Genomic DNA, 87,116 nt, shown 5'->3' with positions numbered 1-87,116 from the left:
AATCATTCAAAGGGTTGGGTTCTGAACTTCGGTTCAGGGCCCAACCCTTTTTTGTTTGCCGTCACTTGAAGTTCAACTTCCGCGCGCAGCATCCACGGCATGGGTACTGCTGCAATGCTCAGGGCCGCAGGGGTCGGAGTCGGTGACGAGGTCATCGTGCCGGCCTTCGGGAACGCCGAAGTCGCCGGGGCCGTCGCCCTCGCGGGTGCGCTGCCCGTGTTCGCCGACGTGGATCCGGTGACCTACTGCCTGGACGCGGCCGCCGTCGAAGCGGTCGTAACTCCGCGCACGGCGGCCGTCGTTGTCGTACACCGCTTCGGGCGGCCGGCCGATGTGCCGCGGTTGCACGGGGTCGGGCAGCGGCACGGGCTGCTGGTGCTGGAGCAGGCGGAGACCGAGGCGCCGCACGACGAGATCGCGCGGCGGCGGGAGCGGGCGGCCTACCTCGATGCGCGGCTGCGGGGGGTGCGCACGCCCGACGGCGGGGACGGACACTCCTACCAGCAGTACGTCGTGCGGGTGCCGGGGAACGGCCGGCCCGACCGGGACGCCTTCGCCCGGGCCCTGCGGGGGAAGGGAGTTGAGTGCCGGGTGCCGGTGAAGACCCCGTTGCACCGGCTGCCCGAGTTCCGGCGCTGTGTGTCGCTGCCGGAGACCGAGCTCGCCGCCGACGAGACCCTCGCCCTGCCGGTGGACGCGTCGTTGACGAAGCGGGATATGCAGCGCATCGTGGCCGCGTGCAACGCGCTCGGCGGACTGCTTCAGCCTGCCTTCTGAACGAATTTGGGAACACCGGCCAGTTCGGGGTATGCTCTATTTCGTTGCCGCGAGGGAAACCTCGAAAGTGACCAGCCCCCTTAGCTCAGTCGGCAGAGCGTCTCCATGGTAAGGAGAAGGTCAACGGTTCGATTCCGTTAGGGGGCTCGACAGAGAAAGCCTCCGCCCTTTCGGGCGGGGGCTTTTCCTTATGCCCTTTTCCCTTCACGCCACCCGCATGGCCAGGATCGCCATGTCGTCGGACGGGGCGTCGGAGGCGAAGCGTTCGACCGCGCGCATGATGCGGGCCGCGACCGCGCCGGCCGTGAGACCCGTACAGGTCGACAGGACGTCGGTGAGACCGTCGTCGCCCAGCATGCGGGTGCCCTCACGGCGCTCGGTGACGCCGTCCGTGACACAGAGCAGGACGTCGCCCGGGTCCAGGGTGACCGTCTGCTCGTACAGCTCCAGGTCCTCGAGGACACCGAGGAGGGGCTGGGGCTCGGCCGCGGGTTCGACCGTGCCGTCCTGGCGCAGGCGGAGCGGGAGGGGGTGGCCGGCGCAGACCACCTTCAGTTCCGCGCTGCCGTCGGGCTGCGGGCGCATCTCGCCGTAGAGGAGGGTCAGGAAGCGGCTGCGGGCGCCCTCGTCGAGGATGGCCGAGTTGAGGCGCTCCAGGACCGCCGGGCCGCTCAGGCCCTCGCGGGCCAGCAGACGCAGGGCGTGGCGGGCCAGGCCGGTCACGGCGGCCGCGTGCGGGCCCGTGCCGCAGACGTCGCCGATGGCGAAGCCGTAGGCGCCGTCGCTGATCGGGAAGACGTCGTAGAAGTCGCCCCCGACCTCGTTGCCCTCGCCGGCCGCCCGGTAGATGACGTCGACCTCCACGCCGTCGATCGTGGGAAGCCCCGGGGGCAGGAGGCTGCGCTGGAGGGACTGGCTGATCGCCGTGCGCTCCGAGTAGAGGCGGGCGTTGTCGAGGGCGAGGGCCGCTCGGCGGCTCAAGTCCTCGGCCAGTTCCAGGATCTCCTGGCGGAAGTGTTCGTCGGTGGGCTTGCCGAGGGTCAGCATGCCGATGACACGGTTGCGGGCGACCAGGGGGAGGACGACCGTCTCGCCGCCGACCGCGGAGGCCGTGGCGAGGGTGGGGCCGATACCGGAGGACACCTGGTGGGTGGGGCCGCCGGTCAGGCCCAGGCTCCGCATCGAGCTGCGCAGGGCCGCCTCGTGCGCGGCCTCGCCGGGGGCCGCCCAGACGCGGGCACCCGGGGTGGGGACCGGGTCGGGCGGGGCGATCTTCGAGAGCAAGGACTTGATGCCGTCGATGAGTTCCTCGTCCTCGTGCAGGACGTAGGACAGGTACGGGTCGGAGGCCTGGTCGGCGATTGTGTAGACCGCGCACCAGGTCGCCAGGGTGGGGACGGTCATCTGGGCCATCAGGGCCAGGGTCTGGTCGCGGTCGAGGGTGCCGGCGAGGAGGTCGGAGGCCTCGACGAGGAAGCTGAGCGAGCCGCGGCGCAGGCGCTCCAGTTCGCCCAGGCGGGCCGACTCCACGGCGAGGGCGATGCGGTCGGCCGCGAACTGAAGGCGCAGGGCCTCCTCGTTGGAGTAGCGGCCGGGTGCCTCCGCCGCGACGCCGAGGGAGCCGGTGAGGCGGCCCTCCACCTTCAGGGGGACCGTGACGACCGAGCGCATGCCGGTGCCGTTCAGCAGGGGGACGGCGCCGGGGACGGCCAGGAGGTCCTCGTGGACGGCCGGCATGCGGGCGGAGCCGTAGCGGCCGGGGCCCGCCTCGACGGGCACGCGGGCGAAGCGCTGGCGGGCCGAGGGCAGACCGGTGGAGGCGCGGACCTCCAGCTCGGTCTCGTCGTCGGTGGCGAGGAGCAGGAACGCGGAGTCGCCGTCGAGCATGTCGCGGGCGCGTTCCACGGTGCGCTGGAGGAGTCCGTCGAGGTCGTCCGGGGCGGGGGAGCCGATGAAGACCTCGAAGGGGTCGGCGCTCTGGCCGTCCGCGGGAGCCGCGTCGGAGGCGGGCAGGCGCGAGGGGGTCTGCAGGACGGCGCGTTCGTGGTCGCGGACCAGGAGGCAGACCGTGGAGGGTTCGCCGTCGGTGTCGCGGACGCGGAGGTGGGAGGCGTACACCGGGGTGACCCGGCCGGAGGCGCCCCGGATGCCGTAACTGCCCTCCCAGCGCGAGAGCTGGAGGGCCTCGGCGATGCCGGTGCCGGTGCCGGGGGTGTGCGGCCAGGCGGCGAGGTCGGTGAGGGGCTTGCCGGTGACCTGGTCGGCGGCGTAGCCGAAGAGTTCCTCCGCGTCCTCGTTCCAGGCGGAGACGGCGCCGGCGCGGTCGATCTGGACGACCGCGACGCGGACGCGGCTGTCGGCGAGCGGAAGGAGGTCGGCGGGGAGGGACGGGCCGGCGGTGCGGGTGCCCACCGGGCGGTCGGGGAGGTGGAGTTGGAACCAGACCTGTTTGTGGGTGGGCGTGTACTCGACGCCCCAGCGGGCCGCGATGGCCGCGCACAGCTGGAGGCCGCGGCCGCCCTCGCGGTCGGGGCTGCCCATGGTGGCGAGGGAGCCCTGGAGGGGGATCTCGCGTTCCGGGTAGCGGTCGGCCACCTCGATGCGTACACCGTCCTCGGAGCGCAGGCACAGGACGTCGGCGTGGGTGCCCGCGTGGACGACGGCGTTCGTCACCAGTTCGCTCGTGAGGACGACGGCGTCGTCGACGATGTCCGCGAAACCCCAGCCCTGGAGGGTGTCGCGGACGAACGAGCGGGCGGTCGCGACCGATCGCCCGACGGGCTCGAAGCTGGCAGCCGCGCGCGCGGTGATCACGGAACTCCTCGGCCGGTCGTCGACGTGGGGGGATCCCTGGCCGCCCTGGTCGCGCCGCTGCTGCGGCGGGCGCAGGCCGGAAGGCCGGGGGTCCGGGGGCTGTCCCCCCGGGATCAGTCCGGTGGTCATGTTGCGGCCGCCCCTCCGATGCCCGCTCGTGCCTCGTGCCACCGCCCAGGCCGGACGGACCGGCGCGGCTGGACAGCCGCATGCAAGGTTACTTACCTTCCCCGCCCGTTCGGATGCCGGTCACCAGTGTTTCCGCCCCATGGGTGTGCGGACGATGTGCGAAGCTGCCGAACTGTTATGGCCGGGTTCGGAGAGGGTGAAACACTGGGCAAGCTTCTTGTGAAGGTCCGGGCAGACTGGGTGTCTTCTGAGTACAGGGGGCAGCAGCCCCCCGGGTCCGCCTGGTTGGATCAGGCGGAAGACCCTGCGGTAAGCGGCAACGTCAAGTAGCAATACCTCAGCACAGCGTAACGGTCGAATCCCTGCGGGAGGGACAAGTGGAGTCTGGCGCAGCGACGCGGAGCACTAAGGCGCGCGCGAAAGGCGGACCGTCCCTGAGCAGGCGCGTACCGCGCGGTGGCACCACCACGGTGGACACGGCGGCCCTGGAGCGGCTGCTGGTGGCCCTGGTGTCCATGCGGGACGGGAACTTCCGCAAGCGGCTCACGGTGTCCGGCGACGGTGTGATGTCGGAGATCGCGGCCGTGTTCAACGAGGTGGCGGACCGCAATCTCCACCTCACGGGTGAGCTTTCGCGGGTACGTCGCATGGTGGGCCGTGAGGGCAAGCTCACCGAGCGGCTGGAGACGGGTGCCTGTGAGGGCTCGTGGGCGGCCGCGATCGACCACTCGAACGCGCTGGTCGACGACCTCGTACGGCCGGTGTCCGAGGTGGGGCGGGTGCTGTCGGCGGTGGCCGAGGGTGATCTGTCGCCGCGGATGGAGCTGCGGACGCAGACGCCCGAGGGGGCGGCGGGGCAGCCGTTGCGCGGGGAGTTCCTGAAGGTCGGGCGGACCGTCAACAACCTGGTCGATCAGCTGTCGACGTTCACCGACGAGGTCACGCGGGTGGCCAGCGAGGTGGGTACCGAGGGCAAGCTGGGCGGGCAGGCGCAGGTGCGCGGCATGTCCGGGTCGTGGAAGGACCTGACCGAGTCCGTCAACACGATGGCGGAGCGGCTGACGGCCCAGGTGCGGGACATCGCGCTGGTGACGACGGCGGTGGCCAAGGGTGATCTGTCGCGGAAGGTGACGGTTCACGTCGAGGGCGAGATGCTCGAGCTGAAGAACACCGTCAACACGATGGTGGACCAGCTCTCCGCGTTCTCCTCCGAGGTGACCCGGGTCGCGCGCGAGGTGGGCACCGACGGCATGCTCGGCGGTCAGGCGCGGGTGTCGGGTGTCGACGGTGTGTGGAAGGAACTCACCGATTCGGTGAACACCATGGCCGGCAATCTGACGGCCCAGGTGCGGCAGATCGCGGAGGTCACGACGGCGGTCGCGGGTGGTGATCTGTCGCGGAAGGTGACGGTTCCGGCGCGTGGTGAGGTCGCGCAGCTCGCCGAGACGATCAACCAGATGACCGAGACGCTGCGGATCTTCGCGGACGAGGTCACGCGCGTGGCCAACGAGGTGGGTGGCGAGGGGCGGCTCGGCGGGCAGGCCAACGTGCCGGGTGCGGCGGGGACGTGGAAGGACCTGACGGACTCCGTCAACACGGTGTTCCGGAATCTCACCACTCAGGTGAGGGACATCGCGGCCGTGACGACGGCCGTGGCGAGCGGTGATCTGTCGCAGAAGGTCACCGTGGACGTGGCCGGCGAGATGCTGGAATTGAAGAACACCGTCAACGGGATGGTGGACCAGCTGTCGGCGTTCGGTGCCGAAGTGACGCGTGTGGCGCGGGAGATCGGCGTCGAGGGTGAACTGGGCGGCCAGGCGCAGGTGTCGGGCGCGGCGGGGACGTGGAAGGACCTGACGGACTCCGTCAACACGGCGTTCCGGAATCTCACCGGACAGGTGAGGAACATCGCCCAGGTGACGACGGCCGTGGCCAACGGCGATCTGTCGCAGAAGGTCACCGTCGACGTCTCCGGCGAGATGCTCCAGCTGAAGAACACCGTGAACACGATGGTGGACCAGCTGTCGTCGTTCGCCGACCAGGTGACGCGGATGGCCCGGGACGTGGGCACGGAGGGCCGGCTCGGCGGTCAGGCGCGCGTGGACGGTGTGTCGGGCACCTGGCGGGAGCTGACGGACTCCGTCAACTTCATGGCCGGCAACCTCACCTCCCAGGTGCGGCAGATCGCCCAGGTGACGACGGCGGTGGCGCGCGGTGACCTGTCGCAGAAGATCGACGTGGACGCGCGCGGGGAGATCCTGGAGCTGAAGAACACCATCAACACGATGGTCGACCAGCTCTCCGCGTTCGCCGACCAGGTGACCCGGGTGTCGCGGGACGTGGGTACGGAGGGCCGGCTCGGCGGTCAGGCGCAGGTGCCGGGTGTGGCCGGTGTGTGGCGGGACCTGACGGACTCGGTGAACGGCATGGCGGGCAACCTCACCGCCCAGGTGCGCAACATCGCGCAGGTCGCCACGGCGGTGGCGCGCGGTGACCTGTCGCAGAAGATCACCGTGGACGCGCGCGGGGAGATCCTGGAGCTGAAGAACACCCTGAACACGATGGTCGACCAGCTGTCGTCCTTCGCCCAGGAGGTCACCAGGGTCGCCCGTGAGGTCGGTACGGAGGGGCAGCTCGGCGGTCAGGCCGAGGTGCAGGGTGTCTCCGGCACCTGGAAGGACCTCACGCAGTCGGTGAACTTCATGGCGAACAACCTGACCATCCAGGTGCGTCAGATCGCCGAGGTCACCACGGCGGTCGCCAAGGGTGATCTGTCGAAGAAGATCACGGTCGACGCCAAGGGCGAGATCCTCGAGCTCGTCACCACCGTCAACACGATGGTGGACCAGCTGTCCTCCTTCGCCGAGCAGGTGACCCGGGTGGCCCGTGAGGTGGGCACCGAGGGCATCCTGGGCGGCCAGGCGCACGTCCCGGGGATCACGGGCATCTGGAAGGACCTCAGCGGCAATGTGAACCTGATGGCCAAGAACCTGACCATGCAGGTGCGCAACATCTCGCAGGTCGCGGCGGCGGTCGCGAACGGCGACCTGACGCGGACGGTGACGATCGAGGCGCGTGGCGAGGTCCAGCAGCTCGCCGACACGATCAACACCATGGTGAAGACGCTGAGCTCGTTCGCCGAGCAGGTCACCAAGGTGGCCCGTGAGGTGGGTACGGACGGCATCCTGGGCGGTCAGGCGCATGTGCCGGGTGTGGCGGGTACATGGAAGGACCTCACCGACTCCGTGAACGGCATGGCGTCGAATCTGACCGGTCAGGTGCGCAACATCGCCATGGTCACGACGGCCATCGCCAAGGGTGATCTGACGAAGAAGATCGACATCGACGCGCGCGGGGAGATCCTGGAGCTGAAGACGACCATCAACACGATGGTCGACCAGCTGTCGTCGTTCGCCGAGGAGGTCACCCGGGTCGCCCGCGAGGTGGGTACGGAGGGGCAGCTGGGCGGTCAGGCACGCGTGCGTGACGTGGACGGCACCTGGCGGGACCTGACGGAGTCCGTGAACGAGATGGCCGGGAACCTGACCCGGCAGGTGCGGGCCATCGCGCGTGCGGCGACCGCGGTGACCCGGGGCGACCTGAACCTCAAGCTGGACGTGGACGCGGCCGGTGAGATCCAGGAACTCCAGGACTACATCAACAAGATGATCGCCAATCTGCGCGACACCACGATCGCCAACAAGGAGCAGGACTGGCTCAAGGGCAACCTCGCGCGTGTGTCGGCGCTCATGCAGGGGCGGCGCGACCTGGAGGACGTGGCCTCGCTGATCATGAGCGAGCTGCCGCCGCTGGTGGCCGCGCAGCACGGCGCGTTCTTCCTGGCGATGCCGTCGCCGGAGGGCACGGACGACCCGTACGAGCTGCGGATGCTGGGGTCGTACGGCTATTCGATGGGGTCGATGCCGACCTCGTTCCGGCCGGGTGAGGCGCTGGTGGGGACGGCCGCCGAGGAGAAGCGCACGATCCTGGTGGAGAACGCGCCGAGCGGCTATCTGAAGATCTCCTCCGGGCTCGGTGAGGCGCCGCCCGCGCAGGTGATCGTGCTGCCGGTGCTGTTCGAGGGGCAGGTGCTCGGGGTGATCGAGCTGGCGTCCTTCGCGCCGTTCACGCAGATCCAGAAGGATTTCCTCAACCAGCTCGCCGAGATGATCGCGACCAGCGTCAACACGATCTCCGTCAACACCAAGACGGAGCTGCTGCTGAAGCAGTCGCAGGAGCTGACCGAGCAACTGCGGGAGCGGTCGGTGGAGTTGGAGCAGCGGCAGAAGGCCCTCCAGGCGTCCAACGCGGAACTGGAGGAGAAGGCCGAGCTGCTGGCCCAGCAGAACCGGGACATCGAGGTGAAGAACACCGAGATCGAGGAGGCGCGGCAGGTCCTGGAGGAGCGCGCCGAGCAGCTCGCGGTGTCGATGCGTTACAAGAGCGAGTTCCTCGCGAACATGTCGCACGAGCTGCGTACGCCGCTGAACTCGCTGCTGATCCTGGCGAAGCTGCTCGCCGACAACGCGGAGGGCAACCTCTCGCCCAAGCAGGTCGAGTTCGCCGAGACGATCCACGGGGCGGGTTCCGATCTGCTCCAGCTGATCAACGACATCCTGGACCTGTCGAAGGTCGAGGCGGGCAAGATGGACGTCTCGCCGACGCGGATCGCGCTGGTGCAGCTCGTGGACTACGTGGAGGCGACCTTCCGGCCGCTGACCGCGGAGAAGGGCCTGGATCTGTCCGTGCGGGTGTCGCCGGAGCTGCCGGCCACGCTGCACACGGACGAGCAGCGGCTGTTGCAGGTGCTGCGCAATCTGCTGTCCAACGCGGTGAAGTTCACCGACTCCGGGTCGGTGGAGCTGGTGATCCGGCCGGCCGGGGCGGATGTGCCGGTGGCGATCCGGGAGCAGTTGCTGGAGGCCGGTTCGCTGACGGATCCGGACGCGCCGATGATCGCGTTCTCGGTGACCGACACGGGGATCGGGATCGCGGCGAGCAAGATGCGGGTGATCTTCGAGGCGTTCAAGCAGGCGGACGGCACGACCAGCCGCAAGTACGGCGGTACGGGCCTGGGGTTGTCGATCTCGCGGGAGATCGCGCAGCTGCTCGGGGGGGAGATCCACGCGCAGAGCGAGCCGGGGCGTGGGTCGACGTTCACGCTGTATCTGCCGCTGCACCCCAGCGAGCTGCCGCCGCAGGGTTACCAGCAGATCGTGCCCGCGCTGGAGGCCGGTGACCTGGTGGCCTCGGAGAACGGGGCTGTCGAGCTGTCGGAGCTGGGCGAGGCGGAGATCGTGACGCCGGCCGAGGTGAAGTCGTACCAGGAGACCCAGAACGGCGCGGCCGCGCTGTTCCGCCGTCGGCGGCGCTCGTCGAACGGCGGCGAGCAGATCGGGGAGGCGGCGCAGTGGCCGGCTCCGCAGGGGCAGCGGGCCATCCGCTTCGGCGGGGAGAAGGTGCTGATCGTCGACGACGACATCCGCAATGTGTTCGCGCTGACCAGCGTCCTGGAGCAGCACGGTCTGTCCGTGTTGTACGCGGAGAACGGCCGGGAGGGCATCGAGGTCCTGGAGCAGCACGACGACGTGGCGGTCGTCCTGATGGACATCATGATGCCCGAGATGGACGGCTACGCGACGACGACGGCGATCCGCCGGATGCCGCAGTTCTCGGGTCTGCCGATCATCGCGCTGACGGCGAAGGCGATGAAGGGCGACCGGGAGAAGGCGATCGAGTCGGGGGCTTCCGACTATGTCACGAAGCCGGTCGATCCCGATCATCTGCTGTCGGTGATGGAGCAGTGGATGCGCGGGGTGTGACCGGATCGGCTCATGTGACGGGATGCGACGGAAGTCGTGAGAGGTTGCCGACCGGGGGCGCGCCGGGTCGTGTAGCGGGGCGCGGATCGGGGAACCTTCTGGTCTCCTGCCGCGTTCCTGCTACGTGCACAGTGACATCACGGTGACAGGGTGTGGCGACGGTCGGGGTGCGGCTACCATGACCGGCACAAGGAAGGGCGGCGCAAAGGAGTCGTCCCCAGGGGCGGCGCCCGGTGCACTGCCGGGGCGAGGAGGGCGGGCCATGGTGCAGAAGGCCAAGATCCTCCTGGTCGATGACCGGCCGGAGAATCTGCTGGCGCTGGAGGCGATCCTCTCGGCGCTCGATCAGACGCTGGTGCGGGCATCGTCCGGGGAAGAGGCGCTCAAAGCACTGCTGACGGACGACTTCGCGGTCATTCTGCTGGACGTCCAGATGCCGGGAATGGACGGTTTCGAAACGGCCGCGCACATCAAGCGGCGAGAACGCACCAGGGACATCCCGATCATCTTCCTCACGGCGATCAACCACGGCCCGCATCACACCTTCCGGGGGTATGCGGCCGGAGCGGTGGACTACATCTCCAAGCCGTTCGACCCGTGGGTGCTGCGCGCGAAGGTCTCGGTGTTCGTCGAGCTGTACATGAAGAACTGCCAGCTGAGGGAGCAGGCGGCGCTGCTCCGGCTCCAGTTGGAGGGGGGCGACAAGGCCGCGGCGGGCGGCGCCAAGGAGCCGGCCGGGCTGCTGGCCGAGCTGTCCGCACGGCTCGCGGCCGTCGAGGAGCAGGCGGAGGCGCTGTCCAAGCAGCTCGACGACGAGTCGGCGGACGCGGCCGCGGTGGCCACGGCGGCGCATCTGGAGCGCAAACTCACCGGCCTGCGCCGGGCGCTGGACGCGCTGGAGCCGGGCACGGGCAACGGCGCCGCCTCGGTGCCGTCGCAGAACTGAGCAGTCGTCGCAGAACTGAGCAGTCGTCACAGAACTCAGCTGTCGTCGCGGAACTGAGCCGAGAGGCGGGAGCGGTTGGGCGTGAGCGGCGGTCAGTTCCCCGCTGCCAGGGGGCGGATGCGCCGGCTCACCGCCCCCTTCTCCCGGACGCGTCAGTTCCGCGCCTGCGCGGGGCCGACACGAACGGGTGAAGCAGCGGGCACACGTGTCCGCTGTCGTCTCCCCCGGTAACCTCACACCCATGGCCTCACGTCCCTCCGCAGCGAAGAAGCAGCCCGCCAAGAAGGCGGCTGCTCCCGCGAAGGCCCCGGCGAAGAAGGCCGCCGCGAAAAAGGCCCCGGCCAGGAAGGCGCCCGCCAAGAAGGCGGCGGCCAAGAAGGCGGCACCGGCGCCCAAGCCGGCGCCGAGCCCCACCGGGGGCATCTACCGGCTCGTGCGCGCCCTCTGGCTGGGCCTGGCGCACGCCGTCGGCGCGGTGTTCCGGGGGATAGGGAACGGCGCGAAGAACCTGGACCCCGCCCACCGCAAGGACGGCGTCGCCCTGCTGCTGCTCGGCATGGCGCTGATCGTCGCGGCGGGCACCTGGGCCGACCTGAAGGGCCCCGTCGGCGATCTGGTCGAGATCCTCGTCACCGGTTCCTTCGGCCGGCTCGACCTGCTGGTGCCGATCCTGCTCGCGGTCATCGCCGTGCGCTTCATCCGCCACCCCGAGCAGCCCGACGCCAACGGCCGCATCGTGATCGGTCTGTCCGCGCTCGTCATCGGCGTCCTCGGCCAGGTCCACATCGCCTGCGGCGCGCCCGCCCGCAGCGCCGGCATGCAGGCGATAAGGGACGCCGGCGGCCTCATCGGCTGGGGCGCGGCGACCCCGCTGACGTACACCATGGGCGAGGTGCTCGCCGTACCGCTGCTCGTGCTGCTCACCGTCTTCGGGCTGCTGGTGGTCACGGCCACCCCGGTCAACGCGATCCCGCAGCGGCTGCGGCAGCTCGGGGTGCGCCTCGGCGTGCTGGACGACCCCGAGGCGGACGACGAACTCTCCGACGACGACGCGCGCTACGACGAGCAGTGGCGCGAGGGGCTGCCCGGGCGCCCCCGTCGGCGCTCCGGCGGGCCCCGGGCGTACGACCCCGACGGCGCGGAGCGGGAGGCGCTCTCCGAGCGCCGCGGCCGGCCCCGGCGCTCGGCCGTGCCGCAGCCCGCGCAGGACCGGGAGCTGGACGCCGTGGACATCGCCGCGGCCGCCGCGGCCGATCTCGACGGTGTCGTGATGCACGGCCTGCCGCCGTCCCCGATCGTCGCCGACCTCACCCAGGGCGTGCGCGGCGGCGACCGCGAGGCGACCGCGCCGACACCGGTCCCGGCAGCGCGGCCGAAGCAGGAGATGCTCACGGGCGGGGCGGTCCCCGATCTGACCAAGGCGCCGCCGGAGGAGATCCGTGACCTGCCGCCACGCGCCGAGCAGCTCCAGCTCTCCGGGGACATCACCTACTCCCTGCCCTCGCTGGACCTCCTGGAGCGCGGCGGCCCCGGCAAGGCGCGCAGCGCGGCCAACGACGCCGTCGTCGCCTCGCTGACGAACGTCTTCACCGAGTTCAAGGTCGACGCCGCCGTCACCGGCTTCACCCGCGGCCCGACGGTCACCCGCTACGAGGTCGAGCTCGGCCCCGCCGTGAAGGTCGAGCGGATCACCGCGCTCACCAAGAACATCGCGTACGCCGTCGCCAGCCCGGACGTGCGGATCATCAGCCCGATCCCCGGCAAGTCGGCGGTCGGCATCGAGATCCCCAACACCGACCGGGAGATGGTCAACCTCGGGGACGTGCTGCGGCTCGCCGACGCGGCCGAGGACGACCATCCGATGCTGGTGGCGCTCGGCAAGGACGTCGAGGGCGGCTACGTGATGGCCAACCTGGCGAAGATGCCGCACATCCTCGTCGCCGGAGCCACCGGCTCCGGCAAGTCCTCGTGCATCAACTGCCTGATCACCTCGGTCATGGTCCGCGCGACCCCCGAGGACGTGCGGATGGTCCTCGTCGACCCCAAGCGCGTCGAGCTGACCGCGTACGAGGGCATCCCGCACCTGATCACACCGATCATCACCAACCCGAAGCGGGCCGCCGAGGCGTTGCAGTGGGTCGTGCGCGAGATGGACCTGCGCTACGACGACCTCGCCGCGTACGGCTTCCGGCACATCGACGACTTCAACGAGGCCATAAGGAACGGCAAGGTCAAGCCGCCCGAGGGCAGCGAACGCGAGCTCCAGCCGTACCCCTATCTGCTGGTGATCGTGGACGAGCTGGCCGACCTGATGATGGTCGCCCCGCGGGACGTCGAGGACGCGATCGTGCGGATCACCCAGCTCGCGCGCGCGGCCGGCATCCATCTGGTGCTCGCCACCCAGCGGCCCTCGGTCGACGTCGTCACCGGTCTGATCAAGGCGAACGTGCCCTCGCGGCTCGCCTTCGCCACGTCCTCGCTCGCCGACTCGCGGGTCATCCTCGACCAGCCGGGCGCCGAGAAGCTGATCGGCAAGGGCGACGGACTGTTCCTGCCGATGGGCGCCAACAAGCCGACCCGTATGCAGGGCGCCTTCGTGACCGAGGCCGAGGTCGCGGCCGTCGTCCAGCACTGCAAGGACCAGATGGCGCCCGTCTTCCGGGACGACGTCACCGTCGGCAGCAAGCAGAAGAAGGAGATCGACGAGGACATCGGCGACGACCTCGACCTGCTGTGCCAGGCGGCCGAGCTGGTCGTCTCCACCCAGTTCGGCTCGACCTCGATGCTCCAGCGCAAGCTGCGCGTCGGCTTCGCCAAGGCGGGCCGGCTGATGGACCTCATGGAGTCGCGGAACATCGTCGGGCCGAGCGAGGGCTCGAAGGCCCGTGACGTTCTCGTGAAGCCCGACGAACTGGACGGTGTGCTCGCGGTGATTCGGGGAGAGTCTGCGGGGTAGGCGTTGCGTCAGGGTGCCGGGGGTCCGTGACTCACCCGTTAGAAACCGCAGGGCAACCGTTTCCCTTTGGCGTACGTCCAGTTGAGCGAGAGGACAGGTACGACTTTCAACCGAGGGTCGTGCCTGGCTGCCGTCATCGGCGTGACCGGCCATTCCGATGGCGTACAAAGTCGTACTGTCCGGTTGCCCCTCCCTTTGGCACCCCCCCTAGACTGAACTTCCAGCACAGGTGGCTACACGCTCGAAAGGCGCCCCCGTGTCCATCGGCAACTCCCCTGAAGACGAGCGTCCGTTCGAAGACCCGTCCGAGGAAGCCCCCTTCTCCATCGGTCGTGCCCTGCGCCAGGCGCGGATCAGCGCCGGGCTGACCGTGGACGACGTCAGTACCGCCACCCGAGTCCGCATCGCCATCATCCGTGCCATCGAGTCCGACGACTTCGCCCCCTGCGGCGGTGACGTCTACGCGCGCGGGCACATCCGGACCCTGGCCCGCGCCGTCCGGCTCGACCCCGCCCCGCTGATCGAACGGTACGACGCGAGCCACGGCGGCCGCCCCGCGCCGACCCCCGCCGCCCCGCTGTTCGAGGCGGAACGCATCCGTCCCGAGCGGCGCGGACCGAACTGGACGGCGGCCATGGTCGCCGCGATCGTCGCCGTGGTCGGCTTCGTCGGCTTCACCGCGTTCAAGGGCGGCGACGAGGCCGGCTCCAAGAACGCCGTCGCCGAGGGCAGCACGCCCACGGCCGGCGTCACCGCCTCGCCCACCCCGAAGACCGAGAAATCCGTCGACGAGAAGCCCGAGCCCTCCGACAGCGCCATCGCCGCGGCTCCCCAGGACAAGGTGACCGTCCAGGTCAGCGCGACCGACGGCCGCAGCTGGATCTCCGCCAAGGACCACAACGGCCGGCTGCTGTTCGACGGACTCCTCAAGCAGGGCGACTCCAAGACCTTCCAGGACAGCGAGAAGATCAACCTCGTCCTCGGCGACGCCGGGGCGATCGATCTGTTCGTCAACGGCAAGAAGATCGACGACAACTTCCAGCCCGGCGCCGTGGAGCGCCTGACGTACACCAAGGGCGACCCGCAGGCTGGGTGAGGCAGAGGAAATCCGTGTGAGTCGACGGGGTTGGCCAAGATCGCCAACCCCGTCGACGTTCGCTGTCGGTGGGACAAAGTAGTCTTGAGCCCATGCCTGAACGCCGTACCGTCGCACTGGTCACCCTTGGCTGCGCCCGTAACGAGGTGGACTCGGAGGAGCTCGCAGGCCGTTTGGAGGCGGACGGCTGGCAGCTCGTCGAGGACGCCGAGGACGCGGACGTCGCCGTCGTCAACACCTGTGGCTTCGTCGAGGCCGCCAAGAAGGACTCCGTCGACGCCCTCCTGGAGGCCAACGACCTCAAGGGCCACGGCAGAACCCAGGCCGTCGTGGCGGTGGGCTGCATGGCCGAGCGGTACGGCAAGGAGCTCGCCGAGGCCCTTCCCGAAGCCGACGGCGTGCTCGGCTTCGACGACTACGCGGACATCTCCGACCGCCTCCAGACCATCCTGAGCGGCGGCGTCCACGCCTCCCACACTCCGCGCGACCGGCGCAAGCTGCTGCCGATCAGCCCTGCCGAGCGGCAGTCCGCGACCGACGTGGCGCTGCCCGGGCACGGTGCCCCGGTGGACCTGCCCGTGGGTCTCGCCCCGCAGTCCGGCCCTCGCGCGCCCCTGCGCCGCCGCCTCGACGGCGCCCCCGTCGCCTCGGTGAAGCTCGCCTCCGGCTGCGACCGGCGCTGCTCCTTCTGCGCCATCCCGTCCTTCCGCGGCTCCTTCATCTCGCGCCGGCCGAGCGACGTGCTGAACGAATCTCGGTGGCTGGCCGAGCAGGGCGTCAAGGAGATCATGCTGGTCTCCGAGAACAACACCTCCTACGGCAAGGACCTGGGCGACATCCGGCTGCTGGAGTCGCTGCTGCCCGAGCTCGCGGAGATCGACGGCCTCGAGCGGGTGCGGGTCAGCTACCTCCAGCCCGCCGAGATGCGGCCCGGTCTCATCGACGTCCTGACGTCCACGCCCAAGATCGCGCCCTACTTCGACCTGTCCTTCCAGCACTCCGCGCCCGGGGTGCTGCGCGCGATGCGCCGCTTCGGCGACACCGACCGGTTCCTGGAACTGCTCGACACCATCCGCGGCAAGGCGCCCCAGGCGGGCGTGCGCTCCAACTTCATCGTCGGCTTCCCCGGCGAGTCCGAGGCCGACCTGGCCGAGCTGGAGCGGTTCCTGAACGGCGCGCGACTGGACGCCATCGGTGTCTTCGGGTACTCCGACGAGGAGGGCACCGAGGCCGCGACCTACGAGAACAAGCTCGACGAGGACCTCGTCGCCGAGCGGCTCGCCCGGGTCTCCCGGCTCGCCGAGGAACTCGTCTCGCAGCGGGCCGAGGAGCGCGTCGGCGAGACCGTACACGTGCTCGTGGAGTCCCTGGACGAGGACGGTGTGCACGGCCGGGGGGCGCACCAGGCGCCGGAGACCGACGGACAGGTGCTGCTCACATCGGGCGAAGGTCTGGCCGTCGGCCGTATGGTCGAGGCGAAGGTGGTCGGCACCGAGGGCGTCGACCTCGTGGCCGAACCCCTGCAGGGCTCTTTCGGGTGTAGTGAGGAGGCGGGCAGATGACGGGTGTCCCGGCATCGGCCGCGGGCGGCTCCTCGCCGGCGAAGCAGGCGAATCCGGCGAGCCTGGAGAAAGCGCCGAAGGGGGCCTCCGTCGCGGACGTGTCCGCCGTCGGGGCGCCCGACGCCGTCGAACCGACCGCCGCCGCGGGGCCCGGTGCCGCCGGGCCCGATGCCGGACCGGCCGACGCCGCCGACGGCAGGGCGCCGCGGGGCGGCAAGCTGGCCGCCGCCGCCGTCAACCAGGCGAGTGTCTGGAACATCGCCAATCTGCTGACGATGCTCCGGCTGATCCTCGTGCCCGGCTTCGTCGCGCTGATGCTGGCCGACGGCGGTTACGACCCGGCGTGGCGCTCGCTCGCCTGGGCCGCCTTCGCCATCGCCATGATCACCGACCTGTTCGACGGACACCTGGCGCGCACCTACAACCTCGTCACCGACTTCGGGAAGATCGCCGACCCCATAGCCGACAAGGCGATCATGGGGGCGGCGCTGATCTGCCTCTCCGGGCTCGGCGACCTGCCGTGGTGGGTGACGATCGTGATCCTCGGCCGGGAACTCGGGATCACGCTCCTGCGTTTCATCGTCATCCGGTACGGAGTGATCCCGGCGAGCCGGGGCGGCAAGCTCAAGACGCTCACCCAGGGCGTGGCCGTCGGTATGTACGTCCTGGCGCTGACGGGGTGGCTGGCCACGCTGAGGTGGTGGGTGATGGCCGCGGCGGTCGTCCTGACCGTGGTGACCGGCCTCGACTACGTAAGACAGGCCATTGTGCTGCGCCGGCAGGGAATCGCCGCGCGCGAGGCGGCCTCGGAGGAGACGGAAGCGTGAATTCCACGGCCACCGACGTGGTGCGACTACTCACGGTGAAGGGCGGGACGCTCGCTGTCGCCGAGTCGCTGACCGGTGGCCTGGTCGCGGCGGAGATCACATCGGTGCCCGGGGCGTCCAAGGTCTTCCGCGGCTCCGTCACGGCCTACGCTACCGAGCTGAAGCAGGAACTGCTCGGCGTGGACGGCAGTCTGCTGGCCGCCCGTGGAGCGGTGGATCCGCAGGTGGCGGCCGAGATGGCGGCCGGGGTGCGCAAGGCGCTGGGCGCCGACTGGGGCATCGCGACCACCGGAGTGGCCGGCCCCGATCCGCAGGACGGCCGGCCCGTCGGGACGGTCTTCGTGGCCGTCGACGGCCCGTCCCGGCCCGGAATCGGTTCCGCCTCTGGCGGAAAAGTGGAGGCCCTGCGGTTGAACGGCGACCGCGAGGAAATTCGTAGAGAGAGTGTACGGAGCGTGCTCGTACTGCTTCTGACAGAACTTGCGGGCGAACACACCGGGAATGAGCGGGCACAGGATACGGAACAGAACGGGGGGTTTTGATGTTTGCAGCCCTGAGTGAACACGACATCGCTCCCCGCACGGCCGCAGCGCGAGGCGGTACGGTGGGGCGTGAAGGATGCGGCTACGCGGTCCGAGGAGGGAGCCACCGATGATTCTGCTCCGTCGCCTGCTGGGTGACGTGCTGCGTCGGCAGCGCCAGCGCCAGGGCCGTACTCTGCGCGAAGTCTCCTCGTCCGCCCGAGTCTCACTCGGCTATCTCTCCGAGGTGGAGCGGGGGCAGAAGGAGGCTTCCTCCGAGCTGCTCTCCGCCATCTGCGACGCGTTGGACGTACGGATGTCCGAGCTCATGCGGGAAGTGAGCGACGAGCTCGCCCTCGCCGAGCTGGCCCAGTCTGCTGCGGCCACCCCCAGCGAGCCTGTGCCCACGTCGGTCCGTCCGATGCTGGGTTCCGTGTCGGTGACCGGTGTGCCACCGGAGCGGGTGACCATCAAGGCACCCGCCGAGGCGGTGGACGTGGTCGCCGCATAGGTTCATCCGCGTGGGCGTGTGAGCGCCGACGTGCGTGTGTGAGGCCCCGGCCGGGGCCCCTCCGGGCAGACCCGGAGGGGCGCGGACGGGGCCTTCCGCGTTGTCCGCGTCGGTTTGCCCATCCGGGGTACTGCGGTCATGGTGAAGAGGCACGACGGCCGCCACACACCGGAGGTAGGGATGTACGTCGTGAAGAGCCCCCTGTCCGACGCCGACCTGAAGATTGTCGGTGAGGCGCTCCAGGGCGCACTCGTCGACCTGATCGATCTGTCGCTGCTCGCCAAGCAGGTCCACTGGAACGTTGTCGGGTCCCGGTTCCGGTCCATCCACCTCCAGCTGGACGAGGTCGTGGCCGTCGCCCGGGTCCACTCCGACACCGTGGCGGAGCGGGCGTCCGCGCTCGGTGTCTCGCCGGACGGCCGGGCGGCGACGGTCGCGGGCGCCAGCGGACTCGGCACGGTGCCGGAAGGCTGGATCAAGGACGCCGACGCGGTCGGCGCGCTGGTGTCGGCGCTGGGCGCGGCCATCACCCGGATGCGGGGGCGCGTCGAGGCCACTGAACAGCCGGACCCCGTCAGCCAGGACATCTTCATCGGGATCACGGCGGATCTCGAGAAGCACCACTGGATGTTCCAGGCGGAGAACGTCTGATTCCGGGCGGGGGAGCCGTGGCGGACCGCATAGTGCGCCGGGGGGTGCTGTTCGGGCTCGGTGCCGTGTGGTGGTGGGCCGTGGTGAGGCTCGCCGTGGCACCGGGCGCCGGGGCGCTGGAGGGGGCGGTCGCCGCCGGTGGATGGGGGCTGAGCCTGCTGCCGGTGCACTGTGTGGCCAAGGGCCGGGCCGTGGGGGCCCTCGCGGCGGGGCGGTGGCACGCCGCCTGGCGCGGCCCCGGGGCGACGGCCCGGGAGGCGCCCTGCGCCGGGACCGCTGACGAGTCCGGGTGAGCGGGTTACCAGGGCATGGCCACACCGCCGTTCGGGCGGAGGATCTGGCCCGTGGTGAAGGCGGACGCGTCCGAGGCCAGATGGAGGACCGCATGGGCGATGTCCTCCGGCGCGCCGACGCGGCCCAGGGGTGACATACGGGCCATGAGCGCCTCGGTGTGCGCCTGCGCGCCGGGGTCGTGGCGGTCGGTCATGGGGGTGCGGATCCAGCCGGGGGCCACCGCGTTGACGCGGATGCCGTGCCGGCCCACCTCGGTCGCCAGGGTCTTCGTCAACTGGACCACGGCCGCCTTGGCGGCGCCGTAGCAGAGCAGTCCCGGGCCGCCGGTGTCCACGGCGCCCGAGGCCATCGTGACGATGCTGCCGCCGCCGCCCTGCGCGAGCATCAGCCGGGCGGCTTCCTGGCAGGCGTACAGCACGCCCTTGAAGTTGACGTCCAGGACCCGGTCGAGGTCCTCGTCGCGGGTCTCCAGGACGGGGCTGCTGTGCATGATCCCGGCGACCGCGGCCATCACGTCCAGTCGCTCGCAGGACTCCACGGCCCGGCGGACCTGGGCGCGGTCGGTGACGTCCAGCGGATGCGTACGGGCGGTGCCGCCCTGGTCCTTGATCAGCGTCGCCGTCTCGTGCAGGCCCTGCGCGTCCCGGTCCGCGCCGTGCACGACGGCCCCCGCCTCGGCGAGCAGCACGGCACAGGCCCGGCCGATCCCGCTCGCGGCGCCGGTGACGAACGCGGTGCGTCCGGTGAGGTCGTACGCCTTCACACCCATGAGGGGACGGTACGAGCGTTTCTGACGGGTCGTCAATTGTTCGTGCGGCGATCATTGCTGGTACGGCGATCAGCCGGGCATACGGCGAGCGCGCTCCCGCCACCGCTGCGGGGAGCCCGGCGCCGGTGCGGGACCCCGCTGGCAGGACGGGCACCAGTAGGTGGGGCGTTCCTGTGTCCCGTCGCCCTGGTCGGCGACCCGGATCGAGGTGCGGCAGCGCAGGCAGGGCCGCGGTGCGCGGCCGTAGACGAAGAGGTCCTGGTGGGGCAGGCCGGTGGTCCGGCGGACCAGGCGGTCGCGGTTCACCTCCAGCAGCCGCTGGGCGAGGCCGGGCAGGTGCGCGGCGCGGTCGGCCGGGAGCGCGCCGACGGGGAGCCAGGGGGTGACGCCCAGCAGGAAGCACAGCTCGCTCTTGTAGACGTTGCCGATGCCGGCGAGATTGCGCTGGTCGAGGAGTGCCTCGCCCAGGGGGCGCGCGGGGTCGGCGAGGAGGTTCGTGAGCGCGAGGCCGGGGTTCCAGTCGGGGCCGAGGAGATCGGGGCCGAGGTGGCCGACCACGCGTTCCTCCTCCGTGGTGCGCAGCAGTTCCATGACCTGGAGCCGGTAGCCGACCGCCGTGCGGTCGGCGGTGCCGAGGACCACCCGGATCTGGTGGGCCGGGCCGCCCTTCCAGCGCTCGCCCTCGCCGTAGACCCTCCAGGCGCCCTCCATGCGCAGATGGGTGTGCAGGGTCAGTCCGCCCTCGACCCGGGTGAGCAGGTGCTTGCCGCGCGGAACCGTGGTCAGCACGTGCCGGCCGCTCAGGTCGACCGTGGCGTACTTCGGCACCCGGAAGTCGCTCGAGGTCAGCACCTTGCCCGCGAGAGCGCCGTGCAGTCGCTTCGCGGTCTGCCAGACCGTGTCACCTTCGGGCATGGGTCAAGGGTGGCACGGGGCGGTGGGTGGCCAGGGGTGCCGGAGCGGTCGTTCGGCTGCGTGGTCATGCACGCAGCCGCAGGCCCCGGGGGGTCGCGACGAAGCCCGCTCCCTCCAGAAGGACGCCCATGGGGGAGGTCAGGGCCGAGACGCCGTTGATCCGCTCCACCGTGACCGTGCCGAGGGAGCCTGCCCGGGCGGCCTGGGCGAGGGACTCCGCCGCGGCCCGCAGACGGGGGTCGCCGGTGGGGGCGCCCTCGGTGTCCGGGGTGGAGGGCCAGGCCAGCACGGTCTTGCCGCCGCGCTCCATGTAGAGGGTCAGCTCACCCTCGACGAGCACCACCAGGGAGCCCGCCTTGCGGCCCGGCTTGTGCCCCGCACCCGTCGGCGGCTCCGGCCAGGCCAGGGCGGCACCGTACGCGTTCGCCGGGTCGGCGGCGGCGAGGACGACCGCGCGGGAGGCGGGGTCGTCGGCGCGGTGTGCCGTACGACGGTGTCGCTGGGCGGGGCCGCCCGGGCCGGAGTCGTGGCGCGAGCCAGGGGTGTAGGGGGATTCGGGGGTGTACGGGGATGCCGAACCGTAGGGGGAGGGGGTGCCGCCGCCTCGGGGGCCGCCCGCGCCCGGGGAGTCCAAGTCGTGCGCGGAGGCGTACCCGCCGGGGTCCGAGGGGTCCCACGGGGCGTCCTCGTCCCCGGACGGGAAGGCGTCGGGGAAGCCGTCGCCGGGCGCGCCGGCGGATGCGCCGGGGAACGGGCCGGGGAAGAGGTCGGTGAACGGGCCGGGGAAGGCGACCGGGGTGGTCGGCCGGGCGTCGGGTGGGACCGGCACCGCCTCGCCCCGGTCGCGGGCGTTGGACACCGCGCGCAGCCGGTCCACGGCGCCGTCCATCGCGAACTGTGCCGCGCCGAGGCCCTCCACGACGTACCCGCGCCGGGCCTGGCCGCTCTCCTCGAAGGCGGACAGGATGCGGTACGTCGCCGAGAAGCCGCCCTCGACGCCCTCCGCCGCGACCGCTCCCCGGGTCACCACACCGTGCCGGTCGAGGAGCGTACGGGCGAGGGCGTGGGCCCGGACGGTGGGGTCGGGTTCCTGGGCCGGGACGAGGGACCAGCGGCCGGCGACGGTCGGCGGGCCGCTGCGGGAGGCGGGGCGGGCGGCGGCCGTCAGGGAGCCGTAACGGCCCCGGGGGACCGCGCGCTTGGCACGGTGGGCGGTGGAGCCGGCCGTGCGGCCCGAGCCCAGCAGGGAGCGCATCGGCGCCAGCGTGTCGTTGGTGAGCCGACCGGACCAGGCCAGGTCCCAGACGGCGTCGGCGAGTTGGGGGTCCGTGGCGTCGGGATGGGTGGTGGCGCGGACCTGGTCGGCGATCTGGCGGAAGAACAGACCGTAGCCCCCGGACAGGGTGTCGAGGACGGACTGGTGCAGTGCCGTCGGCTCCAGCGGGTGGGGCGGGGGCAGCAGCAGCGGGGCGGCGTCCGCCAGGTACAGCGAGACCCAGCCGTCCTTGCCGGGGAGCGCGCCCGCTCCGGCCCAGACGACCTCTCCGGCGGCCGTGAGCTCGTCGAGCAGGGCGGGGGTGTAGTCCCTCACGCGGGAGGGCAGAACGAGCTTCTCCAGGGCCGAGGCCGGTACGGAGGCGCCCTGGAGCTGCTCCACCGCACGCACCAGTCCGTCGACCCCGCGCAGGGAGTGGCCCTTGCCGATGTGCTGCCACTGGGGCAGGAACTGGGCGAGCGCCGGTGGAGCGACCGGTTCCAGTTCATGCCGCAGGGCCGCCAGCGAGCGGCGGCGCAGCCGGCGCAGGACGGTCGCGTCGCACCACTCCTGGCCGATGCCCGCCGGATGGAACTCGCCCTGGACGACCCGTCCGCTCGCCGTGAGCCGTTGCAGGGCGCCCTCGGTGACCGCGACCCCCAGGCCGAAGCGGGCGGCGGCGGTGGCCGAGGTGAACGGGCCGTGGGTGCGGGCGTGGCGGGCGAGGAGGTCGCCCAAGGGGTCCTTCACCGGTTCGGTGAAGGCTTCCGGGACCCCGACCGGGAGCGCCGTGCCGAGCGCGTCGCGCAGCCGGCCGGCGTCCTCGACGGCCGCCCAGTGATCGGTGCCGGCGATACGGACGCGGATGGCGCGTCGTGCCGAGGCCAGCTCCCGCGCCCACTGCGGTTCGGCGCCGCGCCGGGCCAGTTCGGCGTCGGTGAGCGGACCGAGGAGCCGGAGCAGGTCGGCGACGCCTTCGGGGTCCTTGGCGCGGCGGTCCTCGGTGAGCCACTGGAGTTCCTGTTCGAGCTCGGCGAGGACCTCGGCGTCGAGCAGCTCGCGCAGCTCCGCCTGGCCGAGCAGCTCGGCCAGCAGCCGCGAGTCCAGGGAGAGGGCGGCGGCGCGGCGCTCGGCGAGCGGCGAGTCGCCCTCGTACAGGAACTGGGCGACGTACCCGAACAGGAGCGAGCGGGCGAACGGCGAGGGCTCCGGGGTGGTGACATCGACCAGGCGGACCTTGCGGGACTCCAGATCGCCCATCAGCTCGGCCAGGCCGGGGACGTCGAAGACGTCCTGGAGGCACTCGCGGACCGCCTCCAGGACGATCGGGAACGAGCCGAACTCGCTCGCCACCTGAAGCAGTTGCGCGGCGCGCTGGCGCTGCTGCCACAGCGGGGTGCGCTTGCCGGGGTTGCGGCGGGGCAGCAGCAGCGCGCGGGCGGCGCACTCGCGGAACCGGGACGCGAACAGGGCGGAGCCGCCGACCTGGTCGGTGACGATCTGGTCGACCTCGCCCTTGTCGAAGACGACGTCCGCCGCGCCGACCGGGGCCTGCTCCGCGTCGTACTCCGTCCCGGCCTTCCTCGGCTCCTGGTCGAGCAGGTCCAGGCCCATCAGGTCGGCGTCGGGCAGGCGCAGCACGATGCCGTCGTCGGCGTGCATGACCTGGGCGTCCATGCCGTACCGCTCGGAGAGCTTCGCGCCGAGCGCCAGCGCCCACGGGGCGTGGACCTGCGCGCCGAACGGGGAGTGGACGACGACCCGCCAGTCGCCCAGCTCGTCGCGGAACCGCTCCACGACGATCGTGCGGTCGTCGGGCACATGGCCGCAGGCCTCGCGCTGTTCGTCCAGGTAGGCGAGGACGTTGTCGGCCGCCCAGGCGTCGAGGCCCGCGGTGAGCAGCCGCAGCCGGGCGTCGTCCTTGGACAGGGAGCCGACCTCGCGCAGGAACGCGCCCACCGCGCGGCCCAGCTCCAGGGGCCGGCCCAGCTGGTCGCCCTTCCAGAACGGGAGCCGGCCCGGGACGCCGGGGGCCGGGGACACCAGGACCCGGTCGCGGGTGATGTCCTCGATGCGCCAGGAACTGGTGCCGAGGGTGAACACGTCGCCCACGCGGGATTCGTAGACCATCTCCTCGTCGAGCTCGCCGACCCGGCCGCCGCCCTTCTTCGGGTCGGCGCCCGCGAGGAAGACACCGAACAGGCCGCGGTCGGGGATCGTGCCGCCGGAGGTGACGGCGAGGCGCTGGGCGCCCGGGCGGCCGGTGACCGTGCCGGCGACGCGGTCCCACACCACGCGCGGGCGCAGCTCGGCGAACGCGTCGGAGGGGTAGCGGCCCGCGAGCATGTCCAGGGTGGCCGTGAAGGCGGACTCCGGGAGGGACGCGAAAGGGGCGGCCCGGCGGACCGTCGCGAGCAGGTCGTCCACCTGCCAGGTGTCCAGCGCGGTCATGGCCACGAGCTGCTGGGCCAGGACGTCCAGGGGGTTCGCGGGGACCTTCAGGGACTCGATCGAGCCGGTGCGCATGCGTTCGGTGACCACGGCCGCCTGGACCAGGTCGCCTCGGTACTTGGGGAAGACCACGCCGGTGGAGACCGCTCCCACCTGGTGTCCCGCGCGGCCCACGCGCTGGAGGCCCGAGGCCACCGAGGGCGGGGACTCGACCTGGACCACCAGGTCCACCGCGCCCATGTCGATGCCCAGTTCCAGGCTGGAGGTGGCGACCACCGCCGGGAGACGGCCCGCCTTGAGGTCCTCCTCGACCAGGGCGCGCTGTTCCTTGGACACCGAACCGTGGTGGGCGCGCGCGATGACGGGCGGTGCGCCCTGGGCCGCTCCCGAGCCGCCCATCAGCTCGGCGGGGGCGTGGTCCTCGTCCAGCGGCCGGCCCGTGGCGCGTTCGTACGCGATCTCGTTCAGGCGGTTGCACAGGCGCTCGGCCAGGCGGCGGGAGTTCGCGAAGACGATCGTGGAGTGGTGGGCCTGGATCAGATCCGTGATCCGCTCCTCCACATGCGGCCAGATCGAGGGGCGCTCGGCCCCCTCGGAGCCGTCGGCGACCGGCGAGCCGCCCAGTTCGCCCAGGTCCTCCACGGGGACCACGACCGAGAGGTCGAACTCCTTGCCCGACTTCGGCTGGACGATCTCCACCTTGCGGTGCGGGGAGAGATAGCGGGCGACCTCGTCCACCGGGCGGACGGTGGCGGAGAGGCCGATGCGGCGGGCCGGCCCGGGCAGGAGCTCGTCCAGACGCTCCAGGGAGAGGGCGAGGTGGGCGCCGCGCTTGGTGCCGGCGACCGCGTGGACCTCGTCGAGGATCACGGTGTCGATGCCCGTGAGCGCGTCGCGCGTGGCCGACGTCAGCATCAGGAACAGGGACTCGGGGGTGGTGATCAGGATGTCCGGCGGGCGGGTGGTGAGGGCACGGCGCTCGGCGGGCGGGGTGTCGCCGGAGCGGATGCCCACCTTGACCTCGGGTTCGGGCAGGCCCAGGCGGACGGACTCCTGGCGGATGCCGGTCAGGGGGCTGCGGAGGTTGCGCTCGACGTCCACCGCGAGGGCTTTGAGGGGGGAGACGTAGAGGACGCGGCAGCGCTTCTTCGGGTCGGCCGGCGGAGGCGTCGAGGTGAGCCGGTCGAGCGCCGCGAGGAAGGCGGCGAGGGTCTTGCCGGAGCCGGTCGGGGCCACCACCAGCACGTCCGAGCCCGCGGCGATGGCCTGCCACGCGCCCGCCTGGGCCGCGGTGGGCGCGGAGAACGCCCCCGTGAACCAGCCGCGGGTCGCGGGCGAGAAGCCGTCGAGGGCTCGGTGTGCGGAGCTGACCATGCGTCCATCCTGCACCCGGGCACTGACAATCACTCCGACCTGCGGCGATGGCGACGGCGACGCGGGTGTGGGCGGGGGCGGAGAATGGGGACATGGCGGGTTCTCGTGAGTCGGCCCGGCACTGGCGGTACGCGGAACTGCCCGGTGTCGATCTGCTGCGCGCCTCGTACGTCCGCAAGACGTTCCTGCGGCACACCCATGAGCACTTCGTGATCGCCGCCGTCGCCGAGGGGGCGGAGGTCTTCCGGCACCAGGGGTCCGATGTGTACGTGGGGGCCGGTGCGCTGGCGCTGGTCAACCCCGACACCCCGCACACCGGACGGGCCGGGGTTCCGCAGGGGTGGCGGTACGGCGCCGTCTACCCGCTGCCCGGGCTGGTGGCGGAGATCGCGGCCGAGACGACGAGCCTGCGGGGCACGCCCGGGTTCGTGAGTCCCGTGATCGAGGACGCCTACGCCGCCGCGCTGGTGCACCAGGTGCTCCGGGCCGCCGACGAGGGCAACGCGCTCGCCGCCGACACGCTGCTGCGGGTCGCCGTGACGCGGTTGCTGCGGCTCAACGGCGGGGCGCTGCCGCAGCGGGAGGTGCGGACGGCCGGGGCGCGGATCGCGGCACGCGCGCGGGGGGTACTGGAGGAGCGGATGGCCGATCCGCCGACGCTGGAGCGGCTGGCGCGGGAACTCGGGACCAGTTCCTTCGCGCTCCTGCGTGCCTTCCGGGACGCGTTCGGGATGCCGCCGCACGCCTGGCTCACCGATGCCCGGGTGCGGCGGGCCCGCCGGCTCCTGGACGACGGCACCACTCCCGCCGAGGCCGCGGTGACCGTGGGGTTCACCGATCAGCCGCACCTCAACCGCCACTTCGCCCGGATCGTGGGCGTGCCGCCGGGGGCGTACCAGCGCGAGCGCAAGAACGTACAAGACGCGCGGGGACGGCTCCTCCTACCGTCCGACACGTGGCAGAACAGACAGCTCTCTCAGACATACGCGCCGGCCGAGCCGGAAGACCGGACTCCGCCGTCGTCCGGGACGGACTGGGCGTCGGCGTCGCCGTAGGACTGTCTGGGTTCGCCTTCGGGGTGACCTCGGCGGGCAGCGGGCTCACCGTGTGGCAGAGCTGTGCGCTGAGTCTCCTGGTGTTCACCGGGGCGTCCCAGTTCGCGCTCGTCGGCGCGCTGGCGGCGGGCGGCAACCCGCTCACCGCGGCCGCGGGCGCGTTCTTCCTGGGGGTGCGCAACGCGTTCTACGGTCTGCGGCTGTCCCAGGTGCTGGCTCTCCCGCGCGCGGTGCGCCCGCTGGCCGCTCAGTGGGTGATCGACGAGACGGCGGCCGTGTCGCTGGCGCAGCCTGGGCGGCGCGCGGCCCGGATCGGCTTCACCGTCACCGGGGTGAGCCTGTACGTGCTGTGGAATCTCACGACCCTGCTGGGCGCCCTGGGGGCCGAGGCGATCGGGGACACGGACGCGTGGGGGCTCGACGCGGCCGGGCCCGCCGTCTTCCTGGCCCTGCTCGCGCCGATGCTGCGGACCGGCACCGAGCGGGTCGTGGCCGGGCTCGCCGTCGTGCTGGGGCTCGGGCTGCTGCCGGTGGTGCCGGCCGGAGTGCCGGTGCTGGTGGCCGCGCTCGCCGCGCCCGCCGTGCTGTACCTGAAGGGGCGGCGACGTGACGAGGAGCGTGCGTGATGGGTGTCTGGGTCGCGATCCTCGCCACCGCTGTGGGGTGTTACGCCGTCAAGCTCGCCGGGCTGCTCGTGCCCGACGGGGCTTTGGAGCGGCCTGTCGTGCGGCGGCTCGCCGCCCTGCTGCCCGTGGCTCTGCTGGCCGCTCTCACGGCCCAGCAGACCTTCGCCGACGGGCACGCGCTCGTGCTCGACGCCCGGGCCGCCGGGCTTGCGGCGGCCGCCGTGGCGCTGGTGCTGCGGGCGCCCTTCCTGATCGTCGTCGCGGCGGCCGTGGTGGTCACGGCCGGGGTGCGGGCCCTGGGCGGATGACGCCGGGGCCCGGGCGATCAGCCGATCGGGCGGCCGTGGGCCCGCAGGGTGCGCAGGGCCTCGATCGTCACCATGGGGCGTGCCTCCAGGGTCGGCGCCGGGGCCCAGTGGCGCCATCGGACCGGCCAGCCGCCGTCCTCCTGCTGCTCGCTCGCGAGGAGGTCCAGGGAGCGTGCCATCTCGTCGTCCGTGAACCACGTGCGCGCGAGGGAGCGCGGAGTACGCGCGAAGTCGTGCGGGAAGTGGTGCTCGCCGGGGGCGTACCCGGGCGCCACCGGGAACGCGTCCAGGTGGTCGGGGTCCAGCGCCGCCAGGCGTTGGCCGCGCACCAGGCGGCCCAGGCGGTCGGCGGCCGCCTCCGCGCGCGGGCGGTCGGGAGTGGAGTCCAGGAAGGCGACGGCGGCCTCGATCTCGTACGGGTGGGACCGCTCCAGGCAGTCCACGGCCTGCCAGCAGAAGTCCGTGGCCCGGAACAGCCAGGCGTGCCACACGTCGTTGCGGTGCAGCAGGCCCACCACCGGGCCCGTGGCCAGCAGGTCGCTGGGCGGGTCGTCCACGATCGGGACGAAGGGGGCGGCGGGGTAGCCGCGCTGGCCGGGATCGATCGCGGGGAGGGCGCCGTCGGCGGTGGAGACCGCGGTGAGATAGCGGCACACCCGCTCGACGCGCTGCCCGCCGAGCCGGCCGACGCGGTCCAGGACCCGCAGCGCGTGCGCGGTGTGCAGGGGCTGGCTCACCGGGCCCCGCAGATCGGGCTCCAGCGCGTGGCCGTAACCGCCGTCCTCGTTGCGGTAGGCGTCCAGCGCCGCCTCGACGGGGTCGGCGCCGCCGTGCAGGAACTCGTAGGCGAAGAGGCGCTGCTCCAGCACGCGCGCGGTGAGCCAGACGAAGGACTCGGCGCGGAAGAGCGGGGAACGCGCCGGGGGCGTCGGGGGGAGTGGGGATGCTCCGGTTTCGGCCATGGTCAGACCGTAGGGCGGAAAGCGGTCTCGGCAGGCGGTCCCGGCGGGTGCCACCCCCGGGGGCGGGATACTGGGGGCATGCGGTTGACGGTCTTCTGGCAGCGGATGGACGAGCACTTCGGCACGGGCTACGCCGAGACGTTCGCGCGTGATCACGTGATGACGGAACTCGGCGGGCGCACCGTGGACGAGGCGCTGGCGGACGGCTGGGAGGCCAAGGACGTGTGGCGCGTGGTCTGCGCGGTGATGAACGTTCCCGCGGAGCTGCGCTGATCCACAGGGAAGATCACCCGGGGGTGCCGGAGTGTCGGCGCCGTAGGCGAGACTTGTGCCGTGGCACCCACTGACGAGACCGGGCAGGCGGCCCGGCACGCATCCCCGTCCGGCACGACGCCGCCGAACCGGCCCCCGGCCGACGTCGCCGTCGCGGCGGGCGAGCGCATGCCGCGCTGGCTCCCGCGCGCGATGGTCCTCGCGCTCGCGCTCGTCGGTGTGTTCCAGCTGGGCACCTGGGCCTTCCACCAGGTCATCGGCCTGCTGCTCAACATCCTCATCGCGTTCTTCCTGGCCCTCGCGGTGGAACCCGCGGTCAGCCGGATGGCGGCCCGCGGGATGCGCAGGGGGTTCGCCACCTTCCTGGTCTTCTTCGGCCTGCTGATCATGGTCGCCGGGTTCTTCACGCTGCTCGGCTCGATGCTCGCGGGGCAGATCATCAAGATGATCGAGGGCTTCCCGGACTACCTCGACTCCGTGATCAACTGGGTCAACACCACGTTCCACACCGATCTTCGCCGCGTGGACATCCAGGAGGGCCTCCTCCACTCGGACTGGCTGCGGAAGTACGCCCAGAACAGCGCCGCCGGTGTCCTGGACGTCTCCACCCAGGTGCTGGGCGGGCTCTTCCGGCTGCTGACGATCGCCCTGTTCTCGTTCTACTTCGCCGCCGACGGACCGCGCCTGCGCCGCGCACTGTGTTCCGTCCTGCCGCCCGCCAAGCAGGCCGAGGTGCTGCGCGCGTGGGAGATCGCCGTCGCCAAGACCGGCGGGTACCTGTACTCCCGCGGGCTGATGGCGCTGATCTCGGGGGTCGCGCACTATGTCCTGCTGGAGGCGCTCGGCATCCCCTACGCGCCCGTGCTCGCCGTGTGGGTGGGGGTGGTCTCGCAGTTCATCCCCACCATCGGCACCTATCTCGCGGGCGCTCTGCCCATGCTGATCGCCTTCACGGTCTCGCCGTTGTACGCGCTGTGGGTGCTGATCTTCGTCGTGGTCTACCAGCAGTTCGAGAACTACATGCTCCAGCCGAAGCTGACCTCGAAGACCGTCGACATCCATCCCGCGGTCGCCTTCGGTTCGGTCATCGCCGGCACGGCCCTCCTCGGTGCCATAGGCGCCCTGATAGCCATCCCGGCCGTCGCCACCCTCCAGGCGTTCCTGGGCGCCTACGTGAAGCGCTACGACGTCACCGACGACCCGCGCGTCCACGGTCACCGGGGCCGCGGCGACGGCACGCGGCTGCTCCACCGCGTGCGGAGCCTGTGGGTGAGAGCGCGAGAGCAGCGCGGAAGCCGCTCGACCGGAAACTGAGGTTTCCGCGGCTCCTGAGCAGTGGTCGGTGTCGTGTGGTGCGCTTGACATGAAAATCGAACATCCATTCTTATGGAGACTCCAGCGAAGCTCGCGATGGGGGTTACATCCCGATTTGGGCGAGGAAATCCCTGAGTTATCCACAGGCTGGACCGGCGTCGGGGCGCATTGTCAGTGGCAGGCGTTAGCGTCTTTGACGTGAAGCGATCGACTCAAGCAAACCGGGTGGAACCCATGGCAGGAACCGACCGCGAGAAGGCCCTGGATGCCGCACTCGCACAGATTGAACGGCAGTTCGGCAAGGGCGCGGTCATGCGCATGGGCGAGCGGCCGAACGAGCCCATCGAGGTCATCCCCACAGGGTCGACCGCACTCGACGTCGCGCTCGGCGTGGGCGGCATCCCGCGCGGCCGAGTGGTGGAGGTGTACGGACCGGAGTCCTCCGGCAAGACGACCCTGACGCTGCACGCGGTGGCGAACGCGCAGCGGGCCGGAGGCCAGGTGGCCTTCGTGGACGCGGAGCACGCCCTCGACCCCGAGTACGCGCGCAAGCTCGGCGTCGACGTCGACAACCTGATCCTGTCCCAGCCGGACAACGGCGAGCAGGCCCTGGAAATCGTGGACATGCTGGTCCGCTCCGGCGCCCTCGACCTCATCGTCATCGACTCCGTCGCCGCGCTCGTCCCGCGCGCGGAGATCGAGGGCGAGATGGGCGACAGCCACGTCGGTCTCCAGGCCCGTCTGATGAGCCAGGCGCTGCGGAAGATCACCAGCGCGCTCAACCAGTCCAAGACCACCGCGATCTTCATCAACCAGCTCCGCGAGAAGATCGGCGTGATGTTCGGCTCGCCGGAGACCACGACCGGTGGCCGGGCGCTGAAGTTCTACGCCTCGGTGCGCATGGACATCCGCCGCATCGAGACCCTGAAGGACGGCACCGACGCGGTCGGCAACCGCACCCGGGTCAAGGTCGTCAAGAACAAGGTCGCGCCGCCCTTCAAGCAGGCCGAGTTCGACATCCTCTACGGCCAGGGCATCAGCCGCGAGGGCGGTCTGATCGACATGGGCGTGGAGCACGGCTTCGTCCGCAAGGCCGGCGCCTGGTACACGTACGAGGGCGACCAGCTCGGCCAGGGCAAGGAGAACGCCCGTAACTTCCTGAAGGACAACCCCGATCTCGCCAACGAGATCGAGAAGAAGATCAAGGAGAAGCTGGGCGTCGGCGTCCGCCGGGAGGAGCCCGCCGCCGAGCCGGGCACGGATGCCGCGGCCACTCCGGGCGCGCCCGCGGACGAGGCCAAGACGGTACCGGCATCCGCCGCCAAGACCGCCAAGACCAAGGCCGCGACCGCCAAGAGCTGATCCGTGACACGACGAACGGACTGGGCCGAGTACGACGCCCACCCCGGCACCTCCTGGGAGCCGGGGAGCGGGGACCACGACGGTTCCGCCCGGGGCGGCGACGACCGGCCGGGTGACCTGCCGTACGGCGACGACGGCGCGCAGGGTGACGGCCCGCGCCGTGGCGGCCGGGCGGCCGGACGCGGTGGCGAGGGCGGCCCGCGCGGCGGGCGCGGACGTCGTCGTCGCGGCTTCGGAGAGCCGTCCGCCGAGGACGGAGGCTCTTCTCCCTCGTCGAGGGCCGAGCGGGAAGAGTCTTCGGGGGACCCGGCTGAGCGGGCGCGGGCGATCTGTCTGCGCCTGCTCACCGGGACCCCGCGCACGCGGAAGCAACTCGCCGACGCCCTGCGCAAGCGGGAGATCCCGGACGACGTCGCCGAGGAGGTGCTCTCGCGGTTCGAGGAGGTCGGGCTGATCGACGACAGTGCCTTCGCGGACGCCTGGGTGGAGTCCCGGCACCACGGCCGCGGACTGGCCCGGCGCGCGCTCGCGCGGGAGCTGCGGACCAAGGGGGTCGCCCCGACGCTGATCGACGAGGCCGTCGCCCAGCTCGACTCCGAGCGGGAGGAGGAGACCGCGCGTGACCTCGTCGCCCGCAGACTCCGCTCGACCCGAGGCCTCGACCGCGACAGACGGATCCGCCGCCTCGCGGGCATGCTCGCCCGCAAGGGCTACTCCGAGGGCATGGCCCTGCGGGTGGTCCGGCAGGCGCTGGAGGAGGAGGGGGAGGACACGGAGTTCCTCATGGAGTACGGGGACTGAGGGTGTGAAAGCGGAAAGGCTGGAAACACACGTGCGCTGATCCTCTTCGCGGACGAGTGCGGCTGGGGGTGGGGAAAACCCCCGCTGAGGACACCGGGCCACCGCAATGCACAGACGGGTGTGCACAGACGACTGTGTACGCATGCCCCCAGCGCTTCCTACGCCCGTCGAGATCGGTGATCTCGCCGCGCTCAAGGCACTCGCCCAGCCCCGCCGTCAGCGCATGCTCGAACATCTGACGCTGCACGGCCCCGCCACCTCGGCGACCCTCGCCCGAGCCCTCGCCCTGAACACCGGATCCACCAGCTACCACCTGCGTGAACTGGCCAGACACGGTCTCGTCGAGGAGACCGGCGGGGAGCCTCCCGAGGCACGGGACGCGGCACCGTCCGCGCACCGGGAGCGCTGGTGGCGGGTGGTGCCCGGCGATCGCCGCTTCCCGCCGCGCAGCCGCCAGAGCCCCGAGATGCGGCATGTCATGGACGAGCTGAACCACCATGCCTACGCCGCCGACCTGGACCTCTTCGAGCGGCTCCAGCGGGGCGCGGCCGACGGCGACCCCTGGGCCGACGCCTTCCCGTACTCGCGCGGGACGATCCGGCTCACGCTGCCCGAACTCCGGGAGTTCTTCGAGGAGTACATCGCCCTCCTCAACCGCTACAAGCGCCCCGAGACCGAGACCGAGACCCCGCCCGGCGCACGCACCGTCCTCACCCGCCTGTTCGCCCACCCCGCCCCCGACCCCCACGAGCAGGCACACAACAGAAGAGAGACCGGTCCGTCATGATGCTGCGCTACGCCCTGAAGACCGTCCGCGCCCGCAAGGCGGGCTTCCTCGGCGCCTTCCTCGCCCTCATGTGCGCGGCCGCCCTGATCACCGCGTGCGGCACCCTGCTGGAGACGGGACTGCGCGGCACCATCCGCACCGAGCGGTACGCGGCCGCGCCGATCGTGGTCTCCGCCGACCAGAACGTCCACCGGACCACCGTCACACACAAGAAGGGCAGGACGAAGGTCAAACACAAGGCCAAACCCATCGCCGAGCGCGCCTGGCTCCCCGCCGACCTCGGGAAGACCATCGCCGCCCTGCCCGGCACCGCCCGAGTGGTCCCCGAACTCACCTTCCTCGCCCAGCCCCTGACATCCACGGGCACCGGAGCCGAAGGCAGGCCCGGCTACGGCCACGCCTGGGACTCCGCCGCGCTGACGCCGTACCGCCTCACCACGGGCGCCGCCCCCACGAAGCCGACCGACGTCGTCGTCGACCGCGACCTCGCCGAGCGCGCCCACCTCGCACCCGGCGACCGCCTCACCGTCCAGTCGACGCAGGCCCCGCGCACCTACCGCGTCTGCGGAATCGCGGCACCCGCCACGGCCGTACACCACCAGACCTCCCTCTTCTTCTCCGCCGAGGAGGCCCGGCGCCTCGCCGCGCGCCCCGGCCAGGTCACCGCCTTCGGGGTGGTGCCGAAGACGGGCACCGACCCGGAGCGGCTGCGGCAGGCCGTGGCCACGGCGCTGCACGGCACCGGAGCGCGGGTCAGCACCGGTGGCGCCCGCGGCCCGGTCGAGTTCCTGGACGCCGCCGCGGCCCGCACCAGGCTGGTCAGCATGGGCGGCGCGATGGGCGGCACCTCCTTGCTGGTGGCGGTCCTCGTGGTCGTCGGGACCTTCGCGCTCTCCGTCCAGCAGCGCCATCGCGAACTCGCCCTGCTGCGGGCCGTCGCCGCCACCTCCGGACAGATCCGCGGGCTCCTCGGCCGCGAGGCCCTGATCGTCGGAGCGGCCGCCGGCACGGTCGGGGCAGGCCTCGGACTGGTGCTGGGCGGTCGGCTGTACGACAGGTTCGTCGCCCTGGGCGCCGTGCCCGCCACGCTTCAGCACACCGTCAGCGTCCTCCCGCCGGTCGCCGCCGTCGCCGCGACCCTGTTCGGGGCCTGGGCCGCCGCCCGTATCGCCTCCCGGCGGGTCGCCCGGATCCGGCCGGCCGAGGCGCTCGCCGAGGCCCGGACCGAACGCACCCGACCCGCCTGGGGCCGGCTCCTCGCCGGTCTGCTGCTGTTCGCCGGCGGCGCCGCGCTCGTCGCCGTGCTCAGCGCCCTGCGGACCGAACCCGCGTCGACGCCCGTCACCTTCCTCGCCGTCGTCGTCCTGTCCACCTCCGTCGCCCTGCTCGGGCCGCTCCTGGTCGCAGCGGCCGCGCTGGTCCTGTCCGGCCCGCTGCGGCTGACCGGCCACGGCGGCAGGCTCGCCACCGCCAACCTCCGCGGCAACGCCGCCCGGATGGCCTCCGTCGTCACTCCTCTCACCCTGCTCATCGGCATGACCTGCACCGTGCTGTTCGTGCAGCCCACCCTCGGTGACGCGGCCCGAGCCCAGGCCCGCGAGGGCGTCCGCGCCGACTGGGTCGTCGCCTCCCGGGGACCCGGCGTCCCGGCCGAGGCGGCGCGACAGCTCCGTACGGGACACGACGCCGTCACCGAGGTCGTCCGGACCACCGTCAGAGTCGGCCTCGACAAGTACGCGGCACAGGGCGTCACCCCGGACGGGCTCACCCGCACCTGGGACCCCGACGTCACCGCCGGCTCCCTCTCCAGGCTCACCGAGGACACCATCGCCGTCAGCGAACTGGCCGCGGACCAGCTTCACTTGACGCCCGGCAGCATCCTGAGGCTCACGCTCGGCGACGGCACGCCCGCCACCCTCACCGTCGCCGCCGTCTATACCAGGGGCCTCGGCTTCGGAGACCTCACCTTCGCGCACGACCTCCTCGCCCGCCACGTCGACAACCCGCTCTCCTCCTCCCTCCTCGTCAGCACGGACCGCTCACAGACACAACTCGCGACTACGCTCCGTAGGTTCCCGGGACTCACGGTGATTTCCCCGGCCGACGCAGACTCGCTCCAGGCCGAGCGGCAGCAGGCGAACGCGGAGGTCAACCTGCTCGCGATGGGGCTCGTCCTGGCCTTCACGGCGATCGCCGTGGTCAACACGCTGGCGATGTCGGTCTCCGAACGGGTCCGGGAGTTCGCGCTGCTGCGCCTCGCGGGGGCGACCCGCCGTCAGGTGCTGCGCATGCTGCGCACCGAGGCCCTGGCGGTGCTCCTGCTGGCCACGACCCTGGGCAGCGCCATCGCCCTGGCGGTCCTCACCGCCTTCAGCCTCGGTATGACCGGTCGCGCGGCACCGGCGGTCACACCGCTCGTGTACGCGGTCGTGGTCGCCGTGGCCGGACTGCTCGCCCTCGTCGCCACCTCCTTGCCCGGCCGGGTAGCCCTGCGGGTCCGCGCGGTGACGGTGGCCACGGCCAAGGAGTGAGACCGGGCGGCGGCGGCCGGGGAGCGGCGGCCGAGGACCGGCCGGTGCGCCGGGGCCAGGTGTATCGACCCGCAGCGTTGTGCACACGGCTGACGGGTGGCCGGCCTGCGAGTGCGGTGTGGCTGCGGTGGTGGTTGCAGGTGTGCAGGCCCAGCACGGGGCCGATGCGGGCCGGCCCGAGCTTGCGGGCCTGCCGCAGTCGGCAGACGCGGGCCTCCACGGTCGCCGCGGTGCGGTGTGGCGTCGTGCGCGGCCTGCCGGAGCGATCGGCAAGGCCCGCCTCGCCCTCGGATCGCCGGCGCCGGATCCCCTTGTGGGCCGTGGCTCGGGAGCATCGCCTCTCCGGCGGCCACAACACGAAGACCCCGTGCGGTGAAGACTCGACACCTCCACCACACCGGAGGTCTTCGCCATGATCAAGCCCTGCCGGTGTCGACAACGCTCGTGATCAATGCACCTGGGGTGTCACCGGCAGTCCCGCCGCCTTCCAGGCCTGGAAGCCGCCGGTCAGATCGGTGGCGCGGTGCAGCCCGAGCTGGTGCAGGGAGGCGGCCGCCAGGCTCGACGCGTAACCCTCGTTGCAGATCACGACGACCCGGAGATCGTGGCCAGTGGCCTCGGGGAGGCGGTGACTGCCCTGCGGGTCGAGCCGCCACTCCAGTTCATTGCGCTCGACGACCACGGCCCCGGGGATCAGACCGTCCCGTTCGCGCAGGGCCGCGTACCGGATGTCGACGAGCAGCGCCTCACCCGCGCGTGCGGCCTCGTACGCCTCGTGGGCCTCCACGCGCGCGTACCCCGCACGCACCCGGTCGAGCAACGCGTCTATGCCGAGCGGGCTGTCGTCACTCACTGCCAGTCCTCCGGGCGCTCGACCTGCTCCAGGCGGAGGACCTGCCCCGTGCGGCTGAAGCGGCGGATGCGCGGCAGCGGCGGGTAATAGGCGTGGACCGAGACGGCGTGTTCCTCGCCCGACTCGTTGAGCACCTCGTGGACGTGGTGGCGGCCGAAGGAGCGGCCCCGGCCGGCGGGCAGGGTGCGTTCCCGGTCCACGCCGTCGGTCAGCTCCAGGGTCTTCCAGCCGTCGGTGGGCAGCCGCGCGGCGAGCGAGTACTCCTTGAGCTCGCCCCGGGCGGTCACGAAGGCGCCCACCGAGTCGGCGTGGTCGTGCCAGCCCGTGCCGGTGCCGGGAGGCCAGCCGATCAGCCAGGCCTCGCTGCCACCGGGCCCCTCCAGGCGCACCCAGGTGCGGCCCTCGGGATCGAGGGGCAGGGAGGCGACCAGCTCGGTGTCGGCGGCTGTCCGCCGGACGAAGTCGAGGAGGTCCGCCTGGGTGGGCGGGGCCTGCGAGGGGGCCGCACCGGGGGACACGACGGGGGAGACAGACACGGACACCGTCCTGGGAACGTTCGCTGGAGCGTGCGTCGGCGCGCGGGCGCGCAGGCGCCTCGGCGGCGCACGCCGGTGGGAGAGGGGGGCGAGTTCAGCAGGAGGGGCGACACACGCAGCCCGCATAGCGGACGAGGTCCATATGGACCCTCCGCCACAGGCGCACATCGGTGTCGGTCACGATCCGGAGTACACCACGCCGGTGGTGGCCGGTCAACTCACTGTCACCATACGGACAGCACAGTGACAGTGAGTACGGTCACCCGTCCGCCTACTGCGCCGCCGACCCCGCCGTCGCCTCCTCCGTCGCCTTTCCGCCCGCCGCCGCCTCCGCCGCCGCGTACAGGTCGGCCGGGCGCACCCCGTTCAGCGCGGTGACCAGGTGACCGTCGGGCCGTACCAGCAGCACGGTGTGGGCGGCGGCGCCCGGGTAGCTCTCGGCCACGAGCAACTCGGCCGGGGTCGGCAGGGCCGTCACGGCGGCGGCCAGCCGGGGCATCAGCCCGGCGCTCACCCAGTGGCGGCGCTCCCACACACCCGTACCCGGCGCGATCAGCACGACGAGCAGCCTGCCCCGGCCGAGCCGGTCCCGCAGCTGTACGAAGGAACCGTCCTCGGCGGTCACCCGCACGTCCTCGACCGCCGAGCCGAGGGGCGTGTCCACCGGCACCTCCGCCTCCAGATGCTGCGGCGCGAGCGGCGAGCCGGCGTAGGTGCCCGGCGCGCCGAGCTGGCCGCGTCCCAGGTGGCCGTCGGAGAGCAGCACGTCGTGGCCGCGGGCCGCGCCGGGGACGTACGACCTTATGCCGCCGCTTCCGCGCAGCAGCGGCAGCACCTGGTCGGCCGCGCGCAGCCGGGCGGCGACCACCGCGCGGCGCTCGGTCTGATAGCTGTCGAGCAGTGCCTCGTGCGGACCGTGGTGCCAGGTCAGGCCCAGCTTCCAGGCGAGGTTGTCGGCGTCCCGCAGCCCCTCGTCGAGCCCCTGGGTGCCGAGTGCGCCGAGCAGGTGCGCGGCGTCGCCGGCGAGCAGGATCCGGCCCACGCGCCAGCGGCGGGCGAGCCGGTGGTGCACGGTGTGCACGCCGGTGTCGAGCAGCTCGTACTCCGGTGTCGGGCCCTCGCTCCAGCCCGCCAGGGTCTCGCGGACGCGGGCCACCAGCAGCTCGGGGGTGACCAGGTCCTTGCCGGGCGGGAGCAGCCAGTCCAGGCGCCAGACGCCGTCCGGCAGCGGGCGTCCGGTGACCTCCCCGGCGGAGGGACCGGACGAGCGCCACGGCGGTGTCCGATGGAGCAACGCCTCGCCGTCCCACGGAAGTTCCACGCGCAGTGCGGCCACGGCGTGTCGCTCCACCGCGGTACGGCCGGGGAAGCGGATGTCGAGGAGTTTGCGGACCGTGGAGCGGGGGCCGTCGCAGCCGATCAGATGGCTGCCGCGCCACCAGGTGCCCCGGGGGCCGCGGGTGTGGGCGGTCACACCGGAAGGTTCCTGCTCGACCGAGTCCAGCCGGCTGTCCACGGTGATCTTGACCAGTCGCTCGCGCGCGAGGGCGGTGCGCAGGGCGCCGGTCAGCACGTGCTGGGCGATGTGCAGCGGGGCGGGTTCGCCCTCGCCGAACACGACCTCGTTCGTCACCTGCCGGCGCCGCATCGACCGCCATCCCGACCAGCGCATCCCCGCCTCGCCCAGGGGCACCCCGGTGAGCCGCTCCATGAGGGCGGCGGTGTCCTCGCGCAGCACGACGGTGCGCGCGAGCCGCGGTTCGTCCTTTCCGGGGCCCTCGTCGAGCACGACCGAGGGCACCTCCTGGCGTGCCAGGGCCAGGGCGAGCGTGAGGCCGACCGGCCCCGCTCCGACGATGATCACCGGGTCCACGGCGTGGCGCTCCCTGCCTTCGACGGTGTCCTCGGGGACGAGAGTGAACAACAGGTTGGAGCAGGGTGCACGATCACAGAACGTATGCAACCCATTGTCGTTGTTTGCGTCAAGCGACGAAAGGCAGTGGCGCGCGGAGCGATGTGTCCCGGCCAGAGACGGGGCGTCCCGTGGCGCGTGTCGCCGACCGACGGTACGTGCGGGGCAGGTCCCGGTACGACAGACAAAAGACGGAGGCAGCGGCATACGCCACTGCCTCCGTCCGGGGCGTTCCGCTTGAGTACGCGTCAGAAACTGGCTCCGCCCGCGCCGGTGCCGTAGCTGCCGCCGACCTCGGCCGCGTTGAGGTCGTCCACCTTCTCCGCGCCGAGCACCGCGCCGGTGCTGCGCTTGCTGCGCCGCAGCCGTTGCTCCAGCCAGCTCGCGAAGCTGGTCAGCAGGAAGTTGAGGACGATGAACATGACCGCGACCACGATGAAGCTCGGGATCACGTTGGCGTAGTTGGCGGCGAGCGTGCCACGCGAGTTCAGCAGCTCGGTGAAGCCGATCATCACACCGCCGAGCGCGGTGTCCTTCACGATGACCACCAACTGGCTGACGATCGCCGGGAGCATCGCGGTGACCGCCTGCGGCAACAGGATGCTGCTCATGGTCTGCCCCTTGCGCAGACCGATGGCGTACGCCGCCTCGGTCTGGCCCTTCGGCAGGGCCAGGATGCCAGCCCGTACGACCTCGGCGAGCACCGCCGCGTTGTAGAGGACCAGGCCCGTGACGACGGCGTACAGGGGCCGGTCCTCGCTGGTGACGTCGGTGGAGCGGGCGTAGAACTCGTTGGCGAACAGCATGAGCAGCAGCACCGGGATGGCGCGGAAGAACTCCACCATCGTGCCGGCCGCGACCCGTACCCACCGGTGGTCGGACAGCCGGGCGATGCCGAAGACCGCGCCCAGCGGAAGGGCTATCACCATGGCCAGCGCCGCGGCCTTCAGCGTGTTGGCGAGGCCGGGCAGCAGATACGTCGTCCACGCCTCGGACTCCGTGAACGGCTTCCACAGGGCGGAGGTGAGCTGGTCCTTCTGGTCCATCTTCTGCCACATCCACCACAGCAGCAGCACGACGAGGACGCCGAAGGCCACCGAGAGGGCGAGATTGCGCCGCCTGGCGCGGGGGCCGGGAGTGTCGTAGAGGACGGAACTCATCGCTTCACCGCCAGTCGCTTGCCCAGCCAGCCCAGGAGGAGGCCGGTCGGCAGGGTCAGGACCACGAACCCGAAGGCGAAGACCGCGCCGATGAGCAGCGTCTGTGCCTCGTTCTCGATCATCGTCTTCATCAGATAGGCGGCCTCGGCGACGCCGATCGCGGCCGCCACCGTGGTGTTCTTGGTCAGCGCGATCAGGACGTTGGTCAGCGGGCCGATCACCGCGCGGAACGCCTGGGGCAGGACGATGAGCAGCAGGGTCTGGTGGAAGCCCAGGCCGATCGCGCGGGCCGCCTCCGCCTGGCCGAGTGGCACGGTGTTGATGCCGGAGCGCAGCGCCTCGCAGACGAAGGCCGCGGTGTAGCCGGCCAGGCCGAGCACGGCCAGCCGGAAGCCCTGGACGTCGAAGTCCGAGGCACCCAGGGTCATTCCGAAGATGTCGGCGAGGCCGAGCGAACTGAACAGGACGATGACCGTCAGGGGGATGTTCCGGACGACGTTGACGTAGACGGTGCCGAAGCCGCGCATCACCGGGACCGGGCTGACCCGCATCGCGGCCAGCAGGGTGCCCCAGACCAGGGACCCCACGGCGGAGAGGGCGGTGAGTTTCACCGTCATCCAGAACGCCCCGAGGACGTCGTAACCTTCAAGAAAGTCGAACACGATCTCCCGCGCTTCCGGGTGGGTGGCGTATGAGGAGGGCGGGGCGTGCCGCCGCCCTGATCGCGACGGACGGCGGCGCACCGCGGAAATCCCGCTGGGCGGTGACCAGGACCTGTCCGGCCGATCCGCCGCAGGCGGCAAGGTGTGGCCCGCACTCCCCCGGAGGGGCCCCGGCCGCGTTGCCGTCGGTTGCCGACGCTCGGCGTCGACGCCCTCCTCCGCCGTGCAGCCGCACGCACCACACCCCGCTCACCTGTTGCTGATCAGTCGCCGCCGCTTTTTGGCGACGTGATCGGCCGGTAGGTCCTAGGAGGCGTTCGGGACGATGACGCCGATCTTCGGGGCCTGCTCGTTCTTGTAGTTCGCCGGGCCGAAGTTGGCGTCGACCGCCTTCTGCCAGGAGCCGTCGCTGACCATCTTCTCCAGCGCCTTGTTGATCTTGTCGACGGTCGCGGAGTCGCCCTTCTTGACGCCGACGCCGTAGTTCTCGTTGCTCAGCTTCAGACCGGCGAGCTTGAACTTGCCCTTGTACTGGTCCTGGGAGGCGAAGCCGGCGAGGATCGAGTCGTCGGTGGTGACCGCGTCCACGGCACCGTTCTGGAGGGCGGCGATGCACTCCGAGTAGGAGCTCACCTTCTTGAGCTTCGCGTCCGGCGCGATCGTCTTCTGCACGTTCTGCGCCGAGGTCGAACCGGTCACGGAACACAGCTTCTTGCCGTTGAGGTCCGTGCCCTTGGCGATGGTCGAGTCGGTCTTGATCAGCAGGTCCTGGTGGGCCAGCAGGTACGGGCCGGCGAAGTCGACCTTCTGCTTGCGCTCGTCGGTGATCGAGTAGGTCGCGGCGATGAACTTGACGTCCCCGCGCGCGAGGGCGTTCTCGCGGTCGGCGCTCTTGGTCTCGACGAACTCGATCTTGTCCGCGTCGTAGCCGAGCTGCTTGGCGACATAGGTGGCGACGTCCACGTCGAAGCCGGCGAAGGTGCCGTCGGGCTTCTTCAGGCCGAGGCCGGGCTGGTCGTACTTGATGCCGATCTTGATCGTGCCGCCGCCGCCCCCGCTGCTGGAGCTGCCGCTGGTGTCGTCCTTCTTGTCGCCGCCGCAGGCGGTGGCGGACAGGGCGAGGGCGAGCACGACGGCCGAGGCGGCGGTGACCTTGCGAAGCTTCATGGCTACTTCCTTAAGGAGTGAAGAAGGGCTGAGCGCGATGCGGGTGCCGGCGGTTCAGTGGTGCAGGATCTTCGACAGGAAGTCCTTGGCACGGTCACTGCGCGGGTTGCTGAAGAACTGCTCGGGTGCGGCTTCCTCGACGATGCGGCCGTCGGCCATGAAGACCACACGGTTCGCGGCCGATCGCGCGAAGCCCATCTCATGGGTGACGACGATCATGGTCATGCCCTCCCGGGCGAGCTGCTGCATGACCTCGAGGACCTCGTTGATCATCTCCGGGTCGAGGGCCGAGGTCGGCTCGTCGAAGAGCATCACCTTGGGGTCCATGGCCAGCGCCCGGGCGATGGCGACGCGCTGCTGCTGACCGCCCGAGAGCTGGGCCGGGTACTTGTCCGCCTGAGTGCCCACGCCGACGCGGTCCAGCAGGGCGCGTGCCTTGTCCTCGGCCTGCCTCTTGTCGGCCTTGCGGACCTTGATCTGGCCCAGCATCACGTTCTCGAGCACGGTCTTGTGCGCGAACAGGTTGAACGACTGGAAGACCATGCCGACGTCGGCGCGCAGCCGCGCCAGCGCCTTGCCCTCCTGGGGCAGCGGCTTCCCGTCGATCGTGATCGTGCCGTCGTCGATCGTCTCGAGACGGTTGATGGTGCGGCACAGGGTCGACTTCCCGGACCCGGAGGGCCCGATGACCACGACGACCTCACCGCGGGTGATCGTCAGATCGATGTCCTGGAGCACGTGCAACGCGCCGAAGTGCTTGTTGACGCTCTTCAGGACGACGAGATCGCCGCCGGGCGGGACCGCGTCTTGCTTGGTCACCGATACTTCGGTCATCGCTCTCAGGCTCCGTCCACCTCGGTTTCGGAGGACAGTAGTGACCGGCCGCGACCAGCGTCATTACATCTGAGGGGAATCTGAGCATCACGATCCGATAGCAATCGGACACGTGTCGTAGCACTTGCGACCTGCGTGCGTATCGGGCGGGTAACGGAAGTCGCGTGCAACCGGAACCCACTTGACTGCGTCCTCGTCCATCAGCGTGACTGCAGGGTGCGCACGCGCGCGTGCCCGGCGTTTTGTACCCAAACAGACCAAAAAGCCGATGAATCGGAGGGGGCCTGGATGAGACTGCTCCTCGTCGAGGACGACAACCATGTCGCCGCCGCGCTGTCCGCGGTCCTCAAACGGCACGGTTTCGACGTCACGCACGCCCGCAACGGCGAGGAGGCGCTCCAGGCGCTCGTTCCCGAAGGCCCCGGCTTCGGAGTCGTCCTGCTCGACCTCGGTCTGCCCGACCAGGACGGCTACGAGGTCTGCGGCAAGATCCGCAAGCGCACCGCCACCCCGGTGATCATGGTGACGGCCCGTTCCGACGTGCGCTCCCGCATCCACGGCCTCAACCTGGGCGCCGACGACTACGTGGTGAAGCCTTACGACACCGGGGAGTTGCTCGCCCGGATCCATGCCGTCGCCCGGCGCACCGTTCACGAGGACGCCGGCACGGCCGCCGAGGACGCGCTGCGGCTCGGACCCGTACAGATCGAACTGCCCACGCGACGCGTCACGGTGGACGGCACGGTCGTCCAGCTGACCCGCAAGGAGTTCGACCTGCTCGCGCTGCTCGCCCAGCGGCCCGGTGTCGTCTTCCGCCGCGAGCAGATCATCAGCGAGGTGTGGCGCACCAGTTGGGAGGGGACCGGGCGCACCCTGGAGGTGCACGTCGCCTCCCTGCGCGCCAAGCTGCGCATGCCCGCCCTGATCGAGACCGTCCGCGGCGTCGGGTACCGGCTCGTCGCCCCGGCCGGGTAGCGGGGACCGTTGCGTACACGTCTGCTGCCGCTGCTCATCGTCCTGATGGCGGCCGTACTGCTCGCCCTCGGGATGCCGCTGGCCGTCAGCGTGGCCGGGGCGCAGCAGCAGCGGGTGGTCGTCGACCGGATCGACGACACCGCGCGCTTCGCCGCGCTCGCGCAGAACGTCACCGTGCCGTCGGGCACGGACGCGAGCGCGTCCGCGTCCATGGAAGAGCGGCTGCTCACGCTCGCACGCGAACTCGACAGCTACTACGAGGTCTACGACATCCGTGCCGCGGTCTTCTCCACCACCGGTGCCCCGTTGGCCCGAGCACCCAAGGGTTTCGCTCTCCCCCGCATAGGTGAGGTGCGGGAGGCGTACGCCGAGGCCCTGCTCAGCCGTCGCAGCCATGACCCCCGGCAGGTGTGGCCCTGGCAGCGCAGCCGTCTCGTCGTGGCGTCGCCGGTCATCCGGGACGGTGACGTGGTCGCGGTCGTCGTCACCGACTCGCCCACCGGGCCGATGCGGTCACGGATCCTGCACGGCTGGCTGGTCGTCGGCGCGGGCGAGGTGGCCGCGATGCTGCTGGCCATCGGGGCCGCGCTGCGGCTGACCGGATGGGTCCTCAAACCCGTGCGCGTGCTGGACATCACCACACACGCGATCGCCAGCGGCCGGCTGAAGTCCCGGGTGGCGGTGGCCAGCGGACCGCCGGAACTCAGGCGGCTGGCCCGGTCGTTCAACGAGATGGCCGACAACGTCGAGGACGTGCTGGAGCAGCAGCGCGCCTTCGTCGCCGACGCCTCGCACCAGTTGCGCAACCCGCTCGCGGCGCTGCTGCTGCGCATCGAACTGCTCGCCTACGAACTCCCCGAGGACAACGAGGAGATCGCCTCCGTCCAGAGCGAGGGCAAACGCCTGGCCCAGGTCCTGGACGACCTGCTCGACCTCGCCCTGGCCGAGCACACCGAGGCCGATCTCAGGGTCACCGACATCGGCGCGCTGACGGCCGAGCGCGTCGCCGCCTGGGCGCCCACGGCCGAGGCCAAGGGGGTGCGGCTGGTCGGCGACTGCCCGGCCACCACGGCCTGGGCCGACCCCGTCACCCTGTCCAGCGCGCTGGACGCGGTGATCGACAACGCGGTGAAGTTCACCCCGGAGGGCGAGCGCGTCGAGGTGAGGGTCGCGGCCGACGGCGAGAACTCCACCGTCGTCGTCACCGACCACGGCCCCGGCCTCACCGACGAGGAACTCACGCGCGTGGGCGACCGCTTCTGGCGCAGCGGCCGTCACCAGAACATCAAGGGCTCGGGCCTCGGCCTGTCCATCACCCGCACCCTGCTCGCGGCGGGCGGCGGCTCGCTCTCGTACGACCGTCACGAGCCGAACGGGCTGAAGGTGACGGTGTCGGTGCCGAGGGCCCGGCCTACGGCTTGACCGAGCGGTAGTAGCGCCGGGCGCCGTCGTGCAGGGGGAGCGGGTTGGTGTCGATCGCGGTGCGCAGGTCGACCAACTGCGCGGAGTGGACCCGCGAGCCGATGTCGTCCCGGCTCTTGATGACGATCCGGGTCATCCACTCGGTGAGCCGCGGATCCATGTCCGTACGGGTGATCAACACGTTGGACACGGCGATCGTCGGGACCGTCTCGCCGTTCTGGACGCTGCGGTACACCGACTCGGACATGTTCGTGGCCCGGTAGTAGCTCGTGGAGCTGTCCTGGCCGTGCATCTTGGCGACGAGGGCGGCGTCGATCGGCACGAACCGGAAGGCGAAGGTCTTCGCCAGGTCCGTCAGACCGCCCGTGGGGATGCCGCCCGACCAGAAGAACGCGTCGATCTCCCCCTGCCTCAGGGCCTGCGGGCCGTTGTTGATGCCCTTCTCCACGGCCTTGACGTCCTTGTCCGGGTCCAGGCCCGCCGCCTGGAGCACCCGGTTGGCTATCAGACGCACACCCGAGCCGGACAGGCCCGTGGCCACCGTCTTGCCCTTCAGGTCGGCGACGGAGCGGACGTCGGAGTCACGCGGCACCACCAGTTGGACGTAGTCGTCGTAGAGCCGCGCCACCCCGCGCAGCCGGGCCGCCGAGCCCGGGTGCCGCGACTCGTACAGCTGCACGGCGTCGGCCGCCGCGATGGTGAAGTCGGCACCGCCCGTCGCCACGCGCTCGACGTTGTCCTGCGAGCCGTTGCTGGACCTCAGGATCACGGTCAGACCCGGCATGTCCTTGGCGAGCGCGTCGCGCAACTGGGCGCCGTACGACTGGTAGACGCCGCGGGACGTGCCCGTGCTGAAGGTGATCGTCCCGCTCGGCGGATCCTCGCCCAGCGGCAGCAGCCACCACAGCAGCAGCCCGAGCACGACGACACCGGCCGCCGCCCCCTGCCGGGCCTGGCGTCTGCCGATACGCGAGAGAACCTTGGACATGCGCCGATCCTGCCAGCCGGGGCGTGGGGCTGGCCAGGGCGGGGCTCACAGAGGCGGGCGGGGGCGGGCCGGGCCGGGGCGGCCGGGGCACCGGGGGCGGGTGGGCGTTCCGGGGCCGCTGTCAGTGGGGGTGGTTACAGTCGGGGGCATGAGCATTTCCTCGCCCGCGGACCTGGTCCGTGACTTCCACCGTGCCTTCGGGCTCGACGCGCGCAGCACGCCCACGGAGGTGTCGCCGGGCCTCGCGGCGCACCGCGGTGAGCTGCTCGCCGAGGAGGCGGCGGAGGTCGCCGAGGTGTCGGTGAGCGGCCCGCTGGACCGGCTGGCGCATGAACTGGCCGATGTCGTCTACGTCGCGTACGGCACCGCGCTGGTGCACGGGATCGACCTCGACGCGGTGATCGCCGAGATCCACCGCTCGAACATGACCAAGCTCGGCCCCGACGGACAGGTCTCCCGCCGGGCCGACGGCAAGGTGCTCAAGGGGGACCACTACGAGGCACCGGACGTCTCGGCGGTGCTGCGCCGCCAGGGATGGATACCCGGCGGCGCCGCCTGATCGGCCGGACAGGACCTAGGGGGAGCTGCCCGCCAGCTTCCACTCCCGGTGGAGTGCGCCCAGGGGGATGTCCTTGCCGAACACCGGGGTGCCGAAGATGGTCAGCTGGAGCCGCAGGGTGCCGGTGAGGTCGACCCCGCCGTAGAGCGCCCAGGTGCCGTCGGCCTCGAACACTTCGTCGGTGCCGGTGACCGTGGCGGTGCCCTCGCCGCGGACGTACGGCGCGAGGTCGGCGACGACGCCGACACTGCCGTAGAGGCCGACGCTCGCCTCGGCTCCGAGGGCCGCCTTCGCGCTTCCGGCGGTGGTGACGGACGTGTGCACGGGGGTGCTGGTCATGTCGGAGGAGCTGACCGGCGTCCAGCCCTGGCCGAGGCCGAAGGTGCCGCCGGCCTTGAAGTCGCCCTCGAGGCTCTGTTCCACGTCCACGGTGATCTTTCCGTCGCCGCTGATCTCGACGTAACAGGTCAGATCGAGGTTGACCACGACGGGGACGGGGCCGACCTGGAGGACGGGGTCGGCGTGCAGGGTGGCGAAGGGGATCCGGGTGGGGGTGGCGGAGGCGCCCGCCCGGCCCTTGAGCGACCAGCCCGAGGTCCAGTCCCCGGACACGCCAAGATAGGCCGAGGCGGGTGCGGTGTCGGTGCCCTCGCCGCCGTACCGGAAGTCGACCTGCGGGGCGACCTGGACGAAGCCCTCGACGGAGGCGTCCGCGGAGGCGGAACCCCGGGCCACGGTGGGCAGTTCGGCGCGCACGTCGAGCCGCAGGCTGCCGAGCGGGACCGTCGCCCCCTCCGGCCCGACGTGGACGTCACCCGTGCTCGACCAGGAGACGTCGACGCCGGGCAGCAGCTTGTCGATGTCGAAGGCGGCCGGGTCGACGGGCACGCTGCCCTTGGCGGTGTCGTCCCCGAGCAGGGCGTTGAGCCGGGCCGGTTCGGTCTGCACCTCCGTGCCCTGCTCGGTCTCGCCGATCACCTTCGTGACCTTGGCGAGGAGTCCCTGCGGGGCGCCGGGCGCGGGAGCGCTGGCGATGACGTCGCCGACGGCGGTGCCGGGGGTCTGCGACGTGCTCGGCGAGGGAGCGGAGCGCGTGGGGGACGAGCTCGGGGAGGTGCTCGGTGCCGGAGAGGAACTCCCGCCACCTGTACCGACGTTGGAGGAGATGACGGCCCGTCGGGTCTTCTTGTCGTACGAGGCGACGCTGAGCTTCGTCCGGTGCGCCTCGCCGGCGGAGCTGCCCGGACGGGCCGCGGCGGTCGCGGTGTCGGCCGGGGCGGCGGCGACCGCGAGGGCGCGGTCGTCGGAGGAGTCCGGGGTGTCTGCCTGCCGAGCGGCCGAGGCAGAGGGAGAAGCGGTCGGGGCGGGGGCGGAGGAACACCCCGCGGCGAGGAGGAGGGCGGATGCGGCCAAGGCGGGCATGAGGGCACGGCGGTGCGTCGTGCGTCTGCGCAAGGTCAGTCCTGGAGGTGGGGGGTGAGAGAGGGGGACCGGCCGGGCTCGGTGGATCCACCGGATGCCTACTGGCCGGTAACGAGCCATGAGCATGCCATGGCGCGCTCACCGGTACTCCATGATTCGGCCACCGGGGGGTGTGACCTACGGCACCTACGGCACCTACGGCATAGAGCCACACCCTCCCGATCCGCCCTGCCCCCTCGCCCGCCGACCGCCCGCGGCGGGCTGGGTCGCGGACCGCCCGCTCGGTCGCCAGTCGCCCGCTCGGTCGCCAGTCGCCCGCTCGGTCGCTAGTCGCCCACCGGCTCCTGCGCCCGTGTCTTCGGCTGCGGCCCGACCACGTCCTCCCGGGATGCCCGGCGGCCAGACCACCACAGGGCGAGCGGTTCCGTGTAGCGCGCGGTGAGCGGGCCCAGGACCACCAGGAGCAGCACGTACGCCGTCGCCAGCGGGCCGAGGGACGGCTCGATCCCGGCGGTGACCGCGAGACCGGCGATGACGATCGAGAACTCGCCGCGGGCGACCAGCGCGCCGCCCGTCCGCCAGCGGCCCTTGACGGAGATGCCCGCGCGCCGGGCCGCCCAGTACCCCGTGGCGATCTTCGTCGCGGCGGTGACGACGGCCAGCGCCAGCGCGGGCAGGATGACCGGAGGGATGCTCGCCGGGTCGGTGTGCAGCCCGAAGAAGACGAAGAAGATCGCCGCGAAGAGGTCCCGCAGCGGGCTCAGCAGGGTGTGCGCGCCCTCCGCCGCCTCCCCGGACAGCGCGATGCCCACGAGGAACGCGCCCACCGCCGCCGACACCTGCAACTGCTGCGCCACACCGGCGATCAGGATCGTCAGGCCCAGCACCACGAGCAGCAGCTTCTCCGGGTCGTCGCTGGAGACGAACCGGGAGATGACCCGGCCGTAGCGCACCGCCGCGAACAGTACGAGACCCGCGACGCCCAGCGCGACGGCCAGGGTGAGGCTGCCCGCAGCCAGCCCCACCCCGGCCACCAGCGCCGTGACGATGGGCAGATAGACCGCCATCGCCAGGTCTTCGAGGACCAGCACGCTGAGGATGACCGGCGTCTCGCGGTTGCCGACCCGGCCCAGGTCGTTCAGCACCTTCGCGATCACCCCGGACGACGAGATCCAGGTGACGCCCGCCAGCACCACCGCCGCCACCGGGCCCCAGCCCAGCAGCAGCGCCATGGCCGCGCCCGGCAGCGCGTTGAGGGCGCAGTCGACCAGGCCCGACGGGTAGTGCGACTTCAGGTTGGAGACCAGATCGCTCGCTGTGTACTCGAGGCCCAGCATCAGCAGCAGCAGGATGACGCCGATCTCGGCGCCGGTGGCGACGAACTCCTCGCTCGCACCCAGCGGCAGCAGCCCGCCCTCGCCGAAGGCCAGCCCGGCCAGCAGATACAGCGGTATCGGCGAGAACGAGAAACGGGCGGCGAACCGGCCGAGCAGCCCGAGCGCCAGGATGATGGAACCGAACTCGATCAGCAGAACTGCGGAGTGCACTCGATCACTCCCGCCCGAGTATCGCCGCGGCCGCGTCCACGCCCTCGCGGGTGCCGATCACGATGAGGGTGTCGCCGCCCGCCAGCCGGAAGTCCGGCGCCGGGGACGGGATGGCCTCGGCGCGCCGCAGCACCGCCACGATCGACGCGCCCGTATCGGTGCGCATGCGGGTGTCGCCGAGCAGCCGGCCGTTCCAGCGGGAGGCCCCCGCGACCTCGATGCGCTCGGCGACCAGGCCCAGATCACTGGTGTACAGCAGGCTCGGGCTGTGGTGGGACGGCATCAGCGCATCGATCAGCGAAGCGGCCTCCGCGCCGGTCAGGCGCAGCGACTGGGCGCAGGAGTCCGGGTCGTCGGCCCGGTACACGCCGACGGTGCGGGAGCCGTCACGGTGGGCCACCACGGACAGATGGCGCTGCTCTCGTGTCACCAGGTCGTACTGGACGCCGATGCCTGGCAACGGTGTCGTGCGGAGGCGTGGAGCAGACACTTTTCTTCCCCTTTTGCTCTTTTTGTTGTGTTCTTCTTGTTCTTCTTGTTCTTCGATGGAGTGGTCGTCGAAGGGCGCCCGGAGCGGTCATGCTGCCATCCGGTCGTACGGTGACGACATGGGTGTTGTGACGGATGGACAGGGGCGGTGGAGCCCGGAGAGGCTGGTCAGGGCTGTGCCGTGGGTGCGTGGCGGGAAGGGAGGGACCAGGAGCGTGTCGTTGTTCGTACGGATCTTCACGCTCAACGCCGTCGGTCTGACCGTGGCCGCCGCGCTGCTTCTGGGCCCGGTCACCGTCTCCACCCCGGTGCTGCCGGGCGAGGCACTCGTCGTCCTCGGGGGTCTTGCCGTGCTCCTGGCCGTCAACGTCCTGGTGCTGCGGGTGGGCCTGGCCCCGCTCGGGCGGCTGGGCCGGGCGATGGCCGGTGCCGACCTGCTGCGGCCCGGGGCCCGTGCCGTGGTCTCCGGGCCGGTCGAGACGGCGGAGCTGATCACCACGTACAACGCGATGCTCGACCGGCTGGAGGCCGAGCGTGCCGCCAGCGCGGCCCGTGCGCTGTCCGCCCAGGAGAGCGAACGCCATCGCATCGCGCGCGAACTCCACGACGAGGTCGGCCAGACCCTGACCGCCGTCCTGCTCCAGCTCAAGCGGGTCGCCGACCGCGCGCCGGACGACCTGCGCGAGGAACTGGGGCAGGCCCAGGACGCCACCCGTGCCGGGCTGGAGGAGATCCGGCACATCGCGCGCCGGCTGCGCCCCGGCGTCCTCGACGAGCTCGGCCTGATCAGCGCGTTGCGCTCGCTCGCGGCCGAGTTCACCACCCACGGGCTGACGGTGCGCCACGACGTGCACGCCGGTCTGCCTCCGCTGACCGAGGAGACGGAACTCGTGCTCTACCGGGTCGCCCAGGAAGCCCTCACCAACACCGCCCGGCACGCCGGCGCCGACCGCGCCGAACTCCGGCTGCGTCCGCTCGACGACGGCGTCGAACTCCTCGTACGGGACAACGGCAGAGGCCTCGGTACGTCGGACGGAGAGGGCGCCGGCATCACGGGCATGCGGGAACGGGCACTGCTGATCGGGGCGACGCTGGCTGTCGTATCGCCGAGCGGTGGAGGGCGTTGGGGGAGTGGCGGTGCCGGGGCAGGGCGCCCGGAGAACGGTGCATCTGGGGCGGGCGGTCCGGAGAAACGTTCTTCCGTCGCGGGTCGGCCGACGATCGGCGGCGCGGGCACGGACGTACGGCTGCGGGTGACGGCCGAGCCGACCACGGCGGCCGAGCCCGTCATGGCGGCTGGGCCCGCCGCGGTGGCTGAGCGCGCCGCGGTGACCGAGCCGGCCAGAGGCGACGGCGCTGGCGCGGTGGCTGGGCCCGCCACGGTGGCCGAGCCCGCCGCGGTGGCCGAGCGCGCCGCGGTGGCTGAGCCGGCCTCAGGTGACGGCGCTGGCGCGGTGGCCGAGCGCGCCGCGGTGGCTGGGCCCGCCACATGCGACGGCCCTGGCACGGCAGCTGAGCGCGTCGCGGCAGCCCAGCGTGCCGCGGCAGCCGAATCCGCCACGGGCGATGGCCAAGCCACGGGTGGCGGCCCCGCCACGGGCGACGGCCAAGCCACGGGCGACGGCCCCGCTACAGGCGATGGCCGCGCCACCGTCGACGGCCCCGCCACGGGCGACGGCCCCTGCGTAGGCGACGGCCCCTGCGTAGGCGACGGCCCCGTCACGGGTGAGGCCGAGGACACCCCGGGGGCCGCACCCCCGTTCGGAGCGGACCGATGACCCCGGACGGTCCGGTGCCGTCGGCCATGCCGCCCGTCACCCCGTCGGCCACGCCGTCCGTCACGCCGCCGGCCATGCCGGCAGGTCCTTCATCGGCCCGGTTCCCGGCGACCCAGTCAGGGGCGTCCCCGGTGAAACCGTCATCCCCGGAGACGGCCGCGCCCCCGCCCAGCCGCCCGCCGATCCGTGTCCTCCTCGCCGATGACCACACCCTCGTCCGCCGTGGGGTGCGGCTCATTCTTGATGGTGAGCCTGATCTGGAGGTGGTGGCCGAGGCCGGGGACGGGGCCGAGGCGGTCGAGCGGGCCCGGGCGGGGGACATCGACCTGGCCGTTCTCGACGTGGCGATGCCCCGGATGACCGGACTCCAGGCGGCGCGGGAGCTCTCCCGCCGACTGCCCGCCCTGCGCATCCTCGTCCTCACCATGTACGACAACGAGCAGTACTTCTTCGAGGCCCTCAAGGCCGGGGCGGGCGGTTATGTCCTGAAGTCCGTCGCCGACCGCGACCTGGTCGAGGCCTGCCGGGCCGTGGTGCGCGACGAACCGTTCATCTACCCCGGCGCCGAGCGGGCCCTGGTCCGCTCGTACCTGGAGCGGCTGCACCGCGGGGACGGAGTGGAAGGGCTGCCGGAGCGGCCGATCACCGAGCGCGAGGAGGAGATCCTCAAGCTGGTCGCCGAGGGCCACACCTCACGGGAGATCGGCGCCCTGCTCTACATCAGCGCCAAGACCGTCGAACGGCACCGGGCCAACCTCCTGCAGAAACTCGGCATGCGCGACCGTCTGGAGCTGACCCGATACGCCATCCGCGCCGGCCTCATCGACCCCTGAGCCGGCCCACGGCCGTCACAGCAGCGTGCTCCAGTCCTCGTCCGCGTCGAAGCCGGACGCCTTCAGGAACATCAGCTCGGGGTCGCCGGCCGACTCCTCCACCCCGCCGTCCGGGCCGGGCAGCGGCTGTTCGGTCCAGATGCACTTGCCGTGCGCCGTGTAGCGCGCACCCCAGCGCCCGGACAGCGCCGTGATCAGTTGCAGACCCCGGCCGCCCTCGTCGGTCTCCGTGGCACGGCGGATGCGGGGCATGGCCTGGCTGCCGTCGTAGACCTCGCAGATCAGCTCGGAGCCGTACAGCAGCCGCAGCCGCACCGGGCCCCGGGCATGGCGGACGACATTGCCCACGAGTTCGCTGACCAGGAGTTCCGCGGTGGGGGCGAGCTGGTTCAGGTCCCAGAGGGCGAGCTGTTCCCGGACGTGCCGACGGGCGTGCCCGGCCGCTCGCGGGTCGTCGGGCAGCGGCCAGGAGGCCAGCCTCCCGGTGGGCAGCGCGTGCAGCCGCGCGACGAGTAAGGCAGCGTCGTCGGCGGCCCGCTGCTCGGCGGTCAGCAGCGCGGCCGTCAGCGTGTCGCACAGGTGCTCAAGCTCCGCGGCGGTGTCGAGCGCACCGCGCGCATGGGCCGCGCTCAGCAACCGGGCCAGCTCCGCCGTCCCCTCGTCGATGTCCCGCTTCGCCGACTCCACCAGACCGTCGGTGTACAGCACGAGCAGACTGCCCTCGGGCACCTCCAGCTCGACCGTCTCGAACGGCGGCTCGGCCGCGCCCAGCGGCGGGTCGGCGTCCCGGTCCGGGAAGTACACGCTCCCGTCGGGACGCACCAGCGCCGGCGGCGGATGTCCGGCGCGGACCAGGGAACAGACCCGGGTGGTCGAGTCGTAGAGCGCGTAGAGACAGGTGGCGTACGACCCCTCGCCCATGGCGCCGACGATGTCGTTGAGGTGGCCCATGATCTCGCCGGGCGGAAGTTCCAGGTCGGCCAGGGTGTGGACGGCGGTGCGAAGCCGCCCCATGGTGGCCGCCTCCGGCAGTCCGTGGCCCATGACGTCACCGGCGACGAGCGCGACCCGCCCCCCGGACAGCGGGATGATGTCGTACCAGTCGCCGCCCACGTCCGCGCCCTGACCGGCCGGCAGATAGCGGGCGGCCGCCGTGCACGCGGCCAGGTCGGGCAGCGCCTGGGGGAGCAGACTGCGCTGGAGTTCGCGGGACCGTGTGTACTCGGCGTCGTAGAGCCGCGCCCGTTCCAGCGACTGCGCCACGAGGGCGCTGATCGTGGTCAGCAGGGCGCGCTCCTCGGCGGTGAGCAGCCGCAGCCGGTCGAAGGCCACCACACACACCCCGAACGTGTGTCCGGAAGCGGTGAGCGGCAGGAACGCCCACGCCTGCTTGCCCGCGCGCTCCGGCATTCCGGCCAGCCAGGGGGAGTGCGCGGCCAGCTCCTGCGGCGAGGAGAAGAACAGGGGCGCGCCGGAACGGATCGCGTCCCAGGAGGGATCGCCGGACAGCCGGCGGCGGCCGTCGATGAGTTCGAGGAAGTCCTCCGGGTAGCCGACCGCCCCGACGGAGTGCAGCCGCTCCTGCTCGGTCACCTGGACCAGGACCCCGGCGGCGGCGAACGGCGGCAGCACCCGGCGGGCGACCGCGTCCACCACGTCCTGCGAGGTGGTGGCCTTCGCCAGCTCCGCGGCGAGTTCCGCGATCCGCGCCGACCGCTCGGCCGCGGCCCGCTCGACCGACTGCCGCGACTCGGCGAGCCGCCGGTTCTCGGTGACGTCGGTGAAGTAGAGGGTGCGTCCGTCGGGTCCCGGCACCAGCCGCAGGTGGTAGCGGCAACCGCACGCCGGTACCCGCACGTCGAAGCCGGCCGGCTTCTCCTCGGCCGCGGCGGCCCGGCACCGGACCTCCAGCTCGGGCACCTGCCGGGCGGCGGGGATGTCCCAGAGCAGCCGTCCGAACAGCTCCTCCTCCGAGAAGCCCAGGAACCGCTCCGCCTCCAGGTTGGCGAAGGTGATCCGCCACTCGTCGTCCACGGCGAGGAAGCCGTCGCTCATGTGCCGCAGGGCCCGGCCGAGCGTGTCGCGGGCGCTCCGCGACTCGTCGCTCTCCCAGCCCACGCCGATCATCCGCAGTGCCTCGCCCCGCGCGTCGTACGTGGCCCGGCCGCGCGCGTGCGTCCAGCCGTACGAGCCGTCGGGGCGCCGTACCCGGTACGCGGCCTCGTAGACGGACCGGTCGAGGATCGCCCGCTGCGCCGCCGCCAGGGTGGGCGCCAGGTCGTCGGGGTGGACGATCCGCATCCAGCTGTCGATCTTCCCGGTGAACTCGGCCGGCCGGGTGCCGTACAGCTCCAGCGCCGCCTCGTCCCAGACCAGATCGCCGCTGCGGATGTCCCAGTCCCACGAGCCGACCCGGACCTCCTTGAGGGCCTGCCGCAGCCGCTCCCCGCTCCGCTGCGGCTGCGCCGGCCCGGACGGGCGCGGTGCCCGGGCCATGCGGTCCTCGGTCCAGGCGACGAGGGCCCGCAGGAACTCCCAGTGCTCCGGCGTGGGTTCACCGCGCTCGCCGGCCAGCACGGTCAGCGCGCCGATGCTCCGCGGTCCGCTGACCACGGGGAGGGCGGCGAGTCCGGTGCCGGGCCAGACGGGCCCGGGGACCGGCCGGGCGGGCCTCGGTACCCACACGCCCGTGCTCCCCCGGAGCGCACGTGCCGGAGCCGACGGCCCCTCCTGGTCGACGATCTCCCAGGAGCGGGTCAGCGCGGGAGGAAGACCCACGGCCGACACCAGCCGCAGGGCCGACATCGGACCCCGCAGATGCATCGCCGCGCCGAGCGCGCCCAGCTCGCCCATCGCGTGCTGCAACGCAAGCCGGAACACCTCGCTCTCCGTGACACCGGGGGCCACAGTGCTGAGCAGAGCGAGCCGTGCGTTCATGCTGGGAACCTATCGTTCCCGTTCTCGTACGAAACCCCTTTCACACATTCTCACCGGCGGTTTCCTGCCAGTTTCACGGTTCAACGACCTCAAGAACGAGCCAAGTTGATCACAAGCGGTCCCGGGGCGTCACGGCGGTCGCGCGGAAGCCGAGGAGTACGGCCGCGACTTCGCCCCGTCCATGATCAAACACAGGGGCGCTCCCCGGGCGGGACGGGGCGCGCCGGTGGAATCCTCCCGCGGGCCGCCTACGCTGGAGACATGACCGGCAAGACCGGCAGTGGCGACCGGGGCCGACGGTGACGTCCCGTGCCGTACGTCGCCGTCAGTGCGCTCAGCCATCCGGGGCTGCTCCGTGAACGCAACGAGGACAGCCTCGTCGTGGGGCCGTGGACGCTGTGCGCCACCGTCACCGAGAACCCGCAGACCCTGGTGTTCCCGCTCGGCACCCCCCTCGTCGCCGCCGTCACCGACGGGCTCGGCGGGCATCCCGGCGGTGACGTGGCCAGCGCCCTCGTCGCCCGTCGGATCGCGGCCGTCGGCGCGCTCCTGACCGGCGAGGACGCCGTACGCGACGCCCTGAGCGCCTGCAACCGCGCCGTGTACGAAGCCGCCGGCGACCCGGAGAACGAGCTGGCCGGCATGGGGACCACGGTCGCCGGAGTGGTCGTACGGCCCGGCTCGGTGCTGGTGTTCAACGTGGGCGACAGCCGGGTCTACGCGGCCTCCCGGGACGGCCTGCGCCGGGTGAGCGTGGACGACAGCCCGCCGCTCGGGCCCGGCCGGCGCATCACCTCCCTCGTCACCCAGTGCCTGGGCGGCTCCCTCACCCACCGCCCCGTGCACCCCCATGTGTCGACCGTGCCCCTGACACCCGGCGAGCGCTATCTCATCTGCACCGACGGCCTCAGCGATCCCGTGCCGGACGAGACGCTCGACGAGGTGATGCGGGAGCACGACGACGTCCGCGCCGCCTTCGAACTGTGGAAGTCCGCCATCGCCGCGGGCGGCCCCGACAACATCACGCTCGCGGTCGTACGGGTCGCCGAGGACGGGGCGGGCGGTGAGTTCCCGGACGGCTTCGGGGCCTGAACGACCAGCAACCACGCCTGGGAGGCGATCATGTTCGGTACGACGAAGGCGTTCAGCGGCTTCTCGGTGGACGACCTCGACGCGGCCAGGACGTTCTACGCCGGGACGCTCGGCCTCCGGGTGTCCGAGGAGAACGGGCTGCTGACCCTGCACATCGCGGGCGACCGGGACATCCTGGTCTACCCCAAGCCCGACCACGCCCCGGCGACCTACACGGTCCTCAACTTCCCCGTCGACGACATCGAGGCGGCGGTGGACGAGCTGACCGGCCGAGGGGTGCGCTTCGAGCGCTACGACCATCTCCAGGCCGACGACAAGGGCATCTTCCGCGGTGGCGGTCCGCTGATCGCGTGGTTCACCGACCCGGCGGGCAATGTGCTCTCCGTCATCGAGGAACCGGTACGGACATGAGCGAGATCGTCGTCTACGAAGTAGAGAACCCGGTGGCCGCACCCGGTGGCGCGGAGTCCCACGTGCGCAGGGTGCACGCGGCCCCCGCCGCCCCCGGCACGCCCGGTACGACCGGCCCGCGCACCCTGTGCGGCAAGGACACCTTCGCCATGGTGCGGGCCCGCCGGCAGCCCTCGGAGCACGAGGGAGCACGCTGGTACCCGCCGGAACACGAGTCCGTGGTCTGCCCCGACTGCGACGCCGTGATCGAGACCTGAGAGGCGGTGCACCGCCCGGGGCGGGGCTCACGCGCGAGCACCTACCCTTGAGGCATGACCAGCAGCAGCGACCGGAGCCTCGCCGTGGACGTTCCAGCACCCAAGAGCTATGAAATCCGCACCTATGGGTGCCAGATGAACGTCCACGACTCCGAGCGGTTGTCCGGGCTGCTGGAGGAGGCGGGCTACGTCCGCGCCCCCGAAGGGTCCGACGGGGACGCGGACGTCGTCGTCTTCAACACCTGCGCGGTCCGGGAGAACGCCGACAACCGGCTGTACGGCAACCTCGGCCGCCTCGCGCCGAAGAAGGCCTCCCGCCCCGGCATGCAGATCGCGGTCGGCGGCTGCCTCGCGCAGAAGGACCAGGACACCATCGTGAAGAAGGCGCCCTGGGTGGACGTCGTCTTCGGCACGCACAACATCGGCAAGCTGCCGATCCTGCTGGAACGCGCGCGCGTGCAGGAAGAGGCCCAGGTCGAGATCGCCGAGTCCCTGGAGGCCTTCCCCTCCACGCTGCCGACGCGCCGCGAGAGCGCGTACGCGGCCTGGGTGTCGATCTCCGTCGGCTGCAACAACACCTGCACCTTCTGCATCGTCCCGGCCCTGCGCGGCAAGGAGAAGGACCGCCGCACCGGCGACATCCTCGCCGAGATCGAGGCCCTGGTCGGCGAGGGCGTCTCCGAGATCACCCTGCTCGGCCAGAACGTCAACGCCTACGGCTCCGACATCGGCGACCGCGAGGCCTTCAGCAAGCTGCTGCGCGCGTGCGGGCGGATCGAGGGCCTGGAGCGCGTCCGCTTCACCTCCCCCCACCCCCGCGACTTCACCGACGACGTCATCGCGGCCATGGCGGAGACCCCGAACGTCATGCCCCAGCTCCACATGCCGCTCCAGTCCGGCTCCGACCCGGTCCTTAAGGCCATGCGCCGGTCCTACCGGCAGGACCGCTACCTCGGGATCATCGAGAAGGTGCGGGCCGCGATCCCGCACGCGGCGATCACCACCGACATCATCGTGGGCTTCCCCGGCGAGACCGAGGAGGACTTCGAGCAGACCCTGCACGTCGTCCGTGAGGCGCGTTTCTCGCAGGCCTTCACCTTCCAGTACTCCAAGCGCCCCGGCACCCCGGCCGCGACCATGGAGAACCAGATCCCCAAGGAGGTCGTCCAGGCGCGCTACGAGCGTCTCGTCGCCCTTCAGGAGGAGATCTCCTGGGAGGAGAACAAGAAGCAGGTCGGCCGCACCCTGGAGCTGATGGTCGCCGAGGGCGAGGGCCGCAAGGACGGCGCCACCCACCGGCTCTCCGGCCGCGCCCCCGACAACCGCCTGGTCCACTTCACCAAGCCCGACCAGGAGGTCCGCCCCGGCGACGTCGTCACGGTCGGGATCACCTACGCCGCCCCGCACCACCTCCTCGCCGAGGGCGCCGTCCTCGACATGCGCCGCACGCGCGCGGGCGACGCCTGGGAGAAGCGCAACGCCGAGAAGACCGCCAAGCCGGCCGGCGTCATGCTGGGCCTTCCCAGGATCGGCGCCCCGGCCCCCCAGCCGGTGCCGACGGGCAGCGGCTGCGGCTGCGACTGACCTCACCGAGGCCCCGACCCCGACCGGGTCGGGGTCTCCCCGCTCTCGGTGGCGTCGGCAAGCCTGAGCGCGGCACGGCGCGGCACGGCGCGGCACGGCGCGGCGGGGCCGGGAGGGGCCGGCTTTGGTCGGGTTGGTGGAGGCTGGGCGTGACGGGGCCGCGGCGGCTGATTTCGGCCGGGGCGTGGAGCCTGGGCGAGGTGAGGTCCGGAGGGGCTGGTTTCGGCCGGGTTGGTGGAGGCTGGGCGTGACGGGGCCGCGGCGGCTGATTTCGGCCGGGGCGTGGAGCCTGGGTGCGGCGGGGTCACGAGCGGTCGGCTTTGGCCGGGCCGGTGGCAGTTGAGCGGGGTGGGGCCGGGGCGGCTGACTTCGGCCGGGGCGGTGGAGCCGGGAGGCGTTGGCTTCGGTTGGGCTGGTAGGGCCTGAGGGCGGCGGGGTCGGTGGGGTGTGACGTCTGGGGAGCCGGTGGGGTCGGTGGGGTGTGACGTCTGGGGGAGCCGGTGGGCCCGGCGTCTGCGGGGTCGGTGGGCCCCGGCGTCCGTACGGTCGGTGGGCCCCCGGCGTCCGAACGGTCGCCGGGGCTGGCCTGTGGCAGGTGGGTGAGCGTGGCGCCGGTCCGGTGGCATGGACGCGTCGGCCCGGGTGCCGCGTCGTGCCATGCCCTGCGGGGTTACCCTGCCGACCATGCTTGTCGCCGCCGCCGTCTGCCCCTGTCCGCCGCTGCTCGTGCCCGAGGTGGCCGCGGGTGCCGCGCCCGAGCTGGACGCGGCACGTGCCGCCTGCTCCGACGCGCTGGCCGTGCTCGCGGCCGCCCGGCCGGACCGGCTCTACGTCGTCGGGCCCGCGGAGCAGGCGGGGCGTGGCCCGCATCCGGAGGGCGCGCGCGGCTCGTTCAGCGGCTTCGGCGTGGACGTGACGGTGCGGCTGGGCCGGGCCGGCGTGGACGCCCCGTCCGCGCGCGAGCTGCCGCCCTCGCTCGCCGTCGCCGCCTGGCTGCTGGAACGGACCGGCTGGGCCGCCGCACCCGTCGAGGGACTCGGGGTCGGAGCACCGCTCGCGGCCGAGCGGTGCGTCGAGGTCGGCAGGGAGCTGGGCGCGCAGGCGGGACGCGTCGCGCTGCTCGTCATGGGCGACGCGAGCGCCTGCCGGACCCTGAAGGCACCCGGGTACCTCGACGAGCGCGCCGCGCCCTTCGACGCGGGGGTCGCCCGGGCGCTGGGTACCGCGGACGTGACGGCGCTCAAGGCACTCGACGCCGGGCTGGCGCACGAGCTGAAGGCCGCCGGCCGGACCTCCTGGCAGGTCCTCGCGGGCGCCGCCGAGGACGCCGGGCTCAGCGGCGCGCTGCTGTACGAGGACGCGCCGTACGGAGTGGGATACGTGGTCGCGGCCTGGTCCTAGGCCGTGTCGTCGCGGCACGCACGCGTGTGCGCGCGGCGGCGGTGCCGGCGCGGGGCGGGGCGGGGTCAGGAGGCCGGCGGCGGGGTGCGCGGCGGGGTGAACGTGTCGCCGCCGCCCGCCGGTGGCTCGTCCTTGTGCGCGAGCCGGTCCACGGCGCCCTTGGCCTTGTCGGTGCCCGTGTGGATCCGGTCGCTGTACTTGCCCTTGGTCTTCTCGTCGACGGCCTTCGCCGCCCTGTCGAGACCGTGCGTGACCTTGTGCCCGTGCTCGTGGGCGAGGTGCGAGACCTTGCCCTTGGCCGGGGCGAGCCTGGCCTTCAGATTGTCCAAGAGACCCATGGGCCACCTTCCCTGCGGGTACTTAAACGCCCATATCAACCCATACGGTACCCGTGCGGGGCGCATCCCGCCCTGCCCGCGACGACGCCCTTCGCGCGCCGACACGTATCTGGTTCGAGGGCCGGCCCGGCGGTTTGGGAGACTGGTGCGGTGAGCAGCGCAGCCCCCACCCCCCGCGTCATCGCCGTCGTCGGACCGACCGCGGCCGGAAAGTCCGATCTGGGCGTCTTCCTGGCCCAACGCCTCGGCGGCGAGGTCGTCAACGCAGACTCCATGCAGCTGTACCGAGGGATGGACATCGGCACCGCCAAGCTGACCCCCGGGGAACGCGCCGGGGTCCCGCACCACCTCCTGGACATCTGGGACGTCACCGTCACGGCCTCCGTCGCCGAGTACCAGAGGCTGGCCCGGTCCCGGATCGACGCCCTGCTCGCCGAGGGCCGCTGGCCGATCCTCGTCGGCGGCTCCGGGCTGTACGTCCGTGGAGCCGTCGACAACCTGGAGTTCCCCGGTACCGACCCCGCGGTCCGCGCCCGCCTGGAGGAGGAGCTGACCCTGCGCGGCTCCGGCGCGCTGCATGCCCGGCTGGCCGCCGCCGACCCCGAGGCCGCCCACGCCATCCTGCCCAGCAACGGCCGCCGTATCGTCCGCGCCCTGGAGGTCATCGAGATCACCGGCCGGCCCTTCACGGCCAACCTGCCGGGCCATGACTCGGTCTACGACACCGTCCAGATCGGGGTCGACGTGGGGCGCCCCGAGCTCGACGAGCGCATCGCCCGCCGGGTCGACCGCATGTGGGACGCCGGGCTCGTGGACGAGGTCCGCGCACTGGAGGCGCAAGGCCTGCGCGGGGGGCGTACGGCGTCGCGCGCGCTCGGCTACCAGCAGGTCCTCGCCGCGCTCGCCGGGGAGTGCACCGACGCCGAGGCGCGGGCCGAGACCGTCCGCGCCACCAAGCGCTTCGCGCGCCGTCAGGATTCATGGTTCAGGCGCGATCCGCGGGTGCACTGGTTGAGTGGGGCTGCGGCAGATCTCACAGAACTTCCGGAGCTCGCGCTGGCGTTGGTGGAACGACCGGTTACAGCCTGATCACGTCATGGCATCGGGACGCCCAGGCCGTCATCCGTGCCTCCGGTGCCGTGCCATCATCGAGCTTCGATCGACCAAGTGGAGTCCGAGTTGGGAGGGCGCGTGGCGATGGAGGCCGGCCCTCGTGACACCGCACAAGGCACCGAGGGCCTCACCCCCGAGCGTGGGGAACCGGAGCCCCGGGACGGGCACGCCCTTCCCGACGCGGTGGACCCCGACGTCGTGGACGACACCCAGGGCGGCGGGGTGACCGACGACGGTCCCGAGCCCGAGGAGATGTTCGCCAGCGGGCCCGAGGTCGAGGTCGAGCTGCGCCCGCAGCGCCGGCTGCGGATCTGGCAGCTCGCGCCCATCGTCGCCCTGTCCGCGACCGGCTCCCTGATGTTCGCGTTCCCCCTCGCCTTCGACTTCGGCGACAGCGGGGCCGTGATCGCCATGCTGGGGCTGCTGATCTGCTCCTGCGCGGCCGGCTGGGGCATGATGGCCGCCCGTCGCGTTGGTTACACGTGGCCCGGCCTCCCCGCGCGCGGCTCCGACCGCCGCCCGGACTGGCGGGTCGTCCTGGCGTACGTCGTGCTGGTCGCCGTGGTGGCCGTCCTCGCCGTCTGGCGCGTGGCCCGCCTGCGCTAGTGCCGCGGCAGGCAACGTTCGCCCCGTCGCGACGCCCGGCACGCACTCTCGCCGCACCGGCCGAAAGCCCAAGTACGTCCAGTACGAGGACTTCCGGCCGGCACGCCGAGAGCACGCACCGGACGCCGCTCCTTGACGGGCAGACGTTGCCTGCCGCGGCACTAGCGGCGGGCACCCACGCCCGCGGGGTGCGCCGAACCCCGGGCACGCACGCGTGCGAGGTGTGCCGTACCCACGCCGTACGATCGAGGAATGAGCACGCGGATCGCCTTCCTCAAGGGTCACGGGACCGAGAACGACTTCGTGATCGTCCCGGACCCGGAGAACGTCATCGCCCTCCCCCCGGCCGCCGTCGCCGCCCTGTGCGACCGGCGCGCGGGCATCGGCGGGGACGGGCTGCTGCATGTCGTGCGGTCCGCCGCGCACCCCGAGGCGAAGGACATGGCGGCCGAGGCCGAGTGGTTCATGGACTACCGCAACGGCGACGGCTCGGTCGCGGAGATGTGCGGCAACGGCGTGCGCGTGTTCGCGCGCTACCTCCAGCACGCGGGACTCGTCCCCGAGGGGGACATCTCCGTCGCCACGCGCGCGGGCGTCAAGAGCGCGCACATCGCCAAGGACGGCGATGTCACCGTCGGCATGGGCCGGGCGCGCCTCCCCGAGGGCGAGGTCACCGTGAGCGTCGGCGAGCGCAGCTGGCCCGCGCGGAACGTGAACATGGGCAACCCGCACGCGGTCGCCTTCGTCGAGGACCTCGCGCACGCCGGCGACCTGTCCAGCCCGCCGCCCTTCAGCCCGGCCTCCGCCTACCCGGACGGGGTCAACGTCGAGTTCGTCGTCGACCGCGGCCCCGGGCACGTCGCCCTGCGCGTGCACGAGCGCGGCTCCGGCGAGACCCGCTCCTGCGGCACGGGCGCGTGCGCCGTCGCCGTGGCCGCCGCCCGCAGGGACGGCGCCGACCCGGTCGTCACCGGGACCCCCGCGACGTACACCGTGGACGTCCCCGGCGGACGCCTGGTGATCACCGAGCGCCCCGACGGCGAGATCGAGATGACCGGACCCGCAGTGATCGTCGCCACAGGCGAGATCGATCCCGAGTGGCTGGAAAGCTCCGCTCGTTGACGCGATAACGGCTTCGTATCGCAGGTCTGTGCGGTCGCGGGACGGGTGACCGCACACCTGAGGCACGGTCAGAGGTTCGAAATAACAGCCAGGCCTGGTTCTGGTGGCGCAAAACCGTAAACCCCTGAATCGTCGCTCGAATGGGTGATCCGTTTCACGCTCGGCGAGAGGCGGTCAGTCGCACGTGATGGGCTCGGTAGCATCAAGCACCGGCCCGGACGGGGGACCTTTGCCAGTCCCCTGAGCCGTGTCCGCCCTGGGACACCCCGTCCGCCGGTCCACGCAGCCGGAGGTGCCCATGAGTGCGGAGGCCACGAACCCTGCGACGCCGGGCCCGGTAGCGCCGGCCACGACCCGCAGGCGCAGCCTGCCCCGGATCGACCTGCGCCGCCTGGGACGGGCCGCCCTGCTCGGCAGTCCCGCCCGCGGCCGGCTGCCCGACGCGATCGGCCATGTCGTCGAGGCCCACCGCGCCCACCACCCCGACGCCGACCTCGAGCCCCTGCGCCGCGCCTATGTGCTGGCCGAGTCCTCGCACCGCGGCCAGATGCGCAAGAGCGGCGAGCCGTACATCACGCACCCGCTCGCCGTGACCCTGATCCTCGCCGAACTCGGCGCCGAGACAACGACCTTGACGGCCTCCCTGCTCCACGACACCGTCGAGGACACCGATGTGACGCTCGAGCAGGTGCGCGAGCAGTTCGGCGAGGAGGTGCGCTATCTCGTCGACGGCGTCACCAAGTTGGAGAAGGTCGACTACGGCGCCGCCGCCGAGCCCGAGACCTTCCGCAAAATGCTCGTCGCCACCGGCAGCGACGTCCGCGTGATGTCGATCAAGCTCGCCGACCGGCTGCACAACATGCGCACCCTCGGCGTGATGCGCCCCGAGAAACAGGAGCGCATCGCCAAGATCACCCGGGACTTCCTCATCCCGCTCGCCGAACGCCTCGGCGTCCAGGCCCTCAAGACCGAGCTGGAAGACCTCGTCTTCGCGATCCTGCGCCCCGAGGAGTACGAGCACACCCGCGAGCTGATCGTCGACAACGCCTCCCGCGCGGACGACCCCCTCGCCGAGTTCGCCGACGCGATGCGCGCGGTCCTGCGCGAGGCCGGCATCCAGGCCGAAGTCCTCATCCGGCCCCGGCACTTCGTCTCCGTCCACCGCGTCTCGCGCAAGCGCGGCGAACTGCGCGGCTGCGACTTCGGCCGGCTGCTGGTGCTCGTCAACGAGGACGCGGACTGCTACGCCGTCCTCGGTGAGCTGCACACCTGTATGACGCCCGTCGTCTCGGAGTTCAAGGACTTCATCGCCGTCCCCAAGTTCAACCTGTACCAGTCGCTGCACACCGCCGTCGCCCGCGCGGACGGCCAGGTCGCCGAAGTCCTCATCCGCACCCACCAGATGCACAAGGTCGCCGAGGCCGGAGTCGTCGCGCTCGGCAACCCCTACGCCGGTCCGCAGGAGGAGCAGACCCGCGAGGGCGCCCCGGCGGACGGGGACCGGCTCGACGGGGAGCGGGTCGACCCGACCCGGCCCGGCTGGCTCTCCCGCCTCCTCGCCTGGCAGGAGGCCGCGCCGGACACCGACACCTTCTGGTCCACCCTGCGCGAGGACCTCGCCCAGGACCGCGAGATCACCGTCTTCCGCCCCGACGGCGGAACCCTCGGCCTCCCGGACGGCGCCACCTGCGTCGACGCCGCCTACGCCCAGTACGGCGAGGACGCGCACGCCTGTATCGGCGCCCGCGTGAACGGCCGGCTGGCGACCCTGAGCACCGTTCTGCGGGACGGTGACACCGTCCAGCTCCTCATGGGCCAGGACCCCGCCTCCGAGCCCTCCAGGGAGTGGCTGGAGCACGCCCACACCCCCGCCGCCCGGATCGCCATCCAGCGCTGGCTGGCGACCCACCCGGCCCCGGCCGAGCCCGAGGAGACCGTCGACCCGGCACGGACGGTGACGGACATCCCGGCCACCGACACCCCCCTGTCCCGCCCCGACACCGCGATCACCGTCGCCGGGCGCCCCGACGCGGGCGTACGCCTCGCCGGCTGCTGCACCCCCGTCCCGGCCGACGAGGTCACCGGCTTCGCCGTGCGCGGGGGGATGGTGACCGTGCACCGCGTGGAGTGCGCCGCGGTGGCGCGCATGACGGACGCGGGGCGCGCGGCGGTCGACGTGAGCTGGGGCGACACCACCGAGTGCCGGGTCACGCTGGTCGCCGAATCGTTCGGCCGCCCCCATCTGCTCGCCGACCTCACGGAGGCCATGGCACTGGAGGGCGCCGAGATCGTCTCCGCGACCGTCGAACCCCCCAGCCAGCAGCGCGTACGCCACACGTACACCATCCAGCTCCCCGACGCGGGCCACCTGCCCACCCTCATGCGCGCCATGCGGAACGTCCCCGGGGTCTACGACGTGAGCAGGGCCCAGCACCACGCCTCGGCCTCCTGAGCCCCGCACCGGTGCGACCCGGCCCGCCCGGCCCACGCGCGCGTGCGCAACCCGTTCGGGTGGGAAGGGCGCGCGTCGCCGCCGTACGGCAGGTGCGCGCTGGTAGCGGTGGTGCATGCTGCTCACCCCCCACTCCTCGCCGCGCCCCCGGGCCGCCCGCCCCCGGGCCGCCCGCCCCCGGACCGCCGCCCGCCGGCTGAAGTCCGCGCTGCTCGCCTCGGCCGTGTCCGTGTGCCTCGTCGCCGCGAGCGCCCCGGCGGCACCGCTCGGCGTCGGCGACCGCCTCTTCCCGTACCTCGGCAACCCCGGCTACGACGTGGCGTCGTACGACCTCTCCTTCACGTACTCCGGCTCCAACAGCAAGCCGCTCCAGGCGGTCACCACCATCGACGCCTGGACCACCGCGAGCCTGGACCGGATCAACCTCGACTTCGCGCACGGGGCCGTCGAATCGGTCGAGGTCGACGGCAGACCAGCGACCTTCGAGAGCGCCGGCGACGACCTGGTGGTCACCCCCGAGGACGCGCTGATGCCGGGCAGCTGGACACGCATCACCGTGCGGCACACCAGCGACCCGGTGGGTGCCGACGGCCGGGACGGCGGCTGGGTGCGCACCACCGACGGCCTCGCCATGGCCAACCAGGCCGACGTCGCCCACCTGGTGTTCCCGTGCAACGACCATCCCTCCGACAAGGCGATGTTCACCATCCGGATCACCGCCCCCGACGACTACACGGCCGTCGCCAACGGGCTGCCGGCCGGCGCGGACCGGTCCGGCGGGACGACCACCTGGACGTACCGCACCCAGCACCCCATGGCCACCGAGCTCGCCCAGGTGTCCATCGGCCGCTCCACCGTCCTGCACCGCGACGGGCCGCACGGGCTGCCGGTCCGGGACGTCGTGCCCACGAAGGACCGCGAAGCCCTCGAACCGTGGCTGAAGAAGACCCCCGACCAGATCGCCTGGATGGAGAAGAAGGTCGGGCCCTACCCCTTCGAGACCTACGGCGTGCTCATGGCCCAGGCCGACACCGGCTTCGAGCTGGAGACACAGACCCTGTCCCTGTTCGAGAAGGACCTCTTCACCGAGCCCGGCTACCCCAAGTGGTACATCGAGTCGATCATGGTGCACGAGCTGTCCCACCAGTGGTTCGGCGACAGCGTCAGCCCGCGCACCTGGTCCGACCTCTGGCTCAACGAGGGACACGCCACCTGGTACGAGGCCCTCTACGCCCAGGAGAAGGGCGGCTACACGCTTCAGGAGCGCATGAAGGCGGCGTACGGCGCGTCCGACCGCTGGCGCGCCGCCGGCGGCCCCCCTGCGCTCCCCAAGGCACCCGAGCCCGGCGAGAAGATCAGCATCTTCCGTCCGAACGTGTACGACGGTGCCGCCCTCGTCCTGTACGCCCTGCGCCAGGAGATCGGCCAGAAGGCGTTCGAGCGGGTCGAGCGGGACTGGGTGCGCGACCACCAGGACTCCACCGCCACCACGGCGGACTTCCGGCAGCTCGCCGAGGAGGTCTCCGGGCGCGACCTCGGCGACTTCTTCCAGGCCTGGCTGTACGGGGAGAAGACCCCGCCGATGCCGGGCCACCCGGACTGGAAGCCGACGGCGGCGGCCGAGAAGGGGGCGAAGACCTCACCGGTCCCGCAGGCCCCCAAGGCCCCGTAGGCCCCGGAATAAGGCCGTGACGAGACGGGGCGTGCCGTGCGACCATCGTCAGGTCGGCGCGGCACGGGGCACGAGGCGCGGGAATCTCCCGGGGCGCTCGTGCGTTGTGCACCATGGACGGTGAACCCCGCCGAAATCGGTATCCCCACGACGTAAGGACCCAATGACCTCCTCTTCTTCCTCTTCCCAGGACACGAAGCGCTTCGCGCACGCCTACCCCGAAGGTCTTCGGGCCGATGCCCTGATGGAAGAGGACGTCGCCTGGAGCCACGAGATCGACGGAGAGCGGGACGGCGACCAGTTCGACCGCTCCGAGCGTGCGGCCCTGCGCCGCGTCGCGGGCCTCTCCACCGAACTCGAGGACGTCACCGAGGTCGAGTACCGCCAGCTCCGTCTGGAGCGGGTCGTCCTCGTCGGCGTCTGGACCTCGGGGACCGCGCAGGACGCGGACAACTCCCTCGCGGAGCTCGCCGCCCTCGCGGAGACCGCGGGCGCGCTCGTGCTCGACGGCGTGATCCAGCGCCGCGACAAGCCCGACGCGGCCACCTACATCGGCTCCGGCAAGGCCGACGAACTGCGTGACATCGTCATCGAGACGGGCGCGGACACCGTCATCTGCGACGGTGAGCTCAGCCCGGGCCAGCTCATCCACCTCGAGGACGTCGTCAAGGTCAAGGTCATCGACCGTACGGCCCTGATCCTCGACATCTTCGCCCAGCACGCCAAGTCCCGAGAGGGCAAGGCGCAGGTCGCGCTCGCGCAGATGCAGTACATGCTGCCGCGACTGCGCGGCTGGGGTCAGTCGCTGTCCCGTCAGATGGGCGGCGGCAAGGGCGGCGGCCTCGCCACCCGTGGTCCCGGTGAGACCAAGATCGAGACGGACCGGCGGCGGATCCGCGAGAAGATGGCGAAGATGCGCCGGGAGATCGCGGAGATGAAGACCGGCCGCGAGATCAAGCGCCAGGAGCGCAAGCGCCACAAGGTGCCCTCGGTCGCCATCGCGGGCTACACCAACGCCGGCAAGTCCTCCCTGCTCAACCGCCTCACCGGCGCGGGCGTCCTCGTCGAGAACGCCCTGTTCGCCACCCTCGACCCGACCGTGCGCCGGGCCGAGACCCCGAGCGGCCGGCTGTACACGCTGGCCGACACGGTCGGTTTCGTACGGCACCTGCCGCACCACCTGGTCGAGGCGTTCCGCTCCACCATGGAGGAGGTCGGCGAGTCCGACCTGATCCTGCACGTGGTCGACGGCTCGCACCCCAACCCGGAGGAGCAGCTGGCCGCCGTGCGCGAGGTGGTCCACGATGTCGGCGCCACCCAGGTGCCCGAGATCGTCGTGATCAACAAGGCGGACGCGGCCGACCCGCTCACCCTCCAGCGGCTGATGCGGATCGAGAAGCGCTCCATCGCCGTCTCGGCCCGCACCGGCCAGGGCATCGAGGAACTGCTCGCGCTCATCGACAACGAGCTGCCGCGGCCCTCGGTCGAGATCGAGGCGCTGGTGCCGTACACCCACGGCAAGCTGGTCGCCCGCGCCCACACCGAGGGCGAGGTGATCTCCGCGGAGCACACGGCGGACGGCACCCTCCTCAAGGCGCGGGTGCACGAGGAACTGGCCGCGGACCTCGCACCGTACGTCCCGGCCCCCCTCGCCTGACCGACACACGAAGGCCCGCCCCCTTGTCTCAGGGGGCGGGCCTTCGTCATGGTCTGCGGTGCGCCTCCTGCCCGGCGCACTCGTCGCTCACCTGGCGAACTTGTCGCTCACCGAGTCGTACACACCCTTGGCCACCTCGCCCAGCCTCGGCCCCGCGAGCCAGCCCGAACTCACCGGGCCGACCGAGGTGTTGGACACCAGCGCCGGCTTGCCGTCCGACCCCGTCGCCACCCAGCCGCCGCCGGACGAACCACCGGTCATCGTGCAGCCGATCCGGTACATCGTCGGGTCCGACTCGCTGAACGACAGCCGCCCCGGCTTGTCCTGGCACTGGTACAGCTTCTGCCCGTCGAACGGCGCCGCGGCCGGGTAGCCCGTCGCGGTGATGCTGTCCACCTTCGGCACCGCCGGAGCGTCGAAGTCCACCGGCAGCGCCGAACCGACCGTCTCCTCCAACGACTTGCCGGAGCCGCCCGCCTCCGGCGTCACATGGATCACGGCGAAGTCGTACGGCGCGCCGTCACCACCCGTCTCCCCGCCCTGTGCGATCCACTGGTCGGAGGTCTTCACCCAGTCGCCCCACCAGACACCATAAGGAGCGGCCTGCTCCTTGGTCGCCGTCTGGAGCTGCTCGGCGGACAGACCCTTGTCGTTGTACGACGGCACGAACGCGATGTTGCGGTACCAGCCGCCCTTCTTGCCCGCGTGCACACAGTGGCCCGCCGTCCACACCAGGTTGGACTTGCCCGGGTGGGCCGGGTCCTCCACGACCGTCGCCGAGCAGACCATCGTGCCCTCGGGGGAGTCGAAGAACACCTTGCCCGCCTCGGGGGCGTTGGCGTGGTACGTCGTCGGCACGGCCTTCGCGTCCACGGGCTCGGGCGTCGGGTCGGTCACCCCCTGGTCGCCCGAGAGGTCGTTGTCGTCGACCCCCCGGTCCGGGTCCTCCGCCTCCCGCATCCGGTCCGGGTCCCACAGGCCCTTGATGATCGGGTTGATGTAGTCCTGGGCCTCACGCAGCCAGTCGTCCCTGTCCCAGTTCTTCCAGGCGCCGTTCTTCCACTTGTCCAGATCGATCCCGTGCTCCTTGAGCCGGTCCTTGATGTCGTCCGGGATCGTGATCTTTCCGTCGCCGCCCGCCGTGGCCGACGCGGTGGCCTTGCCGTCGGCGTTGGTGTCGCCCGAGTCGCAGGCGGTCGCGGTGAGCGCGAGCACCGAGGCGAGGGCTACAGCGCCGAGCACGGGGGAGGTTCTGCGGCGTGCGGTCCTCCCCCGACGAGCGGTGAACGACGGCCGTATCGATCGCATGGTCTGACTCCCCCTGCTGTCAACGAACTTGAAGCTGTGGCCGCTCCCGCCGGGCGGAACTCGGTGTGTTCCCACGCGGAGTTCAACCGGGTCTCACGGCCCTGTGCAATGCCCCACACGATATGCGTTCGCTGTGGGGGACTTCCGACAGGAGGGCAACGGTTCCGTCACGGCAAGGATCTTGAGGCAACCCGTAACCAGGACAGCCGTCCGGGGTTGGTAGCGGTGGGGGGTCCGCTGTCCGCGCGCGGCCCCCTGAACCGCGGGAGGACAGGGAGCCGTGACCGAGCCAGTGCCCGAGGAGGTCCCTTCGGGGCGTTCCACCGGAACACCGCCCGCCGGAAGGTCCCCCGTCGGCCAGGCCGGCCGACGGCCCGCGCACGAAGGGATCCTGCGGCGCCAGTCGGCCCGCGAGTCCGCGGCGCGCACCTATGCGCGCGCCCTGCCCATCGTGCCGGTACGCGCCCGGGGGCTCACCATCGAGGGCGCCGACGGCCGCCGCTACCTCGACTGTCTCTCCGGCGCCGGCACCCTCGCACTCGGCCACAACCATCCCGTCGTCCTGGAGGCCATCCGCAAGGTCCTCGACTCGGGCGCACCCCTGCACGTCCTCGACCTCGCCACCCCGGTCAAGGACGCCTTCATCACCGAGCTCTTCCGCACCCTGCCGCCCGGTCTGGCCGACCGCGCCCGCGTGCAGTTCTGCGGGCCGGCCGGCACGGACGCCGTGGAGGCCGCGCTCACCCTGGTCCGCGCCGCCACCGGCCGCACGGGCGTCCTCGCCTTCACCGGCGCCTACCACGGTATGACCGCCGGATCCCTCGAAGCCTCCGGCGGTGCCTTCGACGTCCGCGTGGCCCGTCTGCCCTATCCGCAGGACTACCGCTGCCCGTTCGGCGTCGGCGGCGATCGCGGCGCCGAACTCGCCGCACGCTGGACCGAGTCCGTCCTCGACGACCCCAAGTCCGGGGTCCGGCGCCCCGCCGGGATGATCCTCGAACCCGTCCAGGGCGAGGGTGGTGTGATCCCCGCGCCGGACACCTGGATGCGGCGCATGCGGCAGATCACCGCCGACCGCTCCATTCCCCTCATCGCCGACGAGGTCCAGACGGGCGTCGGCCGCACCGGCGCCTTCTGGGCGGTGGAACACAGCGGGATCACCCCCGACGTGATGGTCCTCTCCAAGGCCATCGGCGGCAGCCTGCCGCTGGCCGTCGTCGTCTACCGCGACGACCTGGACGTCTGGGAACCGGGCGCCCACGCGGGCACCTTCCGCGGCAACCAGCTCGCCATGGCCGCCGGCACGGCCACCCTCGCCCACGTCCGCGAGAACCGGCTCGCCGAACGCGCGGCCACCCTGGGAGCCCACCTGCTGGGACGGCTCCGGCACCTTGCCGAGGACTTCCCCTGCATGGGTGACGTGCGCGGGCGCGGACTGATGATCGGGGTCGAACTGGTCGACCCGGAGGCCGAGGAGGGGGAGTACGAGGAGGCGCCGGAGCGGGAGGCGCCGCAACGGGGGAGCGAAGTCGCGGTGGGCGCGGGCCCCGGTGCCCCGGACGCCGCCCCGGCTCGCGGGCCTCACCCCGCCGCCCCCGGACTGGCCGTCGCCGTACAGCGGGAGTGCCTGCGCCGCGGCTTGATCGTCGAACTGGGCGGCCGCCACGCGAGCGTCGTACGCCTGCTTCCGCCCCTGACGATCACCGACGAACAGGCCGCCGCCGTACTCGACCGGCTGGCCGACGCGATCCGGGCGGCAGCCCGCGGTCACGCCCACCGCGCGCACCAGGGCGACGAGGACCAGCCGACCCGGCAGCCCAGGCAGGCTCCGGAGCCACCTGGCCGCGCCGGCCGCCCGAGGTGAGCCGGGGTCGACAGCCCGCACGAGGAGGCCGCCGCGGCTCCGGGCGCGGCCCGGCCCCTCGCCCACCCTGCCCAGGAGACGGACACCGGCCGGCCTCGCCACGCTGCCGCGTCCCCACCGCCGTTCCGGTCCGTCACGCCGCCGACCGCGCCCGCCCCGTCCGATGAGGAACGCCCTTGAACGACTCCCCTGAGCCCTCCGGCTCATCCGCTCCCACCTCCGCCGTTTCCACCCCACCGGCGTCCACCTCCTCCGTTCTGTCGACCGACGTCACCCCGACCGGGACCGTCCCTCCCCAGCAGCGCCACGCCACCCCCGCCGAACCGGGGCCCGTGGTCCCGGCCCACCCCTTGGACCACGCCGACCCGCACACCGCGGCCCAGGCGGCGGCCGTGGAGAGCCTGCTGCGCTGCTGGGTGCGCGAGGCAGGCCTGCCCGCCCCCGCCGACGGCACCCTCCGAGTGCCGCTCCCCGCCAGCGGCACCGCCCTGCTCGTCCCCGTCCACCACTGGTCCCCGACCGGCTGGCACCGCTTCGGCCTCCCGCGCCTGGCCGACGCCCCCGAGCAGTCCCCACCCGCGGACGCCGTGACGCTCGCCGCCCTGCTGTCCCGCGAGACGCCCGAGTTGCCCGAGACGCCCGATGTCCCCGAACCGCTCGAACCAGCCGGGACACCCGCCCAACCCCGACCAGCCGGGACACCCGCCTCACCCCGGCCGGCCGGCCACGGCATCGACCAGGTCGCCCTGGTGGCCCGCGTCGCCGACTCCGTCCGCCGTACGACGGACTTCATCCGCGAGCGACGGAAGCACCCCACCGACGGACCCGACCTGTTCCTCGCCGCCGAACAGGCACTGCTCCTCGGACACCCCCTGCACCCCACCCCGAAGAGCCGCGAAGGCCTCACCGATGCGGAAGCACGGCTGTACTCACCCGAGTTGCGCGGCTCCTTCCCCCTCCACTGGCTGGCTGTCGCTCCCTCCGTGCTGGCCGCCGATTCCGCCTGGACGGAAAGCGGCCGTATCGTCACCGCGGACCGGCTGACGGCCCGACTCGCCGACTCCGGACTGCCGTTGCCCGTACGCCGCACGCTGCCCGAGGGCTATGCCCTCCTGCCGATGCACCCCTGGCAGCGGCACGCGGTCGGCCACCGCCCCGACGTCGCCGCCCTGTTGGCGACCGGGCTGCTCCGGGACCTCGGTCCGCTCGGTGTCCCCTGGCACCCGACCTCCTCCGTACGCACCGTCCACCGGTCCGGCGCCCCGGCCATGCTCAAACTGTCGCTCGGTCTGCACATCACCAACTCCCGTCGGGAGCACCTGCGCAAGGAACTCCACCGCGGCCTCGAAGTCCACCGCCTGCTGCGAGCCGGCCTGTCCCAGCAGTGGCAGGCGGCCCACCCGGGTTTCGACATCGTCCGCGACCCGGCCTGGCTCGCCGTCGACGGGGCCGACGGCCACCCTGTGCCGGGACTCGACGTGGTGATCCGCCACAACCCCTTCACCGCCGCGGACGACGTCTCCTGCGTCGCGGGCCTCGTCTCGCCCCGGCCGTACCCGCGCGCCGCCGAGAGCCTTTCTCCGGCCATGGACACGAAACCCGTGCAGAGTTCCCGGCTGGCCGAGGTCGTCACACGTCTCGCCGCACGGACTGGGCGCCCGCTCGCCACCGTCGCCGTCGAGTGGTTCCTGCGCTATCTGGAGCACGTCGTGCGCCCGGTGCTGTGGCTCGACGGGGAAGCGGGCATCGCCCTGGAGGCCCACCAGCAGAACACGCTCCTCCTGCTGGACCCCGACGGCTGGCCCACGGGCGGCCGGTACCGCGACAACCAGGGCTACTACTTCCGCGACTCCCGCCGCACGGAACTCGAAGCCCGGCTGCCCGGTATCGGCGAGCACAGCGACACCTTCGTCTCCGACGCCGTCACCGACGAGCGCTTCGCCTACTACCTGGGTATCAACAACGTCCTCGGACTCGTCGGAGCCTTCGGCTCACAGCGTCTCGCCGGCGAACACCTGCTGCTCGCCGCCTTCCGCCGCTTCCTCACCGCCGCGGCCTGCGGTCCCGACCGGATGCGCAGCTCGCTGCCCGCCCGCCTCCTCGACTCACCCGTGCTGCGCTGCAAGGCCAATCTGCTGACCCGGCTGCACGGCATGGACGAACTCGTCGGCCCCGTGGACACCCAGTCCGTGTACGTCACCATCGCCAACCCCCTTCGTCCTTGAGGAACCTGTCCCGCCCCACCTGCTGAGAGGAGCCCCGCCGTGCCCCCCATCGGTCCCCGCGCCGTCGCCGGCACCGCACCCACGGCTCTGCTCGACCGCCCGGGCGACTGGGGGCCCACCCCCACACCCGCGGGCGTCTTCCACCTCGTCCCCGTACAGGTCGACCGGGACCTGCCCCGTATCGGCCGGTGGATGAACGAGCCCGCGGTCGCCGCCTTCTGGGAGCTGGCGGGACCCCGGACCGTGACCGAACGCCACCTTCGCCGCCAACTCACCGGCGGCCACAGCGTTCCGTGCCTCGGTCTGCTGGAGGGCACGCCCATGAGCTACTGGGAGATCTACCGGGCCGACCTCGACCCGCTGGCCCGCCATTACCCGGCCCGACCTCACGACACCGGTGTCCATCTCCTCATCGGAGGCCGGGACGCCCGCGGGCGAGGGCTCGGCGGACTGCTGCTGAGAGCCGTCGCCGACCTCGTACTCGACAGCAGGCCCGCCTGCTCACGTGTCGTCGCTGAACCCGATCTTCGCAACACCCCCTCCATCGCCGCCTTCCTTCGCGCCGGTTTCCGCTTCTGCGCCGAGGTCGACCTGCCCGCGAAACGGGCCGGCCTCATGGTCAGGGACAGGCACTTCCGAGAGGTTCTGTAACTGTCCGTAATCGTCCCGTCACCCATGCAACGCCTCGGGATTCCAGCCGGTTCCCGCCCGTCCCGAGAATCCCCGAGAATTTCTTCTCTCCCCGCCGATGTCCCCCAGGCCCTTCACCGGCCCCGAATCCGAGAAGCCCCGCGCCTTGAACCCCTCACCGATTCCCTCACCGTCGTCCCCGCCGACCACCTGCGCGATCCCGCGTTTGTCAGTGCCGAGCCGTAGGGTGGTCGCGCTATGACGAAGCCCTCACTCCCCGAACTCCTCCATGCCGCCGTCGCCGCTGTCGGCGGTACGGAGCGCCCCGGCCAGGTGACCATGGCCGAAGCCGTCGCGGAGGCGATCGACGACGGATCCCACCTGCTGGTCCAGGCCGGCACCGGCACCGGCAAGTCGCTGGGCTACCTGGTGCCCGCGCTGGCGCACGGGGAGCGGGTCGTGGTCGCGACCGCCACCCTGGCCCTGCAGCGCCAGCTGGTGGAGCGTGACCTGCCGCGCACCGTCGACGCCCTGCACCCGTTGCTGCGCAGGCGCCCCGAGTTCGCGATGCTGAAGGGCCGCTCCAACTACCTGTGCCTGCACCGGCTGCACGAGGGCGTCCCGCAGGACGAGGAGGAGGGCCTCTTCGACCAGTTCGAGGCGGCCGCGCCCAGCAGCAAGCTGGGCCAGGACCTGCTGCGGCTGCGGGACTGGTCGGACGAGACCGAGTCCGGCGACCGCGACGACCTCACCCCGGGCGTGTCCGACCGGGCCTGGGCCCAGGTGTCGGTGTCCTCGCGGGAATGCCTCGGCGCGACCAAGTGCGCGTACGGGGCGGAGTGCTTCGCGGAGATGGCCCGCGAGCGCGCCAAGCTGGCCGAGGTCGTCGTCACCAACCACGCGCTGCTGGCCATCGACGCCATCGAAGGCGCCCCGGTCCTCCCGCAGCACGAGGTGCTGATCGTCGACGAGGCGCACGAACTGGTGTCGAGGGTCACCGGCGTCGCCACCGGCGAGCTCACCCCGGGCCAGGTCAACCGGGCCGTGCGGCGGGCCGCGAAGCTGGTGAACGAGAAGGCGGCCGACCAGCTCCAGACCGCCGCCGAGGGCTTCGAGCGCCTGATGGAGCTGGCGCTGCCGGGCCGCCTGGAGGAGATCCCGGAGGACCTCAACTACGCCCTCATGGCCTTGCGTGACGCGGCGCGCACCGTCATCTCCGCCATCGGAGCCACCCGTGACAAGTCCGTCCAGGACGAGGACGCGGTCCGCAAGCAGGCGCTCGCCTCCGTGGAGAGCGTGCACGACGTGGCGGAGCGGATCGTGGGCGGCTCCGAGTACGACGTCGTCTGGTACGAACGGCACGACCGCTTCGGCGCCTCCCTGCGCGTCGCCCCCATGTCCGTGTCGGGCCTGCTGCGGGAGAAGCTCTTCGCCGACCGCTCCGTGACCCTGGCCTCGGCGACCCTGAAACTCGGCGGGGACTTCAACGGCGTGGGCGCCTCCCTGGGGCTCGCCCCGGAGGGCACCGAGGGAGACGACCTTCCCCCGTGGAAGGGAATCGACGTGGGGTCGCCCTTCGACTACCGCAAGCAGGGCATCCTGTACGTCGCCAAGCACCTGTCGCGTCCCGCGCGGGACGGCGACCGCGCGGACATGCTGGACGAGCTGACCGAACTGATCCAGGCGGCCGGCGGGCGTACCCTCGGCCTCTTCTCCTCCATGCGCGCCGCACAGCTCGCGGCCGAGGAGCTGCGCGGCCGGATCCCGGAGTTCCCGATCCTGCTCCAGGGCGAGGAGACCCTGGGCGAGCTGATCAAGAACTTCTCGGCGGATCCGAAGACATGTCTCTTCGGGACGCTGTCGCTCTGGCAGGGCGTCGACGTGCCGGGGGCCAGCTGTCAGCTGGTGGTCATGGACAAGATCCCGTTCCCGCGTCCGGACGACCCGCTGATGAGCGCCCGCCAGAAGGCGGTGGAGGACGCCGGGGGCAACGGCTTCATGGCCGTGGCCGCCACGCACGCGGCGCTGCTGATGGCCCAGGGCGCCGGCCGTCTGGTCCGCGCGTCGGGCGACCGGGGCGTGGTCGCCGTACTGGACCAGCGACTGGCGACGGCCCGCTACGGGAGCTACCTCAAGGCCTCCCTGCCGGACTTCTGGTACACCACGGACCGCAACCAGGTGCGGAAGTCGCTCGCGGCGATCGACGCGACGGCGCGGCAGACCGAGACCGACCGGACGTAGGGGCACAGCACAGGGCCCCGGAACCGGCGCAGGGATCCCGGGGCCCAGTCAAGGGGCGGAGAGGTGAGGCCGCCCGCCGTGCTCAGACGCGGCGGAGGACAGCCACCACCTTGCCGAGGATGGTCGCGTCGTCGCCGGGGATCGGCTCGTACGCCGCGTTGTGCGGGAGCAGCCACACATGGCCGTCCTCGCGCTTGAAGCGCTTCACGGTGGCCTCGCCGTCGAGCATGGCCGCCACGATGTCGCCGTTCTCGGCTACGGGCTGACGCCGGACGGTGACCCAGTCGCCGTCGCAGATCGCGGCTTCGATCATGGAGTCGCCGACGACCTTCAGCACGAACAGCTCACCGTCGCCGACGAGCTGCCGCGGGAGCGGGAACACGTCCTCGACGGACTCCTCGGCGAGGATCGGGCCACCGGCGGCGATCCGGCCCACCAAGGGGACGTACGACGCTGCGGGCTTGCCGGCGGTGTCCGTGGGCTGCACGGAGACGGCCTGGTCGGAACCGCGGACCTCGTACGCGCGCGGGCGGTGCGGGTCGCGGCGCAGGAAGCCCTTGCGCTCCAGCGCCATCAGCTGGTGCGCCACCGAGGACGTGCTGGACAGGCCGACGGCCTGGCCGATCTCCCGCATGGACGGCGGGTAGCCGCGCCGCTGCACGGAGTCCCGGATGACCTCGATCACCCGGCGCTGCCGGTCGGTCAGGCCCGAGCTGTCCGCCCGGATGCCTGGAGGTCGGCCCGGCAGGGAGCGCTTGTGCCCCTCCGGGTTCACGGCTTCGTTCATCGCATGCACCGGCTCGAGTCGGCCCTGGGAGCGGTCCTGGGCGGTGATGGTGGCGCTGTCTGCGGTGGTGGTCACGTCGTCGGCCCCTCTCGATTGTCTCCCTGCTGCACAACGGTAGTTGCTTTCGAAAGGTTGCGCCAAACACACGTTCGAGTGAAAAAGCGTGGATAGCCTGACTTGATCATGTGTCTGGGTGTATAGCCAACGCGAAGACCGGCGGACGGAAGAGCCCGTTGTTGTACTCTTCACCGCCGGGGCGCCCCCTGTGCGGTGTCGCCCCAGTCTGCCATCAGGTTTCCGGCGGCCGTTGCGCCGCTCCCGCTCGTGCGCGAGAGTCCCACGGGTCCTCCCTGCGGCGCCCACGATATCGCCGTATGTGCCGCGCGGACATGGTTGTACACGCGCGCGTGGGGGCCGGTTTCGGGTGCTCGCCGTGACGGCGGGAACGCGCGGGGTGAGGGCTTCGACTGCGACACGCGATACGGCCTGGATGAATGGGCCAAGCCCCATATCTAGTGCTTGGATGTCATCAGCAGCCCACAAGTTGTGGTGCCCTTGGTCTTCGCATCCACTTGGATCGCCTATGCTTGGGGCTGCTTCGAGGGGCCCATGAGGCCCCGCGAGGCTATTGAGTCTGCTGTGAGGAGGGTTGGGACTTCATGCACTGCCCCTTCTGCAGGCACCCCGACAGCCGTGTCGTCGACAGCCGTACGACGGACGACGGCACGTCCATCCGCAGGCGCCGCCAGTGTCCTGACTGCTCCCGTCGCTTCACGACCGTGGAGACGTGCTCGCTCATGGTGGTGAAGCGGTCCGGAGTCACCGAGCCGTTCAGCCGCACCAAGGTCATCAACGGCGTGCGCAAGGCATGTCAGGGACGGCCCGTCACCGAGGACGCGCTCGCCCAGCTCGGCCAGCGGGTCGAGGAGGCGGTGCGGGCCACCGGAAGCGCCGAGCTGACCACCCACGACGTGGGGCTGGCCATACTCGGCCCGTTGCAGGAACTCGACCTCGTCGCCTACCTGCGGTTCGCCTCCGTCTACCGGGCCTTCGACTCGCTCGAGGACTTCGAGGCCGCGATCGCGGAACTCAGGGACCAGACGGGACGCCCCGCCGCGGACGACGACGACCGCGAAGGCGACCCGGACGCTGTCATGGGGGGCCGGGAGGACGACAGCGGGCGCGGCGGGACCACGCGGGTCCCCGAGCCCGCCCACGCCGCCGACTGACCCGGCGGACCGGAACCGGGCGGAGACCCCGGATCCGGTCGGGCGGCGGCGGACCAAGACTTGCTGCGGACCAGGTGCATCGACGTCCGCAGCACCAGACACCACACCGTGCCACGGGAACATCGTGGCATTTCAGGGCGTTTTTGCCTGTACAGGGAGGCGGCATGACAGAGACGGCGAGCGGTCCGGCACGAGGGTCCCGCGCGAAGGGCGCGAAGACCACCAAGGGCCTGCGTATCGAGCGCATCCACACCACCCCCGGCGTGCACCCGTACGACGAGGTGGTCTGGGAGCGTCGTGACGTCGTCATGACCAACTGGCGCGACGGCTCGGTCAATTTCGAGCAGCGTGGCGTCGAGTTCCCCGACTTCTGGTCGTTGAACGCGGTCAACATCGTCACCAGCAAGTACTTCCGCGGTGCCGTCGGCACCCCCCAGCGCGAGGTCAGCCTCAAGCAGCTGATCGACCGCATCGTGAAGACGTACTCGAAGGCCGGCGAGGACCACAGGTACTTCGCCTCGGCCGCCGACGTCGAGATCTTCGAGCACGAGCTGGCCTACGCCCTGCTGCACCAGATCTTCAGCTTCAACAGCCCCGTCTGGTTCAACGTCGGCACCCCGCAGCCCCAGCAGGTCTCCGCCTGCTTCATCCTGGCCGTCGACGACTCCATGGAGTCGATCCTCGACTGGTACAAGGAAGAGGGCATGATCTTCAAGGGCGGCTCCGGTGCCGGCCTGAACCTCTCCCGCATCCGCTCCTCCAAGGAGCTGCTGTCCTCTGGTGGCAACGCCTCCGGACCGGTCTCCTTCATGCGCGGCGCCGACGCCTCCGCCGGCACCATCAAGTCCGGTGGCGCCACCCGCCGCGCCGCCAAGATGGTCGTCCTCGACGTGGACCACCCGGACATCGAGGACTTCATCGAGACCAAGGTCAAGGAAGAGGAGAAGATCCGCGTCCTGCGCGACGCGGGCTTCGACATGGACCTGGGCGGCGACGACATCACGTCCGTCCAGTACCAGAACGCCAACAACTCGGTCCGGGTGAACGACGAGTTCATGCAGGCCGTCGAGCAGGGCGGCAAGTTCGGCCTGCGCGCCCGGATGACCGGCGAGGTCATCGAGGAGGTCGACGCCAAGGCGCTCTTCCGCAGGATCGCCGAGGCCGCCTGGGCCTGTGCCGACCCCGGCATCCAGTACGACGGTGTCATCAACAACTGGCACACCTGCCCCGAGTCCGGCCGGATCACCGCGTCGAACCCGTGCAGCGAGTACATGCACCTGGACAACACGTCCTGCAACCTCGCCTCGCTGAACCTGATGAAGTTCCTCAAGGACGACGGCCAGGGCACCCAGTCCTTCGAGGCCGAGCGTTTCCAGAAGGTCGTCGAGCTCGTCATCACCGCGATGGACATCTCCATCTGCTTCGCCGACTTCCCGACCCAGAAGATCGGCGAGAACACGCGCGCGTTCCGCCAGCTCGGCATCGGTTACGCCAACCTCGGCGCCCTGCTGATGGCCACCGGCCACGCCTACGACTCCGACGGCGGCCGCGCCCTCGCCGGTGCCATCACCTCCCTGATGACCGGCACGGCCTACCGCCGCTCCGCCGAACTGGCCTCGGTCGTCGGCCCGTACGACGGCTACGCCCGCAACGCCGACGCCCACAACCGCGTCATGAAGCAGCACGCCGACGCCAACGGCACGGCCGTCCGCATGGACGACCTGGACACCCCCGTCTGGGCCGCCGCCACGGAGGCCTGGCAGGACGTCCTGCGTCTCGGCGAGAAGAACGGCTTCCGCAACTCCCAGGCGTCCGTGCTCGCCCCGACCGGCACCATCGGCCTCGCGATGTCCTGCGACACCACCGGTGTCGAGCCCGACCTCGCCCTGGTCAAGTTCAAGAAGCTGGTCGGCGGCGGCTCGATGCAGATCGTCAACGGCACCGTCCCGCAGGCCCTGCGCCGCCTGGGCTACCAGGAGGAGCAGATCGAGGCGATCGTCGCCCACATCGCCGAGAACGGCAACGTGATCGACGCCCCCGGTCTCAAGCAGGAGCACTACGAGGTGTTCGACTGCGCCATGGGCGAGCGCGCCATCTCCCCGATGGGCCACGTCCGCATGATGGCCGCGATCCAGCCCTGGATCTCCGGTGCCATCTCCAAGACGGTCAACATGCCGGAGACGGCGACCGTCGAGGAGGTCGAGGAGATCTACTTCGAGGCCTGGAAGCTCGGCGTCAAGGCGCTCGCGATCTACCGTGACAACTGCAAGGTCGGTCAGCCCCTCTCCGCGAAGACGAAGGACACCAAGGAGCAGGAGAAGGCCGAGATCACCGAGAAGGCCGAGGACACGATCCGTACCGCGGTCGAGAAGGTCGTCGAGTACCGTCCGGTCCGCAAGCGTCTCCCCAAGGGCCGTCCCGGCATCACCACCTCCTTCACGGTCGGTGGCGCCGAGGGCTACATGACGGCCAACTCCTACCCGGACGACGGCCTTGGTGAGGTCTTCCTGAAGATGTCCAAGCAGGGTTCGACCCTCGCCGGCATGATGGACGCCTTCTCCATCGCCGTCTCGGTGGGCCTGCAGTACGGCGTGCCGCTCGAGACGTACGTCTCGAAGTTCACCAACATGCGCTTCGAGCCGGCCGGTATGACGGACGACCCGGACGTGCGGATGGCGCAGTCGATCGTCGACTACATCTTCCGCCGCCTGGCGCTCGACTTCCTGCCCTTCGAGACGCGCTCCGCGCTCGGCATCCACTCCGCCGAGGAGCGTCAGCGCCACCTGGAGACCGGTTCCTACGAGCCGGCCGAGGAGGACGTCGACGTCGAGGGTCTGGCCCAGTCGGCCCCGCGCCAGACGGACCTGAAGGCCGTCGCCACCCCGAAGGCCGCCGCCGAGGTGGCCGAGCCCGCCCCGAAGCAGGCCCACACCAGCGCCGAACTGGTGGAGATGCAGCTGGGCATCCAGGCCGACGCCCCGCTCTGCTTCTCCTGCGGTACGAAGATGCAGCGGGCCGGTTCCTGCTACATCTGCGAGGGCTGCGGCTCGACCAGCGGCTGCAGCTGAAACTGGGCGGAATTGCATCGAGTGCAACACTCGGCAAACGCTCACCTGACAAGTAATCCCTGATGAGAGGGGCGTCAGCCTCGCGCTGACGCCCCTCCCGCGTAGCGGCTGGCCTGGGGATACACCCGCCGCTCTAGCGCCCGCAACAATGTTGCATCCAGCGCAACCGCCCCTACAGGTCCCCTGTGAAGGTGATACAGAGGAAAAAATCATGGACTACGTGGTCCACGATCTCGGCCGTCAGCCCAAGGGCGCGACCGCGGTCATCAAATTGTCCGGCAGTGCAGCCAATGTGCGCCTGATGGACTCGAGCAACTATCAGAAGTACAAGGCCGGAAGAAACCCCCGCTTTGCAGGTGGGCTCGCAAAACACTCTCCGGTGCGCCTTGCGATTCCGCGGAGCGGCCACTGGTACGTGACCGTTGACATGCTGGGCCTTAGAGGAAGAGCGAGGTCCTCGGCTTCCGTCGAACCGCCGCCGCTGCCGGTGCTACGCCCGAGCAATGCTGGTTCCCTGACGCAAATCAGACATGAGCCGCCGCCCTACTCCATCGGCCGGGCCGAGTCCGTACGAGATGTCTTCATCTCTCATGCCAGTGAGGACAAAGAGGCAGTGGCCCGCCCGCTCGCGCAGTATCTGCAAGAGGCCGGCATCTCTGTGTGGCTCGACGTCCTCGAATTGAGGATCGGCGACAGCCTCCGCCGCAAGATCGACCAAGGCTTGGCTAACAGTCGATTCGGCATCGTGATTCTCTCCCGCCCCTTCTTCGAAAAGGGGTGGCCCCAGTATGAACTTGACGGCTTGGTGACACGGTACGTGACGGGGCAGCAGAACCTGCTGCCAATCTGGCACAACATCACCAAAGACGAAGTGATGGCACAAAGCCCATCACTGGCTGACAAGTTGGCCAGAAGCACCGCTCAGTACACGGTCGAGGAGATCGCCCGTGAGATTGCTGACGTGGTGGGAGAGAGTGACACCTAAAGCGACGTTGGGTGACCCGATTCTCTCAGTTGAGACTTCCGACGGAAAGCCGCCGGAATGGCGATCGTCTGACTCTTGAGACGAGTCAGACGATCGCCGCAGCTCAGAACGTGACGTCCTGCACCGCATGCAGGCAGGCATGACATCACGTTCTGAGCTGCAACGCAAGTTGGCACGGAATGAAAAGGTGAGCATGCCATGGAACTCAGCGTGAACGGACGAGGACTGACCGACAATCAGGTTGACGCGATGCAAGCCGGCTTGTCCAGGATGGAAGAACCTGACGCCGCCGTCATTGTTACCGACGATTTTGTGGGAACAGTCCGCAGGCTGACTTCTCACGAAAGCTACTCAACGGACCGTGGTGCCAGCATAGTTGCAGCACGGACCCTTTCGCTTGACGGTGGACCCGTAGTCGTCGTGAACAGACCGGAGGTCAGTAACCTCCCTCCAAAAGATGTTGAGCGACTTCTTGCCCATGAGGCTGGCCATATTCAACTCATGGAGCGAGCTGAGGGAGTTGTAGGTCGCCGTGACCTTGTAGGGCCAGACTGGGAGTGGTGGCTCCTATGCCTCGGCGGCTTTGCTCTGGACGAGCTGCGAATCGAACGCCGCCTGGCAGAGCTCGGGTATCTAGTCTCCGGGGCTGGAACAGTCGATCATCTGGCCGACTCGCTCTATCAACTCAACGCCGAAGTCGTAACGACACTTCTGGATCCAGCCAGCTCCGACGTGGAGAAGCTAGCCAGCGCAGTGATGCAATCTCACGACTGGTTCTCCAAGCACCTCGCTTACTTCGCTGCCTTCCGCTCAGACCGAGTTGGGGCCGGGCTCGCAATCCTGCCTGATCAAGCGAAGTTGGAATGGGATGACTATGTTGGCCCGACGTGGGGAGGGCGGGTGGCTTTGTACCAAGAGGCGCCGACGTCTGCGGAGCCCATGCGCGATTCCGAGTTGAACGAACTTCTTCAGGAAACAGGCCGACAGGAACAAGCGCTGCTCAGCAAGATCGGATTCCGTTATGCCTCGGATGGGAACGGATTCTCCTTCCGCAGAGTAGTGAGCGACAGCGTCTGTCACGCGAGGCTGCAACGTGCCGCGGCAGTCGCCAGACTCGACGAGAGCGCTTGAGGTCGCACGGGACCGAAGCCAGAGGTAGAGGAAAACTTTGAGGTGACCTCTTGCTGTTGCCCAGGGCCTCGCCCTGGGCAACAGCGCCCCGCACGACCCCAGCCATGCACGCAGTCCGTGGTTGAGCGTGACCGTAACCAACTCAACGATGTTGCGTTAAACGCATCATGAGCGGTGGGGCGAACCTGCCAGGAGCTGCGCACCTGGTACTTGTCGGCGAGGTAGTGCACCTTGATCCTGAGCCAGCGATCTTTCAAGCGATGCTGGACGGATGGGTGTTGCAGCAGCGGGCACGGTTTCTGAACTATGAAGCCACCATCGTGCCGCGACTGCGACTGGTCAGGAGATTCGTAGAGTTCACGAATCAGTACCCGTGGCAGTGGCAGCCGGCTGAAGCCGAGGCCTTTCTCGACCACCTCAGATCGCGGAAGCCCGATTTTGCCTACTCGACGGCACGCGGGTACCAGAACGCATTGCGGATGTTCTGTGACTACGTCACGGATGCTCGGTACGGCTGGGCTGCCAAGTGTTTGGATTCCTTCGGGCAAGTGCCAGCCCAAATCTTTCACGAGTGGAATGTTGTTACCCACGCCAGCGAGTACGAGGGTAATCCGAGGCGGCGACCTCTAACATATGACGAAATCCAGGCGCTGTTCGATGCGGCCGATGGACGGGTAGAAGAGATCCGAGCGCGTCGCAGAAAAGGTGCGCTGGCTGCAATGCGCGATTCAGCAATTCTGAAGGTCGTATACGCCTTCGGACTGAGGCGCCAGGAAGCTTGCGGCCTAGACTTGTCTGACCTACGTCGTAATCCGAAGATTCCGGACTATGGTCGCAATGGGGCATTGTTCGTCCGCTATGGAAAGGCGTCAAAGGGATCGCCGCCGAAGCGTCGGACTGTACTGACGGTGCCTGAGTTCGACTGGGTAGTTGGTGTCCTCGATCATTATCTAGATGAGGTGCGCCAGCCTTTTCACCGGGGAAGCACCCGGGGTTTTGGATTACAGAAAGGTGTGGGCGCCTATCGTTGCGGCGCCTGGATGAAGCCTTTGAGTCAGTTCGTGCGATTGCCGGAATTTCGGAGGATCTCGATCTGCACAGCCTTCGGCATTCTTATGTGACACACCTACTAGAATTCGACTACCCGGAACGCTTTGTTCAGGATCAAGTGGGGCACGAGTATGCCTCGACGACAGCAATCTATTCGGGCGTTTCGGACGAGTATCGAAATCGCCTGGTGCGGAATTCCTTGAAGGCGCGACATGCAATCCTGTGGGAGTCGGATAGTGAATAAAAAGATGGGGTATCGCTGGAACTTGCGCCAGCTAATGGCTGAACGAGAAATGTTTCAGACCACTGATCTGGTGCCGTTGCTCGCGGAGAGGGGGGTACATCTTTCGCGCGAGCAAGTCTTCCGTTTGGTGACGCAGCCACCTCAAAGGCTCTCTATGGATACTCTAGCGGCACTTTGCGATATCCTCGAATGTGGCGTTGAGCAACTGATCGAAGTGACTGTGATTGATCAGCAGGTGCGAAAAGCCGCGGGGGGTGCGAACGCCGCAGGCAGGGCACCTGTCGTTAGACGGACTACGATTCGACGTCCGGGGGAATCGTGAAAAGAGTCGACGCCTTGACAGCAATCACTGGGGCTCTTGTGTCCTCGCTTCCAGATCTCTGCTATGAGGAGATCCTTCAGATTGTTGATGAGGTTGCGCCGGGGAATACAGTGCTCAAGCTTCAGCGTTACGTCCAGTGTCACCCGAATTTTTTGTCAGACGGTGATGGCACAGCTCCAATTCAGGTGTTTCGTTTGCTGGTCAAACTGGAGGCGTTGAGGGCGAATGATGTAATTGTGCCGCGATGTGCCGATTGCGGTAAGCGAAGGAATCTGACGCGGGTCCGCGACGACGGTTACCGGATCTGTCAAGGATGCTGCCAGCGCCGCGCCGCTGACCTGTGCAGTGCTTGCGGAAGAACACGGCCGATCATAACGAGACGCAATAGAAGAGCCCTGTGCGGTACTTGCTATGCCAAGGATCCATCGCGCTTCGAGAACTGCGGTGCCTGCGGCCGGCTAGGAAGGGTTGCAGCACGACTGCCCGATGGCTCGTCGACATGTGAGCGCTGTTACCGTCGTCCAAAGCGCTTGTGCATTCGCTGCGGTGAGCTTCGGGAGACTA

67 protein-coding genes, 1 tRNA gene and 2 pseudogenes are annotated in these 87,116 nt (G+C 71.1%); 48 read left to right on the top strand and 22 right to left on the bottom strand.

Features of this window, described 5'->3' with window-relative positions:
* Positions 1-114 precede the first annotated feature (114 nt).
* Together AQJ64_RS42290 and AQJ64_RS42285 are read left to right on the top strand one after the other, a co-directional pair.
* Entirely contained in the window at positions 115-777 is a 663-nt protein-coding gene (locus AQJ64_RS42290) for a DegT/DnrJ/EryC1/StrS family aminotransferase (RefSeq protein WP_055634169.1), read from the top strand.
* Between the two features lie 74 nt (positions 778-851).
* Positions 852-924, top strand: a tRNA-Thr gene (locus AQJ64_RS42285).
* Between the two features lie 57 nt (positions 925-981).
* Here AQJ64_RS42285 and AQJ64_RS42280 read toward each other — a convergent pair.
* Entirely contained in the window at positions 982-3,720 is a 2,739-nt protein-coding gene (locus AQJ64_RS42280; protein ID WP_055634168.1) for a SpoIIE family protein phosphatase, read from the bottom strand.
* A 377-nt stretch (positions 3,721-4,097) separates the two neighbouring features.
* On the opposite strand from AQJ64_RS42280, the gene AQJ64_RS42275 reads away from it, so the two are divergent.
* The 10 genes from AQJ64_RS42275 (at position 4,098) to AQJ64_RS42230 (ending at position 18,905) form a co-directional block, all read left to right on the top strand.
* Positions 4,098-9,542: a HAMP domain-containing protein gene (locus AQJ64_RS42275; protein ID WP_099053963.1), complete on the top strand. Its 5,445-nt coding sequence runs from the start codon at positions 4,098-4,100 to the stop codon at positions 9,540-9,542.
* Positions 9,543-9,804: 262 nt separating this feature from the next.
* Positions 9,805-10,488 carry a response regulator gene (locus AQJ64_RS42270; protein ID WP_055634166.1) on the top strand — a complete coding sequence of 228 codons (684 nt, stop codon included), beginning with the start codon at positions 9,805-9,807 and terminating at the stop codon, positions 10,486-10,488.
* Between the two features lie 241 nt (positions 10,489-10,729).
* Entirely contained in the window at positions 10,730-13,444 is a 2,715-nt protein-coding gene (locus AQJ64_RS42265; RefSeq protein WP_055634165.1) for a DNA translocase FtsK, read from the top strand.
* A gap of 256 nt (positions 13,445-13,700) precedes the next feature.
* Positions 13,701-14,540, top strand: a complete 840-nt coding sequence (locus AQJ64_RS42260; protein ID WP_055634164.1) for a helix-turn-helix domain-containing protein — start codon at positions 13,701-13,703, stop codon at positions 14,538-14,540.
* Between the two features lie 92 nt (positions 14,541-14,632).
* Positions 14,633-16,102: a 30S ribosomal protein S12 methylthiotransferase RimO gene (rimO, locus tag AQJ64_RS42255; RefSeq protein WP_079062278.1), complete on the top strand. Its 1,470-nt coding sequence runs from the start codon at positions 14,633-14,635 to the stop codon at positions 16,100-16,102.
* The gene (gene pgsA / locus AQJ64_RS42250) at positions 16,099-16,929 is read left to right on the top strand and encodes a CDP-diacylglycerol--glycerol-3-phosphate 3-phosphatidyltransferase (protein WP_055634162.1); all 831 of its coding nucleotides are present in this window, start codon (positions 16,099-16,101) and stop codon (positions 16,927-16,929) included. The genes rimO and pgsA overlap by 4 nt, the downstream gene beginning before the upstream one ends.
* On the top strand, positions 16,926-17,471 hold the full coding sequence (locus tag AQJ64_RS42245) for a CinA family protein (protein ID WP_055634161.1): 546 nt from the start codon (positions 16,926-16,928) through the stop codon (positions 17,469-17,471). The genes pgsA and AQJ64_RS42245 overlap by 4 nt, the downstream gene beginning before the upstream one ends.
* 109 nt (positions 17,472-17,580) lie before the next feature.
* Positions 17,581-17,961 (top strand): helix-turn-helix domain-containing protein, encoded by a 381-nt coding sequence (locus AQJ64_RS42240; protein WP_015657463.1) that lies wholly within the window; start codon positions 17,581-17,583, stop codon positions 17,959-17,961.
* Between the two features lie 180 nt (positions 17,962-18,141).
* Positions 18,142-18,612 (top strand): Dps family protein, encoded by a 471-nt coding sequence (locus AQJ64_RS42235; protein ID WP_055634160.1) that lies wholly within the window; start codon positions 18,142-18,144, stop codon positions 18,610-18,612.
* 17 nt (positions 18,613-18,629) lie between these two features.
* Positions 18,630-18,905: a hypothetical protein gene (locus AQJ64_RS42230; RefSeq protein WP_055634159.1), complete on the top strand. Its 276-nt coding sequence runs from the start codon at positions 18,630-18,632 to the stop codon at positions 18,903-18,905.
* A 5-nt stretch (positions 18,906-18,910) separates the two neighbouring features.
* Here AQJ64_RS42230 and AQJ64_RS42225 read toward each other — a convergent pair whose 3' ends face one another.
* The 3 genes from AQJ64_RS42225 to AQJ64_RS42215 form a co-directional block, all read right to left on the bottom strand.
* On the bottom strand, positions 18,911-19,675 hold the full coding sequence (locus tag AQJ64_RS42225) for an SDR family NAD(P)-dependent oxidoreductase (RefSeq protein WP_055639088.1): 765 nt from the start codon (positions 19,673-19,675) through the stop codon (positions 18,911-18,913).
* A gap of 69 nt (positions 19,676-19,744) precedes the next feature.
* A complete protein-coding gene (locus tag AQJ64_RS42220) occupies positions 19,745-20,590 on the bottom strand; it encodes a DNA-formamidopyrimidine glycosylase family protein (protein WP_055639089.1) in 846 nt (281 codons plus the stop codon).
* Between the two features lie 64 nt (positions 20,591-20,654).
* Positions 20,655-25,670: an ATP-dependent helicase gene (locus AQJ64_RS42215; RefSeq protein ID WP_059203499.1), complete on the bottom strand. Its 5,016-nt coding sequence runs from the start codon at positions 25,668-25,670 to the stop codon at positions 20,655-20,657.
* Positions 25,671-25,762: 92 nt separating this feature from the next.
* Here AQJ64_RS42215 and AQJ64_RS42210 point away from each other — a divergent pair, with 92 nt between their 5' ends.
* From AQJ64_RS42210 to AQJ64_RS42200, 3 genes are read left to right on the top strand one after another with little or no spacing between them, the layout of a single operon-like run.
* The gene (locus AQJ64_RS42210; RefSeq protein ID WP_055638336.1) at positions 25,763-26,725 is read left to right on the top strand and encodes an AraC family transcriptional regulator; all 963 of its coding nucleotides are present in this window, start codon (positions 25,763-25,765) and stop codon (positions 26,723-26,725) included.
* The gene (locus AQJ64_RS42205) at positions 26,626-27,351 is read left to right on the top strand and encodes an AzlC family ABC transporter permease (RefSeq protein ID WP_063788870.1); all 726 of its coding nucleotides are present in this window, start codon (positions 26,626-26,628) and stop codon (positions 27,349-27,351) included. Before AQJ64_RS42210 ends, AQJ64_RS42205 begins: the two co-directional genes overlap by 100 nt.
* Complete coding sequence (locus AQJ64_RS42200) at positions 27,351-27,659, top strand: AzlD domain-containing protein (protein WP_055638334.1); 309 nt, start codon at positions 27,351-27,353, stop codon at positions 27,657-27,659. Before AQJ64_RS42205 ends, AQJ64_RS42200 begins: the two co-directional genes overlap by 1 nt.
* Positions 27,660-27,676: 17 nt before the next feature.
* Here AQJ64_RS42200 and AQJ64_RS42195 read toward each other — a convergent pair whose 3' ends face one another.
* Positions 27,677-28,621: a prenyltransferase/squalene oxidase repeat-containing protein gene (locus AQJ64_RS42195; protein ID WP_055638333.1), complete on the bottom strand. Its 945-nt coding sequence runs from the start codon at positions 28,619-28,621 to the stop codon at positions 27,677-27,679.
* A gap of 78 nt (positions 28,622-28,699) precedes the next feature.
* Between AQJ64_RS42195 and AQJ64_RS42190 the strand changes: the two genes are divergently transcribed.
* The 6 genes from AQJ64_RS42190 to AQJ64_RS42165 all read left to right on the top strand — a co-directional run bounded on the left by AQJ64_RS42190 (position 28,700) and on the right by AQJ64_RS42165 (position 35,689).
* A complete protein-coding gene (locus tag AQJ64_RS42190; protein ID WP_055638332.1) occupies positions 28,700-28,894 on the top strand; it encodes a DUF3046 domain-containing protein in 195 nt (64 codons plus the stop codon).
* Positions 28,895-28,954: 60 nt separating this feature from the next.
* A complete protein-coding gene (locus tag AQJ64_RS42185) occupies positions 28,955-30,208 on the top strand; it encodes an AI-2E family transporter (RefSeq protein ID WP_079062277.1) in 1,254 nt (417 codons plus the stop codon).
* 234 nt (positions 30,209-30,442) lie between these two features.
* On the top strand, positions 30,443-31,570 hold the full coding sequence (gene recA, locus AQJ64_RS42180) for a recombinase RecA (protein ID WP_055638331.1): 1,128 nt from the start codon (positions 30,443-30,445) through the stop codon (positions 31,568-31,570).
* A 3-nt stretch (positions 31,571-31,573) separates the two neighbouring features.
* On the top strand, positions 31,574-32,371 hold the full coding sequence (gene recX, locus AQJ64_RS42175; protein WP_055638330.1) for a recombination regulator RecX: 798 nt from the start codon (positions 31,574-31,576) through the stop codon (positions 32,369-32,371).
* Positions 32,372-32,513: 142 nt separating this feature from the next.
* Complete coding sequence (locus tag AQJ64_RS42170; RefSeq protein ID WP_059203498.1) at positions 32,514-33,158, top strand: winged helix-turn-helix domain-containing protein; 645 nt, start codon at positions 32,514-32,516, stop codon at positions 33,156-33,158.
* Positions 33,155-35,689 (top strand): FtsX-like permease family protein, encoded by a 2,535-nt coding sequence (locus AQJ64_RS42165; RefSeq protein WP_055638534.1) that lies wholly within the window; start codon positions 33,155-33,157, stop codon positions 35,687-35,689. The genes AQJ64_RS42170 and AQJ64_RS42165 overlap by 4 nt, the downstream gene beginning before the upstream one ends.
* Before the next feature lie 124 nt (positions 35,690-35,813).
* On the opposite strand, the pseudogene AQJ64_RS47320 reads toward AQJ64_RS42165, so the two are convergent.
* The 9 genes and pseudogenes from AQJ64_RS47320 to AQJ64_RS42130 form a co-directional block, all read right to left on the bottom strand.
* Positions 35,814-36,032: pseudogene (locus AQJ64_RS47320) on the bottom strand (IS481 family transposase); the annotation flags it as partial.
* Between the two features lie 105 nt (positions 36,033-36,137).
* On the bottom strand, positions 36,138-36,542 hold the full coding sequence (locus AQJ64_RS42160) for a rhodanese-like domain-containing protein (protein WP_338060021.1): 405 nt from the start codon (positions 36,540-36,542) through the stop codon (positions 36,138-36,140).
* Complete coding sequence (locus AQJ64_RS42155) at positions 36,539-37,078, bottom strand: cupin domain-containing protein (RefSeq protein WP_079062275.1); 540 nt, start codon at positions 37,076-37,078, stop codon at positions 36,539-36,541. The genes AQJ64_RS42160 and AQJ64_RS42155 overlap by 4 nt, the downstream gene beginning before the upstream one ends.
* 94 nt (positions 37,079-37,172) lie before the next feature.
* The gene (locus AQJ64_RS52145; protein ID WP_309506048.1) at positions 37,173-37,220 is read right to left on the bottom strand and encodes a hypothetical protein; all 48 of its coding nucleotides are present in this window, start codon (positions 37,218-37,220) and stop codon (positions 37,173-37,175) included.
* Positions 37,221-37,349: 129 nt separating this feature from the next.
* Positions 37,350-38,951 carry an FAD-dependent monooxygenase gene (locus AQJ64_RS42150; RefSeq protein WP_059203501.1) on the bottom strand — a complete coding sequence of 534 codons (1,602 nt, stop codon included), beginning with the start codon at positions 38,949-38,951 and terminating at the stop codon, positions 37,350-37,352.
* 287 nt (positions 38,952-39,238) lie between these two features.
* The gene (locus AQJ64_RS42145; protein ID WP_055637430.1) at positions 39,239-40,150 is read right to left on the bottom strand and encodes an amino acid ABC transporter permease; all 912 of its coding nucleotides are present in this window, start codon (positions 40,148-40,150) and stop codon (positions 39,239-39,241) included.
* Positions 40,147-40,812: an amino acid ABC transporter permease gene (locus AQJ64_RS42140; protein WP_055637431.1), complete on the bottom strand. Its 666-nt coding sequence runs from the start codon at positions 40,810-40,812 to the stop codon at positions 40,147-40,149. Before AQJ64_RS42140 ends, AQJ64_RS42145 begins: the two co-directional genes overlap by 4 nt.
* A gap of 306 nt (positions 40,813-41,118) precedes the next feature.
* Complete coding sequence (locus tag AQJ64_RS42135; RefSeq protein ID WP_055637432.1) at positions 41,119-41,979, bottom strand: glutamate ABC transporter substrate-binding protein; 861 nt, start codon at positions 41,977-41,979, stop codon at positions 41,119-41,121.
* Positions 41,980-42,033: 54 nt separating this feature from the next.
* Positions 42,034-42,813, bottom strand: a complete 780-nt coding sequence (locus AQJ64_RS42130) for an amino acid ABC transporter ATP-binding protein (protein ID WP_055637433.1) — start codon at positions 42,811-42,813, stop codon at positions 42,034-42,036.
* A 288-nt stretch (positions 42,814-43,101) separates the two neighbouring features.
* Between AQJ64_RS42130 and AQJ64_RS42125 the strand changes: the two genes are divergently transcribed.
* Together AQJ64_RS42125 and AQJ64_RS42120 are read left to right on the top strand one after the other, a co-directional pair.
* On the top strand, positions 43,102-43,788 hold the full coding sequence (locus AQJ64_RS42125; protein ID WP_055637434.1) for a response regulator transcription factor: 687 nt from the start codon (positions 43,102-43,104) through the stop codon (positions 43,786-43,788).
* A 9-nt stretch (positions 43,789-43,797) separates the two neighbouring features.
* Positions 43,798-45,210 carry a sensor histidine kinase gene (locus AQJ64_RS42120; RefSeq protein ID WP_055637435.1) on the top strand — a complete coding sequence of 471 codons (1,413 nt, stop codon included), beginning with the start codon at positions 43,798-43,800 and terminating at the stop codon, positions 45,208-45,210.
* On the opposite strand, the gene AQJ64_RS42115 is transcribed toward AQJ64_RS42120, so the two are convergent.
* Positions 45,200-46,198 carry a TAXI family TRAP transporter solute-binding subunit gene (locus AQJ64_RS42115; RefSeq protein WP_059203496.1) on the bottom strand — a complete coding sequence of 333 codons (999 nt, stop codon included), beginning with the start codon at positions 46,196-46,198 and terminating at the stop codon, positions 45,200-45,202. The genes AQJ64_RS42120 and AQJ64_RS42115 overlap by 11 nt on opposite strands.
* 148 nt (positions 46,199-46,346) lie before the next feature.
* Between AQJ64_RS42115 and AQJ64_RS42110 the strand changes: the two genes are divergently transcribed.
* Complete coding sequence (locus AQJ64_RS42110; RefSeq protein WP_059203495.1) at positions 46,347-46,757, top strand: pyrophosphohydrolase domain-containing protein; 411 nt, start codon at positions 46,347-46,349, stop codon at positions 46,755-46,757.
* Between the two features lie 15 nt (positions 46,758-46,772).
* Here AQJ64_RS42110 and AQJ64_RS42105 read toward each other — a convergent pair whose 3' ends face one another.
* The 3 genes from AQJ64_RS42105 to AQJ64_RS42095 all read right to left on the bottom strand — a co-directional run bounded on the left by AQJ64_RS42105 (position 46,773) and on the right by AQJ64_RS42095 (position 50,216).
* Positions 46,773-48,179, bottom strand: a complete 1,407-nt coding sequence (locus AQJ64_RS42105) for a hypothetical protein (RefSeq protein WP_055632306.1) — start codon at positions 48,177-48,179, stop codon at positions 46,773-46,775.
* Positions 48,180-48,505: 326 nt separating this feature from the next.
* Positions 48,506-49,726, bottom strand: a complete 1,221-nt coding sequence (locus AQJ64_RS42100; protein ID WP_055632307.1) for a cation:proton antiporter — start codon at positions 49,724-49,726, stop codon at positions 48,506-48,508.
* Positions 49,727-49,730: 4 nt separating this feature from the next.
* A complete protein-coding gene (locus AQJ64_RS42095) occupies positions 49,731-50,216 on the bottom strand; it encodes a cation:proton antiporter regulatory subunit (protein WP_055632308.1) in 486 nt (161 codons plus the stop codon).
* Positions 50,217-50,430: 214 nt separating this feature from the next.
* Here AQJ64_RS42095 and AQJ64_RS42090 point away from each other — a divergent pair.
* Positions 50,431-51,336: pseudogene (locus AQJ64_RS42090) on the top strand (sensor histidine kinase); the annotation flags it as partial.
* Positions 51,337-52,067: 731 nt separating this feature from the next.
* Positions 52,068-52,826 (top strand): response regulator, encoded by a 759-nt coding sequence (locus AQJ64_RS42085; protein WP_397804736.1) that lies wholly within the window; start codon positions 52,068-52,070, stop codon positions 52,824-52,826.
* A gap of 15 nt (positions 52,827-52,841) precedes the next feature.
* Here AQJ64_RS42085 and AQJ64_RS42080 read toward each other — a convergent pair whose 3' ends face one another.
* Positions 52,842-55,763 (bottom strand): SpoIIE family protein phosphatase, encoded by a 2,922-nt coding sequence (locus AQJ64_RS42080; RefSeq protein ID WP_055632309.1) that lies wholly within the window; start codon positions 55,761-55,763, stop codon positions 52,842-52,844.
* A 309-nt stretch (positions 55,764-56,072) separates the two neighbouring features.
* Between AQJ64_RS42080 and AQJ64_RS42075 the strand changes: the two genes are divergently transcribed.
* From AQJ64_RS42075 to AQJ64_RS42055, 5 genes are all read left to right on the top strand, one after another.
* Positions 56,073-56,855: a PP2C family protein-serine/threonine phosphatase gene (locus AQJ64_RS42075; RefSeq protein ID WP_055632310.1), complete on the top strand. Its 783-nt coding sequence runs from the start codon at positions 56,073-56,075 to the stop codon at positions 56,853-56,855.
* A 30-nt stretch (positions 56,856-56,885) separates the two neighbouring features.
* Positions 56,886-57,266 (top strand): VOC family protein, encoded by a 381-nt coding sequence (locus AQJ64_RS42070; RefSeq protein WP_055632311.1) that lies wholly within the window; start codon positions 56,886-56,888, stop codon positions 57,264-57,266.
* On the top strand, positions 57,263-57,523 hold the full coding sequence (locus tag AQJ64_RS42065) for a hypothetical protein (RefSeq protein ID WP_055632312.1): 261 nt from the start codon (positions 57,263-57,265) through the stop codon (positions 57,521-57,523). Before AQJ64_RS42070 ends, AQJ64_RS42065 begins: the two co-directional genes overlap by 4 nt.
* A gap of 54 nt (positions 57,524-57,577) precedes the next feature.
* The gene (miaB, locus tag AQJ64_RS42060) at positions 57,578-59,107 is read left to right on the top strand and encodes a tRNA (N6-isopentenyl adenosine(37)-C2)-methylthiotransferase MiaB (RefSeq protein ID WP_099053889.1); all 1,530 of its coding nucleotides are present in this window, start codon (positions 57,578-57,580) and stop codon (positions 59,105-59,107) included.
* A gap of 684 nt (positions 59,108-59,791) precedes the next feature.
* Positions 59,792-60,508 carry a class III extradiol dioxygenase subunit B-like domain-containing protein gene (locus tag AQJ64_RS42055; protein ID WP_059203494.1) on the top strand — a complete coding sequence of 239 codons (717 nt, stop codon included), beginning with the start codon at positions 59,792-59,794 and terminating at the stop codon, positions 60,506-60,508.
* A 65-nt stretch (positions 60,509-60,573) separates the two neighbouring features.
* Here the strand turns inward: AQJ64_RS42055 and AQJ64_RS42050 are convergent, their stop codons facing one another.
* Positions 60,574-60,846 carry an antitoxin gene (locus tag AQJ64_RS42050; protein WP_059203493.1) on the bottom strand — a complete coding sequence of 91 codons (273 nt, stop codon included), beginning with the start codon at positions 60,844-60,846 and terminating at the stop codon, positions 60,574-60,576.
* Positions 60,847-60,996: 150 nt separating this feature from the next.
* Here AQJ64_RS42050 and miaA point away from each other — a divergent pair, with 150 nt between their 5' ends.
* From miaA to hflX, 6 genes are all read left to right on the top strand, one after another.
* A complete protein-coding gene (gene miaA / locus AQJ64_RS42045) occupies positions 60,997-61,935 on the top strand; it encodes a tRNA (adenosine(37)-N6)-dimethylallyltransferase MiaA (RefSeq protein WP_055637157.1) in 939 nt (312 codons plus the stop codon).
* A 108-nt stretch (positions 61,936-62,043) separates the two neighbouring features.
* Positions 62,044-62,565: a hypothetical protein gene (locus AQJ64_RS42040; RefSeq protein ID WP_055637156.1), complete on the top strand. Its 522-nt coding sequence runs from the start codon at positions 62,044-62,046 to the stop codon at positions 62,563-62,565.
* Positions 62,566-62,817: 252 nt separating this feature from the next.
* The gene (dapF, locus tag AQJ64_RS42035; protein WP_055638799.1) at positions 62,818-63,687 is read left to right on the top strand and encodes a diaminopimelate epimerase; all 870 of its coding nucleotides are present in this window, start codon (positions 62,818-62,820) and stop codon (positions 63,685-63,687) included.
* Positions 63,688-63,985: 298 nt separating this feature from the next.
* Entirely contained in the window at positions 63,986-66,139 is a 2,154-nt protein-coding gene (locus AQJ64_RS42030; protein ID WP_055638798.1) for a RelA/SpoT family protein, read from the top strand.
* A 115-nt stretch (positions 66,140-66,254) separates the two neighbouring features.
* The gene (locus AQJ64_RS42025; RefSeq protein WP_059203492.1) at positions 66,255-67,811 is read left to right on the top strand and encodes a M1 family metallopeptidase; all 1,557 of its coding nucleotides are present in this window, start codon (positions 66,255-66,257) and stop codon (positions 67,809-67,811) included.
* A gap of 163 nt (positions 67,812-67,974) precedes the next feature.
* The gene (gene hflX, locus AQJ64_RS42020; RefSeq protein WP_055637346.1) at positions 67,975-69,468 is read left to right on the top strand and encodes a GTPase HflX; all 1,494 of its coding nucleotides are present in this window, start codon (positions 67,975-67,977) and stop codon (positions 69,466-69,468) included.
* Positions 69,469-69,555: 87 nt separating this feature from the next.
* Here hflX and AQJ64_RS42015 read toward each other — a convergent pair whose 3' ends face one another.
* Positions 69,556-70,776 carry a trypsin-like serine peptidase gene (locus AQJ64_RS42015; protein ID WP_055637347.1) on the bottom strand — a complete coding sequence of 407 codons (1,221 nt, stop codon included), beginning with the start codon at positions 70,774-70,776 and terminating at the stop codon, positions 69,556-69,558.
* Between the two features lie 280 nt (positions 70,777-71,056).
* On the opposite strand from AQJ64_RS42015, the gene AQJ64_RS42010 reads away from it, so the two are divergent.
* The 4 genes from AQJ64_RS42010 (at position 71,057) to AQJ64_RS41995 (ending at position 77,736) form a co-directional block, all read left to right on the top strand.
* Positions 71,057-72,640: a diaminobutyrate--2-oxoglutarate transaminase family protein gene (locus tag AQJ64_RS42010; protein ID WP_483316194.1), complete on the top strand. Its 1,584-nt coding sequence runs from the start codon at positions 71,057-71,059 to the stop codon at positions 72,638-72,640.
* 176 nt (positions 72,641-72,816) lie between these two features.
* Entirely contained in the window at positions 72,817-74,865 is a 2,049-nt protein-coding gene (locus AQJ64_RS42005; RefSeq protein WP_079062272.1) for an IucA/IucC family protein, read from the top strand.
* A 39-nt stretch (positions 74,866-74,904) separates the two neighbouring features.
* Complete coding sequence (locus AQJ64_RS42000; RefSeq protein ID WP_055635754.1) at positions 74,905-75,516, top strand: GNAT family N-acetyltransferase; 612 nt, start codon at positions 74,905-74,907, stop codon at positions 75,514-75,516.
* Between the two features lie 237 nt (positions 75,517-75,753).
* A complete protein-coding gene (locus AQJ64_RS41995) occupies positions 75,754-77,736 on the top strand; it encodes an ATP-dependent DNA helicase (RefSeq protein ID WP_055635753.1) in 1,983 nt (660 codons plus the stop codon).
* 82 nt (positions 77,737-77,818) lie between these two features.
* On the opposite strand, the gene lexA is transcribed toward AQJ64_RS41995, so the two are convergent.
* On the bottom strand, positions 77,819-78,598 hold the full coding sequence (gene lexA, locus AQJ64_RS41990; protein WP_055635752.1) for a transcriptional repressor LexA: 780 nt from the start codon (positions 78,596-78,598) through the stop codon (positions 77,819-77,821).
* A gap of 584 nt (positions 78,599-79,182) precedes the next feature.
* On the opposite strand from lexA, the gene nrdR reads away from it, so the two are divergent.
* The 7 genes from nrdR to AQJ64_RS47305 all read left to right on the top strand — a co-directional run bounded on the left by nrdR (position 79,183) and on the right by AQJ64_RS47305 (position 86,552).
* Entirely contained in the window at positions 79,183-79,752 is a 570-nt protein-coding gene (nrdR, locus tag AQJ64_RS41985; protein WP_055635751.1) for a transcriptional regulator NrdR, read from the top strand.
* A 164-nt stretch (positions 79,753-79,916) separates the two neighbouring features.
* A complete protein-coding gene (locus AQJ64_RS41980) occupies positions 79,917-82,820 on the top strand; it encodes a vitamin B12-dependent ribonucleotide reductase (protein ID WP_055635750.1) in 2,904 nt (967 codons plus the stop codon).
* A gap of 211 nt (positions 82,821-83,031) precedes the next feature.
* The gene (locus AQJ64_RS41975; RefSeq protein WP_055635749.1) at positions 83,032-83,805 is read left to right on the top strand and encodes a DUF1883 domain-containing protein; all 774 of its coding nucleotides are present in this window, start codon (positions 83,032-83,034) and stop codon (positions 83,803-83,805) included.
* Positions 83,806-84,003: 198 nt separating this feature from the next.
* Positions 84,004-84,936: a hypothetical protein gene (locus tag AQJ64_RS49435; RefSeq protein ID WP_157881011.1), complete on the top strand. Its 933-nt coding sequence runs from the start codon at positions 84,004-84,006 to the stop codon at positions 84,934-84,936.
* A 167-nt stretch (positions 84,937-85,103) separates the two neighbouring features.
* Positions 85,104-86,057: a tyrosine-type recombinase/integrase gene (locus AQJ64_RS47310; protein WP_338059999.1), complete on the top strand. Its 954-nt coding sequence runs from the start codon at positions 85,104-85,106 to the stop codon at positions 86,055-86,057.
* Positions 85,964-86,230, top strand: coding sequence for a tyrosine-type recombinase/integrase (locus tag AQJ64_RS52140; RefSeq protein WP_338059997.1), 267 nt, complete (start codon positions 85,964-85,966; stop codon positions 86,228-86,230). The genes AQJ64_RS47310 and AQJ64_RS52140 overlap by 94 nt, the downstream gene beginning before the upstream one ends.
* Positions 86,223-86,552: a helix-turn-helix domain-containing protein gene (locus tag AQJ64_RS47305; protein WP_079062271.1), complete on the top strand. Its 330-nt coding sequence runs from the start codon at positions 86,223-86,225 to the stop codon at positions 86,550-86,552. Before AQJ64_RS52140 ends, AQJ64_RS47305 begins: the two co-directional genes overlap by 8 nt.
* Positions 86,553-87,116: the final 564 nt, after the last annotated feature.

Origin of the sequence: Streptomyces griseoruber (assembly GCF_001514205.1) — a bacterium.
GTDB classification, from domain to species: domain Bacteria; phylum Actinomycetota; class Actinomycetes; order Streptomycetales; family Streptomycetaceae; genus Streptomyces; species Streptomyces griseoruber.
Note: the sequence above shows the minus strand (reverse complement) of the source record. Positions and strands in the feature narration are given on the sequence as shown.

What these genes read in the sequence shown, in the direction of transcription:
- AQJ64_RS42290 (WP_055634169.1), top strand. Translation starts at nt 115, where the DNA reads ATGCTCAGGGCCGCAGGGGTCGGAGTCGGTGACGAGGTCATCGTGCCG.
- AQJ64_RS42280 (WP_055634168.1), bottom strand. Translation starts at nt 3,720, where the DNA reads ATGACCACCGGACTGATCCCGGGGGGACAGCCCCCGGACCCCCGGCCT.
- AQJ64_RS42270 (WP_055634166.1), top strand. Translation starts at nt 9,805, where the DNA reads ATGGTGCAGAAGGCCAAGATCCTCCTGGTCGATGACCGGCCGGAGAAT.
- AQJ64_RS42265 (WP_055634165.1), top strand. Translation starts at nt 10,730, where the DNA reads ATGGCCTCACGTCCCTCCGCAGCGAAGAAGCAGCCCGCCAAGAAGGCG.
- rimO (WP_079062278.1), top strand. Translation starts at nt 14,633, where the DNA reads ATGCCTGAACGCCGTACCGTCGCACTGGTCACCCTTGGCTGCGCCCGT.
- pgsA (WP_055634162.1), top strand. Translation starts at nt 16,099, where the DNA reads ATGACGGGTGTCCCGGCATCGGCCGCGGGCGGCTCCTCGCCGGCGAAG.
- AQJ64_RS42240 (WP_015657463.1), top strand. Translation starts at nt 17,581, where the DNA reads ATGATTCTGCTCCGTCGCCTGCTGGGTGACGTGCTGCGTCGGCAGCGC.
- AQJ64_RS42235 (WP_055634160.1), top strand. Translation starts at nt 18,142, where the DNA reads ATGTACGTCGTGAAGAGCCCCCTGTCCGACGCCGACCTGAAGATTGTC.
- AQJ64_RS42225 (WP_055639088.1), bottom strand. Translation starts at nt 19,675, where the DNA reads ATGGGTGTGAAGGCGTACGACCTCACCGGACGCACCGCGTTCGTCACC.
- AQJ64_RS42220 (WP_055639089.1), bottom strand. Translation starts at nt 20,590, where the DNA reads ATGCCCGAAGGTGACACGGTCTGGCAGACCGCGAAGCGACTGCACGGC.
- AQJ64_RS42215 (WP_059203499.1), bottom strand. Translation starts at nt 25,670, where the DNA reads ATGGTCAGCTCCGCACACCGAGCCCTCGACGGCTTCTCGCCCGCGACC.
- AQJ64_RS42210 (WP_055638336.1), top strand. Translation starts at nt 25,763, where the DNA reads ATGGCGGGTTCTCGTGAGTCGGCCCGGCACTGGCGGTACGCGGAACTG.
- AQJ64_RS42200 (WP_055638334.1), top strand. Translation starts at nt 27,351, where the DNA reads ATGGGTGTCTGGGTCGCGATCCTCGCCACCGCTGTGGGGTGTTACGCC.
- AQJ64_RS42195 (WP_055638333.1), bottom strand. Translation starts at nt 28,621, where the DNA reads ATGGCCGAAACCGGAGCATCCCCACTCCCCCCGACGCCCCCGGCGCGT.
- AQJ64_RS42190 (WP_055638332.1), top strand. Translation starts at nt 28,700, where the DNA reads ATGCGGTTGACGGTCTTCTGGCAGCGGATGGACGAGCACTTCGGCACG.
- recA (WP_055638331.1), top strand. Translation starts at nt 30,443, where the DNA reads ATGGCAGGAACCGACCGCGAGAAGGCCCTGGATGCCGCACTCGCACAG.
- AQJ64_RS42170 (WP_059203498.1), top strand. Translation starts at nt 32,514, where the DNA reads ATGCCCCCAGCGCTTCCTACGCCCGTCGAGATCGGTGATCTCGCCGCG.
- AQJ64_RS42165 (WP_055638534.1), top strand. Translation starts at nt 33,155, where the DNA reads ATGATGCTGCGCTACGCCCTGAAGACCGTCCGCGCCCGCAAGGCGGGC.
- AQJ64_RS42145 (WP_055637430.1), bottom strand. Translation starts at nt 40,150, where the DNA reads ATGAGTTCCGTCCTCTACGACACTCCCGGCCCCCGCGCCAGGCGGCGC.
- AQJ64_RS42135 (WP_055637432.1), bottom strand. Translation starts at nt 41,979, where the DNA reads ATGAAGCTTCGCAAGGTCACCGCCGCCTCGGCCGTCGTGCTCGCCCTC.
- AQJ64_RS42130 (WP_055637433.1), bottom strand. Translation starts at nt 42,813, where the DNA reads ATGACCGAAGTATCGGTGACCAAGCAAGACGCGGTCCCGCCCGGCGGC.
- AQJ64_RS42125 (WP_055637434.1), top strand. Translation starts at nt 43,102, where the DNA reads ATGAGACTGCTCCTCGTCGAGGACGACAACCATGTCGCCGCCGCGCTG.
- AQJ64_RS42115 (WP_059203496.1), bottom strand. Translation starts at nt 46,198, where the DNA reads ATGTCCAAGGTTCTCTCGCGTATCGGCAGACGCCAGGCCCGGCAGGGG.
- AQJ64_RS42110 (WP_059203495.1), top strand. Translation starts at nt 46,347, where the DNA reads ATGAGCATTTCCTCGCCCGCGGACCTGGTCCGTGACTTCCACCGTGCC.
- AQJ64_RS42105 (WP_055632306.1), bottom strand. Translation starts at nt 48,179, where the DNA reads ATGCCCGCCTTGGCCGCATCCGCCCTCCTCCTCGCCGCGGGGTGTTCC.
- AQJ64_RS42085 (WP_397804736.1), top strand. Translation starts at nt 52,068, where the DNA reads ATGCCGGCAGGTCCTTCATCGGCCCGGTTCCCGGCGACCCAGTCAGGG.
- AQJ64_RS42080 (WP_055632309.1), bottom strand. Translation starts at nt 55,763, where the DNA reads ATGAACGCACGGCTCGCTCTGCTCAGCACTGTGGCCCCCGGTGTCACG.
- AQJ64_RS42070 (WP_055632311.1), top strand. Translation starts at nt 56,886, where the DNA reads ATGTTCGGTACGACGAAGGCGTTCAGCGGCTTCTCGGTGGACGACCTC.
- AQJ64_RS42065 (WP_055632312.1), top strand. Translation starts at nt 57,263, where the DNA reads ATGAGCGAGATCGTCGTCTACGAAGTAGAGAACCCGGTGGCCGCACCC.
- miaB (WP_099053889.1), top strand. Translation starts at nt 57,578, where the DNA reads ATGACCAGCAGCAGCGACCGGAGCCTCGCCGTGGACGTTCCAGCACCC.
- AQJ64_RS42055 (WP_059203494.1), top strand. Translation starts at nt 59,792, where the DNA reads ATGCTTGTCGCCGCCGCCGTCTGCCCCTGTCCGCCGCTGCTCGTGCCC.
- AQJ64_RS42050 (WP_059203493.1), bottom strand. Translation starts at nt 60,846, where the DNA reads ATGGGTCTCTTGGACAATCTGAAGGCCAGGCTCGCCCCGGCCAAGGGC.
- AQJ64_RS42040 (WP_055637156.1), top strand. Translation starts at nt 62,044, where the DNA reads ATGGAGGCCGGCCCTCGTGACACCGCACAAGGCACCGAGGGCCTCACC.
- dapF (WP_055638799.1), top strand. Translation starts at nt 62,818, where the DNA reads ATGAGCACGCGGATCGCCTTCCTCAAGGGTCACGGGACCGAGAACGAC.
- AQJ64_RS42030 (WP_055638798.1), top strand. Translation starts at nt 63,986, where the DNA reads ATGAGTGCGGAGGCCACGAACCCTGCGACGCCGGGCCCGGTAGCGCCG.
- AQJ64_RS42025 (WP_059203492.1), top strand. Translation starts at nt 66,255, where the DNA reads ATGCTGCTCACCCCCCACTCCTCGCCGCGCCCCCGGGCCGCCCGCCCC.
- hflX (WP_055637346.1), top strand. Translation starts at nt 67,975, where the DNA reads ATGACCTCCTCTTCTTCCTCTTCCCAGGACACGAAGCGCTTCGCGCAC.
- AQJ64_RS42015 (WP_055637347.1), bottom strand. Translation starts at nt 70,776, where the DNA reads ATGCGATCGATACGGCCGTCGTTCACCGCTCGTCGGGGGAGGACCGCA.
- AQJ64_RS41995 (WP_055635753.1), top strand. Translation starts at nt 75,754, where the DNA reads ATGACGAAGCCCTCACTCCCCGAACTCCTCCATGCCGCCGTCGCCGCT.
- nrdR (WP_055635751.1), top strand. Translation starts at nt 79,183, where the DNA reads ATGCACTGCCCCTTCTGCAGGCACCCCGACAGCCGTGTCGTCGACAGC.
- AQJ64_RS41980 (WP_055635750.1), top strand. Translation starts at nt 79,917, where the DNA reads ATGACAGAGACGGCGAGCGGTCCGGCACGAGGGTCCCGCGCGAAGGGC.
- AQJ64_RS41975 (WP_055635749.1), top strand. Translation starts at nt 83,032, where the DNA reads ATGGACTACGTGGTCCACGATCTCGGCCGTCAGCCCAAGGGCGCGACC.
- AQJ64_RS49435 (WP_157881011.1), top strand. Translation starts at nt 84,004, where the DNA reads ATGGAACTCAGCGTGAACGGACGAGGACTGACCGACAATCAGGTTGAC.
- AQJ64_RS47310 (WP_338059999.1), top strand. Translation starts at nt 85,104, where the DNA reads ATGAGCGGTGGGGCGAACCTGCCAGGAGCTGCGCACCTGGTACTTGTC.